This window comes from Arthrobacter sp. NQ7 (genome assembly GCF_029581595.2).
GTDB classification, from domain to species: Bacteria; Actinomycetota; Actinomycetes; order Actinomycetales; family Micrococcaceae; genus Arthrobacter; species Arthrobacter phenanthrenivorans_B.
In genome coordinates this window covers 343785-436633 of sequence record NZ_JARFXU020000002.1, presented here as the reverse complement: position 1 = coordinate 436633, position 92849 = coordinate 343785, and the positions used below count along the sequence as shown (strand labels likewise).

Below are 92849 nucleotides of genomic sequence, written 5' to 3'. Positions count from 1 at the left end.
GCGAGCTCGTGCCCTCCCGGTTCCGGGCCAAGGTCCGGTCCTGGCGCGAACGCCACCACCCCGAAACCCTCGAGAAACGCCACGCCAAAGGAACCGCGGACCGGCGGATGGACTACACCCCCGACCGCGACGGCATGGCATGGCTCTCCCTGTACCTCCCCGGGGACACCGCCTGCGCGATCTGGAACCGCACCACCGCCACCGCCCGCGGCCTCCAAAACCCCACCGAGCCCCGCACGCTCACCCAACTCCGCCCCGACATCGCCGCCAGCCTCCTCCTGGGTGAGGGAAGCACCGCTCAACTCGGGAAGGTCCCCACCCCGCGCGCTGACGTCCTGGTCACCGTGCCGGTGTTCGCCCTGCTCGGCCTCACCGACGAACCCGCCGAGCTGGACGGCTACGGCCCCATCCCCGCATCCCTGGCCCGGGAACTCGTCGCCGACGGGGCGGACTCGTTCCACCGGGTGCTGGTCGACCCCCGCGACGGGGCACCCCTGGAGATCGGCCGCACCCGCTACCGGCTCACCCCGGCCATCAAACAATGGCTCAGGATTAGGGACCGCAAATGCACCTTCCCCGGCTGCAGCAACCACACCCCGGACAACGACACCGACCACCTCACCGCCTGGCACCACGGCGGCGCAACGGATGTCAGCAACCTGGCACAGCTCTGCCCCAAACACCATCGGCTCAAACACCACAGCCACTGGACCCCGAAACCCGCAACCCCGGACGAGCCCCCGGGCTGGACCTCACCCACCGGCCGCCACTACAACCCCGAACACCCTGACCCCGAACCAACCCACTGGCCACCAGGCATCCTCCCGGTGATTAGTGCTGCGCTGCCCGCGTGCTTCCACGGCGAACAAGTCAGCCCCGAAGACCTCCCACCCTGGGAACCGGACGACGACACCCACATCGACCCCGACCACCTCCCACCAGACGACCCCGTGTGGGCGGAGTTCTACGGGAAGCCGTTCGTGCTGCCGGTCTAACCCGTGTTCCCGTCCGTCGCCGGATGGGTCGGCGCTGCCCTTTTGGCCCTGGGCCAGCACTAGGCTGATTCCATGTCCCAACCGCGCCATCCGGCGGAACTGACCCCCAAACGCGATCCCCAAAAACGGCTCGCCCTGCGTCCGTATGCCCGAGCCGTGGCCCAGGTCCTTCGAGTGAGTTTCCGGGCCTCCCCGGGCGCCGTGATCATGAAGGTGCTCGGATCCCTGATCTCGGCCGTGCTGCCGCTGGTCACCACCTATTTCGCGTCCCTCACCACCACAGCCCTGGCAGCGGCCTATGCAGGCGACGGCGCCGCCGGGCGCCTCGCCGTCATCTACGTAATTGTCACCGCCGCCCTCGGTCTCTTCTGGGGCGCCTTCAACAGTGTGGACCGCTACATCCAGCAACTGATGAGCTTCAAGGTAGGCGCCATCGTGGGGGACCAGATGTATGAGCGCTTCCTGGCCCTTGAATTCTGGCGCTACGACGACAAGGAGACGGTCGACCTCTACGACCGCGCCAAGCGGTTCTCCGACTCCTACGCCCGCGTCCTGGACCGGATCGCCGCAATCTTCACCCAGCTCGTGTCGGTCATCCTGGCGGTTGGGGCCCTGCTGCTGGTCAGCTGGTGGATTGCCGTCATCGTCCTGGTGGCCATCGTGCCCAGCGTGTATCTGCAGTTCAAGCTGTCCCGCGAACAGATCGCCCACTGGAACACGCAGGTTGACTCCCGCCGCCAGCGCCGCATGATCGAAACCAACCTCCTCCGGCCCCAGCACATTGCCGAGATGCGGCTCTACGGGATCGTTGGCTTCCTGATGGACCTGCGCTCCCGGCTCCGCGACGCGGACGAACGGCGCCGCCTGGATTACCAGCGCCGCTACATCCCCCGGCAATTGGCCGCGGACGCCCTGCAGTACGGCGCGGAGGTGGTGTCGCTGATCTGGGTGGTGGGCCAGATCATCGCCCGGGCAGCCCCGGTGGGCCAGTTCCTCTACGTCCAGCAAATCGTCAGCCGCGCGCTGTCCACCGCCAACAACCTGGTGTCGTCACTCAGCTCGATCGACGAGGACCTGGCCAACCTGAAGGACTACGAGCTCTTCATGGCGATGCCCGTGCACGCGGAACATGCCCCGCCCCTCCTTGGCGCGCCCGAAGAGGTCGAGCTGAAGGACATCCGCTTCACCTATACAGGCAGCGACATCGAGGTGATCAGGGGCGTCAGCCTCACCATCCGCCAGGGCCAGCACATCGCCATCGTGGGGGAGAACGGTGCTGGCAAGTCCACCTTGATCCGGATCCTCGCCGGCCTCTACCGTCCCGATTCGGGCAAGGTGCTGCTCGACGGCGTGGACCTCGCCGCCGTCGACGTCACCTCCTGGCACCGGCACCTTGCCGTGCTCAGCCAGGAGTTCCTGAAGTACGAGTTCGCCACCGCCGCGGACAACATCTACTTCGGCGACGTGCAGAATCCGCGCAACGATGACCGCGTGCGGAAAGCTGCCGCCGATGCAGAGGCCCTGGAGTTCATCAACAAGCTGCCCAACGGCCTGGACAACCACGTCAGCAACTGGATGGAGGATCCCCGCGGCCGGAAGGGCAGCGGCCTGAGCGGAGGCCAGTGGCAGCGGCTGGCCATGGCCCGGAACTTTTACCGGGATGCGTCCTTCATGGTGATGGACGAGCCCACCTCGGCCATTGATGCACTGGCCGAGCACAGGATCTTTACCCGCCTCTTCGCGGACCGCAGCAGCACCATCATTGCCATCAGCCACCGCCTGGCCACCATCGAGAAGGCCGACATTGTGTACATGCTGGAGGACGGGCAGATCGTGGAGCAGGGCACCCACAAGGAACTGGTGGCCTTGCGCGGACGCTACTTCCGGATGTTCGAATCCCAGCTCACCGTGGAGGAACCAACAGGAACCTAGGCCTCCACCACGGTTGTCCGGACCCTCGCCACGCTGGGCCGCGGCGGAACGCTGCTGAACCCGAACGTGACCGGAGGGCGGATGGGAGCGAGTGCGCCGGCGTCGGATCCTTCCCAGCGGACGACGGCGGAGGTCACGTGGTGCAGGTCGGTCACCCCATAGAACTCCGTCCTTCCACTGCCGGCAGTGCCGTAGGTGCGGGCGCCCGGGGCCGCCAGGGCGGCCAGCGGACTCACCGCGGAGAGCCAGCGCGGATGGACGGCAAGGCGCCGGGGCACTGCCCGCAGCGCCGAACCCAGGTACGTCCTCGCTCCGGTGACGGCCTGGATCTCCAGCGGGCCGGCGTCGACCGTCAGCCTTCGGTCCGCCAGCGACGCCCGGACGTCCACCACCCGGACCTCGTCAAAGCTGTAGGTCGCGGAAATGAACCCGGCCACGTCCGTCCGCGGCGCCAGCAGCAGCCGGTGCCCCGAGGGCTGCTGCACCATCACATCGGCGAATGTCCCGAAGGGGGAGTCCTGCCAGAGGCCCACCACGGCGCGCAGCCCCGAGGCGGTGCCGATGCCGGCAATGTGCCCGTCGAAGATCCAGTATCTGCCCATCCCGCCACTGTATCCAACCGCCCCGGCCCGGCTGGGCGGGTGGGATGCGGCGCTGGGATAACCTAGAGCAGTGACTTATGAGATCGAGATCGGCCGTGGCAAGCGTGGGCGTCGTGCCTACTCCCTGGATGACATAGCAATCGTCCCCAACCGTCGCACCCGCGACCCCAAGGATGTCTCCGTCTCCTGGCAGATCGACGCGTACCAGTTCAACATGCCGGTGATTGCCGCCCCGATGGACTCGGCCATGTCGCCGCAGACCGCCATTGCGCTGGGAAAGCTCGGCGGCCTGGGCGTCCTTGACCTGGAGGGCCTCTGGACCCGCTATGAGGATCCGCAGTCCGTCCTGGACGAGATCGCTTCCCTCGAGGATGAGACCAACAGTCCCGCCGTGACCGGCCGGATGCAGGAGCTGTACCAGGCCCCCATCCAGCCCGAACTCATCACGTCCCGCCTCGCCGAGATCCGTGAAGCCGGCGTCACCGTTGCCGGTTCGCTGACCCCGCAGCGCACCCAGGAGCACTACAAGACCGTGGTGGCTGCCGGCGTCGACATTTTCGTCATCCGGGGCACCACCGTGTCCGCCGAGCACGTGTCCAAGGACCACGAACCACTGAACCTCAAGCAGTTCATCTATGAGCTCGACGTTCCCGTGATCGTGGGCGGCGCCGCTGGCTACACCCCGGCGCTGCACCTGATGCGCACCGGCGCGGCCGGCGTGCTGGTGGGCTTCGGCGGCGGTGCGACCACCACTACCCGCCGCGCGCTGGGCATCCACTCGCCGATGGCCTCCGCCATCTCCGACGTCGCCGCCGCCCGCCGCGACTACATGGACGAGTCCGGCGGCCGGTACGTCCATGTGATTGCCGACGGCGGCATGGGCACCTCGGGCGACATCGTCAAGGCCATCGCCATGGGCGCCGACGCCGTCATGCTGGGGAGCGCCCTGGCGAGGGCAGAGGAAGCCCCGGGCAGGGGCTGGCACTGGGGCCAGGAAGCGCACCACACGGAACTTCCGCGCGGTGACCGCGCCAACGTGGGCACCGTAGGGCCGCTGGAGGAAGTCCTCTTCGGACCGGGCCACCACACCAACGGCACGTCCAACCTCATCGGTGCGCTGCGCCGCTCCATGGCGACCACGGGCTATTCGGACCTGAAGGAATTCCAGCGGGTCGACGTCGTGGTGTCGCCCTACGCCGGGAACTGACGCGGCCGGCAGGGCGGCGTGGACCGCGGCCGCCCTGCCCAAAGGACGCCACGAGCAAGTAGTGTGGGTTTACTACCGGCACGAGGCACTGGAGGCGTTCAATGAAGAGTGTTCCTGCAAACGGCGGGGTCCTTGGCCCGGAAGCCAGGGAAACGGCCATCCAGCGGTTGCGGGCCACAACTGAACCCGGCCAGGAACTGGACATCCTGATCGTCGGCGGCGGGATCGTCGGTACCGGAGCGGCGCTGGACGCTGTCACCCGGGGCCTGAGCGTTGGCATCGTGGAGGCCAGCGACTGGGCAGCCGGAACCTCGTCACGGTCTTCCAAACTTATCCACGGCGGCCTGCGCTACCTCGAAATGCTGGACTTCGCCCTGGTCAAAGAGGCACTGCAGGAACGCGGCCTCCTGCTGTCCGAGATCGCCCCGCACCTGGCCCGGCCGGTGCCGTTCCTGTACCCGCTGACCAAGCCCTTCATCGAGCGGCCCTACGTGGGGGCCGGCATCGCTTTGTATGACGCCATGTCCATTTCCAGCGGACACAGCCGGGGCGTGCCCTTCCACAAACACCTGAGCCGCCGGGGAACTCTCCGGGCCGCCCCCAGCCTCAAGAACGACGCCTTCGTCGGGTCCATTCGGTACTACGACGGCCAGGTCGATGACGCCAAATACTGCGCCAACCTGGTCCGCACGGCCGCGTACTACGGCGCCCATGCCGTGAACCAGATGAAGGTGGTGGACTTCCTCCGCGAAGGCGAGCGGGTGGTCGGCGCCAAAGTCGAAAACCGCGAGGACGGCACCCAGTTCAGCATCCGCGCCAAGCAGGTCATTAACGCGACCGGCGTCTGGACCGACGAAACCCAGGCCATGGTCACCGACCGGGGCCAGTTGAAGGTCCGCGCCTCCAAGGGCATCCACCTGGTGGTTCCCCGCGACCGTTTCCAGTCCACGGTGGGGCTGATCCTGCGCACTGAGAAGTCGGTGCTGTTCGTCATTCCGTGGGGCCGGCACTGGATCATCGGCACCACCGACACCGACTGGCACCTGGACAAGGCGCACCCCGCCGCCTCCAGCAAGGACATCGACTATGTGCTGGAGCACGTCAACCAGGTGCTGAAGCGGCCGCTGACCCGGGAAGACGTTGAAGGGGTATACGCGGGCCTGCGCCCGCTGCTGGCCGGCGAAAACGATTCCACCGCCAAGCTGTCCCGCGAGCATGTGGTGGCGCACCCGGTTCCGGGCCTCGTGGTGGTGGCCGGCGGCAAATGGACCACCTACCGTGTCATGGCCAAGGACGCGGTGGATGAGGCCACCCGCACCATGGACGAGCGGGTGCCGCCCAGCTGCACGGAGACCATTCCGCTGCTGGGTGCCAGTGGGTTCCGCGCAGCGTGGAACCGCCGCAACCGCACCGCCGAGGAATCCGGCGTCCACGTGGCGCGGATCGAGCACCTGCTCAACCGCTACGGGTCCATGACACCGGAGGTCCTGGCCATCATTGCGCAGAACCCCGAACTCGCGGAGCCCCTGCCGGGCGCGGACGACTACCTCCAGGCTGAGGCCGTCTACGCAGCCACCCACGAGGGGGCCCGGCACGTGCAGGACGTCCTCACCCGGCGCACGCGCATCTCCATCGAGGCGTGGGACCGCGGTGTGTCCGCTGCCCCCGTTGTCGCTAAACTGATGGGTGACGTCCTTGGCTGGAGTGACGCGCAGCGTGAAAACGAGGTCCGCCACTACATTGCCCGTGTGGAAGCAGAACGCCTTAGCCAGCAACAGCCGGACGACGAATCCGCGGACGCCGCCCGCTTGGGCGCTGAAGACATCGTGCCCTTGCGCTGAGGGGCCGCTTGCCCCGCATTGCTGACTGAAGGGATACGCCTTGGCGGAACCACTGGACCCGTACGACGCCCACCTCACCACTCCCGACATGGTGATCCTGGAGATGGAGGCGAAGGACAAGACGGACGCCACCAACCAGTTGGCAGAGCGGCTGTACGCTGCCGGGCGGATTTCGGATCTTGACGGGTTCCTCAAGAACGTCAATGCCCGGGAGCACCAGCTGGCAACGGGGCTTCCCGGCGGCGTCGGACTGCCGCACGCGCGCAGCGAATTCGTATCCCAAACCTCCATCGCCGTCGGCATCGCAAAATACGGCCATGCGCTGGACTTCGGTGCCGCCGACGGACCCGCCACCGTCATCCTGCTCATTGCCACACCGGCCAGCTCGTTTTCGGACCACCTGGAAGTGCTGGCCACGCTGGCCCGTTCGCTTTCAAAGGAGTCCTTCCGCGAATCCCTGCGGCGTGCCTATGACGCCGAAGTCATCGCCGAGCTGATTAACTCCAGCCTCGTGTTCTTCGACCATTAGCCCGGTCCGCGGTCCAGGCTGGTCCGTCCCTGGCGTTTAGTTGTTCTACAGAAGTACGAAGTACGGTTAAGACGTGTGGAAAACAGCCCTTAAGCCTCGATGGATCGCCGGTTTTGTCTTGGCGATCGTCCTCTCCGGGGTCTTCGTGCTGCTGAGCCAGTGGCAGTTCGGCCGTTCCACGCAGCCCGAGGTGCCGGTCAACCCCGCGTCCGAGCAGATCCAGCCGCTTACCGCCACGCTCCAGCCGGGGGAGTTCTTCCACGGCAGCGTGGCGGACCAGATGGTCACCGCCCAGGGAACGTACAGCCCCGACAAGCAGGTGCTGGTCCCTGGCCGCCTGCATGACGGAAAGAGCGGCTACTGGGTGGTCGCGGCGTTCGCCGTCAACGGCGCCCCCACGCTCTCGGGCGCGGCGGCATCACCCCAGACGTGGATTCCCGTGGCCCGCGGGTGGGTGGCGCAACCCCAGGATGCGGCCGCACCGCCGTCGGGCCTGGTGGAACTGACCGGCCGCCTGCTGCCCTCCGAAGCGCCGGTGGCCGGGAAAGCGGCCAAGCCGGGTGAGGCGACGGCCGTTTCCGTGGCGGAGCTCATCAACTACTGGGACGTGAGCAGCTACCCCGGGTTCGTATCAGCCACGGCCGAGGTGGTGGCGGGCCAGGACGTCAGTGCCGCGGCAGCGCCCGGAAAACTCCTGCCGCTGAACATCGGGCCGCAGCCGCCGGGGCAGCACATCAACTGGCTTAATCTCTTCTACTCGATCGAATGGGTGGTCTTCGCTGGATTCGCCTTCTTCATCTGGTGGCGGCTGGTCAAGGACGACTACCACCGCGACCTGGAGGAAGCACTCGAGGCTGACGGCACGGCCGGCCCCGAAGACCACCAGCACAACCCGCACCAGCTTCCACAGCAGCCTGGACAGCACCCGCAGCCTGGCCAGCACGAACAAAAGGTACAGCCATGATTGATCCGAAACCTGCCACCCCGTCCGCCCAGACCCCGGGTGGCAAGACGTCCAGGAAGCGCCGCTTCGGCGGAACGGAAGCGCAGATCCGGTCGGCCCTGAAGTTCTACAAGGTCATGGCCTACCTCACGGGCACCATGCTGCTCCTGCTGTGCGCTGAACTCGTGGTGCGCTACGGCTTCGGGCAGTACCTGTTCGCCGGCGGCACCAATGCCGTGACCGGCCAGCCGTTCGGATTCGGGTTCGCCGATGCCGAGCCCGCCGGTGTACTCAACGGCGTCAATATCTCCGTTACCGTGCTGATCGTGCACGGCTGGATGTATGTGGTCTACCTGATTTCCAACTTCCGACTCTGGTCGCTGATGCGCTGGCCGTTCCTGAAGCTGGTCCTGCTGGCCCTTGGCGGCGTGGTGCCGTTCCTGTCCTTCATCGTCGAGAAGAAGTTCCACGCGGAGGTGGAGGCCGAACTGGCCGCCAACCCGCAGGCGCCGCAGCGCTACTGAGCTCCTGCGCAGCCCCAACCCGCCGCGCAGCCAACCCGCTGCAGACCCAAGCGGCCGGGCAGCCGCCGCCGGCCTGCCCGGCCGGCCAGCCGCCGTCGGACGTTTGCTCCGTCACAGCGGGCCGTCCCAAGATGCGCCGGTGCAACGGCGCCAAGTAGGCTATTACGGTGACTACTCCCACTGCATCCCAAACTTCCCAGAAGCCGGTGCTGGTTGTTGATTACGGTGCCCAGTACGCGCAGCTGATTGCCCGCCGCGTCAGGGAAGCGAATGTGTATTCGGAAGTGGTTCCGCATACCTACTCCACCGAGCAGCTCCTGGCCAAGAACCCCGCCGCCATCATCCTTTCCGGCGGACCTTCCAGCGTTTATGCCGACGGCGCCCCCAGCGTGGGTGCCGACCTCTTCGAAGCGGGCGTCCCCGTCTTTGGCATCTGCTACGGCTTCCAGGCCATGGCCAACGCCCTGGGCGGCACGGTGGACAAGACCGGGCTGCGGGAGTACGGATCCACGGAAACCACCATCCTGGGCGAGGGGCGCTCCGTGCTGGAGGGCATGCCCCAGCACCAGAAGACCTGGATGAGCCACGGCGACTCCGTCCACCGGGCGCCGGAAGGCTTCGACGTCCTGGCCACGACGGCGGGCGCGGAAGTGGCCGCTTTCGCCAACGAGGAAAAGGGCCTGTTCGGTGTGCAGTGGCACCCTGAGGTCAAGCACTCCGCCTACGGCCAGCAGGTGCTCGAGAACTTCCTGTTCAACTGCGCCAAGATCGAGCCCAACTGGACCACCGGCAACATCCTCGAAGAGCAGGTGGAGCGCATCCGCCAGCAGATCGGGGATGCCCGGGTCATCTGCGGCCTTTCCGGCGGCGTCGATTCCGCCGTGGCGGCAGCCCTGGTCCAGCGCGCTGTGGGCGACCAGCTCACCTGCGTGTTCGTTGACCACGGCCTCCTGCGCGAAGGAGAAGCCGAACAGGTGGAACGCGACTTCGTGGCCGCCACCGGCGTGAAGCTGTATGTGGCCAACGAACAGGAACGCTTCCTGTCCGCGCTGGCCGGCGTCAGCGACCCCGAGACCAAGCGCAAGATCATCGGCCGCGAGTTCATCCGCGCCTTCGAGGAAGCCGAACTGGCCATCATCGCCGACGCCGCTGCGCACGGCGAAAAGATCAAATTCCTGGTCCAGGGCACCCTGTACCCGGACGTCGTCGAATCGGGCGGCGGTGAAGGTGCCGCGAACATCAAGAGCCACCACAATGTGGGCGGGCTGCCCGAGGACCTGCAGTTCGAGCTCGTCGAGCCGCTGCGCGCCCTGTTCAAGGACGAGGTCCGCGCAGTGGGCGCCCAGCTTGGCCTGCCGCAGGAAATCGTCGGCCGCCAGCCCTTCCCGGGCCCGGGCCTGGGCATCCGGATCGTCGGCGAGGTCACCAAGGACCGGCTGGACCTGCTGCGCAAGGCGGACGCCATTGCCCGCGCCGAGCTGACCGCAGCCGGCCTGGACAACGACGTATGGCAGATGCCGGTCGTCCTGCTCGCCGACGTCCGCAGCGTGGGCGTCATGGGCGATGGCCGCACCTATGGCCACCCCATCGTGCTCCGTCCCGTCTCCTCCGAGGACGCCATGACCGCCGACTGGTCGCGGCTTCCGTACGACCTCCTGGCCAGGATTTCCAACCGGATCACCAACGAGGTGGACGGCGTCAACCGGGTGGTGCTGGACGTGACCAGCAAGCCGCCGGGAACCATCGAATGGGAATAGCACTGTGAGTGGCCGGCCTCCGCCAGCGGGGGCCGGCCACTGCTTTTTCCCGGTGAAAACCTCCGCAAATTCCCTTGCCCCAGTGTTGCGGTCTCTCAAGTCCGGCGTCGAAGCGGCTACTCTCGAAGCTATGCCGGTATGGTCCAGGGCGTCACGTGCAAACGCAGAAAAGAAGGCAGAAGTGTCAGTTGGTCAAGGCCACCCGGAAGGCTCGGAAGAGCTTCGTAAATGGCTGTCCGGGCTCAAACCGGTCACCGGCGCGGACACGATGCTGCGCTTTACCAAGACCCCCGAAGGTTCCATCGACCTCACCTCGGCCCACCCCTCCGGGCTTGCCCAGCTCATGGCCGGGCGCCGTACCCGACTGTCCACGCTGATCCGGGACCGGCAGCAGTATGTCGTGGCGGCACGGGCATCGCGGAACATCCGGTCCAAGATCTTTGAACTTGCCAACGACCGCGGCATCGATGCCGGATACCTGTCCGCAGGCACCGTGGTGTGGACGTCCGCCGTCGGGGGCAAACCCCAGCGCGTATCCGCCCCGGTGATGCTGACCGCCATCTCCCTCACCGTCCGCCCGGGCGAGGACGACTTCGAACTCCAGCTCACCGAGCAGGCACACATCAACCCCGCGCTGGTGCGGCACCTGAAGAACATCCACGGCATTGTCTTCGACGTCAACGCCGTCACCCGCCTTGCCTACAGCACAGCGCGGTTCGACCCCCAGCCCGTCCTGGACCGGCTGGCCACCCTGATCCGGCCCATCCACGGTGCCGAAACCCAGCACAACCTGCTGGTTTCCACCTTCGCGGACCTCTCCGGCAACCTCGACGATCCCTGGATCAACGACTCGCATCCCATCGTCTCCGCCCTCGCCACCGCGGCCGGCGGCGAAATGGTGGACGTGCAGGACCCGGACCCGTCCCGCTTCCCGCACCTGGACAACAGGCACCCCAAGGATGAGCTCCTCCTCCTGGACGCCGACGCGGACCAGCAATATGTCATTGATGCTGCCCGCGCCGGCGACTCCCTGGTGGTCAGCACCCCGCCCGGTACCGGCCAGACCCAGACCGCCATCAACACCATCGGCGCCCTGGTGGACGCCGGGAAGACCGTGCTTGTGGTGGGGGACCGCCGTGCCAGCCTGAACGAAGTATCCGGACACCTGGAGACCCTGGGGCTGGAGTCCATCCTGTTCCAGCTCTCCGGCAACGTTTCCGCCCAGCAGCTGAAGGGCCAACTGGTCCGGGCCATCGTCCGCAACGAAAAGTCGCTGGAGCCGCAGCTCGGGAACCTGCATGCCACCCTGACCGAGCACCGGCATGCGCTCATGGACCACGTGGCGTCGCTCCACAACGTCCGGGAGCGGTGGGGCTGCTCGCCGTACCAGGCCATGCAGTCACTGGCCGAGCTCACGTCCATCCATCCCGCGCCGGCAACCACCGTCCGGCTCAAGCGGAGCGTCCTGGACAACATCCGTGACCGTGAGGAGCTGGCCGGCAGGCTTCGGCGCGCCGCGGAACTGGGCAGCTTCAGCAAAGCGGCCACCACCAGCCCCTGGCACGGTGCCCGGCTGCTGACCCGCAAGGAAACGGAGGAAGCCCAGGACCTGGTCCGGTCCGTGGCGAAAAGCCTCCCTGCCTTGCGCGACCGCATGCAGGCAGTGGCCGAGCATGCCGAGATCCGCCTGGGCGAGTCGTTCGCCGAGTGGGGCGAGCAGCTGGAACTGCTCGTGGCCGTTCGCGGCAGCCTGGACAAATTCACCCCGGACATCTTCGACCGGCCGGTGACCGACCTGATCTCCGCCACGGCCCCGTCCGCCTGGCGCCGCGAACGCGGCATCGAATTGACGGCCATGCAGCGCTCCCGGCTTCGCCGGGTGGCGAAGGAATACGTCCGCCCCGGCGTGCACATCGCGGACCTGCACTCGTCGCTGGTCCTGGTCCAGGAGCAGCGGGCCCTGTGGGCAGGGTACGCCACCACCCAGCGGCACCCCGCGGTTCCATCCGGCCTGGCCGAAATGAACGCCATGTACCGGTCCCTGGACCGCGAGCTGGCGCAGCTCGGCGAGGCACTGCGGCACACGGAAGACGGCGGATCCCTGGCAACCGTTCCCTATGCCCGGCTGATGGAGCGGCTGGAGCGGCTGGTGGCGGATACCGACACCCTCAAGACCCTGCCCGAGCGGACGCTCCTTATCGAGAACATGCGCGAACACGGACTCGGTGAACTGCTCGACGACCTCGCGGAGCGGGAGGTTCCGGCAGGATCCGTCGCCGCAGAACTTGAACTTGCCTGGTGGCAGTCCGCCCTCGAAGCCATGATCAGCGGCGACGACTACCTGGCCATGTCCGACGGCGAGGCCCTGCGCCAGCTCGAGGCCGAGTACCGGCTGGCCGACAACGCCCACATCGCCAGCGGTGCCGCCCGGCTTCGGTGGGACCTGGCTGAACGGTGGCGCAGTGCCATTGCCGCCCAGCCCCGCCAGGCGGACCTCCTGCGCAGCCTGCTGAAGGACGGACGGGTCTCCTTGCCGGCCCTCACCGCGCAGGCACCTGACCTGATCGGCAGCCTGGTTCCGGTCTGGTCCGTCAGCCCGTACCTGATGACGGGCCTGCTGCCCGCGGAGCAGCACTTCGATGCCGTCGTGATCCTCGACGCCGAGGCGACCTCCCTGCAGGCAGTCCTGCCCTCGATTGCCCGCGCCCGGCAGGTCATCGCCTTCGGCGATTCCCGCATCGCCACGCCACGGACATTTACGGTCGGGGTGGAACGGCTCGCGCCCGGCGAATCCGCGCACCAGCGCGTCGAGAGCGCCTTTACGGCACTGTCGGCCGTGCTGCCGGTGTGGCAGCTCAACGTGGTGTACCGCGCGGTGGACGAGGACCTTGTCCTCCAACTGAGCAAGAACTTCTACGACGGTGGCCTGCGCCGGCTGCCGGAAGGTCAGTCCGCGACCGGGCTGGACCGCTCCCTGTTGGTGGAGTACCTTCCTGACGGCACGGGGCTTCCCAGCGCGGACCACGAAGGCGTGGAATCCGTGGTGGCCGAGGTCAACCGCGTCGTGGAACTGGTTTTCGAGCACGCGCGCATGCGCCCGCGGACGTCCCTCGCCGTGGTTACCGCCAGCCTGCGGCACGCCGCGCGGATCGGCGAGTCCATCCGGCTCCAGCTGTCCAACCAGCCGGGCCTGGCCGGATTCTTCGGCGCCGGCCCGGAGTCCTTCCGGGTGGTCGACTTGGAAAGGGCCCAGGGACTGGTCCGCGACCACGTCATTTTCTCGCCGGGATTCGGGCGGACCCCGCACGGCCGGGCGCTGCACAACTTCGGGCCGCTCTCCGCGGAAGGAGGCAGGGAGAAATTTGCGCTGGCCATGACCCGCGCACGCCGTTCCATGCACGTGCTGACCTGCTTCCGTCCCGAGGACCTGGACCACACCCGGCTCACCCACGGCGCGGTGGACCTGTACACGCTGCTGGACCGGGAGATTTCCGGCAACACCGACCTGGGTACCCCCGCGTCCCGGGCGGCCGCCAGCGAACAGGCACTGGGGGCAGATCCGTTGGTCGCGGACTTGGGCGACCGGCTGCGGGCCCGCGGGGCGAGGGTCTGGCACCAGTACGACGGCGCCATCGACGTTGTTGCCGCCGCCGACCCCCTCAACACCATGGGCCAGGACGAGTCCGACCTTCCACGGCCCGTAGCCATTGAGTCCGACGGCACTGCGCAGTACCGCACCATGAGCGTGCGTGAACGGAGCCGGCTGCGGCCTCAACTGCTGGAGCGGCTGGGGTGGCGCTATATGCCGCTCTGGACCATCGAGGTCTTCACCGATCCTTCGTCCTGCGCAGACCGTATCGCCGGCTACCTTGGGCTGGAAAAGATGGTGTTGCCGGCCAGGACCACGCCCTCTGCAGGATTCCTTGACGATGACTTCGACCAGGCGTTCCATGGAATGGGCACTTCTGCGCCGGGTGGTGTTTCCTACCTGCCCAGCGACGACCGCGGCGATGACAGCGGAAGCCGGCAGGACGCCGGCGGGAACGGGCACCAGGCAGGATCGGACGCCGCCGGCACCGGCTTCGGCCGTAACGGGCAGGGACGCCGCGCCAGTGCCCCCGACAACAGGGAAACGGCCTCCACGGCCGGTGACTCCCCAACAGGAAACAGCGGGACGGAGGGAGACCTGGCCGTGAACGGGATCAGCGGAGGACACGTGCGCGAGGAAGATCCGCGCCGGAACGGCAACGGGATGAACGGCAACGCTGTGGACGGCAGCGGGATGAACGACAACGCTGTGGACGAAAACAGCGTAAACGGCAACACTGCGAACGGCAGCGGGACCGCGGAACCTGAAACCCAGGGTGACGCAGGTGGCGCCGCGAAGCCGGCTTCGGACGGGCCTGCCGCCCGGACGGCAAAGGCCGGCACCGGGGACCTCCTTCCGACCAAGGCCGCCGAGGACGACGCCCGCAGCTGGGGTGACCGGGACGATGACCACGACGCCTGGTTGAAGGAACAGCGGCCGCCGCACTGGGGCTAAGGGCCTGCGGCGCCCGGACGGGTGGCGCCTGGTCCCGCTGCGGTGTCCCGCTGGTGAGGGTTCCCGCTGGTGAGGGGTTCCACTGGTGAGGGTTCCCGAGGGTTTAGGGCGGGCTGACGAGGACGAAGAACAGCCTGCCCTGGGTGGAGGCACCGGCCAGGCGGGAGGATTGCTCCGCGGTGGCTGCCACGACGATCAGCCCGTCCGTCTCCGTGGTGCCCAGCCACTGGCCGCTCTGCCCACCCTTGTTGGATGTCCACAGCACCGGGACGGCAGAGGCGAGAACCTCGGATGGCCCCTGCTGGTCGAAGCCGTTGGCTGATGTCAGTACGACGTTGACCAACTGGCCGGGAGAGACCAGCTGGATGGATGACGCATCCGCCATGCGCAGGGGAACGGCGGCCGAGCCGTGAGGCGCACCAGCGAGGAGCCCGGGGCCCAGGAGCTGAGCATCGGTGAGGAGCTGTCCTTTGCGCATCGGGGCAGCAAGCTGCTTCCCGGTGGCGGCTGCGTCGTCGCGGAGGAATCCTGCAGCCATCATCCCCGGCGGCACCTGGACACGGGCCAGGTCGGTTGCCGTCATTGCGGTGCCGGCAGGGAGGTCCCTGGCAGCGGCAAGGGCCGTGACGGTCGATACCGGGGCAGGAGTGAGCTGCTGCACCGTGATGGCCGCCGCCGCGCAGAAGAGCAGGGCTGCAGCGAGGCGTCGGTTGCGGCTCAGCCAGCCGGCAAACCGGGAGCGGAACGAACGGTATCCGGGACGGCGTCCCGGGGAAGAGGTGCCCGCGGGCCACCCCGGGCCGTTGCGGTGAGGGCGGGAAAGTATCGGCATGCGCCCACGCTACGGGGCGGGGCGGCACGCCAGGGAGGCTGGACTGCGCCTATGTGGACAAAGGCGGCCTGGCGCAGGAAGGCGCCGGCCGCCGTCGTCATGGCGTGGAAGTCCTAGCTGGCGGCTGCTGCGGGCGCGGAAGCGGCAGGTGCGGGAGCCGGTGCAGCCGGAGCCGCGGAGGGTGCGGGGGAGACAGAGCTGCCCTTGGAGTCGCGGGAATCAGTGCGGTAAAAGCCCGAGCCCTTGAAGACGACGCCGACGCTGTTGAACTTCTTGCGCAGCGTTCCCCCGCATTCCGGGCATGACGTCAGGCTGCTGTCCGAGAACGACTGGACAATGTCGAAGGCGTGGCCGCAATCCTTGCAGGCGTAAGCATATGTAGGCACTGGTGCTCCTCCTCTTGGGCAAACGAGAGGTCCCGTGCTGCCAACTGGTAAACCATTAGCAGTCGCAGGGCCTGAGTGCTAATTCTATCATCTGGGTCCGGCAGCCCCGGGCTCAGGCGCCGCCCGCCAGGGGCCGGTACCCGGAGGGCATGAGCACCGCCGGGACCGGCCGGTCGAACTCCTCTGCGGGAATCCGGCCGGCGGGCAGCAATTCTTCGTCATAAATAACCGCGGCGAGCGGAATTTCCTTCCCCGCCGTAGCAAGGTGCCCCAGGAATTTGTCGTAGTACCCGCCGCCCTGGCCAATCCTGTTTCCCGCGAGGTCCACGGCTGTGGCCGGAATGAAGAGCATCGCCGCGCCTCCGGCCGTCTCCGGGCCGTGGCGGACTCCCGCGGGTTCCAGGATCGGCGCATATTTGCTGCGCTCGAATCCTGTCCCGGGCGTCCAGTACACCCAGCTCAGTTCCCGTCCCGGCTCACAGACGGGGAGCAGGACGCTGTGGCCGCTTCGGTGCAGCGCAGCAATCAACGGCAAGGTGGGCGGTTCCTGTCCCACGCCGAGGTACACGCAGGCAGTTCCCGGGCTGCCGCCGGTGACCCTGCCCGCCCAGGCTTCCCCGTGGATGGCCAGGGCGGAACCAGCGGCCTCCAGCTGCGCCGGTGACAGGCCTGCCCGCCGCCGCCGGTGGGCGGCGCGGATATCGTCCTTGACTGCGTTGGTCTCCTGAAGCATGGTGTCCTTCCTGGGTGGCCCGCGATGCCGTGGCTTCGCGGTCCGGGCGCGGGGCCGCCGCGCCGGTGGTTACTGAAACGCCTGACTGACGCTAGATTAGACCGGTGAACACCAGTAACCCCAGAGTCCGCAAAGCCGTCATTCCCGCAGCGGGCCTGGGCACCAGGTTCCTGCCTGCCACTAAGGCGATGCCCAAGGAAATGCTGCCCGTCGTGGACAAGCCTGCCATCCAGTATGTGGTGGAGGAAGCCGTGCACGTGGGCCTCAACGACATCCTGATGATTACAGGCCGCAACAAGCGGGCCCTTGAAGACCATTTCGACCGGGTTCCCTCCCTCGAATCGACCCTTGAGGACAAGGGGGACACGGAGAAGCTGGCGTCCATCCAGGCGGCAAGCCAGCTGGGTGACATCCACTACGTCCGGCAGGGCGACCCCCATGGCCTGGGCCACGCAGTGCTCCGGGCAAAGCAGCACGTGGGCAACGAGGCCTTCGCGGTCCTGCTGGGGGATGACCTCATTGACGCCCGCGACGAACTCCTCAGCACCATGATTGACGTGCAGGCGAAAACTGGCGGGTCTGTCGTCGCGCTCATCGAAGTTGAACCCTCGCAGATCAGCGCGTACGGCTGCGCGGACGTCCAGGCGATCGACGGCGGGGACTACGTCCGCGTCAACAGGCTCGTCGAAAAACCTTCGCCTGAGGAAGCGCCCTCCAACCTTGCCCTGATCGGGCGGTACGTCCTGCACCCGGCGGTCTTCGACGTCCTCGAACACACCAAGCCGGGACGCGGCGGCGAAATCCAGCTGACGGACGCCCTGCAGGAACTGGCATCCGGCGACGCCGAGGGCCACGGCGTGTACGGGGTTGTGTTCCGCGGCCGCCGCTACGACACGGGGGACAAACTCAGCTACCTCAAGGCCTGCGTCCAGCTCGCCATCGACAGCGAAGACCTGGGTCCCGGCCTGCGGGAATGGCTGCCGGGCTTCACCGCCGGCCTCTCCCGGTAGCGCCATGCAGAGCGGTCCCATTTGGCCGGTCACCCTCGAATGCGGCGACCTGGTCCTTCGGCCTATCCGTTACCGCGACAAGAAGGAGTGGACGGAAGTCCGGTCGCGGAACAGTGCGTGGCTGGCGCCCTGGGAGGCCTCCAACCCGGATCCGGCCGGCGGGCTGCCCGATTACCGGCACATGGTGCGCTCGCTGAAGATGCAGGCCGCCCAGGCCACGGCGCTTCCCTTTCTGATCACCGAGTGGACGCCGGGCCTCAGGAACCCCGCGATTGTGGGGCAGCTGACCGTGTCCTCGATTGTCTGGGGTTCGGCCATGATGGCCACCCTGGGGTATTGGGTGGACCAGGAGCGGGCGGGGCGGGGGATAGCCCCCACCTCCGTGGCCCTGGTGACGGACCATTGCTTCCGGACCCTGGGCCTGCACCGGATGGAAATCAACATCCGGCCGGAGAACGGACCGAGCCTCCGGGTGGTGGAGAAGCTGGGGTTCCGGGACGAGGGGTACCGGCCGCGGTTCCTGCACATCAACGGCGAATGGGCGGACCACCGGTCGTTCGCCCTCACATCGGAAGAGGTCCCGGAAGGCCTCCTGGGCCCATGGTTGGCGTCGCGCCGTTCACAAAACCCGCCGTTTGCCTCCGGGGGCACGACACACCCTTGGTAATGCGGCCTGAGCAGGCATGATGCTCATACGGTTTTGAGTGTGGACTTCCCCCTTAGCAGCTCAGTGATCCTCGTGGTTGCCGTCGCGCTCTGGATTGTATGGGTTGCCCCTTACGTCCTCCGGAACCGCCGGCACCAGTTCCAGCCCGCCGTCGACTTCCTGGCAGACACCCCCGCCGATGACAGGCCGGACCCGCCCGCCGGCCTGGTATTGAATGTCGCCGCCCAGCAGGAGAAAGCCATGGAACCCAGGAAGAGTGCAGGATCCGCTGCCGGAACTGCGAGCACGCCGGCTCCGGCGAAGCTCCGCATCCGTTATGGCCGGACCGCCCTTGCGCTTGTGGGGCTGTTGTCCCTTCTCACCGCATTCATCTCGGGTGTGCTGCTGCCCTTCGGCATCGGTTCGGCCGCCCTTCCGGTCACCTGCGCCCTGTTGACCGTGGGGTCGGTGGCCCTGTTGCGGTGGCTCGCCGTCCGGGACCGCAAAGCGAAGGTCAACGCGGCATTCCGATCTGCCATGAGCGCGCCTGCACCCCGCCGTGACGAGGCTGTTGCCGTTCCGCCCAAGCCTGAGGCAGCACCGGCCCGTCCGGAAAGCCCGCTCTTCGATGCCGAGGCCGGGCAGGCTAAGGTCAAGCCGCTTACTGCCGTGGAACTGCGTGAAGCGGCCCTCGCCGTCGCTGTGGCCGCGGGCGATACGAGTGCGGCTGCGGCTGCCTCCGGCACCCCCTGGGAGCCCGTGGAGGTGCCCAAGCCCGTCTACGTGGAGGCAGCCAAGGCTGAACGTCCCGAGCCGGAGCCGCTCGAACTTCCCGAGGCGCCTAAAGCCGTCGGCAAACCCTCACTGAAGAAGGGGGCCGCCGCGCCGGCGGCAGAGGCAGCGGCTGCGGCGGAAGCACAGCAGCTGTCCAAGGCCCAGAAGGCCCTGAGTAATCTGGACGACGTTCTGCAGCGCCGCCGGGCATAAGGCCCGACGGCGGCACCGGGCGAGGGCGCGAACGTCCAGGCGGCGCGGATTGGCGTTGGGCCGCGGAGTGGCGTGGGGCCGTGAATTGGCGTTGGGCAAGGATTATTTGTAGCCTAGGGACACCGGTTCCGCACCAGCGGTTTTTCCCCGCAGGAGCGGCCACGATCGGGGGCTATAGCTCAGTTGGTAGAGCGCTTCGTTCGCATCGAAGAGGTCAGGAGTTCGAATCTCCTTAGCTCCACAAGTCATCACAGCGCCAGAATGAGCGCAGCCCCGCAGGCATCGCAGCTCCAAATGAGCACCGCCGCACAAGCCTCCCCGGTTCTTCCCCTGCAGGTCCCCGCCCCGTTGGCGTCCCGCCCTGGCAACATCTGCACCCATACGTCCAGTTGTGCGCCGCCTGTCTTAGGCCTAGCTTGAAGGAAATATTGGTCGGGAAACGTCAGGAGCCCGGGTGGACGACAAGACTGTAGGCAACCTGGCGGAATTCGGGGTCCGGGACCGTGCGCTGGCCGGCGGCAAGGGCGCCAACCTCGGTGAACTCGTGCGGGCAGGTTTTCCGGTTCCGCCGGGGTTTGTCGTGACGACGGCGGGCTACCGCACAGTGCTCGCGGAGTCCGGATTGCGGGAATCGTTGGCGGCCCTGGTTGAGGCAGATGCGCCCGGCTCTGAGATGCGGCAGCTGTTCAGCGCAGCCAGGATCCCCGGGCAGCTTCGCGAAGATATCGCCGCTGCCTACGCTGCCCTCGGCAGCGGCCCCGTAGCAGTGCGGTCCAGCGCCACGGCGGAGGACCTGCCGGGTGCGGCGTTCGCGGGCCAGCAGGACACGTACCTCAATGTTGCCGGCGAGGACGCGGTGATGCAGGCTGTGGTCGATTGCTGGGCCTCCCTGTGGACGGAACGCGCCATCTCGTACCGGCGCCGCCAGGGCATCGACCCTGCGGTCGTGGCCATGGCCGTTGTGGTGCAGGAGATGGTCCAGGCAGATACCGCCGGCGTCATGTTCAGCGCCAATCCGGTGACCGGGGAACGCCGCGAGATTGTCATCGATGCCGGGCGGGGCCTGGGCGAGGCGATCGTTTCAGGCGAGGTCACTCCGGACCGTTATGTCCTTGACCCTGCGGGCAGATTACGCTCCTTCAGCCCCGGCGGCAGCGGATTGGCCGCCCGCAGTCCAGGGCTGGAGGGCCCGGAGGCCATGGCCGGCGGGACGCCGCAGCCCCGGCTGGAACTCAGCCAGGAGCAGTTGGCGGAACTGGTGCGGTTGGCCGTGCGGGCGCAGGACCATTTCGGCCGGCCGCAGGATGTGGAGTGGGCAATAGCCCGCGGACGCGCGTATCTCGTGCAGGCCAGGCCCATCACGGCCCTGCCGCCGCAGCCATTTCCGCTCAACCGGTTTCAACGGCTGGTTGGTCCGTTCTTCCTGGAGATGTTCCAGGTCCGACCCTATCCGCTCGATGTGTCCGGCTGGATGCAGCGCGGAATCCTGGCCATGCTCCACGGCATGGCCGGAAGCGTTGGCATTGCGTTCCCGCCGTTGCAAGAACTGTTGCCGGAGGAGGACGGGGTAGTGGTCCGGCTGGTGCCGCCGGTACCCAGGCCCACGCTTCGTACGCTGGGCGCGCCGTATTCCCTGGTCCGGCGGGCCAAACGATATAGCCCGGCCCGATGGACAGGTGATCCCCGGTTCAGCGCCTTCCTTGCTGACGTTGACCGGCTCAACATGCAGGAACCCGGTTCCTTACCCTGGAAGGCCGTGGTGACACTCGCCGAAGAAGCCTTCGCCACTATGCGCGGGATCACTGAACTCAGGATCTCCTACCTTCCCGGGGTGCTTCTCTCCCAGCTGAAGTTGAGGTCGATGCTCTTCTTGCTGGGCAGGCGCAGGCTTGCACCGGCACTGATCGCGGGAGCACAGACCCGCACCAGCCAGGCCAACAAAGCACTTGAACAGCTGGCTGCCCAGGTGCAGTCAAATCCGGACCTGGCCGGGCTCTTCACCCACCTGAACCCGGACGAACTGCTGGCCGCCCTCACGCAGCGGGATGAGTTCGCCGACTTCCATGCGGCCTTCAAGCGGTTCCTCGCGGAATATGGCCACCGCGAGACCATGAGTGTGGTCCTCAGCAGCCCGCCAACCTGGTCCGAAGCCCCCGAGGTCGTGCTGGGACTGGTTAGATCCATGACGGGCCAGCGGCCGCCGGCAACCGACCAGACCGGTGAAGCACTCGAAGACCTAATGCGGCATCCGGCGATGCGGATCCACCAGCTGCGCCGGCGGATGGCGGCCGCCGTCGAATCCGCAAAGGCGGGGATGGCATTCCGGGAAGACAGCCACTTCTACGCCACCATGGTCCTTCCGCCGCTGCGCCGGGCACTGCTGGACCTGGGCAGGCGACTCGCGCGGGCGGGGGTCCTGGCCAGGCCGGAAGACGTCTACCACCTGCGCTTCGAGGAGCTGGATGCGATGGTCGACGGCGACGCGCTTTCCGCGGCCGAGAAGGAAAGGTACCGCCGGATTGTGCAGGCCAGGGCAGCCAAGCGGAAAGAGCTGGAGGGAATTCCGCTGCTTGAGCCCAGTGCTTTGTTCACCACGGCGAAAGGTACTGAAGGCGCCCTGGTGAGCGGAACCCCGGCCAGCCGGGGGCAGGCCAAGGGCATGGTGCGCATCATCCACGGCCCGGATGAGTTTGGCTCGCTGCTCAGCGGCGAGATCCTCGTTTGCCCCTATACCAACCCGTCCTGGACCCCGTTGTTCCAGCGGGCTGCAGCCGTGGTCGTGGACCTCGGCGGCCTGGGTTCACACGCAGCCATTGTCGCCCGGGAGTACGGCATTCCCGCCGTCATGGGTACGGGCTCCGGCACGAGGACGCTGACGGACGGTCAGATGGTGGTCGTGGACGGCACTGCAGGACTGGTGTCCGCTGCGTGAGCCAGGGCCAGCAGCGCCGTGCGGACCGGCTTATGACGTCGAGCCGCAGTATCTTCGGGCGAAACGCTGGCCGATGCCCAGTTCATTCCGGCCGGCCGGGCCTAGAGTTGGCCCCATGGGAATCATCATCGGACTTCTTGTCATCTGGCTCATCCTGTCCATCGTCGGCTTTGTGGTGAAGGGTCTTCTCTGGCTCGCCATTATTGGCCTCGTCCTTTTTGTCGCCACCGGCGTCTGGGGCTGGCTGAAGCGCAGAACCAACGCCTGATCCACACCCCCCGCCGGACCGCCCGTCGTTAACCCGGCGGACGTCCGGCTTCATACCTCCAAAGGACCCTGTCCTTTACCGCCTCGCGCCGCCACGCTGGTTGCATGAGCCATAGAGATGATGATGGCGGTTGGAAGCCGGCGGTTCCGCCCGTGAGGCTGCACCTTGCTGCCAACGAAGCGCTGAACCCGGACCGTCCCTGGATCCGCACCGTCCGTATCGTCATCGGACTCTTCGTGCTCGCTGCACTCGTCCAAAAGACCATCGATGCGACCCTGCCCGGCAACGATGTGGACATCCCGCAGCTGTATTCGGAATTCACGGTGCAGGGGAACCTCGTCTTCGGGTTGGTCATGGTCGTGTCAGGGGCAAGGCCCAGGAACCGCCTTCCCGCCTGGTGGGACCACCTGTTCGGTGCCCTGGTCCTCTATCTCGTGATGACGGGGATCATTTATGTGGTGCTCGTGGCTCCTCCTGAAGAGCCATGGTGGAGCCTGGACCTGTACTGGCCGCAGCTGGTCCACCACCGGCTGGCCCCGCTGGCGGCGGTGCTCGACTGGCTGCTTGTCACGAGAACGGTCCGGGGTTCCTGGTGGCGGCCGCTTGCCTGGCTCGGCTACCCGGCCGCTTTCCTGGCCTTCTCGTGGATCCGGGGCGGATTCGACGGCTGGTACGTCTACGACTTCCTTGATCCAACGCTCGACGGCGGCTGGCCGGGAGTGCTCGGCGCAACCACCCAGGTGCTTGCCGCGTTCCTGGTGGTTGCCGTTCTTGTGCATGCTGCGGGCAACGCGCGGTCCCGGCTGGCGGCCGGAGGTCCGGCCAGTCGTGGAGGCCTCGCAGGCAGCCCCGGAATGGCCGCCTGACCATTCGTCGCAGGCCCGGGGCAGTGTCCGGCTAGAGCCAGCCCTTCTTTTTGAAGATCCCGTACATCAGCGCTCCTGCAGCCACCATGAGAAGCAGCGCGAACGGATACCCGAAAAGCCAGTGGAGCTCGGGCATATTGTCGAAGTTCATCCCGTAGATCCCGGCCACGAATGACGGTGCGAACAGGATCGCCGCCCACGAAGAGATTTTCTTGACCTGCTCGTTCTGCTCGGCGCTGGCTTCATTTTGCCGGTTTGCGGTCAGCGTTCCGTCCAGGGTGAGGGCGTTCTGCAGCAGGTCGCGGAATGAATCCGCCCGGGAGATCACCCGCTCCACATGGTCCTCCACGTCACGCAGGTTGTGCTGCAGTTCCGTTTCCACCTGGTACTTCTTGAAACCCCGCTTCAGCTGGTCCAGCATCTCCGGGAGGGGGTGGATGGCGCGCTGGAACTGGATGACTTCGCGTGCCAGTTCGTAGATGCGCCGGGACACGGAGGAATCGCCGCTGAACAGCTGGTCCTCGATCTCGTCAATGTCATTTTCCAGGCCGGCCACCACGGGCGCGTAGTCGTCAACCACCCGGTCCAGCAGCGCGTAGAGTACCGCTTCGGGCCCATGCTTGAGGAGGTCCGGCCGCGCCTCCAGCCGCTGCCGCACCCGGGCTACGCCTGCAGTCTCGGCATGCCTCACCGTCACCACGAAGTTCCTGCCGGTGAAGACGTGCAGTTCGCCGAATTCCACGGTCTCGTCCGCATCCATGTACCGGGCAGGCCTGAGGACGGTGAACAGGTTGTCATCGTAACGCTCCAGCTTTGGCCGCTGGTGGGCAGAGACCGCATCTTCCACGGCAAGGGCGTGGAGCCCGAACTCGCTGGCCACGGCTGCCATCTCCTCCGCGGTTGGCCGGTAGAGACCGATCCACGCCATGCCGCCATGCTGCGCCAGGGTCTCAAAGGTCTGTTCCAGGCTTTCCGGTTCGGCGTGCCGGACGCCGTTGACGTAGACGGCGTTATCGATGATGGTCATTCAGGAAATCCTAGCCGCCGGAGCGGCGGCGCTGCTGAGGCCGCTGATGAGGGGCTCGGTCCGGTAGGGGATATGGGTGTGCAGGGCCAGCACGGTCTCGGTCCGGATGACGCCCTTGATCCTCAGGACCTGCCGCAGGGACGACTGGAGGTTATGGGTGTCGGTGGCCACCACGCGGCACCAGACATCGCCGCGGCCGGAGATCTCATGGACTTCCAGGACCTGGGGGATGAGCCGCAGCGCCGCCACGACGCCGTCGAGTTCACGGTGCGAAACCTCGATGGTCACGAAGGCCACCACGTCGTAGCCCACCGCCTCCAAGTCAACCTCCCGGCCGCCGGGTCGCAGCACCCCGGCACGCAACAGGCGCCGGACACGAGATTGCGCCGTGTTTCTCGCAATGCCCAGGGCCTCGCTGAGTTCGCCAATCTGGATGCGGGGATCCCTGATCAAGGCCAGCAGGATCTTCAGGTCGGTGGGGTCCAACTTGTTCATGATCATCACTCTCGGTCATCCCAATCATCAATAGTTGATGATTCTGCTCAATTATCCCTCTAAAAATCGATGGATAGCGCAGGCGTGCCCCACTCTTGAACCATCACAGTTGTATCCGCGCCGGGCTCCCACAAGGACCACCCGACGCGGCGATCCTAAGGCGGCATCTTGACGGTCTTCAGTGAACTGCGCATGCGCCCGGCAACGGCTGCGCCGAGCGGGTGGAACGCGTCCACCACGGCGCGCCTTGTCATATCCGGGGCGGTCATCTTCATGCTCCTGGTGGGCGCCAACCTTGCCACGCCGCTGTACCCGCTGCTGCAGGCCAACCTTGGACTGTCCAGCCTGGACGTGACCGCCGCCTTCGCCAGCTATGTCCTGGCCTTGGTGGGGACACTCCTGCTGGCCGGCCACTGGTCGGACCACATCGGCCGCCGGGCAGCCCTCCTGGTCGCCGTTCTGACCGGGCTGGCCGGCGGCTGGATCTTCGCCGGGGCGGGAACGCTGGCCGCACTGTGCGCGGGCCGGGCGCTGCAGGGAATGGCGGTCGCGCTCGCCACGGGCGCCAGCGCCGCCGCGCTGCGGGAACTGCTGCCCTCCCGGCCGGAGTGGGCGTCACGCTTCACCCTGCTGGCTTCTTCCGGGGGAGTTGCGGCCGGGCCGGTCATCGGCGGGCTGCTGTCACTGCTTCCCGGCGCCACCACGGCTCCGTACCTGGTCCATTCGCTGCTGCTGGCCGGTCTCCTGGTGCCCCTGTACCTGATCCGCGCCCGCCCGGCGATCATGGTGCCCTCCACGCCGCGGCCGCTGCATGCCCTTGCCCCGCGCCGCCCCTCCGTGTCCCGGCAGGCGAGGGGCGCTTTCTGGCTCGCGTCCGGCGTCGGATTCCTGAGTTTTGCGGTCTTCGGCTTCTCGCTTTCGCTGGCCCCCGGCTACTTCGCACAGGTCCTGGGCACGGACTCCCGTCCACTGATCGGGGTACTGGCAGGCCTCCCGCTTGCGTCGTCGGCCCTGAGCCAGCTGGTGAGCCTACGCGGCCGCCTGGCCATACCTGCAGGGCTCGCCGTCCTGGGCGTTTCCGTGCTCCTGCTGGGCGCCGCAGGAGCCTGGCACAGCCCCCTCCTGCTGGTCAGCGCTGCCGTCGCCGCAGGCCTGGGGCAGGGGACCGCCTTCCGGACGGTCTTCAACGATGTAGCGGGAAAGGTGGAACCGGCACGCCACGCGCAGATCATCAGCACCGTGTACGTCATCACGTACCTTGGCAGCGCCGTTCCGGTCCTGGGCCTGGGCTGGGCCAGCGCGGTGTGGGGCATGGCGGAAGCCGTGCAGGCCTTCGTCCTGCTGTGCGGCTCTGCGGCGCTGCTCCTGGCGGCCGCCACCCTCGCACCGTCCATCAGGACGGCAAGCCACCTGTCCGCCTGAGGTGGATGGCCGGGCTACTCGGGAAGCGGTCCGTGGTTGCCCTGGATGTGTTCGAAGACGAGCGTTGTTTCGGTATGGCCCACCACGGGGTCCGTGGCCAGGTTGTCCAGGACCCAGTCACGCAGGTCCTCGGTGCTTCCGACGGCGATGTGCAGCAGGTAGTCCACGGAACCTGAGGTGTGGAACGTCGAAAGCACGGCCGGCAGATGCGGCACGCGGGCGGTGAAGCGGTCGATCTGGTCCCGGTCGTGGGCCCGGAGCCGCACTGCCACCAGCGCCTGCACGGACCTGCCGATGGCCGACAGGCTCAGCTTGGCCTCGTAGCCCTGCACAATGCCCCGTTCGGACAATGCGCGCGTCCGCATCAAGGCCGTGGACGGCGCGATCCCCACCATTTCGGCAAGCTGCTTGTTGGAAATCCTGGCGTCTGCCACCAGGGCCGCCAGCAGCCGCTCATCAATGGCATCCAGCGGTTCAAGATGTGCCCCGGCCCTGATGTTCCTGGGATTCGTACTCACTGCGGTTCCTTCCACGCGCTCCTCCGTTCATCCTAGACCGCAGAATGCCCGCCCTCAGTGCTTCCACCACAGGTCCCGCCGAATATCTGGACCGTTCTGCCGTCCCCGGCGGGCGCTTAATTCGCAGCCGGGGTCCGCTCACGCAGGGACCCCCGACGGGGATGGACGACGGCGACAGTAGCGGCCGTCAGGCACGCCAGGGCCATGACGGCCCCCGCGAGGGCGGTCCAGCCCCACGCCTGGAACACCAGGCCGCCCGCCCAGCCCAGGAGGCTGGATCCCAGGTAGTAGGCCAGGTTGTACAGCGAAGCGGCCTGGGCCCGGCCGGCGCTCGCTATGGCACCCGTCCAGCCGGAGCCGATGCTGTGGGCGGCGAAGAAGCCGCCGGTGAACACCACCAGACCAGCCAGGATCAGCACCAGCGATGGAGTGAGGGTGAGCGCCAGTCCGGCAAGGGCGAGGCCGAGCCCGGCGAGGAGGACATTCCGGCGCCCGTACCTGGCCGTCATGCCTGCCGCCCACCGGGACGAGAACGTTCCGGACAAGTAGGCCAGGAAGATCAGGCTGACGACAGTGGCCGGCAGCCCGAACGGGGCCGCAGACAGCCGGAAGCCCAAATAGTTGTAAACGGCCACGAAGCCGCCCATCATCAGGAAGGCCTGGGCGTACAAGGCCAGCAGCCGGACATTGCGCAGGTGCCCCGCAAGGGTCCGCAGGGCGTTGCGGAGGCCGGCGGCCGGGGCCGGGACAAACCCCTGCGCCCGGGGCACCAGGACAAGGAAGACGACGGCGGCAACGGTCGCCAGCAGGGATACGGCCAGGGCCGCCGGGCGCCAGCCCCACAGTTCCCCGGCCGGGCCTGCCACGAGCCGTCCGGACAGTCCTCCCAGCGTGGTGCCTGCAACGTAGCTTCCAGCTGCCAGGGCCGCATGTGCTTTGCTGACCTCCTCGTTGAGGTAGGCAATGGCAATGGCCGGGATGCCGCCCAGGGCCATGCCTTCCAGCAGCCGGAGGCACAGCAGCATGGCGAAGTTGGCGGACAACGGCACCAGCAGTCCCAGAATGGTGGCCGCGGTGATGCCCCACATCATGGCTTTGACCCGGCCGATCCTGTCCGCCAGGAAGGACCAGGGAATTACGGTGGCGGCCAGGCCGATGGTGGCCAGGGATATGGTGAGTGCCGCTTCCGCGGCGCCAATGTGCAGGTCCGCCGCAAGGAGGGGAAGGACTGCCTGGGTGGAATAGAGCTGGGCGAACGTGGCCACCCCGGCGCAGGACAGGCCGGCGAGAATCCGGCCATAAGCCCTTGATCCCTTCACATGGCCGTTCCAGTTTCGCGGCGCGTCGACGCTGGGACTCTGTGGCATCCAGCCAGCGTAGCCAATGGAAATAAATGCATCCAATGCATCTTTAATGTCAAAGTGATAGCAGGATTGGATTGTTTGCGGGGAGGAGCTGCGCATGGAACCGGACCGGAAACAGCTCGCGCAGTTGCTGCCGTTGCTGCCGGTGCTGGCGGAGCTGGGCCGCACCGAGCACGTCACGGAGACTGCGGAAATCCTGGGCGTCCCCCAATCATCGGTGAGCAGGGCGCTCGCCCGGGCGAGCGCCGCCGTCGGCACCGAACTTGTGGTCAAGGACGGCCGCGGCGTCCGCCTCACGCCTGCTGCACGCACCCTGCTGCCCTACGTCGAGCAGGCGCTCGCAGAATTCCAGGCCGGGCTGGATGTGGTCCGGAATGAATCCGAGGTGGTCCGGGGCACCGTCTCCGTGTCATTCCAGCACACCTTCGGCGAGGCCACCCTGCCGCTGCTCATCAGCGCCTTCCGCGGACGCCACCCCGGCGCCGGGTTCCGGCTCAGCCAGGGCGCCCGCAGCCAGTGCCTGGACGAACTGGCTGCGGGCGAAGCGGACCTGGCCCTGACGGCGCCGGTGGCTCCTGCCGGGAGGAACCTCGATTCGGCGCCCCTGTACCGCGAGCCGCTCCGGCTGGTGGTGCATCATGCCCACCCGCTTGCGCGGCAGCCCGCGGCCCGCCTGGCGGACATCCGGGGCGAGCCGTTCGTTGCGCTCGGTCCCGGGTACGGGCTGCGGTCCTTGACCGATGCCTTGTTTAGGGAGGCGGGATACCGGCCCAGGATTGCCTTCGAAAGCCAGGATTCGCACACGGTGCGCGGCCTGGTGTCCGCGGGCCTCGGCGTCAGCATCCTGCCACCCGGTGGTGACGCGCCGGGCCGGATACTGCGCCCCGAAACGGGGGATTTGGGATGGGTGGAAGTTCCGCTGGAATCAGCGCTGGCATTCCGGGAAGTGGGTGTCAGCTGGCGGCGGCGGAAGCCCGATAGCGAACCCCTTCCGGCCCGGCTTTTCCGGGAACTGGTGGTTGGCCAGGGGCCCGCCCTGGTCGCCGGACTGGCCAGGAAGGCAAGTGGCTGACCGCTGCCGCTGCGCACCGGGCGCGGGGTGCAGGCAGGCCTCCTGACCGGAGGCGGCAGCAACCGCCGGGCCCGTGCGACGTATGCGCCCGTCCCGCCGCGCCCCAGTACCCTTGTGACGTGACCAACACGCAGAACCCCTCCGCCAGCCCCGTCCACCAACCGGCAGGCCCGCCGTCCGATGCTCCGCAGCGTGAATCCCTGCACGGCAACCCGCAGCCAGGCGGTGCGCTGCAGGGCGTGATGATCGGGCTGGACATCGGCGGCACCAAGACCCATGGCGTCCGTTTTGAAGACGGCCGGCCGGTTGCCGATGACTCGTCGGGGAGTTCGAACGTCCAGAACGTCAGCAGGGAGCAGGCGGCCCACAACCTGGCCGATCTGTTCGCCAGGATCGGCGGGGGTCGCGTTGACAGGGTGTACGCGGGGTCCGGCGGGATCGATACCGACGAGGACGCCGCAGCACTGGCTGCCCTGATCCAGCCGTTGGTGCCGGAGGCCCGGGTCACCGTTGTCCATGATTCCCGACTCCTGCTCGCGGCCGGCCGCGCAACTGCCGGAGTGGCGGTCATTGCGGGGACCGGCTCAGCCGCCTGGGGACGGAATTCCGACGGCGGCGAGGCCAGGGCCGGCGGCTGGGGATACCTCCTGGGGGATGAAGGCAGCGGTTATTGGCTGGGCAGGGAAGCGGTCCGGCACAGCCTGCGCAGGATGAACCAGGGCCTCCCCATCGACCAGCTCACGGCAGCCCTCCTGGCATCGTGCGGCCTGGACCACCCCAACAAGCTGATTGCGCTGTTCCATTCACCCGACACAGGGCGGCGGTTCTGGGCCCAGCAGGCGCGGCACGTCATGGAGGCGGCCGCGTCGGGACACCGGGACAGCGGGGCCTTGCTGGACCAGGCCGGGAAGGACCTGGCCGACCTTGCCGCGCAGGTCCTGGGCCAGCTGCAGATCCAGGGCCCTGTGATCCTGGGCGGCGGGCTGGGCATGAACGTGGCGCCCGTCCAGGAGTCGTTCCGCCGGAACCTTGGCGCCAAGGGAATCACTGATGTCCGGGTGCTGGACCAGGAACCGGTGTTCGGCGTCCTGCAGCTCCTGGCTGAGCCCGCCTGACGAAAGACGGCTAGCCGACGGAACGCTTACGGGGCGCCAGGCGGACGCCGGGAAGCGGGGGAGCGGGGATCCGTCCGGCCTCCGGCCCGGCATCCGGGCCGTGGCCGGGCACCAGGCCATAGCGGGAGGCAACGCTTGCGGCGTCCGGCAGGCCGGCCTGGGCTTCCCAGTCCTCCCGGGCCTGTTCCACTTCGTCATGCGTACGGCCTACGAAGTTCCACCACATCAACAATTCCTCGCCGAACGGTTCACCGCCGATAAGCAGGAACCGCGTTCCGGGCTGCGCCTGGAGCCGCAGCTCGCTGCGGCCGGTGCCCAGGTAGCCCAGCGGTCCCGCCGGAAGCTCCTGCCCGTCCACCGCCAGGCCGCCGTCGAGCACCAAAATGCCATGCTCAAAGGCGGGGTCCAGCGGCAGCACCGCCTCCCCTTCGCAGGACACATCCGCACCGACGATCGGCGAATACATCGTTGCTGGGGACTGCACCCCGGCAAGTTCACCCACCATCACCGTGGCGGTAAAACCCGGCCCTGTGGCGTGGGGCAGTTCCCTATGCTGTTCGAACGCCGGTTCCCGGTGCCGGTCCCCGTCCGGGAGGGCAACCCAGAGCTGGAGGCCGCGCTGGATCGGCAGCTCCCCACCGGCGGGAAGGACCGCGAACTCGGAGTGCGACACCCCGTGCCCCGCGGTCATGATGTTCAGTTCCCCGGGACGCACCACCACGTCGCTGCCCACGCTGTCCCGGTGGCGGATGTTCCCCGCCAGCGGCCACGTCACGGTCTGCAGCCCGATATGCGGATGGGGAAGCACGGACATGGCGGTCCGGTCAGGGCCGAAGCTGTCCAGGAAGCACCACGCGCCGATCGTGGGCAGGCCGCGCTGGGGCAGGGTGCGCTTGACATTCATGGCACGGACCCCGCCCAGCGGAACCTCGCGTTCGGGCCACAGCTGCAGGCAGGGCCCCGGCGTTCCTTCGGCAGTGGCGGGCGGGCAGACTTCCTGCTGTGGTGAAACTTCCAAGTTGGTCACGCCTCCACTTTAAGCGCCAGCCGTTCCGCTGTCCGTGCGGCGGCGACCTATCCGCGCACGGGAGGGTACCGAATGGTCACAGTAGGGATTCCTTTGCGGAGATTAGGGCCTGATCTGCTGAAGCCGGCCCCCGTTTGGGCTACCGTAACTAACAGCTTGCTGATGGCAATGTCGCGGTGCTGGCAGCAGCCCGTCCGAGAGAAACAGGTAAGTCCGCACCATGGACCAGGCGATGATCGAGTTCCAGAGCGTTACCAAGCAGTACCCGGGCGGCCAGCCGGCGGTGGATGGGTTGTCCATGTCCATCACCAAAGGCACTGTCACCGTCTTCGTAGGCCCGTCAGGATGCGGAAAAACCACGTCCCTGCGGATGATCAACCGGATGGTGGAGCCAACCTCGGGCACCATCACGGTCGATGGCCGGGACGTCACCTCGGTTCCCGCAGCGGAGCTGCGCCGGTCCATGGGCTACGTCATGCAGTCAGCAGGCCTGCTGCCGCACAGGTCGGTCCTGGACAACATCGCCACTGTTCCCCGGCTGAACGGCGTCTCGAAAGCGGACGCCCGCCGTCGCGCGGAGGAACTCCTGGACGTCGTGGGACTGGCACACTCCCTGGGCAGGCGCTATCCCTCACAGCTCTCCGGGGGCCAGCAGCAGCGCGTGGGCGTGGCCCGCGCACTCGCCGCGGACCCGCCCGTACTCCTCATGGATGAGCCCTTCAGTGCCGTGGACCCGGTGGTCCGCGACGAACTGCAGCAGGAACTCCTGCGCCTGCAAAAAGACCTGGCCAAGACCATCGTGTTCGTCACCCACGACATTGACGAGGCCACCATCCTCGGCGACAAGGTGGCCGTTTTCGCCACCGGCGGCAAGCTGGCCCAGTACGCCACGCCGGAAGAAATCCTGCGGGCGCCGGCGAACAACTTCGTGGCATCGTTCGTGGGACGTGACCGCGGCTTCCGCCATTTGGGCTTCACCGCGGCCGACGGCGTGGCAATCCATCCGGTGCCCACGATTGTCCGCTCGGCCGGAGGCTACCAGTCCGATTCGAGCGCAGCCGGAGGCTGGCAGCTGGTGGTGGACGGAGACCTGCGTCCGCTGGGCTGGTCAGCGCCGGGCACCGAAACCGAGCTCGTTCCCGGCGGTTCCCTGTTCCGCCCGGGTGAAAGCCTCAGGCGCGCCCTGGACGCTGCCCTGTCCTCGCCGTCGGGCCTTGGCGTTGCCGTTGATCCGGACGGCAAAGTCCTCGGCGTGGTCCGTGGCGGGGAAGTCCTGGCACTGATCGAGGAAGCGCGCCAGGTGCGGCAGGCTGCCCTCTGATGGAATGGTTCCTGGCCAACACCGGCATGATCCTCGAACGCGGCGGACAGCACCTGGTCCTGGCGCTGGTCCCCATGGTCCTGGGCCTGGTGATTTCCATCCCGCTGGCGCAGCTGGCCCGGCAGAACGGAGCGCTTCGTTCAGCGGTGCTGACGGCCTCGTCCCTCCTGTACACCATCCCGTCGCTCGCGCTGTTCATCATTTTGCCCACCATCCTGGGCACCCGGATCCTGGACCCGCTCAACGTGGTGGTGGCGCTGACCATCTACGCTGTGGCGCTGCTGGTCCGCGCCGCCCTCGACGCCTTCGATTCGGTTGACGCGGACGTCAGCCAGGCCGCCCAGGCCATGGGCTTCAAGCCACTGGCCAGGTTCCTGCAGGTGGACCTGCCGCTCTCCCTCCCGGTCATGTTCGCCGGCCTGCGGGTGGTGTCCGTGAGCAATATTTCGCTGGTCAGCGTTGCCGCCCTGCTGGGGGTCGGCAACCTGGGCATGCTCTTCACCGACGGCCTGCAGCGCGACTTCGTCACCGAGGTGGTGGTGGGAATCGTTGCCATCCTGGTCCTGGCGCTGGTGATGGACGCCGTCCTGGTGCTGCTGGAACGCGTGCTCACCCCCTGGGAGCGTGCCGGCAAGCGGCGCGGCCACACGGCAGCGGACCACGGACCGCACCCCGCCAGTGCGCCGGCCACGTCCACGGCAGGGGAGGCGGCATGAGCAACGTCTTCGCCGACACGTTCGCCTGGCTCGCCGATCCGCTCCACTGGTCCGGAAGCATGGGCATTCCGGTCCGGCTTGCCGAGCACCTGCAGTACACCGGCCTGGTCATGCTCATTGCCACGGCCATCGCCGTTCCGGTCGGGTTGTTTGTCGGCCACACCGGACGGGGCCGGGTGGCGGTCGTCGCGTTGGCCGGGGCCCTGCGGGCTTTGCCCACCCTTGGCCTGCTCATACTCTTCGTGCTGCTCGCCGGCATCGGGCTGATGCCGCCCATCTGGGCCCTGGTGATCCTCACCGTCCCGCCGCTCCTGGCAGGCACCTACGCCGGCATTTCCAGCGTGGACAGGAACGTCGTGGACGCTGCCCGCGCCATGGGGATGACCGAACTGCAGGTCCTGTTCCGGGCAGAACTGCCCAACGCCCTCACCGTCATGTTCGGCGGCTTCCGGACCGGCGTGCTCCAGGTCATCGCCACCGTCTCCGTGGTGGCCTACATCAATCTGGGCGGGCTCGGCCGCTACCTCTTCGACGGACTCGTCCTCAGCGATTTCCCGCAGATGCTGGGAGGGTCCCTGCTCATCGCGGTGCTCGCGATCGCCGTCGACCTCGTCCTGTCCCTGGTCCAGAGGCTGTTCCTGTCACCAGGGGCCTCAAAGCAGTCCCGCCGCAGCCAGGAGGCTGCGGTTGATCTCACAGACCCCGTTGTTGCGGAGACTGTCGTACAAGGAGGTAAGTCATGAAAGATAGCCGTCCCCAGCGCCTCGGCAGGCGGGCATTCGGCGGCCTGGCCGCCGGGCTTGGCCTGGCAGTGGCATTGTCCGCCTGTGGCGGATCGTCCGATCCTTTGAAGAACGCGCCTGCGTCCAGCAGCGGTGCATCCGGCGGTGCGACCTCCCTGGTCGTGGGCTCCGCCGATTTCCCGGAAAGCCAGATCATCGCCGAGCTGTACGCCGGCGCCCTGAACGCCAACGGGATCACCGCCACCACCAAGCCGAACATCGGCTCCCGCGAGGTCTACTTCAAGGCCGTCCAGGACGGTTCCGTGGACGTGGTGCCGGACTACAGCGGCAACCTGCTGCTGTACGTGGACAAGGAGGCCAAAGAGGTCTCGGCCGGCGACATCGCCAAGGCCCTGCCGGGCAAGCTCCCTGACGGCCTGGCCGTACTGGACGTGTCCAAGGCCGAGGACAAGGACGCCATGGTGGTCACCAAGGCGACCGCGGAGAAGTACCAGCTGAAGTCCATCGAGGACCTCGCCAAGGTCTGCAGCGACATTGTCGTGGGGGCCCCGGCCACCTTCGCTGAGCGCGCGTACGGCCTTCCGGGGCTGAAGAAGAACTACAACTGCGTGCCCAAGAAGCTGGAACCGTTCAGCGACGGCGGCGGCCCGGTAACGCTCAAGGCCCTGCTCGAGGACCAGGTGCAGGTGGCCGATATCTACACCACCACCCCGTCCATCGCGGACAACGACCTCGTGGTGCTGGACGACCCCAAGAACAACTTCATCGCCCAGCAGGTGCTGCCGCTGTACAACAAGGCCAAGATGACCGACAAGGCCAAGGAGGCGCTGAACTCGGTGTCCAGCATCCTCACCACGGATGACCTCATCAACCTTAACCGTGCGGTCAGCGGCAGCCAGAAGCAGGATGCCAAGACGGCGGCGACTGCCTGGCTCAAGGAAAAGGGCATCGTCAAGTAGGCGTTGCCTGCCCGCCACGGCGGGCGCCTGAGGGGTGACCACGACGGCGGCTGCCGGACTTGCGAAGGTCCGGCAGCCGCCGTCGGCGTGTGGTGGACGTCTCAACGGCGATGCATCCTTCCTGTGGCATATTTGAGGGATGGCAGAATTCAGGCAGTCCACGAAGCTCAACAACGTCCTTTACGACATCCGTGGACCGATCCTGCAGGCAGCCCAGCAGATGGAGGCAGAGGGCCACCGGATCCTCAAGCTGAACATCGGCAACCCGGCGCCGTTTGGCTTCGAAGCGCCCGACGCCATCCTGGTGGACATGATCCGCCACCTGCCGCACGCCCAGGGGTACAGCGATTCCCGCGGCATTTTTTCCGCGCGCACCGCCGTGTCGCAGTACTACCAGACCCGCGACATCCAGAACATCCACGTTGATGACATCTACCTGGGCAACGGCGTCAGCGAGCTGATCACCATGTCCCTGATGGCGCTGCTGGATTCGGGGGACGAAGTCCTCATTCCCACCCCGGACTACCCGCTGTGGACCGCCTCCGTGGCGCTGGCCGGCGGGAAGCCCGTCCACTACCTCTGTGACGAGGACTCCGGCTGGCAGCCCGACCTTGAGGACATGGAAGCCAAGATCACGCCCCGCACCAAGGGGATCGTGGTCATCAACCCCAACAACCCCACCGGCGCCGTCTACCCCGAGGAAACGCTCAAGCGCATTGTTGCGCTTGCGGAAAAGCACGGCCTGGTGATCTTCGCCGACGAGATCTACGAGAAGATCCTGTACGAAGACGCCGTCCATGTGAACCTCGCCAAGCTCACCGGTGACCACGTCCTGTGCCTGACCTTCAGCGGATTGTCCAAGGCCTACCGCGTCTGCGGCTACCGGGCCGGGTGGATGGCGATCTCCGGGCCGAAGAAGGACGCCGCGGACTACCTTGAAGGCATCAACCTGCTCGCGAACATGCGGCTGTGTGCGAACGTTCCCGCCCAGCACGCCATCCAGACCGCCCTGGGCGGCTACCAGAGCATCAACGACCTGATCCTTCCTGGCGGCCGGCTCCTGGAGCAGCGCAACAAGGCGTACGACATGCTGAACGCCATTCCCGGGGTCAGCACGCAGCAGGCCCGAGGTGCCCTGTACCTGTTCCCGAAACTGGACCCTGAGGTGTACCACATCCGGGATGACGAGAAGTTCGTCCTGGACCTGCTGAAGGAAGAGAAGATCCTGGTGTCGCACGGCAGGGCTTTCAACTGGGTGCGCCCGGACCACTTCCGCATGGTGACGCTGCCCAACGTCAAGGACATCGAGGAAGCCATCGGCCGGATGGGGGACTTCCTAAGCAGGTACCAGGGGAACTAGCCTGTGCACACGGGCCTGCCGGTCCGTACAGCGCTTGCGGAAAGGAACCCCATGGCCCGCGTCGTCGACTTCGACCAGCATCCTGCCCAAACCCTGCGGGCAGGGGAGGGGTTCTCCCTTGCTGACGTGGATCCCGATGCGACCCCCGGCTACAGCGGCAACAAGGACGACGGCAAGCTCCTGCTCGCCGGGATGGACGATGAGCTCTCCCGGCTGCAGGAAAAGCTCTTCGCCGAATCCCGCTTCGGCGGGACCAAACGGATCCTGCTGGTCCTCCAGGCGATGGACACCGCCGGCAAGGGCGGCATCGTCAGCCACGTGATGGCCGCCATGAACCCGCAGGGCGTGCAGTTCAAGGCGTTCAAGGCCCCCACCGATGAGGAAAAGTCGTACGACTTCCTGTGGCGCATCGAGAAGGAAGTGCCGGCTGCCGGGATGGTGGGGGTCTTCGACCGCTCCCATTACGAGGACGTCCTGATCCACCGGGTCCACAACTGGGCCACCCCGGACGAGATCAAGCGGCGCTACGTGGCCATCAACGAGTTCGAGGCCAGGCTGACCGACTCCGGCACCAAGATCGTCAAAGTGATGCTCCACATCAGCGGGGACGAGCAGAAGGAACGGCTGCTGGCACGGCTGGACAACCCGGCCAAGCACTGGAAGTACAGCCATGGTGACCTGGACGAGCGTGCTTTCTGGGATGACTATATGGATGCCTACCAGGCAGCGATCGAGGAAACCAGCACGCCGGCCGCGCCCTGGCATGTGGTTCCCGCCAACAAGAAGTGGTTTGCCCGGATCGCCGTCCAACAGCTCCTGCTGGGCGCGCTCTCCGGGATGAACCTGAAATGGCCCAAGGCTGAGTTCGATGTGGCCGCCGAACGGGAGCTCGTGGCGCGTTCCTGACACCTGCGTCCCTTACACCTGCGTCCAGCGTGGTGGGCAGGTTGCAGGGGACAGCGGCATTCCGCAGCGTTGGGTCCCAACAGCGGTTGGTCCCTACAGCGGTTGGTCGCGGGCGGCCGCGAGCCGCTTCCGTGCGCCTTCCAGCCACTCTTCGCAGCGGGCCGCCAGTGCCTCGCCGCGTTCCCACAGGGCAAGGGACTCCTCCAGGCTCGCCCCGCCGGCCTCCAGCCTGCCCACGACCGCGATCAGCTGTTCCCGCGCTTCCTCGTAGCTGAGGGCTGCGACGTCGGATTCAGGTTTTGGTTCGCTCATGCCTTCTCTTCCAATTCGTGGTTCGGGTTTCCTGGGTGCACTGCACCGGTGGACTGCGCAGGGACGGGGGATTGGGCGGGACCGGGGGATTGGGCGGGACCGGTGGAGGTGGCGCCGAAGCGCCCCTCCGCCACCCGGATCGACAGGGCCGCGCCGGCCGGTGCCTCGGCGGGCCGGCGGACAACGGCATGGCCTGCCTGGGCGATCCGGGCAGCCTGGTCTCCCGCCAGTTCGACGACGGCGTACCCCCTGTCCAGGGTCTTCTGCGGTGACAGTGCGCGCACCTGGGCCTTGAGGTGCTCCAGTTGGTCCGCCGCCCGCACCACCGTGGAACTCACGGCCGCGGAGGACCGGCGCAGCAGGCGCTCGATCTCCTCGGCCCGGCCGGACACCATTCCCTCCGGCGCCGCCATGACGGGACGCGAGTGCAGTGCCGACAGCCGGTCCGCTTCCCGGTCCACCAACCGTTCCATGCAGCGCCTCAGCTGTTCCCGCGCCGTGCGCACGCCGGCGAGTTCCTCGGAGACTTCGGGGACGATCCGCTTGGCGGCGTCGGTAGGGGTCGAAGCACGGAGGTCCGCCACATAGTCCAGCAGCGGCCGGTCCGCCTCATGCCCGATGGCACTTACCACCGGCGTGGCAGCAGCGGCCACGGCACGGATGAGTTCCTCGCTGTTGAACGGCAGGAGATCCTCCAGCGCGCCGCCGCCCCGGGCGATGACGATGACATCCACCTCCGGCCGGGCGTCCAGCTCACGCAGCGCGCGGACCACCTGCGCTACGGCGGTGTTCCCCTGGACAGCAACCTCGCGGATCTCGAACTCAACCGCAGGCCACCGCAGGGCCGCATTCCGAAGGATGTCCTTCTTGGCGTCCGAGTCGCGCCCGGTGATCAGGCCAATGCGGTGCGGCAGCAGGGGCAGTGGTTTCTTTCGGGAGTCGGCGAACAGGCCCTCGGCAGCCAGGGCCTGGCGGAGCCGTTCAATCCTGGCCAGCAGGTCACCCAGTCCCACCGGACGGATGTCCCGCACCAGCATGTTGAGCCTGCCGGTCTTCAGCCAGAACTCCGGTTTCAGCAGGGCCACCACGCGCGAACCGCGCTCCAGCGGAAGATTCTGCCGTTCCAGTACCTTGGTCCACACTGAAGCCGGGAGGGAGACCTCCGCGTCGACGTCGCGGAGCGTGAGGTAGGCGTTGGTCCCACGCCGGTTCAGCTCGATGACCTGGCCTTCCACCCACGCCGAGGGGGTGCGGTCGATATGGGCTTTCAGCTTCTGCGACAACAGCTGCAGCGGCCACGGGTTGTCCGGACTGGTTTCCGCTGCGGTGGCGGGCAGCGTCGTGGCGCCGGTACCAGGAAGGGACGACTGGTCAGACATGCGGACGCCGTTGGGGAGTTGGAGCTGCGGGCATGCGGTCCTTCAGTTGTTAGGGGCGGTCAATCAACCTTATCCGCAAGCTGTATCACCGGGCACTGACAGCGGCTGTCCCCAGACCCTGCCTAGGATGGGTTAAGGCCCCCAACCCGAAGGACCTGTTGTGCGTACTTTTGTCTCTGCCGTTGCCACCGTGCTGGGCATCCTCCTGGCCGCCGTTGCCGTTCCCGCCATCTGGGTGGACCGGAATATTGTCCAGGAAGACGGGTTCGTCCACCTCGCAGCTCCGCTTGGCAAGGACCCGGACTTCCAGAAAAGGTTAGCTGCGGCGGCAGTGGGCACGATCGATACGGGAGCCGTTCCCGGGTTTCTCTCCGACCTGATCCAGCCAATGATTGAGCAGGCGGCTGAGTCGCTGACCGGGCTTCCCGGCTATCCGGCGGCCTGGGAGGAGACCCTGCGCAGAAGCCACCGGCTGAGTTTCGCCAGCCCCGCTGCCGGACCGCAGGGAAGTGCGTCCGCGTCCACCCTGACCCTCGACGTCGCACCCCTGGTTGCCCTCGGCTCCGAGGAAATCTCGCGAACCACCCGGCTCCCGCTCGACCCGCCCGCACAGACCCTCATCAACGTTGGCCAGCCAGTGCAGAAGGAATGGACGGAGCGGCTCGCGACGTACGCTCCCATGGGCTATGTGGCCGCCATCGGCTCGGCCGTCGCGTTCCTGCTGGCGCTCGTGGCAGCACGCCGCCGCTGGACTGTGCTGCTGGCCGCCGGGCTTGGCAGCCTGGTATTGGCCGCGGTGTGGGCAGCGGGCCTGCAGCTGGGTACCGCGCGGGCCCAGGCCGCAGACACAGGCAACGCGGTGGCCAACATGTTCCGGGACGAATTCCTCGCCGCGGCAGCCGCGGACTTCCAGACGTGGATTACCGCGGCCGCTGTGGCCGGCGGTGTCCTGGCGGCAGCCGGCGTTGTGACGTTGTTCGCATCCCGGAAACGGGCGCGGACCAGCCGGTAACATGGAGGGATGACCACCTCGGCCGTATCCCTTTCGATGCCCACCATTCCGCGCAGGCGCCGTTCGCCTGGGGAAGTAGCAGCTGCAGCCCCGGTGAACGGCACCAAGAAGGTGCTTCTGGCTGCGCCCCGCGGCTACTGTGCGGGCGTCGACCGGGCGGTGATCGCCGTCGAGAAGGCCCTGGAACACTATGGACCGCCTGTGTATGTCCGCAAGCAGATTGTCCACAACGTTCACGTGGTCACCTCCCTGGAGGAAAAGGGCGCCATCTTCGTTGACGAGACAGACGAAGTACCCGAAGGCGCGCTGGTGATCTTCTCCGCCCACGGCGTGTCCCCGGCTGTGGTTGAGTCCGCGGAAAACCGTGGCCTGCGCACCATTGATGCCACCTGTCCGCTGGTCACCAAGGTCCACAAGGAGGCCGTCCGCTTCGCCAAGGACGACTTCGACATACTCCTGATCGGCCACGACGGGCACGAAGAAGTGGAAGGCACCTCCGGTGAGGCGCCGGAGCACATCCAGATCATCAACGGACCCCACGAGGTGGACAAGGTCACCGTCCGCGACCCCGAGAAGGTCATCTGGCTCTCCCAGACCACGCTGAGCGTGGACGAGACCATGGAGACCGTCCGGCTGCTCAAGGAACGGTTCCCCACGCTTCAGGATCCGCCCAGCGATGACATCTGCTACGCCACCACCAACCGCCAGGTGGCCATCAAGAAGATCGCCCCCAAGGCCGACCTCGTGATTGTCGTGGGCTCAGCCAACTCCTCCAACTCCGTGCGGCTGGTGGAGGTGGCCCTGGAATACGGCGCCAAGGCCTCCTACCGGGTGGACTTCGCCAATGAAGTGGACGAAGCATGGTTTGAAGGCGTTGCCACCGTTGGAGTCACGTCCGGCGCTTCCGTGCCCGAAGTGCTGGTCCAGGACGTGCTGAGGCTCCTGGCCGACTACGGCTACGGCACGGTGGAAGAAGTCGTCACCGCCGAAGAAGATCTCCTGTTCTCGCTGCCCAAGGAACTGCGCGCAACGCTGAAGGAAGCCGGCGACGTCAGCCGGGCCCTCGGTGGACGCCGCTCCCGAAGCTGACACCACTCCGGCGGCCGATACCGCATCGCGGCCGACACCAAGTCCTGTGCCGACACCACATCCGCGGTCAGGGGCGGTGTTCGCCGCAAGCCACGAAGGGCCGGGCAGTTAGTCAACTGCCCGGCCCTTCGCGCATCCCTGACTCGTGTCAGGCTGCCTCGTCGTTACCCTGCAGTTCAGGCGCCGCCAGGGCGCGGGGCGTCACCTCCACAACGGGCGGTGTCACCAGGCCGGACTCCTCAAGGCTGTTCAGCTTCCGCGCCGTCGGCAGGACACGTGCTTCCAGGGTGCCCACCATGGCGTTGTAGCGGTCCACCGATGTCTTCAGCGAGGAACCCAGCTTGCTGACGTTCTCACCCAGGGTTCCCATCCGGTCGTACAGCTGCCGCGCCAGCTCGAACAGCTCGCGGGCACTGTCCGTCAGCACGTCCTGGCGCCAGGTAAACGCCACGGACTTCAGCACGGCCAGCAGGGTACCCGGCGACGCAAGGACCACGTTTCTGGACAGGGCATGGTCCAGGAGCCCGGCATCCGCCTCCAGCGCGGCAGCCAGGATCGATTCGGCCGGAATGAAGCAGACCACCAATTCCGGCGAGTTGCCGGGGATGTCCCAGTACTTCTTGTTGCCGAGCGCGTCCACGTGGGCCCGGAGCGCCTTGGCATGGGCAGCCAGCAGCGCCTGCCGGTTCCGGCCGTCGGCAGCCGTCTGCGATCCTGCCTGCAGGCCCCCCAAACGCGGATCAATGGCGCCGAGTTCCTGGGCCTCAAGGTAGGACGACAACGGGACTTTTGCGTCCACCACCAGTTGTTTCTGGCCCGGCAGCTGCACCACAAGGTCAGGGCGGACAGCGGTCTCGTGGCCGGCGCTGTGCACCTGCTCCACGAAATCCACGTGCCGCAGCATCCCCGCAGCTTCCACCACGCGCCGCAACTGCACCTCACCCCACTGGCCCCGGGCACTGTTGGAGCGCAGGGCGGATTCAAGGGCGTGCGTGGACCTGATCAGCTGTTCATCCGAAAGCCGGGCCTCCTGCAGCTGCTGGGCGAGCTGGCCGTACTGTTCCACCCGGTCCCGCTCCAGCAATGCCACCTGCTGTTGGACCGCGGAAAGCTTTTCCGCCACGGGGGCCAGGGCGCGCAGGACGTTGCCGTCCTGGTTCCTTGCCTCGCCCAGCTCCCGGTTCTGTGCCGCCAAAAGCCGACGTTCGGCGTCGGCCGCTGCCAACTGCGCCGTGACCTCCGAAAGCCGGGATGAGACGGCGTCGAAGTCCGCTTCCACCGCGTGTGTGCTCCGCCGCAGCGAAAAATAGGTGGCCGCCGCGCCGGCAAGCGCACCGAGCAGCAGCATGAGAAGGGCCAGAATCAAGGCAAAAGCATCCATGCCTTCACTGTTGCACGGGCCTCTGACAATCATGGGCAGTGACATCCGCCGGTACTGGCCGCCGGGGCCCTGCAGGTAGAATCAATGCTCGTGGCTCTTACTATTGGCATCGTCGGACTGCCCAACGTCGGCAAATCAACCCTCTTCAATGCGCTCACCCGCAACCAGGTCCTGGCCGCGAACTATCCGTTCGCCACCATCGAACCCAACGTGGGCGTCGTGAACCTTCCGGACGCCCGGCTGCAGCAGCTTGCCGGAATCTTCGGCTCCCAGCGCATCCTGCCCGCAGCCGTGTCCTTCGTCGACATCGCCGGCATCGTCAAGGGCGCATCCGAGGGGGAGGGGCTGGGGAACCAGTTCCTGGCCAACATCCGCGAGGCTGAGGCCATCGCAGAAGTGGTCCGTGTGTTCGACGACCCCGACGTCGTGCATGTTGACGGGAAGGTTGACCCGCGCTCGGACATGGAAACCATCAACACCGAGCTGATCCTCGCCGACCTGCAGACTATCGAAAAGGCGATCCCGCGGATCGAAAAAGAGGTCAAGATCAAGAAGCGGGAAGCCGCTGAACTGGCCGCGATCAAGGCTGCCCAGGCGGTGCTGGAGCGCGGGGACACCATCTACTCCTCCATCAAGAGCGACAAACTGGAGATGGAACACCTCAAGGAGCTCGGCCTGCTGACGGCCAAGCCGTTCATCTACGTGTTCAATGCCGACGAAGGCATCCTGGGCAGCCCCGAAAAGCAGGAAGAGCTGCGCGCCATGGTGGCGCCGGCCGACTGCATCTTCCTCGATGCCAAGCTCGAGGCGGACCTCGTTGAACTTGACGAGGAAGAAGCCCGGGAAATGCTGGAAATGAACGGCCAGGACGAGTCCGGCCTGGACCAGCTGGCACGCGTGGGCTTCCACACCCTGGGGCTGCAGACCTACCTGACGGCCGGCCCCAAGGAAGCCCGCGCCTGGACCATACGGCAGGGAGACACCGCACCCCAGGCCGCCGGCGTGATCCACTCCGACTTCCAGCGCGGCTTCATCAAGGCCGAAGTCGTCTCCTTCGAGGACCTCATCGAAGCAGGATCCATGGCCGAGGCAAAGTCCCGCGGCAAGGTCCGGATCGAAGGCAAGGAATACGTCATGGCCGACGGCGACGTCGTGGAGTTCCGCTTCAACGTCTAGTTCCCGGGGAGCAGACCCGAGGCGTTGGCCGCCAGGAGCAGTGTTCCTGGCGGCCAACGCTTTTTTGCCTCAAGCCTCGGGGAGCGTGCAGGTGTGCCCTTCGGGGTCCATCGGGTAGCCGCAGAGGGGGCACGCCGGACGGCCGGCGCCCACGATTTCCCGGGTGCGCTTGGCGAAGGCGCGGGCGGTGCCCACCGGCATCCGCACCAGCAGCATCTCGTGGCCGGCGCCCCCGTCGCCGTCAAGCGGTTCATCGTCGTCGTCTGCGTCGGCATCAGTGAGGGGGCGGGCCTCAATAATGACCTGGGCCGTGGTTGGGTCCCAGCCCAGGCTCATTGCGCCGGCGCGGAACTGCTCCTGGACGGCCTCAAGCTGGTCATTGTCGACAAGTTCAAGGGGAGTACCCGCAGGAACGCTGAAGGGGTTGCCCTCGACGGTCATGAGCTGGTCGAGAATTTCATCGATCTTCTCCGCGAGCAAAGCCGACTGCTGTTTCTCCAGGGCAATACTCACCACCTGCGTCCCCGCACGCACCTGCAGGTAGAACGTACGCGCCCCCGGCAGGCCGATGGTGCCGATGACGACCCGGTCAGGCCAGTCAAACTCGTGAACACGTGTGGACATCTCAGTATTCTAGGCACATGAGGTTCAGGCCAGGGTGGTGTGGGGGCTGACGGTGCGCCGTATCGTGGGGTCATGAGCGCCCGACCCCACCTGCGCCTGGTGCTGCCCCACCAGCTCTTTGAGCAGCAATGGAAAGGGGCGGGACCGGACACGGTATTTGTCCTGATCGAGCACGACCTCTACTTCCGCCAGTACTCCTTCCACGCCCACAAGCTGGTCCTGCACCGGGCGTCCATGGCCCGGTATGCGGACCGGCTGCGCGCGGACGGGCGCGAGGTGACCGTCCTGCACAGCGACCGCAACCGGGCGTCCCGCGTGCAGTTGGCAGAGGTGGTCCGGCGGCGCCGGCCCGGGCAGGTGACATGGTTCGACGTCGTCGATGACTGGCTGGAGCGGGACCTGGTGGCCGGCCTGGCAGACGGCGGCTACGGGATGCGCCCAGGGGATGTCTTGGAGACGCCGAATTTCCTGACGTCCCGCGCGCAGATCGAGGAGTGGTTGTCGCATAACCCGCCCCGGATGCAGGACTTCTACGCATGGCAACGCCGGCGGCTGGGCATCCTGGTCGGGAAGGACGGCGGACCCGTCGGGGGCAAATGGTCATTCGACGAGGACAACCGAAAGAAGCTTCCCCGCGGGTACGTCCCGCCGACCATCTCCCGTTTCAGCGACCACCCGGTCCATCAGGGGGAGGCGTTGTTCCCGGTCGAAGCGCTGACGGGGAAAGCAGGCCCGGCGGCAGGCACACCTGCCGAAGAACGGTCCCGCGATGTCCAGCTCGCCATTGACTGGGTGGCAGGCGAATTCCCCGACGCCCCCGGCGACCCTCGGCTCTTCGCCTGGCCCACCACGGCTGCGGAAGCCCGGAAACATTTGCGGGAATTCGTTGCGGACCGGCTGCCCGGGTTCGGGCCCTACGAAGACGCCATTTCCGCAGAACATCCGTTCATCCACCATGGACTGCTGACCCCCGTCCTGAACGTTGGCCTGCTGGATCCGCGCGAAGTCCTGCGCGCCGTCCTGGAGGCTGCGGGTGGAACCACCCCGCTTGCTTCCCTTGAAGGCTTCGTGCGGCAGGTCATTGGCTGGCGTGAGTATATGCGCGCCACCTACCTGCTGCGCGGCCGGCACATGCGCACCGCCAACCTGCTCAGCCACCGGAACGGGCTGGGGCCCGGATGGTGGGATGCGGGAACGGGGCTGGCACCCGTGGACCTGGTCATTTCCCGGGTCCTGGCCACCGGATACGCCCACCACATTGAGCGGCTCATGGTCCTCGGCAATGCCATGTCCCTGCTCCGTATCCGCCCCGACGACGTGTACGAGTGGTTCATGGAAATGTTTGTCGACGCCTACGACTGGGTCATGGTCCCCAATGTCTACGCCATGAGCCAGTTCGCCGCAGGCACCGACATCACCACCAAGCCCTACGTTTCAGGCAGCAACTACCTGCGAAAGATGTCGGACCTGCCGGCGGGGGACTGGGCGGCGGATTGGGACGCGCTGTACTGGGCGTTCATCGATGACCACCGCCCCGTCTTCGAGCGGAATCCGCGAACGCGAATGGCCGTTTCACAGCTGGACAGGATGGAGCCTGAAACCCGGGACGGCCACCGGCGGCGGGCCGGGGCACTGCTTGACGGGAAGGACGGGCGCCGGCTGCTGTGGACACCGCCGGCCGAACGGGCCTGAGCCCTCCGGGTCCGCAGCAGGGTGCCGGCACGGCTTATCCTGAAACTGTAGGGCGCCATTCCGGCGGCCCGGGTCCCTGAGGGAAATCACGAGGAGGCGGCATGCCGGTCCGGCGCCTGTTGCAATTGCTCACCGCCGCATTGTCGGCTGCCCTTGTCCTCGCCGGCTGTTCCGGCGGCAGCGCCCCCTCCGTGGTGGTCGGTGAGGCAAAACGCGGCGGAAGCGTCACGGTCGCGGAGGTCAACGCCTTTTCCTCCTTCAACCCTTACAGCGCCAACGGCAACACCGACATCAACTCGAAGATCGGTGCCATGACGCACTCCGGCTTCTACTACCTCGATGACAGTTCGAAAGTGGTCCGGAACGACAAGTTCGGCCACTTCGAGAAAGTCTCCGACCAGCCGCTGAAGGTGAAGTACACGGTCAATGAAGGTGTCAAGTGGTCGGACGGCGCACCCATCGGCGCCGCCGACCTCCTCCTGAGCTGGGCGGCCGGCTCCGGCTACTTCGACGACGTCGATCCGGCGGCCGGCAAAGGCACAAGGTACTTTGCAGCGGCCTCCGGCACTATGGGCCTGGCGGGCACGAAGTTTCCGGAGATCGGCGCGGACAACCGTTCCATCACCATTGAATACGCCGAACCTTACGCTGACTGGGAAGTGGCGTTCGACGTCGGACTCCCGGCCCACGTGGTCGCTGCCAAGAGCGGCCTCACGGACGAAGCGGACCTTGTGGACCTCCTCAAGGACACGCCGCGGGGCAACCCGGAGAAACCGGCCTCCCATCCCGCCTTGAAGAAGGTCAGCGATTTCTGGAACACCGGATTCGACACCAAAGCCGTTCCGGACGATCCAGCCCTCTACCTTTCCAGCGGCCCCTACATCGTGCGTGACATCGTCCCCGAAGTTTCCATGAAGCTTGTCCGCAACCGCGACTACGTCTGGGGCGCCGAACCGTGGCTGGACGAAATCAACGTCCGGTTCACGGGATCCGTGCCCGCTGCCGTCGATGCGCTCAGGAACGGCAAGGCGGACATCATCTCGCCCCAGCCCTCGGCGGCCACGGACAGCCTGCTCACGGGCCTGTCCGGCCAAGGCATCACCGTTGAGCGGTACAAGCAATCCGGCTACGACCACCTGGACCTGAACTTCTCCGGACCGTTCGCGGAGAAGGACGTCCGGGAGGCCTTCCTCAAAACGGTGCCGCGGCAGGCCATCGTTGATTCCGTGCTGGGAACGCAGGGACCGGACAACAAGCCACTGGACTCCCACGTGTTCCTGCCCGGACAGCCAAAGTACGCGGACACGGTCAAAAACAACGGGTCCTCGGACTACGCAGAAGTGGACGTCGATGCGGCCAGGAAACTGCTGAAAGGCGCCACTCCCACTGTCCGGATCCTCTACAACCGGGACAACCCCAACCGGGCCAAGGCATTCGCGCTCATTCGGGACTCCGCCGGCCAGGCCGGATTCAACGTGGTCGACGGCGGGCAGGCAAGTGCGGACTGGGCAGCAACGCTGAGCCGCGGCGGCTATGACGCGTCCCTGTCCGGATGGATCGGCACAGAGGCAGGCGTCAGCCGGGTGCCCCAGATCTTCCGCACCGGCGCGGGCAGCAACTTCACCGGATATTCCGACGGCGACGCGGACAAGGTCATGGAGCAACTGGTTGTCACCACGGACCTGGGCAAACAGGACGAACTCCTGGCCGACATCGACAAGCACGTCTGGGAGGACGCCTACGGCCTCCCGCTCTACCAGACACTGGGGACGACGGCCTTCAACTCCCGGGTGGCCGGCGTGAAAACCAGTCCCGGCCCGCTGGGCGTGTGGTGGAACGTCTGGGAGTGGCGGCTGTCCGCCGCAGCCGCGCCGGCTTAGGTCTTTCGGCCCTTGCGGGGCCTTCAGGTTGCCGATTCGCCGTCTGCCCTACCGGCGAGTAGCATGTGACGTGCATAACTACCAGTCAAGAACCGGCGTATATGAGCGCGCCGGTCACGGTTTGGCAACGGAGTACCAGTATCTGGACTTCGTGCGGTTAGGCTAACTCGTATTATGTAGGTTTCGTCACAGCGGTGAGCTGCGTCCGGCCTACGGGGAAGCACAAGATTCCCCTATATCTCTCCCACAACTCATAGGAGGCGGAATGCGTTTTACGCGCACTTCCAAAGCACTGGGCATCGTGGCAATCGCCGCGCTTGCCCTGACCGGGTGCGGCGCCGGCGGCGGCAGCACTGACGGGTCCAGCACTGCTGCCGGCGATCCGAACAAGGTCATTACCGCCTACAGCAACGAGCCACAAAACCCGTTGCTGCCGGCGAACACCAATGAGGTTTACGGCGGCCGCGTGGTCGAGCTCCTCTTCGAAGGCCTGCGCACCTACGATGCCAGCGGCAAGCCGGTCAACGCCCTGGCCGAGTCCATCGAGTCTTCCGACGCCCAGAACTGGACCATCAAGGTCAAGCAGGGCCAGAAGTTCACCAACGGTGAGGCCATCACGGCCAAGACCTTTGTGGACTCGTGGAACTTCGCCGCCAACTCCAAGAACCTGCAGAACAACGGCTTCTTCTTCGAATCCATCGCAGGGTACGAGGATGTCTCCGCTGTGAACCAGGAGAAGGGCGCGGACGGCAAGACCACCACCACGCCTGCACCCAAGGCCGACACCATGTCCGGTCTGGCAGCAACCGATGATTCCACCATCACGGTCAAGCTCGCCCAGCCTGAAGCCGACTGGTCCCTGCGCCTTGGATACTCCGCCTTCTTCCCGCTTCCTTCCGCCGCACTGGCTGACCCCAAGACCTTCGGTGAGAACCCGGTCGGCAACGGCCCGTACAAGTTCGAGAAGCAGGGTTCCTGGGTACACGACCAGTCCATTTCCCTGGTCAAGAACGCCGATTACAAGGGACCGCGCGAGGCCAAGAACGGTGGCGTGACCTTCAAGTTCTACACCGATCCGGGCCCCGCATACACCGACCTCCAGTCGGACAACCTGGACATCACGGACGTTCTTCCGTCGAACGCCCTGAAGACCTATGTCTCCGATTTCCCGGACCGCAACTCCACCAAGCCGGTTGCCACCAACTCCACGCTCAACATCCCGCCGTACAACCCGAACTTCCAGGGTGAAGCCGGCAAGCTGCGCCGCCAGGCGCTGTCCTACGCCATCAACCGCGAGGAAATCGCCAAGGTTGTCTTCAACGGCACCCGTACCCCGGCCAAGGCATTCGTTCCGCCGGTCATCGACGGCTTCAAGGAAGGCCTGAAGGGCAGCGAAGTCCTCAAGTTCGACGCCGCCAAGGCCAAGGACCTGTGGACACAGGCTGAGAAGATCAAGCCGTACGACGCCTCCAAGCCGCTCCAGATCGCCTCCAACACCGATGGCGGCAACAAGGAATGGATTGACGCCGTAGCCAACGGCTTCAAGAACAACCTCGGCATCCAGGCTGAAATCCAGCCCTTCGCCAAGTTCGCTGAAGTCCTGAACCTCCGCAAGTCCCAGCAGCTGCCTGGCCTGACCCGCGCAGGCTGGCAGGGTGACTACCCGTCGCTCTACAACTTCCTGGGACCGGTGTGGGCAACCAACGCCTCCTCCAACTACGAGAAGTACTCGAACCCTGAGTTCGACAACCTCCTCAAGGAGGGCCTGGCCGCGAAGAGCACCGACGAGGCCAACGACAAGTTCAACCAGGCCCAGGAAGTCCTGTTCCAGGACCTGCCCGGCCTGCCGCTCTGGGATCAGGCACGCCCGATCGTGTGGAGCAACAACATCGTGAAGGCCGAGACCGGCTGGAACGGCGGCATCCTGTACTACGGCATCACCGCCAAGTAGTCCCAGATCTAACTTGCCGTCAGGCTGATGGGGGTTCCGGTTGCGTCCGGGCCCCCATTGGCTTGCAAGCGGCAGGAAGGCATTCATGAACGCGTTTTCTTCCTTACCGGAAGGCAGGTGATCCTGTGATCCGGTTTATTCTGCGCCGACTCCTTCAGGTGATCCCTGTCTTCCTCGGCACTACCCTCCTGGTGTACTACATGGTGTTCGCCCTCCCCGGCGATCCCATCGCGGCACTCTTCGGCGACCGCCAGCCCCCGCAGGCGGTCATCGACACCCTCCGCAGCCAGTACAACCTGGACCAGCCCTTCTGGGTCCAGTACGGGCTGTTCCTCAAGAACCTCTTCACTTTCAACCTGGGCAATGACTTCACCGGGCAGCCCATCGCGGCAAGCCTTGCCCGCGTCTTCCCGGTGACGGCGATGCTCGCCATCGAGGCGCTGGCCATCCAGGCCGTCTTTGGTGTTGCTTTCGGTGTTTTCGCGGGCCTGCGCCGCGGCGGCTGGTTCGACTCCACCGTCCTGGTGGCCTCCTTGGTGGTCATCGCAGTCCCCACCTTCGTCCTGGGCTTCGTTTTCCAGCTGGTCTTCGGCGTGCAGCTCGGCTGGGCCAAACCCACGGTGGGTGCCAACGCCAACTGGGGCACCCTGCTGCTGCCCGCCGTCGTCCTTGGCCTCGTGTCCTTTGCCTATGTCCTGCGCCTGACCAGGGCATCAGTCAGCGAAAACATGAACGCTGACTACGTGCGGACCGCCACGGCAAAGGGCCTGTCCCGGCCGCGGGTGGTCGTGGCGCACATCCTGCGCAACTCGCTGATCCCGGTGGTGACCTACCTGGGCGCCAACCTTGGCGGCCTGATGGGCGGTGCCATCGTCACAGAAGGCATCTTCAACGTTCCCGGCGTCGGCAACAAGCTCTACCAGGCTGTCCTTCGCAGTGAAGGCCCCACCATCGTTTCCATCGTCAGCGTGCTGGTGCTGGTGTTCGTGGTGGCCAACCTGCTTGTCGATCTCCTGTACGCCTGGCTTGACCCGAGGATCCGCTATGACCAGTAATAACAGCCACTTTGTGGCCCCCATCGACGAGACACCGCTGCAGGCAACGGACGCCGTCAAGACAGACCAGGCCCCGCTCAGCCTGTGGGCCGACGCCTGGCGGAAGCTCCGCCGTCGTCCGCTGTTCATCATCTCGGCACTGCTGATCCTTGCCCTGATCGTCATTGCACTGTTCCCGGGCCTCTTCACGTCCACGCCGCCCAACGAAGGCTGCGAGCTTGCCAACTCCGAAGGCGGCCCCACCGCCGGGCACCCGTTCGGCTTCACCTTCCAGGGCTGCGACGTTTACTCCAGGGTCATCCACGGCACCCAGGCCTCCCTTTCCGTGGGCCTGCTCTCGGTGCTGTGCGTGCTGGTCATCGGCGTGACGCTCGGTGCCCTCGCCGGCTACTACGGCGGCTGGATCGATGCCGTGCTGGCCCGCCTGGGTGACATCTTCTTCGCCCTGCCCCTGGTGCTGGGCGCCCTGGTGATCACGCAGCTGCCGCTGTTCCGCGAGAACAAGAGTGTCTGGACCGTGGTGTTCGTCATCTCGCTCCTGGCATGGCCGCAAATGGCACGAATTACCCGCGGCGCCGTCATTGAGGTCCGCAACGCGGACTTCGTCACGGCCGCCCGCGCACTGGGCGTCTCGAAGTTCGGTGCCCTGATCCGCCACGTCCTTCCCAATGCGCTGGCTCCGATCATCGTGCTGGCCACCCTGGAACTTGGCGTATTCATCGTGGCCGAGGCCACCCTGTCCTTCCTGGGCATCGGCCTGCCCCAAAGCATCATGTCCTGGGGCAACGACATTGCAGGTGCGCAGGCGTCGATCAGGACGCGTCCGGAAATCATGCTTTACCCGGCCGCCGCGCTCTCCATCACCGTGTTGAGCTTCATCATGCTGGGCGACGCCGTGCGCGATGCCCTCGACCCGAAGAGCCGTCAGCGATGAGAGATAAAGAGATGACAACTCCAGACGTCCGCATTGATGAAGCCGGCACCACCGGCATCAGGCCGCTGCTCGAAATCCGTGACCTGGCCATCACCTTCAAAACCGGCGGCGGTGACGTCCAGGCGGTGCGGAACGCCCACCTGACCATCATGCCCGGTGAAACAGTGGCTATTGTTGGCGAATCAGGTTCGGGCAAGTCCACCACCGCGCTGGCCGCCATCGGCCTCCTGCCCAACAACGGCAGGGTGTCCGGCGGGCAGATCCTGCTCGACGGCGAGGACATCGCCCACGCGAGCGAGCAGCGGATGATCGAACTGCGCGGCAACACCATCGGCATGGTCCCGCAGGACCCGATGTCCAACCTGAACCCCGTGTGGAAGATCGGCTACCAGGTCAAGGAGACCTTGCGCGCCAACGGGCGGCCCAGCGGACCGGATGACATCGCCAAGGTGCTGTCCGAAGCTGGACTGCCGGACGCCAAGCGCCGGGCAGGCCAGTACCCGCACGAGTTCTCCGGCGGCATGCGCCAGCGCGCGCTGATCGCCATCGGCCTGTCCTGCCAGCCGCGCCTGCTGATCGCTGACGAACCGACGTCGGCCCTTGACGTCACGGTGCAGCGGCAGATCCTGGACCACCTGGAAAAGATGACCGACGAACTGGGCACCTCGGTCCTGCTGATCACCCACGACCTGGGCCTGGCCGCAGAGCGGGCGGACAAGGTCGTGGTGATGTACCAGGGCCGGGTGGTCGAAGCGGGACCGTCACTGGAACTGCTCCGCAACCCCCAGCACCCCTACACCAAGCGGTTGGTCGAGTCTGCCCCGTCCCTGGCCAGCCGCCGCATCCAGGTTGCCAAGGAACAGGGCGTGGAGACGGCGGATCTGCTGGCACCTGCCGCGGAGGCAGTGAAGTCCGAAACCTTCCTGCAGATCCAGGACCTGCGGAAGGTTTACAAGCTCCGCCAGGGGCTGGGCAAAGCCGCGGACTTCGCGGCCGTCGACGGTGTGAGCTTCGATGTCCGGCGCGGAACCACGACGGCGATCGTGGGGGAGTCGGGGTCCGGCAAGTCCACCGTGGCCAAGATGGTGCTGCAGCTGGAAAAGCCGACGGAGGGCAGGATCCTGTTCGACGGCGTCGACACCTCTGCGCTCAAGCCTGCCGAGCTGTTCAAGTTCCGCCGGCGCGTCCAGCCGATCTTCCAGGACCCGTACGGTTCCCTCGACCCGATGTACAACATCTACCGCACCATCGAGGAGCCGCTCCGGGTCCACAAGATCGGAGACCAGGCCAGCCGGGAGAAGAAGGTCCGCACGCTGCTGGACCAGGTGGCTCTGCCCCAGTCCGCCATGCAGCGGTACCCGAACGAGCTCTCCGGCGGCCAGCGGCAGCGCGTGGCCATCGCCCGGGCGCTGGCACTGGACCCCGAGGTCATCATCTGTGATGAGGCCGTGTCCGCGCTGGACGTGCTGGTGCAGGCCCAGGTGCTGAACCTGCTCGCCGACCTGCAGGCCAACCTTGGGCTCACCTACCTCTTCATCACCCACGACCTTGCGGTGGTGCGGCAGATTGCCGACCACGTGTGCGTGATGGAGAAGGGCCGGCTGGTGGAGACCGGGTCCACGGACGAAGTCTTCGAGTCGCCCCGGCAGGATTACACCAAGGCACTGCTCAACGCCATCCCCGGCGCCAAGCTGATGCTTCCGCCCGAAGTGGCGTAGCGGTCATCGCCTGACAAGCGGCTGGAGCCGGGACCTGCGGGTTCCGGCTCCAGCGTTTTAAGTGCTGACTGCGTACTGCACCGCTGCACCCAGGTTGGGTCAGTCCTGGTAGCCGCCGTTGCCCCCGGCCACCGCGGCAAGGGGGCCCTGCTCAGCCGAGGTCTTCCGGTCCAGTCCGAGTTCACGCAGCCTGCCGGCGAGTATGCCGCCGAGGGCCGCCCGGCCGGCGGTGTTCATATGCACCGAATCGGCCAGGTCTTTCGTTAGTCCGTATCGGGTGAGCCAGTCGCCGACCGAAACAAAGGGCAGCCCGTGGGCTCCGGCCACCGACCCCAGCAAGGCATCCACCTCACTCCGGCGGCCGCCGCCGTTGTCCGCTCCGCGCGCCAGGGTGCCGATCATCGCCATCCGCGTTCCGGGATAGCGGGCCTTCAGTTCGGCGATGAGCCGTTCCGCGTTTTCCGTAATGCGGGCATTGCTTGCGCCGCTGGCGGCGTCGTTTCCGCCGCCCTCGATGACGATCAGTGCCGGGGCGCCGGAGGGAAGCAGCCAGTCGCCGCGCTGCAGGGCATCGATGTAGTTGCCCGTGGCGCCGTTCGCTGCGACGTAGCCGGTCCCGCCGCGGCCGCAGAAGTACACGTTGTAGCCAGCCGAAGCCAGGCCGAGGCGGGGCCACCCGTCCGCGGGTTCCGACTGCGAATCGCCAATCAGCAGCACGGTCCGGTTGATATCCGGCACCACTGCTTCCATCCTGCCGTTGCCGGGGTTCCGGATCCGGGACGTGGCCGCTGCGGCAGTCACCGCCCCTCCGCCGCCGGGTTGCCCGCCTGCTGCCTGGGCATTGCCGGCCTGTCCGCCCGTCCACGGGCTCCCGTGCGGGGACGCGCCGGTCCCCGCACCCCCCGATACTCCCAGCACTGCCGACGCGGCGAGCAGGCCCGACAGCGCGGCGGCGGCAATCCGGGCGGAAGCCCGCGCATTCGCCTTGGCTGGGGGCATCGTTGTCTCCGGCTTGCTCAGGGGTGGACGCTGTGTTCCGCCATCATGCCACGCGCGCAGGGAAAAGAGTGAAATTCATCACATGATCGACCGGCCGCCCCTGATCGCCGCGTTCCGCCGCCGGGCCACCCCGCTGGATTTTAGGCCTATAAATGGCACAGCGGCTAGAATGGTGGAAGGCGCCCTGTGCAAAGGGCCGAATCCGTCGTGCGTTCCAGTTGGAAATGTCGCGATACAACAGCTGACTCCACTGAATCGAGCCATTACGCATGTCTGAAACCACCACCAACACCGCGGTAGCCACTGCATCGCGCAGTGACCTGCGCAACGTCGCGATTGTGGCCCACGTTGACCACGGCAAGACCACCCTGGTCGACGCCATGCTCAAGCAGACCAACTCCTTTGCCGAGCACAACCACCTCGAGGACCGCGTGATGGACTCCGGTGACCTGGAGCGCGAAAAGGGCATCACCATCCTGGCCAAGAACACCACCGTGGCCTACAACGGTCCGTCCTCCAACGGCGAGACCATCACCATCAACGTCATTGACACCCCCGGCCACGCCGACTTCGGCGGCGAGGTTGAGCGCGGCCTGTCCATGGTGGACGGCGTTGTGCTCCTCGTCGACTCCTCCGAGGGCCCGCTGCCCCAGACCCGCTTCGTGCTCCGCAAGGCCCTCGCCGCGCACCTGCCTGTCATCCTGCTGGTCAACAAGACCGACCGCCCCGACGCCCGCATCGACGAAGTGGTGCACGAGTCCATGGACCTGCTCCTGGGCCTGGCGTCCGACCTTGCCGACGAAGTGCCGGACCTGGACCTGGACAAGGTCCTGGAAGTACCCGTTGTCTACGCCGCCGCCAAGGTAGGCCGCGCCTCCCTGGAGCAGCCGGCCAACGGCTCCGCCCCGGACAACGAAGACCTTGAGCCGCTGTTCAAGACCATCATCGAGCACATCCCGGCTCCCACCTACAACCCCGAGGGTGTCCTGCAGGCGCACGTCACCAACCTTGACGCCTCCCCGTTCCTGGGCCGCCTTGCCCTGCTCCGCATCTACAACGGCACGCTCCGCAAGGGCCAGCAGGTCGCCTGGGCCCGCCACAATGGTGAGCTGAAGACCGTCAAGATCACGGAACTGCTTGCCACCAAGGCACTGGAGCGCGTTCCGGCCGAATCCGCCGGTCCCGGCGAGATTGTCGCCGTCGCCGGTATCGAGGACATCACCATTGGTGAAACCCTCACCGACGTCGAGAACCCGCAGCCGCTGCCGCTGATCACCGTGGACGACCCCGCGATCTCCATGACCATCGGTATCAACACCTCCCCGCTGGCCGGCAAGGTCAAGGGCGCCAAGGTCACCGCCCGCCAGGTGAAGGACCGCCTGGACAAGGAACTGATCGGTAACGTCTCCATCAAGGTTCTCCCCACCGAGCGTCCCGACGCCTGGGAAGTCCAGGGCCGTGGCGAGCTGGCGCTGGCCATCCTCGTGGAGCAGATGCGCCGTGAAGGCTTCGAACTGACCGTCGGCAAGCCCCAGGTGGTCACCAAGACCATCGACGGCAAGATCCATGAGCCCATGGAGCACATGACCATCGACGTGCCCGAGGAATACCTGGGTGCCGTCACCCAGCTCATGGCCGCCCGCAAGGGCCGGATGACCAACATGGCCAACCACGGCACCGGCTGGTGCCGCATGGAGTTCATCGTTCCGGCCCGTGGCCTGATCGGCTTCCGCACCCGGTTCCTCACCGACACCCGCGGTGCAGGCATCGCAGCCTCCATCTCCGAAGGCTACGAGCCGTGGGCCGGCCCCATTGAGTACCGCACCAACGGTTCCATGATCGCCGACCGCGCCGGTGTTGTTACCCCGTTCGCCATGATCAACCTGCAGGAACGCGGCTCCTTCTTCGTGAAGCCGACGTCCGAGGTCTACGAGGGCATGATCGTGGGCGAGAACTCCCGCGCGGACGACATGGACGTCAACATCACCAAGGAAAAGAAGCTCACCAACATGCGTGCAGCTTCCTCCGACAGCTTCGAGAACCTGACCCCGCCGCGCGAGCTCACCCTCGAAGAATCCCTGGAATTCGCCCGTGAGGACGAGTGCGTCGAGGTGACCCCGGAGGCGATCCGCATCCGCAAGGTCATCCTGGACACCAACGAGCGCGCGAAGGCCAACCGCGCCCGCGCCAAGGCATAACAACGCCCTGAACGCACGGAATGCCACCGGCTTCGGCCGGTGGCATTCCGCGTTTAAGTTCGCGGCTGCGCGGTGAAACGCAGTCAGGCCGGCAGCGGCAGTCCCGGCGCGGTGGGCCCTACGCCGGGCGCGCCGCGCGGCGCGGGGGAGCGGGCGGGACTTCCTTGGCAGCCACAACACGCCCGAGCGGAATGACGACGTCGGCCTGCCGGGTCCGGACGGTGCAGGAACCGGCGTCACACGCCAGCAGATGGCCCAGGGCGTCCGTGAAGCCCTCGTCAAGGCGGTAGCGCACCACCACCCGGGTTCCGGGCGCGGCCGACGACAGGAACAGGACGGGCGCGGGGACGGGCTGACTCACCAGTTCATACTAGGGACCCCGGCTAGGTTCGCGGTAACGGGCTGGGAGATAATAGGCTCAGATGTCAACAGTCCGGCCATGCCGCCGGATGCAAGAGCCGGCGGGACGCCGGAACCCAACGTGGAGAGGCCAGGGACGTGACGTACGTAATCGCGCAGCCGTGTGTGGATGTTAAGGACAAGGCATGCATTGAGGAATGCCCGGTCGATTGCATCTATGAAGGCGAGCGTTCGCTGTACATCCATCCGGACGAGTGCGTCGACTGCGGCGCCTGCGAACCGGTCTGCCCTGTGGAGGCCATCTACTACGAGGATGACACCCCGGAGGAATGGGCCGACTACTACAAGGCCAACGTCGAGTTCTTCGACGACCTTGGTTCCCCCGGCGGCGCGGCCAAGATCGGCAACACGGGCAAGGACCACCCGATGATCGCCGCCCTGCCGCCGCAGAACCAAGACCACTGACCGGACGGAAAGTGACCGCAGCAGTGAATTCCTTTGGCCTGGACCTGCCCGACTACCCCTGGGAGGCCATGGCACCGTACCTGGCCAAGGCGTCGGAGCACCCCGGCGGAGCCGTAAACCTCTCCATCGGGACGCCCGTTGATCCCACGCCGCAACTGGTGCAGGACGCCCTGAAAGCCGCTGCGGATGCTCCCGGTTATCCCACCGTGCACGGCACCCCGGCGCTGCGCGAGGCCATTGCCGGCTGGTTCGAGCGCCGGCGCGGCGTGTCCGGCCTGGATCCCCGGAACATCATGCCCACCGTGGGGTCCAAGGAACTCGTTGCGTGGCTCCCGCTGCTGCTGGGCCTCAAGCCCGGAGACGTCGTCGTCCGTCCAAAGGTGGCCTACCCGACGTACGACATCGGCGCCACCCTGGCCGGCGTCAGGTCCGTTGCCACGGACAACCTGGACGAACTCGATGACGCCACGCGTTCACGCGTCCGCCTTATCTGGGTCAATTCGCCCGGCAACCCCACTGGCAGCGTCCGCGATGCCGCATCACTCAAGTCACTGGTGGACCAGGCGCGTGACCTCGGCGCCGTGGTGGCCTCGGACGAATGCTACGCAGAGCTCGGCTGGGGCGGCTGGGACGTCCAGCGCGGCGGCCAGCGGGTCCCCAGCATCCTTGATCCCCGCGTGGCCGGCGGGTCGCACCAGGGCCTGCTGGCCGTGTACTCGCTGAGCAAGCAGTCCAACCTCGCCGGCTACCGCGCCGCCTTCGTGGCCGGCGACCCTGACCTGATGCCCAACCTGGTCAACAGCCGCAAGCACGCCGGCATGATCGTCCCCTACCCGGTCCAGGAAGCCATGCGGGTGGCCTTGGGCGACGACACCCACGTCGAAGCCCAGAAGGACCTCTACCGGGGCCGGCGGGAACGGCTGGTTCCAGCGCTGCTGGACTTCGGCCTGGAGATCAAGGATTCCGACGCCGGCCTCTACCTGTGGTCGACGGCGGGCGAGGACACCTGGGAAACTGTGGCGCGCCTGGCGGGCCTCGGGATCGTGGTGGGCCCCGGTGTCTTCTACGGCGACGCCGGCAACGGCTATGTCCGGGTGGCACTGACCGGATCCGATGAACGCATCGACGCTGCGGTTGAACGGCTTGCGGGATCCGCTTCCTGAGGACACGTAACAATAGTGTGACTCGCCCCACATCCGGCGTGTTTTAGGCGGGATTGGAAGCCCCCGGATTAGTGACACCCGGCAAGGAGCGGTACTTTTTAAGTGACGATCAATGGTGGCTTTCTACAAGAAGGCAGCCCGGGTGTTGGAACCTGTCTCCTCAGGCTTCGGGCGCGGCTCACCTGATATTGGATCAAGCTTTCGACAGAGGCCGAAGACGCCTCATGAAGGGGACTCCATGACTGAGACCAACAATGCTGCGACCCTGCTCCATGCAGGTGGGGAGCTGAAGCTCCCGCGCATCCAGGTTGTTGAAGGGAACGAAGGTTACGACGTCTCCAAGCTGCTGAAGCAGACTGGTGCTGTCACGTTCGACCCCGGCTTCATGAACACCGCAGCAACCACCTCGGCGATCACCTACATCGACGGCGATGCGGGCATCCTGCGCTACCGCGGATACCCCATCGAGCAGCTGGCGCAGCACTCCAGCTTCCTCGAGGTGTCCTACCTGCTGATCTACGGCAACCTGCCCACGCCCACCGAGCTGGACGAGTTCGACCAGAAGATCCGCCGCCACACCCTGCTCCACGAGGAGCTCAAGGGCTTCTTCGGCGGCTTCCCGCGCGACGCGCACCCCATGCCGGTGCTGTCCTCGGCCGTGTCTGCGCTGTCCACGTTCTACCAGGACTCGCTGGATCCGTTCAACGCCGAGCAGGTGGAGGTGTCCACCATCCGCCTGATGGCCAAGCTGCCGGTCATCGCCGCCTACGCGCACAAGAAGTCCATCGGCCAGCCCATGCTGTACCCGGACAACTCCATGAACCTGGTGGAGAACTTCCTGCGCCTGAGCTTCGGCCTGCCCGCCGAGCAGTACGAGCTGGATCCGGTCATCGTCAAGGCCCTGGACCTGCTGCTCATCCTGCACGCGGACCACGAGCAGAACTGCTCCACCTCCACGGTCCGCCTGGTGGGTTCCTCCAACGCCAACCTCTTCGCCTCCGTTTCGGCCGGCATCAACGCCCTCTTCGGCCCCGCCCACGGCGGCGCCAACGAGGCCGTGCTGAAGATGCTCCGCCAGATCCAGGCCGAGGGCCTCAAGCCCGAGGACTACATGGAGAAGGTCAAGAACAAGGAGGACGGCGTCCGCCTCATGGGCTTCGGGCACCGGGTCTACAAGAACTACGACCCGCGCGCCAAGATCGTCAAGGCCACGGCCCACGAGATCCTCAGCAAGCTCGGCGGCAACGACGAACTCCTCGACATCGCCATGCGCCTGGAAGAGAAGGCGCTGAGCGATGACTACTTCATCCAGCGCAAGCTCTACCCGAACGTGGACTTCTACACCGGCCTGATCTACAAGGCCATGGGCTTCCCGGAGAAGATGTTCACCGTGCTGTTCGCCATCGGCCGCCTCCCGGGCTGGATTGCCCAGTGGCGCGAGATGATCAGCGATCCGAACACCAAGATCGGCCGCCCCCGCCAGCTGTACATCGGCGAACCGGAGCGGGACTACCCCGTCCGCTGACACGACGCTTCAGGGCCATGACGACGACGGCCGCCCACCTTCCACAGGTGGGCGGCCGTTTCGCGTTGAGACACCATCGACTGCCGCGTACTTGTCGTTTTGAGGCTCCATAACGACAAGTGGTGAGCAATCGATGGGGAGGGCAGGGTCAGGAAGCGTAGCCCTGGGGGTTGTTCTTCTGCCAGCGCCAGTGGTCCTCGCACATCTGGTCCACGGTCTTGGTGGTGGACCAGCTCAGGTCCGCCAGGGCCGAGGTGGCGTCCGCCCAGAATGCGGGAAGGTCTCCGGCGCGGCGGCCGGTGATCTCGTAGGGGATCGGTTTGCCCACGGCCTTCTCGAAGGAACGGAGGACCTCAAGGACGGAGGAGCCCTTGCCCGAGCCCAGGTTCCAGCGGAACACGCCGGTCCGGTCCGCGATGTGGTTCAGCGCCGCGACATGCCCTTCCGCCAGGTCCACCACGTGGATGTAGTCGCGCAGGCAGGTGCCGTCCGGGGTGTCGTAGTCGCCGCCGAACACCATGAGCTTCTCGCGCCGGCCCACGGCGACCTGGGCGATGAACGGCACCAGGTTGTTGGGGATGCCCTGCGGGTCTTCGCCGATCCGTCCTGAGGGGTGGGCGCCCACCGGGTTGAAGTAGCGCAGCAGTGCTATGTGCCAGCGGGGATCGGCTGCGCCGAGGTCGGAGAGGATGTCCTCGATCTGTTCCTTGGTGCGGCCGTAGGGGTTGTTGGCGCCGATCTCCATCTTTTCCACGTACGGGATGGGGTTGTGCTCGCCATAGACCGTGGCCGAGGAGCTGAAGACGATGGAGCGTACCTCATGCCGGTCCATGACCCGGATCAGGTTCAGCGTGCCTACAAGGTTGTTGTAGTAGTACTTCAGCGGCTCCTGCACCGATTCCCCCACAGCTTTGAGCCCGGCGAAGTGGATGACGGCGTCGATGGCCGCGCCGTCAAACACTTTTTCGACGGCGGCCTCGTCCACCAGGTCCACGTGGTGGAACTCCGCGGTCTTGCCGCTGAGTTCCGCCACGCGGCGCAGCGACTCCTCGCTGGAGTTGACCAGGTTGTCGATGACGACCACGTCGTGGCCGGCTTCCTGCAGGGAAAGAACAGTGTGGGAACCGATGTACCCGGTGCCCCCCGTTACCAAGATTTTCATGCCTCAACGCTATCCCACGGGAAGCGGTCCCCGCCCCTGTGTCCCGGATGGCGGGCGGTCCCGTGCGGCAGTGGAGCACAAGTGTGCTAATAAGAATGGTGCCCAAAATAGTAGACGCCGGTGCCAGGCGGCAGGATGTGGTCCAGGCGGTCCTCCGCATTATCGCTGTTGACGGCTTGGAGCGGGCCTCCCTGCGGGAAGTGGCCGATGAGGCAGGGCTGGCCGTGGGTTCGGTCCGGCATTACTTCGCGGGCAGCGAGGAACTCCTGGCGTTCACGTTCGGCACGGTGGTGGACCGGGTGGTTGGCCGGCTGGAGGCCCTGTTGCTGCCGGTGCAGGAGGCCGCCCGGGACAGCCCTGGGCAGCGCGAGGCGGTGTTAACCCTCCTGGGCGGCATGCTCCCCCTTGACGAGGAATCAGCGGTGGAGGCCTGCGCCTGGCTGGCCTTCAAGAACGCGGCCCGCATCAGGCCGTTCCTTGCCGCGGAAGCCGACCGCAGCCACCGGGAGGTCGCCGCCATCGTGGGCGCAGTGGTTGCCTCCGTGCTGCCCGGTGATGAGCCGCAGGAGAACCTGGTGGTGGAAGCCGAACGGCTCCTGGCCACGCTGGACGGGCTGTGCATGCATGCCCTGCTGCAACCTGGCTGGATGACGGCCCGCATGTGCCGGGACGTCCTGGAACGGCACCTGGACGGCCTGCCGCGGTAAGGAACTGATCCGTCCTTCCCCCGGTCCTGGCACTACCGCGGATAGGCTGCGGGAATAGACTGATAGCCGGTATGCCGGACGGGCGCGTGGCGCCCGGCAGAAGTGGGCCAGGGAAGGACTTTGGATGCAGTACGCAGGCGGTTCAGGATGGCAGATCACCACCGATACGTCCGGACCGATGATGATTGCGCTCTACGTCCGGGACGCCGCCGGCCTCAATGGTGTGGGCCGCCCGGTACTATCGCATACGGCGCCCAAGATCCGGCCGGCCGACCACACCCACCTGACCTCCGACGTCGGTGGCCTCAGCGCGCTGAAGACTGAATGGGAGGCGTGGTGGGAGCAGCTGGTCAAGGCCCACCCGCATATGGCGCCGGAGCTTTCACCGCCCAGTTTCGAGGCCTTCGGCAACTCGCCGGCACTCCAGCGGGTGCTCCAGGCCCACTTCGGTGCAGCCCTGACCTGGGCCAGGGAACGCCGGAGCGAGTACGCCGAACTTGAAGCCGAACGCGTGGCCACTGGAACTGACCAGTTGCTGGGCGAGATGGTGGACGACAGGCTGATGGAAGTGGGCCGGGACTCGCGCGACTTCACGCTGACCATCATCGAGCTGCCGCTGGATGAGCAGCGCGCCTGGTACCTGGAGCCGGACAAGATCATCATGAGCCAGGAGCTCATGGGCCAGCCCGAACTGTTCCGCAGCTATGTCCAGCCGGTGCTGGAGATCCTGGTCTAGCGCCCCGCACGGCAGGACGACGGCGGCACTCAGCTCCCGCCGTCGTCCTTGCGCACGGTGATGCGCACTTGGCCGCTGGCCGCGCCGGACTCCTGCCAGCCGTCCTCGCCCGTCCTGCGCCAGGTGTGGCCGGCGGCCTCCACCTGGGTCACTGACAAGTCCTTGGCGTTGGCTACCGCCCACTGGGCAACCGACCATGCAAACGCCCCGTCTGCGTCCACCACCAGGGCGGTGCCGTCCACCCGCGCGTCCACGCCGCCGTACGCCTGCTCAAGCTCGGTGGCAACGGTAGTGGTGTTCCCGCCGGCCGTGGCGGAGCGAAGAGTGCACTGGACTCCGGCCGGGGTCTGCCCGGTAAGCCCGGACGCGAACGCGCGTCCCATGTCCTCGTGCTGGGCGTACGCCTTGGGGTAGGCGGACCGCTGTACCCGCTGGGCGGCGTCGGTGATGTCCAGCGTCTCATAGCCCGGGATCTTCAATAGCGCGTCATAGAAGGCGTTGACGGCATAGTAGGGATCCATGATCTGCTCTTCGGTGCCCCAGCCCTGGGACGGGCGCTGCTGGAACAGGCCGCGCGAGTCAGGGCCCGCCTGGTCACCGTGCTCGATGTTGCGCAGCTTGGATTCCTGCATGGCGGTGGCCAGGGCGATGGTGGCCGCACGCGGGGGGAGGCCCCGCCGCACGGCCGTGGCCGTGATCAGGGCTGCGTTGGCTGCCTGGTCCGGTGCCAGTTCCCCGCTCCGGCCGGCCGCCGAAGCAGTGCAGCGTTCCGAAACCAGCGTTTCGGAACGCTGCACGAAGTACACGGCTGTGTAGATTCCGCCTGCCAGCAGGGCAAGGGTGAGCAGCAGCACCGCCAGGCGGCGCAGGCCGCGCCTTCGCGCCACAGACAGAGATGCCACGCAGGGATCAGTTGGCGTGCAGGGCGTCGTTCAGTTCCACGGTCTGTCCCTTGCGGGGGAGTGCCTCCACGGCGCCCGTGGTGGAGTTGCGGCGGAACAGCAGGTTGGGCACGCCGGAAAGCTCGGCGGCCTTGACGATCCTGGTGGTGTCCTCGCCCACTTCGTCCTTCGGGCCGGGGACCCGGACGCGGGTGCCGGCAGTGACATACAGTCCCGCTTCCACCACGGAGTCATCGCCGATGCTGATGCCGACGCCGGAGTTCGCGCCGAGCAGCACGCGCTCGCCGATGGTGATCTTCTCCTTGCCGCCGCCCGAGAGGGTGCCCATGATGGAGGCGCCGCCGCCGACGTCGCTGCCGTCGCCGGTGACGACGCCCGCGGAAATGCGGCCTTCCACCATGGAGGTTCCCAGGGTTCCGGCGTTGAAGTTGACGAAGCCCTCATGCATGACGGTGGTGCCGGCCGCGAGGTGCGCACCCAGGCGGACGCGGTCGGCGTCGGCGATGCGCACACCGCTGGGAACCACGTAGTCCACCATGCGCGGGAACTTGTCGATGCCGTAGACGGTGACCGCGCCGCGGCGGCGCAGCCGTGCACGCGTCAGTTCGAAGCCTTCGACGGCGGCCGGGCCGAAGTTGGTCCATACGACGTTGGGAAGCTTGCCGAAGATGCCGTCCAGGTTGATGGTGTTGGGCTGGACCAGGCGGTGCGAGAGCAGATGCAGCCGGAGGTAGGCGTCGGCGGTGTCCGCGGGGGCTTCATCGAGGTTGATCTGGACAAAGACCACCTTCTGCTCGGTGCCGCGGTCTTCGTCCCTGCCGTTTTCGGCGATGCTGGTCAGGGTCTCGTCGGCGTTCTCCACGGAGCGGAGGTTCCCGGCCGCGACGCCGAGTGCCGGTGCGGGGAACCAGACATCCAGGACGGTGGCCTCGCTGCCGGAGGTGGCGATGGTGGCCACGCCAAAGCCGTAGGCGGAGCGGTCATCAGCGGAGGAGGTCAGGGTTTCGGGCACAGCGGAAGAAGCGGTCTCAGTCATGTGCCCCAGTCTATCGAGGGCCGGGCAGCCGGTTCGAACTAGACTGGCTTCGTGACTGCCGAAACCGCGCCCGAATCTGCCGTGACCACCCTCGACCTCCGCCAGGACGTGGCGTTGTTGACCGCAGCGCTGATGGATATCAACAGCGTCTCGGGCAATGAGCAGCAGCTCGCCGACGCCGTTGAAACCGCATTGCTGCAGATTCCGCAGCTGTCCGTGGTCCGTGACGGCGACGCCATCATTGCCCGTACCGAGCTTGGCCTGGGTGAGCGCGTCATCCTTGCCGGCCACCTGGACACCGTCCCGCTGCCCCTGACGGAGGGCTCCCGCGGCACAGTCCCCTCAACGTGGGACTCCGGAGTTCCGGGCGACGGCGTCCTCTACGGCCGCGGTGCCACGGACATGAAGGGCGGCGTGGCGGTCCAGCTGGCCCTGGCCGCAGGCCTGTTCGACGGCGGCACGCAGCCCAAGCGGGACGTCACCTTTGTCTTCTACGACCATGAAGAAGTGGAGGCGGTCAAGAGCGGACTGGGCCGCCTTGTGCGCAACCATGGGGACCTGTTGGACGGTGACTTCGCCATCCTTTTGGAGCCCACGGACGGCACCGTGGAGGGTGGCTGCAACGGCACCAGCCGGTTCGAGGCGAGCACGGTGGGGGAAGCCGCGCACTCGGCCCGCGCATGGATGGGCAGCAATGCCATCCATGCCGCAGCACCGATTCTGGCGCGCCTGGCCGCCTACGAACCACGGACCATCAACGTTGACGGACTGGACTACCGGGAAAGCCTCAACGCCGTGAAGATCAACGGCGGCACCGCGGGCAACGTCATCCCGGACCGCTGCGTGGTGGAGATCAACTACCGGTTCGCGCCGGACAAGACGCCGGACCAGGCCGAAGCCCACGTCCGGGAACTGCTGGCCGGCTTCGATGTCGTCCGCACCGACGCCGCCGCGGGAGCCCGTCCCGGACTGCAGCACCCGGCCGCCGCCTCCTTCGTGGCCGCCGTCGGAGCCGAGCCCAAGCCTAAATACGGCTGGACCGACGTCGCCCGTTTCAGTGAGCTGGGTATCCCGGCGGTGAACTTCGGACCCGGAGATGCGCTGCTGGCGCACAAGGACAACGAGCATGTCCACGCCGACGCCATCCGCAAGTGCCTCGCCGCGCTGCAAAGCTGGCTGTCCTCCTGACGCATGACGCATGACGCGAAAAGGTCCGGAACCCGTGGGGGAGTTCCGGACCTTAATCGTTGCCTGAGGCGTTGCTGCTAGGGAGCAGCAGCCTCCAGGACATCGGGTTCCGCTTTCGCCGTACCGCCGGCAGCCTTCTTGGAGCCGCGGCGCTCGATCCACACCGCCAGGCGGGATACCGAGATGTTGATGGCGATGTAGATGGCCGCCGCCACAAAGAAGATGGGGAACAGGTACTGGGTACCCAGGAAGTCCGCCATGACCTGTACGGCGCGCAGCAGTTCGCCGTACGCCACGATGTAGCCGAGGGATGTGTCCTTCAACAGCACCACCATCTGCGCCACGAGCGAGGGCATCATGCGCCGGATCGCCTGCGGCAGTTCGATCAGCATGCGTGACTTGTAGCTGGTCAGGCCGATGGCAAGGCCAGCTTCACGCTGTCCCTTGGGAAGGGACTGGATGCCGGCGCGGATGATTTCGGCGAATACGGCCGCGTTGTACAGCACCAGGCCGGCCACGACGGCGATGAAGGCGGAGGTGCCGAAGCCCAGCAGGATGAAGAGCATCATCAGGACCACCGGCATGCCCCGCAGGAACTCCAGGATGACCCGCATCGGGACGCGGATCCAGGCGGCATCGGAGATGCGCAGCAGGCAGAGCAGCAAGCCCAGCGGGAAGGCGATGACTGCCGCCAGTGCCGCGGCGGACAGGGTGGACCCGAGCCCGTTCCCGAGCAGGCGCCACACGTCCGCGCGGGTGAAGATCTGCCAGCGGCGCGCCTCGAAGATGCCCTGCTGCCCAAGGGTCAGGACGATCCAGGCCAGCAGGCCGAGAATCAGCAGGCCGCCGATGATGGAGGCAATGAGGGAGAACCGGCGCGCTTTGGGGCCGGGAACGTCGTAGAGAACCGAGCTCATCGGGCAATCGCCACCTTTCGTTCCACCGTGTTGGCGAGGATTCCCAACGGAACGGTGAGGAGCAGATAGAAGAACGCCGTGCCGAGCAGGACGGTGATGACGGCGTCGCCGTTGGCGTTGGCCAGCTGGCGGCCATAACCGAACAGTTCGAGGACGAAGAACGCGCCGGCCACGGAGGAGTTCTTGACCAGGGCGATCAGGATGTTGATGAGCGGCGGAATCACCGTCCGCAACGCTTGGGGGAGGATGATGAGCGAGAGTACCTGGCCGAACTTCATGCCGATGCTGCGGGCTGCCTCGGCCTGGCCGACGGGAACGCTGTTGACACCCGAGCGGACAGCTTCGGCGATGAACGCTGCGGTGTAGGTGCTGAGGGCGATGATCGCTGCAACCTCGAACTGCTCGAACTTGACCCCGATGCGGGGGAGCACGATTGCTGCGAAGAAGAACGCGATGGTCAGCGGGGTGTTGCGGAGTACCTCCACGTAGACGGTGCTGAAACCGCGGAGCGCCGCGACCGGGGAAACGCGTGCCGCGGCCAGCAGGGTGCCAAGGATCAACGCGAAGATACCGGAGACGACGGACAGGAAAAGTGTGCGGAGAAAACCCTCCCAGTACAGGGGCAGGTTTTCAATGATGACGTCCATAAGATCCTTCGGCTGTATGCGTGGACGGATGAAGGCGGCGCTGCCGGGGCCGTGGTCAGGCCCCGGCAGCGTTGCGGACGCTACTTAGTAACGGTCGATGGCGGGAAGGCTGGGAGCGGTCTTGATGACCGAACCGGCGGTGGCTTCCCAGGCCTTCTTGTAGGAGCCGTCCTTCTCGAAGGACTCCAGCTGGTCGTTGATCCAGCTGCGGAACTCGGTGTCGCCCTTCTTCAGGCCGATGCCGTAGGGCTCCTTGGTGAAGGTTTCATCCGACGCCAGCTTGAAGGCATCCGGTTCCTTGTCGACGAAGCCGGCGAGGATCACGTTGTCCGTGGTGACAGCCTCAACCTGCTTGTTGCGCAGCGGCTCCAGGCAGGCGGAGTATGTGGCGGCCGGGACCAGTTCCGCGCCGTACTTGTCCACGATGGTGGCAGCGGGGGTGGAGCCGGTCACGGAGCAGACCTTCTTGCCCTTGACGTCCTCGGGCTTCTTGATGGTGTCGTTGTCCTTGTTCACCATGAGGGCCTGGCCGGCTTCGTAGTACGGGCCTGCGAAGTCCACAACCTGCTTGCGCTTGTCGCTGATGGTGTAGGTGGCGATGACGATGTCCACCTTGCCCTGCTCGATGAAGGGCTCGCGGTTGGCCGACACAGTCTCGGACCACTCGATCTTGTCCGCGGCGATGCCCAGCTTGGCGGCGATCAGCTTGCCGATTTCAACGTCGAAACCGACGGGCTTGCCGTCCAGGCCCACCTGGCCGAACAGCGGCTGGTCGAACTTGGTGCCGATCTTGATGGTGCCCGCAGAGGACAGCTTCGCCATGGTGGTTCCGGCAGCGAAGGACGGCTTCTCCACCGGGCTCGGGTTGCTGGAGCCGCCGGAGTCGCCTCCGCCGCAGGCGCTGAGGGACAGGGCAAGGGCAGCGGTAGCTGCCACGACGAAGGACTTCCGCCGGGACATAAATGCCTTCATGACATTCCTTTCATTGATGGCCGTGGGTATCCGGCCTGGATGCGAACTGACGTGTGGTTGTTCGGATAAGTCAGTGGGTGAGGAGCTTGGACAGGAAGTCCTTGGCGCGGTCGCTCTTCGGGTTGGTGAAGAACTCCTCCGGGGTGTCATCCTCCACGATCTGGCCGTCGGCCATGAAGACGACGCGGTCGGCCGCCTTGCGGGCGAAGCCCATCTCGTGGGTTACCACGATCATGGTCATGCCTTCCTTGGCCAGCTGGACCATGACATCGAGGACCTCGTTGATCATTTCGGGGTCCAGCGCGGACGTCGGCTCGTCGAACAGCATGACCTTCGGCTTCATTGCCAGGGCCCGCGCAATCGCAACACGCTGCTGCTGGCCACCGGAGAGCTGGGCCGGCAGCTTGGGGGCCTGGTGGCCCACGCCCACGCGTTCCAGGAGCGCCATTGCGTCCTTTTCCGCCTCGGCCTTGGAAACGCCTTTGACCTTGATGGGCCCGAGGGTCACGTTTTCAAGGATGGTCTTGTGGGCGAACAGGTTGAACGACTGGAAGACCATTCCGACGTCGGCGCGGAGCTGGGCGAGTTCCTTGCCTTCCTCGGGGAGGACTTTCCCGTCGATGCTGATGGTTCCGCCCTCAATCGTTTCCAGGCGGTTGATGGCCCGGCAGAGGGTGGACTTACCGGAGCCTGAGGGCCCGATGACCACAACAACCTCGCCCTTGCGGACCTGCAGGTTGATGTCCTTCAAAACGTGCAGCTGGCCGTAATGCTTGTTAACGGCGTTCAGGGAGACGAGAGCATCGCCGGGCACATGAGTATCCATAGGAACGAATCTAGCGAACAACGCTGCGTTATGACGCCAATCACCCCAAGTTCATGCCGATCGTGATTCAAGAGATACCTGGCGCTGGAGGTTAGCCTAGGGGAATGAGTATCAACGCAGATCCGGCCAAGAATTCCCAGCCGCGCCGTAAGGGGCCCCTTGAGCTGCGCCGCAAGCAGGCGGCCGTGGAAATGTCGGACCAGCATCTGCTCGATACCAAGGGCCCGGGCCAGTTTGTCCACACGGACCCCTGGCGGGTCCTGCGGATCCAGAGCGAATTCGTGGAAGGCTTCGGCGCCCTCGCGGACATCGGCAAAGCGGTCAGCGTCTTCGGATCGGCACGCACCAAACCAGGCAGCACTTACTACGAGATGGGCGTGGAAGTGGGCCGCAAGCTCGCCGAAGCCGGCGTGGCGGTGATCACCGGCGGCGGCCCGGGCTCCATGGAGGCGGCCAACCGGGGGACGGTCGAAGGCAACGGCGTGTCGGTGGGCCTGGGCATTGAACTGCCGTTCGAGCAGGGCCTCAACCAGTGGGTGGACCTCGGGATCAACTTCCGCTACTTCTTCGCCCGGAAGACCATGTTCGTCAAATACGCGCAGGGCTTCATCGTGCTGCCCGGCGGCCTGGGCACGCTGGATGAACTGTTTGAGGCCATGGTCCTGGTGCAGACCCGGAAGGTGACCTCCTTCCCCATCGTGCTTCTCGGCATCGACTTCTGGGGGCCCATGATCGACTGGATCCGCGGCACGCTGGTGGCCGAAGGCATGGTTTCGGAGAAGGACCTCGACCTTATCCAGCTGGTGGACGACCCCGCGGAAGCAGTGGACCGGGTCCTGCACGGCGGAGTGACCCCTTCCCTGAACGGGGAGCAGCGGCCCGAGTAGCGGCGCGCCGGAGTCCGCGCCGCCGGTCTGGCACGATGGAACAGTGAGTTTCTTTCTGGTCTTCCTCGCCGTAGCGCTGGTAGCGGCGGTCCTTTGGGCCGTCCTGGGCGGCCGTACCCGCAAAACGCGCGGCGCTGCGCTGCCCACCCTGCTGGATGGCGGCTTCAACGAGCCGCAGGCCAACCTTCCGCCGGTACTGCTGCCGGAGAACGCAGGACCGGAGGACGTGGCCCGGCTGCGTTTCTCGCTGGGCCTGCGCGGCTACCGGATGGACCAGGTGGACCAGGTGCTGGACGAACTGGCGGACCAGCTGGCCGCCCGGAACACGGAACTTGCGGAGCTCCGTGCCCGGCTGGCAGCAAAGGAACACCATCCCGGGCAGCCGTCCGGCGGCGGACCCGCGCCTGCAGCGGACACACGGGAAGACGCGGACCCGGAAGCCGCGGACGGTGGCGCCGGCAGCGTGCGCCCTGAGGGGGCCGTGCAGGGGAAGGGCGGCCTGTGAGCACCGTGGCCCGCCGTGGCCCGCTTGCCTCCGCCGGCGGTGTGGCCCGCCGGGCCGCCGGAGCGGTCCGGGGCTGGCCCTGGTGGGTCCAGGTCACCGCCCTCTACGCCGGTGCACGGCTGGTCTCCGCCTGCATCTTCATGGCCGCGGCACTCCATCAGGGACCCAATCCGTGGTTTCCGGCCAAGCCGGACTACTGGAACTTCATCAATATCTGGGATGCCCGCTGGTACGCCCAGGTCATCGCCTCCGGCTACCCCTCGGCGCTTCCCTTGGACGCCGCCGGCAACGTGCAGGAGAACACGTGGGCGTTCTATCCGCTCTTTCCGGTGCTGGCCGGCGGACTGAGCCGCCTCACGGGCCTGGCTCCTGCTGCCTCCCTGACCCTCGTGGCCATGCTGGCAGGCTGGGGTGCGGCGCTGGCGGTGTACGCCCTTTTCCGGCAGAAGGCCCAGCGCGCCGCTGCCATGTGGGGTGTTGCCTTCTTTTCCGCGTTTCCCGTTTCCGCTGTCCTGCAGGTGCCGTACGCTGAGCCGCTGTCCCTGCTGCTGCTCGCGGCGGCCCTGCTCCTGGTGGTGCGGCGCCAGTACCTCTGGGCCATCCCCGTGGTGGTGCTGCTGTGCCTCTCCCGGCCGGTCGGCGTCCCCTTCGCCGCGATGACGGGGCTGCTGCTGGTCTTCCGCGCAGCCACCTACGCACGCGGCGGGAACCGTCCGGCCAGCGACGACACACACTCCGTCCGGGACCTGGCGGCGCTGACGGGGCTTACCGCCGTCGCCGGCTTGTCGGCGCTGGCCTGGCCGGCGGCCGCCTGGGCCGCGACGGGTGATCCACAGGCGTACACCAAGACCGAAACCGTGTGGCGCGGCCAGGACCTCGTGCCGTTCAAGCCGTGGTTCGATACCGGCGTCGAACTCTTCGGCCCCGTGCTGGGCATCCTGGCCCCGCTGGTTTTCGTCGTCCTGTTCGCCGTGATGTTGTTCCTGCCCCCCGTGGTGCGCCTCGGCGTCGAACTTCGGCTGTGGTGCGCCTGCTACATGGGCTATTTGGTGGTGTTCCTGCATCCCCAGACCAGCACGTTCAGGATGCTGCTTCCACTGTTTCCGCTGGCCCTCGGTGCGGCCTTCCTCTCCCGGTCCAGGGCCTACCGGGGGACGGTGGTGGTCATGTTCCTGCTGCTCCAGATCGTCTGGATCGTGTGGCTGTGGGCCTGGGCGCAGCTGCCCGGCGGAGGGGATTATCCGCCCTGACAAATCCAGCTTCCGCGCAGGTCAGGCCGGGAAAAACACCGGCAGGGAAATGTCCATCGATTAGCTACGTGCGGGTAATTCCGGGATAATGATAGGTAAGCAAGGACATAAGCATTCAGAAAACGAGCAGCCTTGGCGGTGGAAGCACCACCCCGCCATAGCGGCCTGATCGACATGCGGACACAGCCCGCCCGGGCTGATCAGTCCTGGGACAAAATGGAGGGGAATTCCTCATGGCGGCTATGAAACCACGCACCGGCGACGGCCCAATGGAAGTCACCAAGGAGGGCCGCAGCCTGATCATGCGCGTCCCGCTCGAAGGCGGCGGACGCCTGGTGGTCGAACTGAACGCTGCCGAAGCAGCCAACCTCAAGGAATGCCTGGTAGGCGTTACCGAATAGTCGTACCGGTCAGGGTGCGCAGCCCACGGGCTGCGCACCCTGACCTTTTGGGGCAGCTATTTCTTGACGGCCACCAGCAGGCCGTCCCCGGTGGGAAGCATCGCCGAAGCCAGCCTGTCGTCGTCGCGGATTGCCCGGCCCACCTGGCGCAGCACCACGGTGGTGGCCTCCCGCCCCGCGGGATTGGCAACCTTGTCCTTGTCCAGTGCGTCGTTGATGATCAGCAGGCCCGCCCGCTTGAGCAGCCGAATGGCCTGTTCCACGTAACCTGGCAGGCCGGGCTTGTCCGCGTCGATGAACACAAGGTCGTAGGCGCCGTCCGTCAGCCGCGGCAGGACGTCGCCGGCACGGCCGGAAATGGTGCGGGTGCGGTTGGCGGGACTGCCGGCCTCAGCAAACGCTTCGCGCGCGGCACGGAGGTGCTCGACGTCCACATCGATGGTGGTCAGGACTGCCTGCGGGCCGAGGCCGCGGAGCAGGCAGACGCCGGAAACACCGGCGCCGGTGCCGATCTCGACGGCGGTCTGGGCTTTGGACGCGGCAGCCAGAACGGTAAGGACGGCACCCACGCCGGGGCTGATGGCGCTGACGCCCAGTTCAAAAGAGCGCTCCCGTGCCCGAAGCATGACCTCATCCTCAGCGGGCAGATCTTCTGCATAGGACCAGCTGCTGGACTTGTCGGCGCTCATGAATTATCGCTTTCTGGGCGTAAGGGGGGAATGTCTCCTCAAGCCTACTGGGTCCGGCCCGGCTGGTCCGGGAAGCCGCCGTTGCGCCCAAGGCTGAAGTTGGCTCCCGGTCAGGAAATTCCCAGCCAAGTTTGACATGATTAATATCCGCTCATCCAAAAGGTGACCGGCGCCGAATCAGAGATGTCAACAGTATCCGGGCGTTAGCATTCCACGAGGGGAGTGGACGATGTCATCTTCAGTTGTGGCACCTGTCCCTGCAGTAAGCCATCCCGACGATGAGTGGGTCCGTCCCACCTGGGAAGAAGTGGTGACCAACCACTCGGCGAAGGTCTACCGGCTGGCATACCGCCTGACCGGCAACAAGTTCGACGCCGAGGACCTCACCCAGGAGGTGTTCGTGCGCGTCTTCCGCTCACTGGACAACTTCAAACCGGGAACCCTGGACGGCTGGCTGCACCGCATCACCACCAACCTGTTCCTCGACCAGGCACGCCGGAAGACCCGCATCCGCTTCGACGCCCTGGCGGAGGACGCCGAGTCCCGCCTTCCCGGCCGCGAGCCGGGTCCCGAGCAGAGCTTCGAGCTGAACAACCTCGACCTGGACGTGCAGGCCGCGCTGGAGGAGCTTCCGCCGGACTTCCGCGCCGCCGTGGTCCTGTGCGACCTGGAGGGGCTGTCCTACGACGAAGTGGCAGAAGCCCTGGGGGTGAAGCTGGGCACCGTCCGCTCCCGCATCCACCGGGGCCGGACCATGCTTCGGGAAAAGCTGGCCCACCGTGACCCGCGCCCGCAGCAGTCCCGCCGCAAGCTTTCGATGCCCCGCATCGCCGGCATTCTCTGAACGGCGCATGAAGTCACAGTTTCCTTTCGGCGGCAGGCATCAACGCACCGGCAGGCACTTGGAAGCATGCCACGAGTGTGCTTCCGCCATGCGCCGGGAACGCCAGTATCTTGAGCGGCTCCGGGAAGCCCCCATCCCGCCGGCCAGCGACGACCTGACCGCCCGGCTGCTCACACGCACCCACGAACTGGCCGCGCAACCCCCGGCGCCTGCCCACCAGGGCACATCCCGCATGGCCGCCCGGGCCCTCGCCTTCACAGCCGGCGGAACCATGGCTGCCGCCGGAGTCCTGGCGGTCGGCGCGTTCACGGCGGCCGGTGATCCTGAAACGGGCGGGCCGGCCGGAACCGAAACCGCCTTTTCCCACGCCTCGGCCCAAACCCCCGCCGACGGCCGCACGCTTACTGCCGCGCAGCTGTCCACCCTGCGCTCCGAGGGATGGGCCTGTCCTGAGCTGCAGGCGATGGGGTTCCGCCTGCAGGCGGCCCGCGCGGTGGTGGTTGACGGTCAGCCCGCGGTGGAGCTGCGGTTCACTGACGGAGCCCACCACGCCACTGTCACTGAACAGCATGCGCCGGCCGCGGAAGCGGCGGATCCATCCCCAGCCGCCACCGGCCAAACGGGAGGGGAGGGCGCGCCGCTGCACATGTGGGGAACGTCGCCCGGTGCCGCCACGTACCGGACGGCCGGCCTCACCATCACCTACCGGTCAGACCTGCCGGCGGAGCAGGCTGATGATGCGCTGCCCATCTTGCAGCAGCTTGCCGAAACCGCCTCGGAGGGCGTTGCCGCGGCGGTGCCGGACGCCGGCGGGAATCAGTCCGCGGAGCCGCTGGACGCGCGGCTGGAGCGCGGCATCAGCAAGATCGCAGCCCTGTTCAGCCGGTGACACGGACTGTTTCCCCGTCCGCCGGACGGGAATCGTCACTCTCAGCCCGGAGAGGGTAATCTTCCTAAAGTGTTTGGAATCAACGGCCCGGAGTTCATACTTCTGCTGATCATTGGCGTCCTGGTGATCGGCCCCCAGAGGCTGCCGGAATATACCCAGAAACTGGCAAACCTGGTCAAGGAACTCCGGCGCATGGCTTCCGGCGCGCGTGAACAGATCAAGGAAGAAGTGGGCATCGATATCGACGATGTCGACTGGAAAAAGTACGACCCCCGCCAATACGATCCGCGCCGCATCATCAAGGAAGCCCTGCTCGACGACGACACCAAGCCCGTCAGTTCCGGCGCGCCGGCCGCCGTGGCGGCCGTTTCAGGTGCCGCAGCGGTGGCCGACACGGCGCCCAAGCGGCCCGAAAGAATCGTGGAACGGCTTGCCCCGGGCGAAACCGCCCCCTTCGACACCGAAGCCACCTAATCCTGGACCACCTCAGCGCGGCTGCAGGTCCAGCTTCATTCCCGGCAGGCCCCGCGGCCTGGCCGCCAACTGCCCGGCAATCCCAACCAGGGCGGCGGCCGCCGGGGAATCCGGCTGCCCCAGGACTATCGGGAGACCGGCGTCCCCGCCCTCCCGCAGCCGGATGTCCAGCGGAATCTGGCCCAGCAGCGGTATCTCCGTGCCGACCGTGCTGCCCAGCCGTTCGGTGAGCACCGCACCGCCGCCACTGCCAAACAATTCCATCCTGCCGCCGTCGGGCATCTCCAGGTAGGACATGTTTTCGATGACGCCGGCGATGCTCTGGCCCGTCTGGGTGGCAATCGCACCCGCCCGTTCTGCGACGTCGGCTGCTGCGGCCTGGGGGGTGGTGACCACCAGGATTTCGGCTTTGGGCAGCAGTTGCGCGACGGAAATGGCGATGTCGCCGGTACCCGGCGGCAGGTCAAGGAACAGTGCGTCCAGGTCGCCGAAGTAGACGTCGGTGAGAAACTGCTCAAGGGCCCGGTGGAGCATGGGCCCACGCCACGCGACCGGCTTGTTGCCGGTCACGAACATGCCGATGGAGATGACCTTGACCCCGAAGGCGACGGGCGGCAGGATCATGTCGTCAACCTGGGTGGGCGACTGCGTGATGCCCATCAGGGCAGGAACCGAGAAGCCGTACACGTCGGCGTCGACAATGCCCACCCGCAGGCCCTGGGCGGCGAGGGCCGTGGCCAGGTTGACCGTGACCGAGGACTTACCCACGCCCCCCTTGCCGCTCGCCACGGCATAGACCTTGGTCAGGGACCCGGGCTCGTTGAACGGGATCTTCCGCTGGCCGCCGGAGCCGCGCAGCTTTTCCTTCAGGGCATCGCGCTGGGCCTGGTTCATTACCTTGAGTTCCACGTCGACGGCGGTGACGCCGGGTACAGCGGAGAGGGCCTTCTGCGCATCGGCGGTAATGGTGTCCCGCAGCGGACAGCCTGCAATGGTCAGCAGGACTGCCACTGTGACTTTGCCGTTCGCGGCGATGTGCACGGAGTCCACCATGCCCAGTTCCGTGATGGGGCGGCGGAGTTCGGGGTCGATGACGGTGGCCAGTGCGTCGTTGACGGCCTCGGGCCGTGGGGCGGCGCTGGCGGTGGCGGGATCCATGGGGGCGCTCATGGGAGGAGCCTCGGCTTTCGTGCAGTTGCGGCGGCAGGCCGGCCGGTGGGGGCGGCCTGGCGGTTATTGGGCAGAGTGACCGGGCTTGACCCGGGGAATCTGCTGCGTGCGCGGGCCGCGTTGCCGGTCCCGCTGCTCACGCAGTTTGTCCTTCACTTTGTCCCGGGGTGATTCGTGCGAGCCCGGGCCCGTGTCGTCATGGGTCCGCAGCTCCTCCTGGGCCTCGAGCAGGTCCTCGAGGAGCGAGCGCAGCTCCGCGCGCACATAGTCGCGCGTGGCTACCTCGCGCAGCGCGATCCGCAGCGAGGCCAGCTCACGTGTCAGGTATTCGGTGTCGGACAGGTTGCGCTCGGCGCGCTGGCGGTCCTGCTGGAGCGAGACGCGGTCACGGTCGTCCTGCCGGTTCTGCGCGAGCAGCAGCAGGGGTGCCGCGTAGGAGGCCTGCAGCGACAGCATCAGGGTCAGCAGCGTGAAGCCGAGGTCCCGTGAGTCGAACTGCCACTCCACCGGGGCCCAGGTGTTCCAGCCCAGCCAGAAGATGCAGAAGATGGTCATGTAGACCAGGAACTGCGGCGTGCCCATGAACCGGGCAAAGGCCTCGGTGGCGTGGCCGAAGGCGTCCGGGTCCGGTGAGAATTTGGGCAGGATCCGTTGGCGGGCGCTCAGTGGGGTGTCGAGGCTGCCTTTCGACTCCGCATGTGCCAGGTTCCGCTGGTTCGTGGTCTTCGGAGCGCTGTTATCAGCCAATGCGGCCACCGAGCTTTCTTATCGGGGCTTCGCCATCATGGGCGCGCCAGTCGTCCGGCAACAAGTGATCCAATACGTCATCAACAGTCACCGCCCCCACAAGCCGGCCGGCGTCATTGACGACGGGGAGGGAATTCAGGTTGTAGGTGGCAAGGGTCCGTGCCACTTCGCTGATGTGGGCCTGGTCGGACAACGGCTCAAGATTCTTGTCCACCAGGTTTCCCAGTGCCTCGAAGGGAGGGAACCGCAGCAGCTGCTGGATGTGCACCACGCCCAGGAAGCGGCCGGTGGGCGTTTCCAGCGGGGGCCGGGCGATGAAGATCGACGATGCCAAGGCGGGGGAAAGCTCTTCCCTGCGGACGTGGGCCAGGGCCTCGGCGACGGTGGCCTCCGGGGGAAGGATGACCGGCACCGGGGTCATCAGGCCACCGGCGGTGTCCTCGTCGTACTCAAGCAGCCGGCGGACGTCTTCGGCGCCTTCGGGCTCCATCAGCTGGAGGAGTTCCTCGGCCTGGGCGGAGGGGAGCTCACCGAGGAGGTCGGCGGCGTCGTCGGGATCCATCTCCTCCAGGACGTCGGCGGCGCGCTGGACGTCCAGTGCTGAGAGGATCTCCACCTGGTCGTCCTCGGGCAGTTCCTGGAGCACGTCGGCGAGCCGTTCGTCCTGCAGTTCACTGGCTACCTCGAACCGGCGCTTGTCGCTCATCTCCTGCAGCGCTTCGGCAAAGTCGGCAGGCTTGAGGTCCTCGTGGTTGGCCACGAACTGGGTGGCGGCCTGGGGCTCGGTTCGGGGTCCCTGCTGGGCATCGGCCCAGTCGATGATCAGCGTTTCATTGCGCCGGAGCCTGCTCAAGGGGGACAGGGAATGGCCGCGCCGGACAAAGAGCTTGCTCACGAACCAGTCCCGCGACCGGTGCTGGTCGATGGCGATGTCCTCGATGGTGGCGTCCCCGCTGCCGTCGCGGAGGGTGACCCGGCGGTCGAACATCTCGGCCACCACCAGGGTTTCCGCCCCGCGCTGCTCGAAGCGGCGCAGGTTGACCAGGCCCGTGCAGATGATCTGGGTCTGGTCGATCGAGGTAATGCGCGTCATGGGCACGAAGACCCGTTTCTTCCCCGGAACTTCCACCACGATGCCCACCACGTGCGGGGCTCCCTGGGTTCCCCTGGACAGCACCACAACGTCACGCAGCCGGCCCAGACGGTCGCCCAGCGGGTCGAAGACGTCCAGGCCCAGCAGGCGTGCCACGAAGACGCGGGTAGGTGTTGTGCTCACCACTACAGGCTACCGAGTCTGCTCTCTTTTAGCTGAATTTACAGGCAGCACCCACCTTGATGGGCAAGAATGGGTTTATGTCTAACATTTTTGGTGCTCCCAAGGCCGGTGGCCCCAGCGGGACGGATGACGCCCGTGCAGTGCCCACCGGTGACACCGTTGGCTCCTACACTTCCTACCTCGATGCCCAGAAGGCGGTCGACTACCTGGCGGACCAGCAGTTCCCGGTCCAGATGGTGTCCATCGTGGGCAACGAACTGAAGATGGTGGAGCGGGTTACGGGGCGCCTGAGCTACCCCAGGGTGGCACTCTCCGGCGCGTTGAGCGGCATGTGGTTCGGCCTGTTCGTGGGCGTCATGCTCTCCTTCTTCGCGCCGTCGCCGGGGTACTTCTCCATCATGACCTCCGTACTGATGGGTGCGGCGTTCTTCATGCTGTTCGGCATCGTCACCTACGCCATGCAGCGCGGAAAGCGGGACTTTACCTCCACCAGCCAGGTGGTGGCCACCAGCTACGACGTGATCGTGGCGCCGGAGGCCGCCCACGAGGCGCGGCGGCTGCTGCAGCAGCTTCCCATGTCCCGGTCCGATGCGGCAGCCGCCCACGGCCCGTACGCGCAGCAGGACTACTACAACCAGCCCTACCAGCACCAGCCGGGGCAGGAGCAGGGCCCGGCCCGCCCCGCCGGCTGGAACGACCCCTACGGCCAGCGGTCTTCCGGCAACCCCGGCCACAACGGGCCTGGCCAGGACGGGCCGGTCCAGGAGGGCCCGGGCTACTCCGGCGAAGCCGGCCAGCAGCAGGGCGGCCATTACGACGGCGGCGAGCACCAGCACCCGGCGCAGCCGGTCCGTTCCGTCCGCTACCCGGACCTGCCGGATGGCCGGCCGCAGTACGGCGTCCGGCTGCCCCAGGGTCCTGCCGGGCAGGCCGGGCAGGCCGGGCAGGCAGGCGCGGGGCAGGCTGCGGGGCACACTGGTGAGCAGCACGCGGTGGACAGCGCGGAACACCAGCCGGAGGATCACCGTGGTCCCGACGCCGACCAGCACCAGGGGGAACACCGGCAGTAGCCCGGCCTGGGCCGGCCGGGTCCAGGACGCCTGGCGCCGGCACCAAAGACAAAAGAGCGGGACCGCCGGAATGTATTCCGGCGGTCCCGCTCTTTCCTGCCTGGCTGGACTTAGGCTTCTTCGGTCCGGTAGATGCCGGCCATCCAGTCCTCCACGTCGTCAGCCTCGCGCGGCAGTGCCGCGCTGAGGTTGACGGGGCCGTCCGCTGTCATCAGGACGTCGTCCTCGATCCGGACGCCGATGCCCCGGTATTCCTCCGGAATCGCCAGGTCCTCCTTCTTGAAGTACAGGCCGGGCTCGATGGTGAACACCATGCCCTCGGTGAGGACGCCGTCCAGGTAGAGCTCGCGCTTGGCCTGCGCGCAGTCATGGACGTCCAGGCCCAGGTGGTGGCTGGTCCCGTGCGGCATCCAGCGGCGGTGCTGCTGCCCCTCCGGGCTGATCGCTTCCTCCACGCTGACCGGCAGGATGCCCCATTCCGACAACCGCTCGGCCAGGACCGTGGTGGCCGCCGTGTGGATGTCCCGGAACTTGGTTCCCGGCCGGGCGGCCGCAAAGCCGGCGTCGGCGGCGTCGAGGACGGCCTGGTAGACCTTGCGCTGGATATCGCTGAAGGTCCCGCTGGCCGGAAGCGTCCGCGTGATGTCAGCCGTGTAGAGCGAGTCCGCCTCCACACCGGCGTCAAGCAGCAGCAGTTCGCCGGCGTGGATGCGGCCGGTATTGCGGGTCCAGTGCAGCACGGTGGCGTTGTTGCCGGAGGCAGCGATGGTGTCATACCCCAGCTCGTTGCCCACCTCGCGGGCACGGGCGAAGAAAGCGCCCTCCACCACCCGCTCGCCACGGGCATGCGTAAGGGCCCGCGGCAAGGCCTTGACCACTTCCTCGAACCCTTCGACGGTGGCAGCCACGGCGATCTTCATCTGCTCGATCTCCCACTCATCCTTGAGCAGGCGCAGTTCGGAAAGAGCCTCGCTGAGCTTCTCGTCCAGGGCATCCAGGACGGCAAGGTCCAGGTTCTCCGGATCCCGTGCCGTGTTGTAGCGGGCGGTGTCCACCAGGGCGTCGATGTTCTCGTCCACCTTCCGGACCAGGCGGATGGAGATGCCGCCGATTTCCGGGGCACCCACGTCCTTGGTGATGGCCGTTTCCAGCTCGTCAATGTGCGCAGTGGCGAGTCCCAGCCGGGCCTGGAACTCCGCCAGGGTGGGCCGGGCGCCAATCCAGAATTCGCCCGAGCGGGAGTCCGCGTAGAACTGTTCCGTGTCCCTGCCGGCCAGCGGGCGGAAGTAGAGCGTCGCCCGGTGGTGCGCGCCGTCGTCGCCCGTTCCTTCCTGGACCGGTTCCAGGATCAGCACGGCGTCCGGCTCGTGGTCCAGGCCCAGCCCGGTCAGGTGCGCAAAGCCTGAGTGCGGGCGGAAGCGGTAGTCGCAGTCGTTCGAGCGGACCTTCAACGGCCCCGCCGGGATGACCAGGCGTTCGCCCTTGAACAGGGCGGAGATCGCCTTGCGCCGGTTCGCGGCGTAACCGGCGACCGCATCCCGCTGCGGAAGTTCAGTGCCGGCCGGCGCCCAGTTGCCGGCCATGAAGGCCTTGAAGGCGTTGGAACTGGGCCGCTGCGAGCGGTTGTTGACGCGCTCCTCCAGCGGCTGGGAAGCAGAGTTGTGGGTGTTTTCGGCATCGTTCACGGCACCATCGTCTCACCAGCGTCCCGGCTAAGCGAACGGGACAGTCCCGTCCACTACGCTGGATAAGTGAGGATTGACCTGCATGCCCACTCCAACGTCTCCGACGGCACCGAGACCCCGGCCGATGTCATGGCGTCCGCCGCCCGGGCCGGGCTGGACGTGGTTGCCCTGACCGACCACGATTCCACTGCAGGGTGGGACGAGGCCGCGGCCGCCGCCGTGCAGTACGGCGTGGCCCTGGTGCCGGGCATGGAGGTCTCCTGCCGGACAGAGGAAGGCATCAGCGTCCATTTGCTGAGCTACCTGCATGATCCCACCCATCCGGGCCTCCTGGAGGAAATCACCAAGGCCAAGGATTCCCGCCTGACCCGGGCGGAACGGATGGTCACCATCCTGGCCGAGGACTATCCCCTTACCTGGGACGACGTGATCCACCACGTGGCACCCGGTGCCACCCTCGGGCGGCCGCACATCGCCGACGCCCTGGTCGCCGCAGGCGTCGTGGAGGACCGCTCCGAGGCCTTCGCCTCCATCCTGACCTCGCGGTCCCGGTACTTCATCCCGCACTACGCACCGGACCCCGCCACCGCCGTCGAACTGGTCCGAGCCGCCGGCGGCGTCCCCGTCTTCGCCCACCCCGTGGCGTCCGCGCGGGGACGCATTGTGGGGGAGCGGACCTACCGTGACATGATCGACGCCGGGCTGGCGGGCCTGGAGATCGACCACCGGGACAATCCTGAAGAAGGCCGCGGATTCCTCCGCAAGCTCGCAGCCACGCACCACCTGCTGGTCACCGGATCCTCGGACTACCACGGCACGGGCAAACCCAACCTGCTCGGGGAAAACCTCACCGCTCCCGAGATGCTGGCACGGATCGAGGCACTCGGCACGGGAGCCGCCGTCGTCCGTCCTTAACCGGGCACCCCGGTGCGGCTCAGTTGGGCTGGAACGACGTCAAGGTGGCGTGCGCACCGAGCCGTTTTGCCATGATGTCGATGGCCGGCTGGTTCTGGTCCACGCACACGAATTTCCGGCCCAGCTTGGCGGCCACCGCGCCGAGTGTGCCGGAGCCGGCAAAGAAGTCCAGGCACCAGTCCCCGGGCCGGCTCGAGGCGGCCACCACCCGCCGGACCAGTCCCTCGGGCTTCTGGGTGGGGTACCCCGTCTTTTCCTTGCCGGTGGGCGAAACGATGGTGTGCCACCAGACGTCGGTGGGCAGCTTTCCCAGTTCCCGCTTGGCAGGCGTCACCAGCCCGGGCGCCATATACGGCTCCCGGTCCACTTCGGCACTGTCGAAGTGGTACTTCGCGGGGTTCTTCACGTACACCAAAATGTTGTCGTGCTTGGTGGGCCAGCGGTTTTTCGCCCGGGCGCCGTAGTCATAGGCCCAGATGATCTCGTTCAGGAAGCATTCCCGGCCAAAGATGGCATCCAGCATGACCTTGGCGTAGTGCACCTCACGGTAGTCCAGGTGCAGGTAGAGCGTCCCGTCATCGGCCAGCAGCCGCCACGCCTCCACCAGCCGGGGTTCCAGGAATGACCAATAGTCGCTGAACGCATCATCGTAGCGGTGCAGGGCGCCCTTGATGGTGTCGTAGGAGCGGCCCTTGAAGCCCACGCGGTCCCCGCTGCCATCGGCGTTGACCACCATCCGGGTTTCCTGGCGCTGCTGCGGCCTGCCCGTGTTGAAGGGCGGGTCCACGTAGATCAGTGTGAAGGCGCCGTCCGGCAGCGTGGGGAGGTACTCGGCGTTGTCCGCGTGCACCACCAGGCTGCCGCCGTCCGGCGCCCAAACAGTGTCAGTCATCTCCGGCAGTTAGCCCTCGGAGGTGCCAGGCTGCGTGCCCGTGTCGGCACCTGCCACCACTTCGCCGTTGCGGCGGCGGGTGCGGGTCCGGGTCCGGCGGGCGCGTGAGGGCTGCTCGCCCTCGGTTGCGGGAGCGGCGGCCTCGCCGGCAGGCGCGGCGGAGTCAGGCGTACGACGGCGGCGCTCACCGGTGCGCTTCGTGTCGCCGGCGCTGCGGCCGCTTTCGCGGTTTCCGCTGCGTCCTTCGCGTCCACGGCCGTCCCTGTCCCGGGACCGGCCGCCGTCGCGGCTGCCGCCACGGCTGTTCTTCTTGCCGGTCTCGCCAAGGTCCTCAAGCACTTCGGCGTCGACACCGGCCAGGGTCCGCTTGTCGCGGGGCAGGCGGCCCTTGGTGCCCTCTGGGATGTCGAGGTCCGTGAAGAGGTGCGGCGAGGAGGAGTAGGTTTCAACGGGCTCCGGCACGTTGAGGCCCAGGGCCTTGTTGATCAGGGCCCAGCGGGGAACATCGTCCCAGTCCACGAACGTGACGGCGGTGCCCTTGTTGCCCGCACGGCCCGTACGGCCCACGCGGTGCAGGTAGATCTTCTCGTCTTCCACGCACTGGTAGTTGATCACGTGGGTGACGTCCTCAACGTCGATGCCGCGGGCGGCGACGTCCGTGGCCACCAGGACGTCCACCTTGTTGTTTCGGAAGGCCCGCAGCGCCTGCTCACGGGCGCCCTGGCCCAGGTCGCCGTGGATGGCGGCGGCCGCGAAGCCGCGGTCAACGAGTTCTTCGGCCACCTTGGCGGCGGTGCGCTTGGTCTTGGTGAAGATGATGGTCCGGCCGCGGCCGCGGGCCTGCAGGATGCGGGCCACCACTTCGGTCTTGTCCATGCTGTGCGCGCGGTAGATCAGCTGGCGGATATCGCGCTTGGTCAGGCCCTCGTCCTCGGGATCCGCGGCGCGGATGTGGGTGGGCTGGGTCATGTAGCGGCGGGCCATGGCGATGACCGGCCCGGGCATGGTGGCGGAGAAGAGGAGCGTCTGGCGCACGGCGGGAGTCGCCGCAATGAGGGTCTCCACGTCCGGCAGGAAGCCCAGGTCCAGCATCTCGTCGGCCTCGTCCAGCACCACGATCTTGACGTTCTTCAGGCTCAGGTGCTTCTGCTTGTACAGGTCGATCAGGCGCCCGGGGGTGCCCACCACTACTTCGACGCCCTGCTTGAGGGCTTCGACCTGCGGCTCGTAGGCGCGGCCGCCGTAGATGGTGGCGATCCTGGCGTTGCGCTTCCGTGATGCCGTCACCAGGTCGCCGGCCACCTGCACCGCCAGTTCGCGGGTGGGAACGATGACCAGGGCCTGCGGGGCTCCCGGGACGGCGAGTTTGGCGTAGCCGGGATCGTCCTGTCCGATGACGCGCTGCAGGGCGGGAATGCCGAAGCCCAGGGTCTTGCCGGTGCCGGTCTTGGCCTGGCCGATGATGTCGTGGCCGCTCAGCGCCACCGGCAGGGTCATGGCCTGGATGGGGAAGGGGTGGGTGATCCCGGCGTCAGCCAGGGACTCGACGATGTCCTGGCGGACGTTGAAGTCCGCGAAGGACTTTTCCGCGATCTCATGCGGCTTTTCGTCGGAGATGATGGTTTCTTCCGGCTCAATGGTCTCCGTGCCGGACGCGTCGCTCAGAAGCTGGTGGGTATGCAATTCACTCACAGGGGAGTTTCCTTATTCATTTAGGCAATGGCGCCGCCTGCTCAACGGGGCGGCCAGGCTGGCCGTTCCGGAGCACGCTCAGGCGCACAAGCAATTCCAGTGGAAGCCGATCGCGGGCTATCTAATGCTGGCACTGGTGACCAGCGGGCAAATCTCAAGATCGCGTAGGGGCGGGCTTGTTGGTTTCAAATTGAGGAAATCAACGACCGGGCATCCAGTTTCTACCCTCCCAGTCTAGCCGCACGGGCGCGGAAACTGTTTTCGCCCCGCCCGCTGCACCCGCTGGAGCCTCAGGAAACCAGCTCGAAATGGATCTGGCGGGTGGTGATGTCCGACGAAACCAGCCGCACGCGGACCTTGGTGCCGGATTCCAGTTCGCCGGCGCAGCGCGCGGTCACTGCGGGTTCGGCAATCTGGATGATGCCGGAGCTTCCGTTGCCGTTCCCGTTCCTGCCGTTGCTGCCCTTCCCGTTGCCAGTCCCGTTCCCGTTCCCGGAACCATTTCCGTTGCCGTTGCCGTTCTGGGGTTTGGAGCCGGAAATGACGATTGCATCGAACTCCTGCCCAATGTGGTTCAGCAGCAGTGCCGCCTCCACGGTGTCCAGGGCGAGGCGCTCCATGCGGGAGGCCAGCTGGTCCGAACCGGCCATGATGCCCGGCAGCAGCGGAAGGGCTTCGCGCGCCCAGCCGGGAACATCCCCGCCGTTGCTCAGGGCCTCGCAGATGACCAGCACGAAGCGGTCCACCAGCCGGCGGAGCGGGGCAGTGGTGTGGGCGTAGGCAGCACCGATGGCGGATTGGATGCCGTCCTCGGGTACGTTGCCGTCGAAGGCGGTGTAGGATGCGCCGCGGAACAGCATGCCGGCCGAATGCATGATAGCCAGCTGACGGGGATCGGTGGGATCCAGGGACCGCAGGTACTCGCCGTAGCTGACCTGGCCGTCCCAGGGCTTGCCCAGCGCCTCGGTCTGGAGCCGGAAGTGCTTCAGGCTCCGCTCGTCCGGAGCCGGCATGGTGCGCAGGATGCCCACCTTGCCCTCCAGCATCAGCTGCGCGGCAGCCATTCCCGTCATCAGCGAAATCTGCGCGTTCCAGTCCTCCACCGGAAGCTGCGGTACGGCATCAATGCGGTAGCCGCCGTCGGGCAGCTGGACGATCTCCTGCTCAGGCATGTTGAGGCTGGCCCCTTCACGCGCCCGTTCCAGCGCCACCCGTTTGAGGCCCACTTCGCGCAGCAGTGTCAGCACAGGGGAGGCGGTCCCGGCGTCGAGGTCCGCCTGGGCGCCCTTGTAGCTGAGCTTGTCGCGGCTGCGGATCCTGGCGCGCCGGACACCTACGGACAGCACGGCTGCGTCGCCGTCGAGCGTGAAGTCCCAGACGAAGGCCGAACAGTCCTGCCCTGGCAACAGGCTTCCGGCCCCCTCGCTGATGACTTCCGGGTGCAGCGGAATCCGGCCGTCCGGCGCGTAGAACGTCTGACCCCGACGCCGCGTTTCCGCGTCCAGGGGGCCGCCCGGCACCACGAATGCCGGGACGTCGGCAATCGCGTACAACACGCGGTAGCCCGTCCCGTCCGGCTCGATGAACACCGCCTGATCCAGGTCAGTGGATGAGGCGGGATCGATGGTGATGAATTCGACGGCGGTCAGGTCGTAGGACGGCAGCTCCAGCGCCGCCACGGCAGCGCGGGCGTCCGCAACGGCATCGGCCGGATACGGACCCGGAAGTTCCAGCTCCGTGCGCAGCTGGCCCAACGCCTCTTCCAGGGCGTTCCTGTGGTCATGAACGTTGGGGGCCAGCCGATGGTGTGACACAAAAATCAGCCTAGCTCCAAGTCCACGGATATGGCATCAGGAGGCGGCGGCGTCCAGCGCGTCGAGGAGGGATGCCGCAGCGGCTGCGGGATCGGCGGCAGCGGTGATGGCCCGGACCACAACGATCCTGCGTGCACCTGCCTCTGCCACCTGCCGGACGTTGCCGTGGTCGATCCCGCCGATGGCGAACCACGGCACCGGCTCCCCGGCCTGCCGGGAGGCTTCGGCGGCATACTCCACCAGTCCGGTCCCGACGGCGGACCTGCCGGGTTTGGTGGGCGTGGCCCAGACCGGCCCCACGCAGAAGTAGTCCAGGCCTGCCGGGCCGGCGGTGGCGGCAAGGGCAGCGTCCACCTGCTGCGTGGTGTGGCTGGAAAGCCCAATGGCTGCGTTGCCGTTGACCAGCGTGCGCGCCGCCGCCAGGGGCAGGTCCTTCTGGCCGATGTGGAATACCGGCGCCCCGGACAGCACCGCGATGTCCGCCCGGTCGTTGACTGCCCACAGCTTGCCGTGCCTGACTGCCGTCTCCTTCAGGACAGCCAGCAGGTCCAGCTCCTCGGCAGCCTCGATGGCCTTGTCCCGCAGCTGGATGATGTCCACGCCGCCCGCGAACGCTGCGTCCACGAACCCGGCGAAGTCGCCGCGGTCCCGGCGGGCATCGGTGCAGAGGTACAGGCGGGCCGCCTTGAGCGCGTCGTTGTCCCGTGCGTTGACAACTTCGGTGGCCGGGGCATGCGGGCCGGCAGGGAAGGATGAGGTGGACACATTCATGCCTGCAAGCCTAGTTCCTCTAAACTGGGCTGGTACTGCGGGAGCCCGCGGCAGCTGTCATAAAGCGCCGGGCTGAGAGGGCGTCAGAGCCGACCGCTTGACCTGATCCGGTTAATGCCGGCGTAGGGAAGGAACCACATGCGCAACCCCGTTGACAGTCTCCCCGGGCCCGAAGGCGCCAGCGCAAACTCCACCGTCCGGGCCGACGTCGCCGTCATCGGCGGGGGAGTGGTGGGGCACGGGATCGCGTGGGAAGTGCAGCGCTCCGGGCGCTCGGTCGTCGTCATAGACGACGCCCCGGGTACCGGAGCCAGTTGGGCCGCAGCGGGCATGCTGGCGCCGGTCAGCGAACTGCACTACCAGGAGGAGGATCTCCTGGAACTCATGCTCGATTCGGCGTCCCGCTGGCCTGCCTTCGCCGCCCACGTTGCCGCTGCAACGGGCGAGGACTGCGGATACCTGACGACGCCGACGCTGGCCGTGGGTGCCGACGCCGCCGACCGGCGTGCCCTGATGGACCTGCGGACGGTCCAGCAGGCCAACGGCCTGGCGGTGGAGCCGCTGGCGGTGCGGGAGGCCCGGACGCGCGAGCCGCTCCTCAGCCCGGCCATTGCCTGCGCCATGGATACCCCGTCGGACCACCAGGTGGATCCGCGGCGGCTGGTCCTGGCACTGCGGCTGGCCCTCGGCGGCGCCCCCGAAGGGAACCCGGAGCTGTCCGCCGCCGGGGCGGAGCGGGGCTTTGCCGTGCCGGACCGGGCCGCCGGGCTGTTGTGGGAGGGCCCGAGTGTTGCCGGCGTCAGCCTGGCCGGCGGCGGCACGGTCCTGGCCAAGGAAACCGTGGTGGCCAACGGGCTGCACGCGGCGGAGCTTGGCGGCCTGCCGGACGGGCTTGAGCTGCCGTTGCGCCCCGTCCACGGGGACATCCTCCGGCTGGCCGTTCCCGGACACCTTCGGCCCCTGGTGACGTCCACGGTGCGCGGCCTGGTCCACGGCGTGCCGGTGTACATCGTTCCCCGGCAAGACAGCACCGTGGTCATCGGGGCCACCCAGCGGGAAGATGCCCTTTCCGACGCCGTCAGCGCCGGCGGCGTCTATCAGCTGCTGCGCGACGCCCAGGCGCTGGTGCCCGCCGTCGCCGAACTTGAACTGCTCGAATCGACGGCCCGCGCCCGTCCCGGCACCCCCGACAACGCCCCCCTGCTGGGCCGGGTACCGGTGGCGGTGGGCTCCGGCCAGGACGCCACCACCGCCGGCCACGTCCACGGGCTCATCATCGCCACCGGGTTCTTCCGGCACGGCGTCCTGCTCACCCCTGCCGCCGCAGCCATCTGCACCGGACTGCTGGATGGAAGGACCGATCCACGCTGGGCACCCTTCAGCCCGGACCGGTTTTCCAAGCCGGTGGCGGCCGGCACAAGCCCGCACATCAAGGAGACAGCGTGAACATCACCCTCAACGGAGAACCGCACCAGGTGGCCGATGGCGCGTCCATCACCACCCTCGTCAGCCAGGTCACCGGTCGCCCGCTTGCCCAGAGCGGCCAGGCGACGGACGGCGGCAAGCTGGGCGTCGCCGTCGCACACAACGCGCAGGTGGTCCCGCGCAGCCAATGGTTCGCCACGGCGCTCGCCGAGGGCGACGACATCGAACTCGTCACAGCAGTACAGGGAGGCTGACGCCATGACCGAAACCAACACCATCCACTCCACCGGCACCGGCACCGGCGCCGGCGCCGGCGACGCCCTGGTGATCGACGGCGTCGCCCTCGAATCCAGGCTCATCATGGGCACCGGCGGGGCGCCCAGCCTGGACGGCCTGGGCGCCGCGCTCCTGGCCTCCGGCACCGCGCTGACCACCGTGGCCATGCGCCGCTACTCCACGGCCGAGACCGGCTCACTGTTCCAGCTGCTGGTGGACCACGGAATCCGGGTGCTGCCCAACACCGCAGGTTGCTTCACCGCCAGGGACGCCGTCCTCACGGCGGAACTGGCGCGGGAGGCCCTGGAAACGGACTGGGTGAAGCTGGAAGTCATCGCCGACGAACAAACCCTCCTGCCGGACGCCGTGGAGCTCGTGGACGCTACCGAACAGCTGGTAAACCGCGGCTTCAAGGTTTTCGCCTACACGAACGACGATCCCGTGCTCGCGCTGCGGCTGGAGAACCTGGGCGCCACCGCCGTCATGCCGCTGGGAGCCCCCATCGGCACCGGGCTGGGCATCCTGAACCCGCACAACATCGAACTCATCGTCTCCCGCGCCTCCGTGCCCGTGGTCCTGGACGCCGGTATTGGCACGGCCTCGGACGCCGCCCTGGCCATGGAACTCGGCTGCGACGCCGTGCTGCTGGCCACCGCCGTGACGCGCGCCCAGAACCCAGTGCTCATGGGCGAGGCGTTCAAGCACGCCGTGATGGCCGGCAGGATGGCCAGGGCAGCGGGCCGCATACCCCGCAGGGAGCACGCCCTGGCATCGTCTGCCATGGAGGGGCGGGCCGAGTTCCTCTAGCCCCGGGCAGTCGGTAAAAGGCTGTGGCCGCCACCCTCGGGGGTGGTGGCCACAGCCTTTTTAATCTGTCGTCCGGCGACGCCGGGAGCGGGCCGGCTCAGCGCCGCAGGATCGCCGTGAGCCGCTCGGTGTCGTGGCGGGCGCGCGTGCGGCCCAGGAAGACCACGGCGAGGACCGCCGCGGCGACGCCGAGGACAACGGGCAGGACCCACGGAAGCCAGGTCAGGCCCGGCAAGTAGCCGAAGCCCGCTGCCATCAGGATGATCCATGCCAGCGCCGCAACACCCACGGCGACCCCGGCCGGCAGCGCCGCACCGTACTTGGCGTGCCGCTTGTCATTGGCCCAGACGATAAAGCCCGCGGCGACGGTGGCGAGCACCACGATGGTCAGCGAAAGCATGGATCTCCTTGGAAATGCGGACTAGAACTGGCCGAACCCTACGCGCCGGACCTCTTCGGCGCCGATCTCGACGTAGGCCAGCGCGTTGCCGGGAACAATGATCAGGCGTCCCTTGTCATCCTTCAGGCGGAGCTCGTTGCCTCCATTGATGGCTTCGCCAACGACCTTGGCCACCGTCTCTGCGTCCTGGTTCGATTCCAGCACGATCTCGCGGCCAACGTTTTGAACGCCGATCTTAATTTCCAAGGGGGCCTCCCAGCCTGTGAAAGTACTCGTGTATCTCTACGAGGTGTTGTCTTATTTGTAGTCTAGGACTCTTTAGGGAAGCGACTGATTCCGCGCCAAGCTAAACGGTAGATGAGGTCGCTGGCCACATCGAGGTCGAGGTTGCCGTCTGTTTCCAGCCAGTACCTGGCACTGACCTGCGCCATGCCTGCCAGGCCGCGGCCCAAGAGCTCCGCCTCGAGGTGGGGAAGCTTGGTGTCCTCGGCGATCACCCGGGCAATGGCATCAGCGAAGGTCCGGTTGAAGGTCTCCAGCCGGGAGCTGACATCGGGATCGTTGATCAGGTCGGACTCGAACACCAGCCGGTGGGCCTGGTCATCGTTGGCGATGAAATGGAAGTACGCGCGCATGACGGCCTGGACGCGTTCATCGTTGTCGGTGGTGGAGTTCAGGGCGCCGAGCATCAGCTCAGTTAGCGACGCGAGATGGCTCTCCAGCAGGGCGAGGTAAAGATCCCGCTTGGAAGGGAAGTGCTGGTACAGCACCGGCTTGCTCACATGCGCCGTTTCCGCAATTTCATCCATCGCCGCACCGTGGTAGCCGTTGGCTACGAACACCTCCTGGGCCGCGGCAAGCAGCTGTGCGCGGCGCTCATCCCGTGGCATCCGGGCGGACCGCTGGCCTGCCGGGCGGGAGGCAGCGTGCGGTTCAGCGGCGGCCGGGCGGTCGGCCCGTGCTTCAGGGACCACAGTTGTCCTTCTTTCCATTGCAGTTACCTTCACTTTACTGCGGGGTAATATGACCCGGCGGTATCCCGGGGCATACATTGAAGTATGGCTTCGTCTTTCACCGCAAATGTTTCGACTATTTCGCTGGATCCGCTGGTGGAACCGGCGGCCGGACTCACCTCCGACGAGGTGGAACGGTACTCCCGGCACCTGATCATTCCGGAGATCGGAGCCCTGGGACAGCGGCGGCTGAAGAACGCCAAGGTGCTGGTGATCGGTGCCGGCGGGCTGGGCGCCCCCGCATTGCTGTATCTGGCCGCAGCCGGAGTGGGCACCATCGGCATCGTCGATGACGACGTGGTGGACCTGAGCAACCTGCAGCGGCAGGTGATCCATGGCGTCAGCGACGTAGGCCGGCTCAAGATCGAATCGGCACGCGACGCCATCACGGAGCTGAATCCGCTGGTGGACGTCCGGCTGCACAACGTCCGCCTGGACTCGTCCAACGCCCTGGAGCTGTTCGGCGGGTACGACCTCATCCTGGACGGCGCGGACAACTTCGCCACCAGGTACCTCGTGAATGACGCCGCAGCCATCCTGGGCAAGCCCTACGTCTGGGGTTCGATCTTCCGGTTCGACGGCCAGGTCAGCGTCTTCTGGGAAAAGCACGGGCCCACCTACCGTGACCTGTATCCGGAGGCGCCGCCTGCCGGCTCCGTCCCGTCCTGCGGCGAGGGCGGCGTATTCGGTATGCTGTGCGCTGCCGTGGGATCGCTGATGGTGACCGAAGCAGTGAAGCTGATTACCGGCGTCGGACGTTCCCTGCTGGGCCGTGTGGCCCTCTTCGACGCGCTGGGCGGCAGCTGGCGGGAAATCCGGGTGGCGAAGGACCCGGCAGCGGAACCCATTACCCAGCTCACGGACTACGAGGCCTTCTGCGGAATCCTCCCGGAAACACAGGCGGACACGGAACATACGGTCACCGCCACCCAGCTGGCCACCATGCTGGCGTCGCGGAAGGCCGGGCTCAAGGACTTCGAGCTGGTGGACGTGCGTGAGGCGGGGGAATACGACATCGTCCGGATCGAGGGTGCCAAACTGATCCCGCAGGGACGGATCCTCGCCGGCGAGGCCTGGGACGAACTTCCGCAGGACCGGGAGATTGTGTTCCACTGCAAGGCCGGGACGCGCTCGGCCAATGTACTGGCGGCAGCGCGGCAGGCAGGCTACCAGCGGGTCAGCCATCTCGACGGCGGAATCCTGGCCTGGGTGCGGGACGTGGAGCCCGGCAAGCCCGTCTACTGACCGGAACGCCCCATCACCTTTAGCGGCTTTTCGACAAACGCCCCATCACTTCGCTGAAGAAAGTGATGGGGCGTTTCCGGTTTAGGGGCAAATGCTGATGGGGCGTTGGGGAGGGGGAACCTCAGGCG

General features: G+C 66.7%; 88 protein-coding genes, 1 tRNA gene and 1 riboswitch (1 of these 90 only partly in view). Of the genes, 54 read left to right on the top strand and 35 right to left on the bottom strand.

The features are described 5' to 3' along the window. Together PUN71_RS04795 and PUN71_RS04790 are read left to right on the top strand one after the other, a co-directional pair. Positions 1–995, top strand: a 995-nt coding sequence (locus PUN71_RS04795; protein WP_277797515.1) for an HNH endonuclease signature motif containing protein, incomplete at its 5' end; no start/stop codon positions are given. Positions 996–1067: 72 nt separating this feature from the next. Next, on the top strand, positions 1068–2927 hold the full coding sequence (locus tag PUN71_RS04790) for an ABC transporter ATP-binding protein (RefSeq protein ID WP_277797514.1): 1860 nt from the start codon (positions 1068–1070) through the stop codon (positions 2925–2927). Here PUN71_RS04790 and PUN71_RS04785 read toward each other — a convergent pair. Beyond that, a complete protein-coding gene (locus PUN71_RS04785) occupies positions 2924–3529 on the bottom strand; it encodes a hypothetical protein (protein ID WP_277797513.1) in 606 nt (201 codons plus the stop codon). The two genes, PUN71_RS04790 and PUN71_RS04785, sit on opposite strands and share 4 nt — an antisense overlap. A gap of 70 nt (positions 3530–3599) precedes the next feature. Here PUN71_RS04785 and PUN71_RS04780 point away from each other — a divergent pair, with 70 nt between their 5' ends. From PUN71_RS04780 to PUN71_RS04750, 7 genes are all read left to right on the top strand, one after another. Beyond that, a complete protein-coding gene (locus tag PUN71_RS04780; protein WP_277797512.1) occupies positions 3600–4736 on the top strand; it encodes a GuaB3 family IMP dehydrogenase-related protein in 1137 nt (378 codons plus the stop codon). 101 nt (positions 4737–4837) lie between these two features. Continuing rightward, positions 4838–6577, top strand: a complete 1740-nt coding sequence (locus PUN71_RS04775) for a glycerol-3-phosphate dehydrogenase/oxidase (protein ID WP_043452672.1) — start codon at positions 4838–4840, stop codon at positions 6575–6577. A gap of 40 nt (positions 6578–6617) precedes the next feature. Beyond that, positions 6618–7106, top strand: coding sequence for a PTS sugar transporter subunit IIA (locus PUN71_RS04770; protein ID WP_043452673.1), 489 nt, complete (start codon positions 6618–6620; stop codon positions 7104–7106). 73 nt (positions 7107–7179) lie between these two features. Next, positions 7180–8070, top strand: a complete 891-nt coding sequence (locus PUN71_RS04765; protein WP_277797511.1) for an SURF1 family protein — start codon at positions 7180–7182, stop codon at positions 8068–8070. After that, entirely contained in the window at positions 8067–8573 is a 507-nt protein-coding gene (locus PUN71_RS04760; protein ID WP_043452676.1) for a DUF3817 domain-containing protein, read from the top strand. Before PUN71_RS04765 ends, PUN71_RS04760 begins: the two co-directional genes overlap by 4 nt. A 167-nt stretch (positions 8574–8740) precedes the next feature. Continuing rightward, complete coding sequence (guaA, locus tag PUN71_RS04755) at positions 8741–10330, top strand: glutamine-hydrolyzing GMP synthase (protein WP_277797510.1); 1590 nt, start codon at positions 8741–8743, stop codon at positions 10328–10330. Between the two features lie 130 nt (positions 10331–10460). After that, complete coding sequence (locus tag PUN71_RS04750) at positions 10461–14873, top strand: AAA family ATPase (RefSeq protein ID WP_277797509.1); 4413 nt, start codon at positions 10461–10463, stop codon at positions 14871–14873. A 103-nt stretch (positions 14874–14976) separates the two neighbouring features. Here PUN71_RS04750 and cpaB read toward each other — a convergent pair whose 3' ends face one another. From cpaB to PUN71_RS04735, 3 genes are all read right to left on the bottom strand, one after another. Beyond that, on the bottom strand, positions 14977–15705 hold the full coding sequence (cpaB, locus tag PUN71_RS04745; RefSeq protein ID WP_277797508.1) for a Flp pilus assembly protein CpaB: 729 nt from the start codon (positions 15703–15705) through the stop codon (positions 14977–14979). Between the two features lie 113 nt (positions 15706–15818). Next, entirely contained in the window at positions 15819–16091 is a 273-nt protein-coding gene (locus PUN71_RS04740; RefSeq protein WP_043452683.1) for an FmdB family zinc ribbon protein, read from the bottom strand. Between the two features lie 112 nt (positions 16092–16203). Next, positions 16204–16824, bottom strand: a complete 621-nt coding sequence (locus PUN71_RS04735) for a 5-formyltetrahydrofolate cyclo-ligase (RefSeq protein WP_277797507.1) — start codon at positions 16822–16824, stop codon at positions 16204–16206. A gap of 104 nt (positions 16825–16928) precedes the next feature. Here PUN71_RS04735 and galU point away from each other — a divergent pair, with 104 nt between their 5' ends. From galU to PUN71_RS04700, 7 genes are all read left to right on the top strand, one after another. Next, on the top strand, positions 16929–17834 hold the full coding sequence (gene galU, locus PUN71_RS04730; protein ID WP_043452687.1) for a UTP--glucose-1-phosphate uridylyltransferase GalU: 906 nt from the start codon (positions 16929–16931) through the stop codon (positions 17832–17834). Positions 17835–17838: 4 nt separating this feature from the next. Further along, on the top strand, positions 17839–18501 hold the full coding sequence (locus PUN71_RS04725; RefSeq protein WP_277797506.1) for a GNAT family N-acetyltransferase: 663 nt from the start codon (positions 17839–17841) through the stop codon (positions 18499–18501). A gap of 63 nt (positions 18502–18564) precedes the next feature. Further along, positions 18565–19467: a hypothetical protein gene (locus tag PUN71_RS04720; RefSeq protein ID WP_277797530.1), complete on the top strand. Its 903-nt coding sequence runs from the start codon at positions 18565–18567 to the stop codon at positions 19465–19467. A gap of 168 nt (positions 19468–19635) precedes the next feature. Next, positions 19636–19708: transfer RNA gene (locus PUN71_RS04715), tRNA-Ala, on the top strand. A gap of 213 nt (positions 19709–19921) precedes the next feature. Further along, the gene (locus tag PUN71_RS04710) at positions 19922–22399 is read left to right on the top strand and encodes a PEP/pyruvate-binding domain-containing protein (protein ID WP_277797505.1); all 2478 of its coding nucleotides are present in this window, start codon (positions 19922–19924) and stop codon (positions 22397–22399) included. Between the two features lie 115 nt (positions 22400–22514). Continuing rightward, positions 22515–22667, top strand: coding sequence for a hypothetical protein (locus tag PUN71_RS04705; RefSeq protein ID WP_018760353.1), 153 nt, complete (start codon positions 22515–22517; stop codon positions 22665–22667). Between the two features lie 104 nt (positions 22668–22771). Next, complete coding sequence (locus PUN71_RS04700) at positions 22772–23533, top strand: Pr6Pr family membrane protein (RefSeq protein ID WP_277797504.1); 762 nt, start codon at positions 22772–22774, stop codon at positions 23531–23533. A gap of 31 nt (positions 23534–23564) precedes the next feature. On the opposite strand, the gene corA is transcribed toward PUN71_RS04700, so the two are convergent. Then, positions 23565–24560: a magnesium/cobalt transporter CorA gene (corA, locus tag PUN71_RS04695; protein ID WP_043452690.1), complete on the bottom strand. Its 996-nt coding sequence runs from the start codon at positions 24558–24560 to the stop codon at positions 23565–23567. Next, entirely contained in the window at positions 24561–25055 is a 495-nt protein-coding gene (locus PUN71_RS04690) for an Lrp/AsnC family transcriptional regulator (protein WP_205622256.1), read from the bottom strand. 168 nt (positions 25056–25223) lie between these two features. Here PUN71_RS04690 and PUN71_RS04685 point away from each other — a divergent pair, with 168 nt between their 5' ends. Continuing rightward, positions 25224–26477, top strand: a complete 1254-nt coding sequence (locus tag PUN71_RS04685; RefSeq protein ID WP_277797503.1) for an MFS transporter — start codon at positions 25224–25226, stop codon at positions 26475–26477. A gap of 14 nt (positions 26478–26491) precedes the next feature. Here PUN71_RS04685 and PUN71_RS04680 read toward each other — a convergent pair whose 3' ends face one another. Both PUN71_RS04680 and PUN71_RS04675 read right to left on the bottom strand, forming a co-directional pair. Continuing rightward, complete coding sequence (locus PUN71_RS04680) at positions 26492–26995, bottom strand: Lrp/AsnC family transcriptional regulator (protein ID WP_043452765.1); 504 nt, start codon at positions 26993–26995, stop codon at positions 26492–26494. Positions 26996–27111: 116 nt separating this feature from the next. Continuing rightward, positions 27112–28362, bottom strand: a complete 1251-nt coding sequence (locus tag PUN71_RS04675) for an MFS transporter (protein WP_277797502.1) — start codon at positions 28360–28362, stop codon at positions 27112–27114. 94 nt (positions 28363–28456) lie between these two features. On the opposite strand from PUN71_RS04675, the gene PUN71_RS04670 reads away from it, so the two are divergent. Beyond that, on the top strand, positions 28457–29431 hold the full coding sequence (locus PUN71_RS04670; RefSeq protein WP_043452693.1) for a LysR family transcriptional regulator: 975 nt from the start codon (positions 28457–28459) through the stop codon (positions 29429–29431). 119 nt (positions 29432–29550) lie between these two features. Continuing rightward, positions 29551–30546 carry an N-acetylglucosamine kinase gene (locus tag PUN71_RS04665; protein ID WP_502860006.1) on the top strand — a complete coding sequence of 332 codons (996 nt, stop codon included), beginning with the start codon at positions 29551–29553 and terminating at the stop codon, positions 30544–30546. Between the two features lie 10 nt (positions 30547–30556). Here the strand turns inward: PUN71_RS04665 and PUN71_RS04660 are convergent, their stop codons facing one another. Next, a complete protein-coding gene (locus tag PUN71_RS04660) occupies positions 30557–31573 on the bottom strand; it encodes a pirin family protein (protein ID WP_277797501.1) in 1017 nt (338 codons plus the stop codon). 220 nt (positions 31574–31793) lie between these two features. Between PUN71_RS04660 and PUN71_RS04655 the strand changes: the two genes are divergently transcribed. From PUN71_RS04655 to PUN71_RS04630, 6 genes are all read left to right on the top strand, one after another. Beyond that, positions 31794–32894 (top strand): ABC transporter ATP-binding protein, encoded by a 1101-nt coding sequence (locus tag PUN71_RS04655; RefSeq protein WP_043452697.1) that lies wholly within the window; start codon positions 31794–31796, stop codon positions 32892–32894. Continuing rightward, positions 32894–33610: an ABC transporter permease gene (locus PUN71_RS04650; RefSeq protein ID WP_043452698.1), complete on the top strand. Its 717-nt coding sequence runs from the start codon at positions 32894–32896 to the stop codon at positions 33608–33610. The genes PUN71_RS04655 and PUN71_RS04650 overlap by 1 nt, the downstream gene beginning before the upstream one ends. Next, the gene (locus tag PUN71_RS04645; protein ID WP_277797500.1) at positions 33607–34353 is read left to right on the top strand and encodes an ABC transporter permease; all 747 of its coding nucleotides are present in this window, start codon (positions 33607–33609) and stop codon (positions 34351–34353) included. The genes PUN71_RS04650 and PUN71_RS04645 overlap by 4 nt, the downstream gene beginning before the upstream one ends. Then, positions 34350–35312: an ABC transporter substrate-binding protein gene (locus PUN71_RS04640; protein ID WP_277797499.1), complete on the top strand. Its 963-nt coding sequence runs from the start codon at positions 34350–34352 to the stop codon at positions 35310–35312. Before PUN71_RS04645 ends, PUN71_RS04640 begins: the two co-directional genes overlap by 4 nt. 139 nt (positions 35313–35451) lie before the next feature. After that, positions 35452–36672, top strand: a complete 1221-nt coding sequence (locus PUN71_RS04635; RefSeq protein WP_043452704.1) for a pyridoxal phosphate-dependent aminotransferase — start codon at positions 35452–35454, stop codon at positions 36670–36672. Positions 36673–36723: 51 nt separating this feature from the next. Continuing rightward, positions 36724–37578 carry a polyphosphate kinase 2 family protein gene (locus tag PUN71_RS04630; RefSeq protein ID WP_043452706.1) on the top strand — a complete coding sequence of 285 codons (855 nt, stop codon included), beginning with the start codon at positions 36724–36726 and terminating at the stop codon, positions 37576–37578. 93 nt (positions 37579–37671) lie between these two features. On the opposite strand, the gene PUN71_RS04625 is transcribed toward PUN71_RS04630, so the two are convergent. Beyond that, positions 37672–37890, bottom strand: coding sequence for an exodeoxyribonuclease VII small subunit (locus PUN71_RS04625; protein WP_043452707.1), 219 nt, complete (start codon positions 37888–37890; stop codon positions 37672–37674). Continuing rightward, positions 37887–39269: an exodeoxyribonuclease VII large subunit gene (gene xseA / locus PUN71_RS04620; RefSeq protein WP_277797498.1), complete on the bottom strand. Its 1383-nt coding sequence runs from the start codon at positions 39267–39269 to the stop codon at positions 37887–37889. The genes PUN71_RS04625 and xseA overlap by 4 nt, the downstream gene beginning before the upstream one ends. Before the next feature lie 160 nt (positions 39270–39429). Between xseA and PUN71_RS04615 the strand changes: the two genes are divergently transcribed. After that, a complete protein-coding gene (locus PUN71_RS04615; protein WP_277797497.1) occupies positions 39430–40281 on the top strand; it encodes a hypothetical protein in 852 nt (283 codons plus the stop codon). Between the two features lie 9 nt (positions 40282–40290). Continuing rightward, on the top strand, positions 40291–41370 hold the full coding sequence (locus PUN71_RS04610; RefSeq protein ID WP_277797496.1) for a 4-hydroxy-3-methylbut-2-enyl diphosphate reductase: 1080 nt from the start codon (positions 40291–40293) through the stop codon (positions 41368–41370). Between the two features lie 148 nt (positions 41371–41518). Here the strand turns inward: PUN71_RS04610 and PUN71_RS04605 are convergent, their stop codons facing one another. Then, positions 41519–42751, bottom strand: coding sequence for a DNA recombination protein RmuC (locus PUN71_RS04605; RefSeq protein ID WP_277797495.1), 1233 nt, complete (start codon positions 42749–42751; stop codon positions 41519–41521). A gap of 90 nt (positions 42752–42841) precedes the next feature. On the opposite strand from PUN71_RS04605, the gene ychF reads away from it, so the two are divergent. Next, positions 42842–43927 carry a redox-regulated ATPase YchF gene (ychF, locus tag PUN71_RS04600; protein WP_043452772.1) on the top strand — a complete coding sequence of 362 codons (1086 nt, stop codon included), beginning with the start codon at positions 42842–42844 and terminating at the stop codon, positions 43925–43927. Positions 43928–43996: 69 nt separating this feature from the next. Here ychF and PUN71_RS04595 read toward each other — a convergent pair whose 3' ends face one another. Further along, on the bottom strand, positions 43997–44551 hold the full coding sequence (locus PUN71_RS04595; RefSeq protein WP_277797494.1) for a DUF3090 domain-containing protein: 555 nt from the start codon (positions 44549–44551) through the stop codon (positions 43997–43999). A gap of 72 nt (positions 44552–44623) precedes the next feature. Between PUN71_RS04595 and PUN71_RS04590 the strand changes: the two genes are divergently transcribed. The 6 genes from PUN71_RS04590 to PUN71_RS04565 all read left to right on the top strand — a co-directional run bounded on the left by PUN71_RS04590 (position 44624) and on the right by PUN71_RS04565 (position 53781). Further along, positions 44624–46243 (top strand): cryptochrome/photolyase family protein, encoded by a 1620-nt coding sequence (locus tag PUN71_RS04590; protein ID WP_277797493.1) that lies wholly within the window; start codon positions 44624–44626, stop codon positions 46241–46243. Positions 46244–46344: 101 nt separating this feature from the next. Beyond that, positions 46345–48123 carry an ABC transporter family substrate-binding protein gene (locus PUN71_RS04585; protein ID WP_277797492.1) on the top strand — a complete coding sequence of 593 codons (1779 nt, stop codon included), beginning with the start codon at positions 46345–46347 and terminating at the stop codon, positions 48121–48123. A 265-nt stretch (positions 48124–48388) separates the two neighbouring features. Beyond that, positions 48389–50074, top strand: coding sequence for a peptide ABC transporter substrate-binding protein (locus PUN71_RS04580; RefSeq protein WP_277797491.1), 1686 nt, complete (start codon positions 48389–48391; stop codon positions 50072–50074). A 125-nt stretch (positions 50075–50199) separates the two neighbouring features. Next, the gene (locus PUN71_RS04575) at positions 50200–51129 is read left to right on the top strand and encodes an ABC transporter permease (RefSeq protein WP_043452724.1); all 930 of its coding nucleotides are present in this window, start codon (positions 50200–50202) and stop codon (positions 51127–51129) included. Then, positions 51119–52063, top strand: coding sequence for an ABC transporter permease (locus tag PUN71_RS04570; protein ID WP_043452726.1), 945 nt, complete (start codon positions 51119–51121; stop codon positions 52061–52063). Before PUN71_RS04575 ends, PUN71_RS04570 begins: the two co-directional genes overlap by 11 nt. Positions 52064–52074: 11 nt before the next feature. Further along, the gene (locus PUN71_RS04565; protein ID WP_043452729.1) at positions 52075–53781 is read left to right on the top strand and encodes a dipeptide ABC transporter ATP-binding protein; all 1707 of its coding nucleotides are present in this window, start codon (positions 52075–52077) and stop codon (positions 53779–53781) included. A 99-nt stretch (positions 53782–53880) separates the two neighbouring features. Here the strand turns inward: PUN71_RS04565 and PUN71_RS04560 are convergent, their stop codons facing one another. Then, on the bottom strand, positions 53881–54780 hold the full coding sequence (locus PUN71_RS04560) for an SGNH/GDSL hydrolase family protein (protein WP_277797490.1): 900 nt from the start codon (positions 54778–54780) through the stop codon (positions 53881–53883). Positions 54781–55049: 269 nt separating this feature from the next. Here PUN71_RS04560 and typA point away from each other — a divergent pair, with 269 nt between their 5' ends. Further along, positions 55050–56978, top strand: coding sequence for a translational GTPase TypA (typA, locus tag PUN71_RS04555; protein ID WP_043452732.1), 1929 nt, complete (start codon positions 55050–55052; stop codon positions 56976–56978). A 118-nt stretch (positions 56979–57096) separates the two neighbouring features. Here the strand turns inward: typA and PUN71_RS04550 are convergent, their stop codons facing one another. After that, on the bottom strand, positions 57097–57339 hold the full coding sequence (locus PUN71_RS04550) for a putative acetyltransferase (RefSeq protein WP_277797489.1): 243 nt from the start codon (positions 57337–57339) through the stop codon (positions 57097–57099). Positions 57340–57476: 137 nt separating this feature from the next. On the opposite strand from PUN71_RS04550, the gene fdxA reads away from it, so the two are divergent. The 3 genes from fdxA (at position 57477) to PUN71_RS04535 (ending at position 60491) form a co-directional block, all read left to right on the top strand. Next, positions 57477–57803: a ferredoxin gene (gene fdxA, locus PUN71_RS04545; RefSeq protein WP_013601705.1), complete on the top strand. Its 327-nt coding sequence runs from the start codon at positions 57477–57479 to the stop codon at positions 57801–57803. Between the two features lie 11 nt (positions 57804–57814). Further along, on the top strand, positions 57815–58966 hold the full coding sequence (dapC, locus tag PUN71_RS04540; protein ID WP_277797488.1) for a succinyldiaminopimelate transaminase: 1152 nt from the start codon (positions 57815–57817) through the stop codon (positions 58964–58966). Positions 58967–59204: 238 nt separating this feature from the next. Continuing rightward, positions 59205–60491, top strand: coding sequence for a citrate synthase (locus tag PUN71_RS04535; RefSeq protein ID WP_018768605.1), 1287 nt, complete (start codon positions 59205–59207; stop codon positions 60489–60491). A gap of 148 nt (positions 60492–60639) precedes the next feature. Here the strand turns inward: PUN71_RS04535 and galE are convergent, their stop codons facing one another. Continuing rightward, positions 60640–61653 (bottom strand): UDP-glucose 4-epimerase GalE, encoded by a 1014-nt coding sequence (gene galE, locus PUN71_RS04530; protein ID WP_277797487.1) that lies wholly within the window; start codon positions 61651–61653, stop codon positions 60640–60642. Between the two features lie 98 nt (positions 61654–61751). Here galE and PUN71_RS04525 point away from each other — a divergent pair, with 98 nt between their 5' ends. After that, a complete protein-coding gene (locus tag PUN71_RS04525) occupies positions 61752–62360 on the top strand; it encodes a TetR/AcrR family transcriptional regulator (RefSeq protein ID WP_277797486.1) in 609 nt (202 codons plus the stop codon). Between the two features lie 124 nt (positions 62361–62484). Then, the gene (locus tag PUN71_RS04520; RefSeq protein WP_043452739.1) at positions 62485–63096 is read left to right on the top strand and encodes a hypothetical protein; all 612 of its coding nucleotides are present in this window, start codon (positions 62485–62487) and stop codon (positions 63094–63096) included. A gap of 29 nt (positions 63097–63125) precedes the next feature. Here the strand turns inward: PUN71_RS04520 and PUN71_RS04515 are convergent, their stop codons facing one another. Continuing rightward, on the bottom strand, positions 63126–63983 hold the full coding sequence (locus PUN71_RS04515; RefSeq protein WP_277797528.1) for a transglycosylase SLT domain-containing protein: 858 nt from the start codon (positions 63981–63983) through the stop codon (positions 63126–63128). Positions 63984–64005: 22 nt separating this feature from the next. Then, the gene (gene dapD, locus PUN71_RS04510; RefSeq protein ID WP_277797485.1) at positions 64006–65034 is read right to left on the bottom strand and encodes a 2,3,4,5-tetrahydropyridine-2,6-dicarboxylate N-succinyltransferase; all 1029 of its coding nucleotides are present in this window, start codon (positions 65032–65034) and stop codon (positions 64006–64008) included. 51 nt (positions 65035–65085) lie between these two features. Here dapD and dapE point away from each other — a divergent pair, with 51 nt between their 5' ends. Next, complete coding sequence (gene dapE, locus PUN71_RS04505) at positions 65086–66222, top strand: succinyl-diaminopimelate desuccinylase (protein ID WP_277797484.1); 1137 nt, start codon at positions 65086–65088, stop codon at positions 66220–66222. Positions 66223–66299: 77 nt separating this feature from the next. Here dapE and PUN71_RS04500 read toward each other — a convergent pair whose 3' ends face one another. From PUN71_RS04500 to PUN71_RS04485, 4 genes are all read right to left on the bottom strand, one after another. Further along, entirely contained in the window at positions 66300–67139 is an 840-nt protein-coding gene (locus PUN71_RS04500) for an amino acid ABC transporter permease (protein WP_043452746.1), read from the bottom strand. After that, a complete protein-coding gene (locus tag PUN71_RS04495; RefSeq protein WP_277797483.1) occupies positions 67136–67786 on the bottom strand; it encodes an amino acid ABC transporter permease in 651 nt (216 codons plus the stop codon). The genes PUN71_RS04500 and PUN71_RS04495 overlap by 4 nt, the downstream gene beginning before the upstream one ends. An 84-nt stretch (positions 67787–67870) precedes the next feature. Next, entirely contained in the window at positions 67871–68758 is an 888-nt protein-coding gene (locus tag PUN71_RS04490; protein WP_043452749.1) for a glutamate ABC transporter substrate-binding protein, read from the bottom strand. A gap of 70 nt (positions 68759–68828) precedes the next feature. Further along, a complete protein-coding gene (locus tag PUN71_RS04485; RefSeq protein WP_043452751.1) occupies positions 68829–69584 on the bottom strand; it encodes an amino acid ABC transporter ATP-binding protein in 756 nt (251 codons plus the stop codon). A gap of 104 nt (positions 69585–69688) precedes the next feature. On the opposite strand from PUN71_RS04485, the gene PUN71_RS04480 reads away from it, so the two are divergent. The 4 genes from PUN71_RS04480 (at position 69689) to PUN71_RS04465 (ending at position 72627) form a co-directional block, all read left to right on the top strand. Then, positions 69689–70471, top strand: coding sequence for an LOG family protein (locus tag PUN71_RS04480; protein ID WP_043452752.1), 783 nt, complete (start codon positions 69689–69691; stop codon positions 70469–70471). Between the two features lie 43 nt (positions 70472–70514). After that, complete coding sequence (locus PUN71_RS04475; RefSeq protein WP_277797482.1) at positions 70515–70976, top strand: DivIVA domain-containing protein; 462 nt, start codon at positions 70515–70517, stop codon at positions 70974–70976. Next, positions 70973–72226: a putative hexosyltransferase gene (locus PUN71_RS04470; RefSeq protein WP_277797481.1), complete on the top strand. Its 1254-nt coding sequence runs from the start codon at positions 70973–70975 to the stop codon at positions 72224–72226. The genes PUN71_RS04475 and PUN71_RS04470 overlap by 4 nt, the downstream gene beginning before the upstream one ends. Positions 72227–72459: 233 nt before the next feature. Beyond that, positions 72460–72627: a DUF3117 domain-containing protein gene (locus PUN71_RS04465; protein WP_009357720.1), complete on the top strand. Its 168-nt coding sequence runs from the start codon at positions 72460–72462 to the stop codon at positions 72625–72627. A 56-nt stretch (positions 72628–72683) separates the two neighbouring features. On the opposite strand, the gene PUN71_RS04460 is transcribed toward PUN71_RS04465, so the two are convergent. Beyond that, positions 72684–73316: an O-methyltransferase gene (locus tag PUN71_RS04460; RefSeq protein WP_043450579.1), complete on the bottom strand. Its 633-nt coding sequence runs from the start codon at positions 73314–73316 to the stop codon at positions 72684–72686. 229 nt (positions 73317–73545) lie between these two features. Between PUN71_RS04460 and sigE the strand changes: the two genes are divergently transcribed. The 3 genes from sigE (at position 73546) to PUN71_RS04445 (ending at position 75523) form a co-directional block, all read left to right on the top strand. After that, positions 73546–74160: an RNA polymerase sigma factor SigE gene (sigE, locus tag PUN71_RS04455; RefSeq protein WP_043450580.1), complete on the top strand. Its 615-nt coding sequence runs from the start codon at positions 73546–73548 to the stop codon at positions 74158–74160. 88 nt (positions 74161–74248) lie between these two features. Continuing rightward, complete coding sequence (locus PUN71_RS04450; RefSeq protein WP_277797480.1) at positions 74249–75049, top strand: anti-sigma factor; 801 nt, start codon at positions 74249–74251, stop codon at positions 75047–75049. A gap of 69 nt (positions 75050–75118) precedes the next feature. Continuing rightward, entirely contained in the window at positions 75119–75523 is a 405-nt protein-coding gene (locus tag PUN71_RS04445) for a twin-arginine translocase TatA/TatE family subunit (RefSeq protein ID WP_043450582.1), read from the top strand. Between the two features lie 12 nt (positions 75524–75535). On the opposite strand, the gene PUN71_RS04440 is transcribed toward PUN71_RS04445, so the two are convergent. The 3 genes from PUN71_RS04440 to PUN71_RS04430 form a co-directional block, all read right to left on the bottom strand. Next, positions 75536–76693, bottom strand: coding sequence for an Mrp/NBP35 family ATP-binding protein (locus PUN71_RS04440; protein ID WP_277797479.1), 1158 nt, complete (start codon positions 76691–76693; stop codon positions 75536–75538). Between the two features lie 63 nt (positions 76694–76756). Beyond that, positions 76757–77449, bottom strand: coding sequence for a DUF1003 domain-containing protein (locus tag PUN71_RS04435; protein ID WP_043450584.1), 693 nt, complete (start codon positions 77447–77449; stop codon positions 76757–76759). After that, positions 77433–78716, bottom strand: coding sequence for a magnesium transporter MgtE N-terminal domain-containing protein (locus PUN71_RS04430; protein ID WP_026265667.1), 1284 nt, complete (start codon positions 78714–78716; stop codon positions 77433–77435). Before PUN71_RS04430 ends, PUN71_RS04435 begins: the two co-directional genes overlap by 17 nt. Positions 78717–78793: 77 nt before the next feature. Between PUN71_RS04430 and PUN71_RS04425 the strand changes: the two genes are divergently transcribed. Then, positions 78794–79786 (top strand): YflT domain-containing protein, encoded by a 993-nt coding sequence (locus tag PUN71_RS04425; protein WP_277797478.1) that lies wholly within the window; start codon positions 78794–78796, stop codon positions 79784–79786. Between the two features lie 110 nt (positions 79787–79896). Here the strand turns inward: PUN71_RS04425 and PUN71_RS04420 are convergent, their stop codons facing one another. Continuing rightward, complete coding sequence (locus PUN71_RS04420; protein WP_277797477.1) at positions 79897–81471, bottom strand: aminopeptidase P family protein; 1575 nt, start codon at positions 81469–81471, stop codon at positions 79897–79899. A gap of 66 nt (positions 81472–81537) precedes the next feature. Here PUN71_RS04420 and PUN71_RS04415 point away from each other — a divergent pair, with 66 nt between their 5' ends. Continuing rightward, the gene (locus tag PUN71_RS04415) at positions 81538–82386 is read left to right on the top strand and encodes a PHP domain-containing protein (RefSeq protein WP_277797476.1); all 849 of its coding nucleotides are present in this window, start codon (positions 81538–81540) and stop codon (positions 82384–82386) included. Between the two features lie 19 nt (positions 82387–82405). On the opposite strand, the gene PUN71_RS04410 is transcribed toward PUN71_RS04415, so the two are convergent. The 4 genes from PUN71_RS04410 to thiE form a co-directional block, all read right to left on the bottom strand. Beyond that, a complete protein-coding gene (locus tag PUN71_RS04410) occupies positions 82406–83278 on the bottom strand; it encodes a DNA-methyltransferase (protein ID WP_043450590.1) in 873 nt (290 codons plus the stop codon). A 9-nt stretch (positions 83279–83287) separates the two neighbouring features. Beyond that, positions 83288–84970: a DEAD/DEAH box helicase gene (locus tag PUN71_RS04405; RefSeq protein WP_277797475.1), complete on the bottom strand. Its 1683-nt coding sequence runs from the start codon at positions 84968–84970 to the stop codon at positions 83288–83290. 290 nt (positions 84971–85260) lie between these two features. Continuing rightward, positions 85261–86784 (bottom strand): RNB domain-containing ribonuclease, encoded by a 1524-nt coding sequence (locus tag PUN71_RS04400; RefSeq protein ID WP_277797474.1) that lies wholly within the window; start codon positions 86782–86784, stop codon positions 85261–85263. 36 nt (positions 86785–86820) lie between these two features. Next, a complete protein-coding gene (gene thiE / locus PUN71_RS04395; protein ID WP_277797473.1) occupies positions 86821–87555 on the bottom strand; it encodes a thiamine phosphate synthase in 735 nt (244 codons plus the stop codon). A gap of 27 nt (positions 87556–87582) precedes the next feature. After that, positions 87583–87701, top strand: a riboswitch (TPP riboswitch). Here thiE and thiO point away from each other — a divergent pair. The 3 genes from thiO (at position 87694) to PUN71_RS04380 (ending at position 90063) form a co-directional block, all read left to right on the top strand. Then, the gene (gene thiO / locus PUN71_RS04390) at positions 87694–89001 is read left to right on the top strand and encodes a glycine oxidase ThiO (protein ID WP_277797472.1); all 1308 of its coding nucleotides are present in this window, start codon (positions 87694–87696) and stop codon (positions 88999–89001) included. Its footprint overlaps the riboswitch before it by 8 nt. Further along, positions 88998–89234: a sulfur carrier protein ThiS gene (gene thiS / locus PUN71_RS04385; RefSeq protein WP_277797471.1), complete on the top strand. Its 237-nt coding sequence runs from the start codon at positions 88998–89000 to the stop codon at positions 89232–89234. The genes thiO and thiS overlap by 4 nt, the downstream gene beginning before the upstream one ends. A gap of 4 nt (positions 89235–89238) precedes the next feature. Next, on the top strand, positions 89239–90063 hold the full coding sequence (locus PUN71_RS04380; RefSeq protein WP_277797470.1) for a thiazole synthase: 825 nt from the start codon (positions 89239–89241) through the stop codon (positions 90061–90063). Positions 90064–90160: 97 nt separating this feature from the next. Here the strand turns inward: PUN71_RS04380 and PUN71_RS04375 are convergent, their stop codons facing one another. From PUN71_RS04375 to PUN71_RS04365, 3 genes are all read right to left on the bottom strand, one after another. Then, a complete protein-coding gene (locus PUN71_RS04375; protein WP_043450601.1) occupies positions 90161–90463 on the bottom strand; it encodes a hypothetical protein in 303 nt (100 codons plus the stop codon). 21 nt (positions 90464–90484) lie between these two features. After that, positions 90485–90709: a DUF3107 domain-containing protein gene (locus tag PUN71_RS04370; RefSeq protein ID WP_277797469.1), complete on the bottom strand. Its 225-nt coding sequence runs from the start codon at positions 90707–90709 to the stop codon at positions 90485–90487. A 62-nt stretch (positions 90710–90771) separates the two neighbouring features. After that, entirely contained in the window at positions 90772–91437 is a 666-nt protein-coding gene (locus tag PUN71_RS04365; RefSeq protein ID WP_043450605.1) for a TetR/AcrR family transcriptional regulator, read from the bottom strand. Between the two features lie 84 nt (positions 91438–91521). Here PUN71_RS04365 and moeB point away from each other — a divergent pair, with 84 nt between their 5' ends. Further along, positions 91522–92721, top strand: a complete 1200-nt coding sequence (gene moeB / locus PUN71_RS04360; protein WP_277797468.1) for a molybdopterin-synthase adenylyltransferase MoeB — start codon at positions 91522–91524, stop codon at positions 92719–92721. 121 nt (positions 92722–92842) lie between these two features. On the opposite strand, the gene PUN71_RS04355 is transcribed toward moeB, so the two are convergent. Then, positions 92843–92849: the 3' end of a glutamyl-tRNA reductase gene (locus PUN71_RS04355; RefSeq protein ID WP_277797467.1), read on the bottom strand. 1310 nt of this gene lie beyond the right edge of the window; 7 of the gene's 1317 nt are visible here — the last part of the coding sequence; its start codon lies off the right edge, out of view; the stop codon is at positions 92843–92845.

Excerpts from the sequence above, each read along its gene's own strand:
- PUN71_RS04520 (WP_043452739.1), top strand. The coding sequence starts at position 62,485 with ATGCAGTACGCAGGCGGTTCAGGATGGCAGATCACCACCGATACGTCC.
- PUN71_RS04485 (WP_043452751.1), bottom strand. The coding sequence starts at position 69,584 with ATGGATACTCATGTGCCCGGCGATGCTCTCGTCTCCCTGAACGCCGTT.
- PUN71_RS04375 (WP_043450601.1), bottom strand. The coding sequence starts at position 90,463 with ATGCTTTCGCTGACCATCGTGGTGCTCGCCACCGTCGCCGCGGGCTTT.
- PUN71_RS04670 (WP_043452693.1), top strand. The coding sequence starts at position 28,457 with ATGGAACCGGACCGGAAACAGCTCGCGCAGTTGCTGCCGTTGCTGCCG.
- PUN71_RS04635 (WP_043452704.1), top strand. The coding sequence starts at position 35,452 with ATGGCAGAATTCAGGCAGTCCACGAAGCTCAACAACGTCCTTTACGAC.
- PUN71_RS04650 (WP_043452698.1), top strand. The coding sequence starts at position 32,894 with ATGGAATGGTTCCTGGCCAACACCGGCATGATCCTCGAACGCGGCGGA.
- moeB (WP_277797468.1), top strand. The coding sequence starts at position 91,522 with ATGGCTTCGTCTTTCACCGCAAATGTTTCGACTATTTCGCTGGATCCG.
- PUN71_RS04500 (WP_043452746.1), bottom strand. The coding sequence starts at position 67,139 with ATGAGCTCGGTTCTCTACGACGTTCCCGGCCCCAAAGCGCGCCGGTTC.
- corA (WP_043452690.1), bottom strand. The coding sequence starts at position 24,560 with ATGACCATCATCGATAACGCCGTCTACGTCAACGGCGTCCGGCACGCC.
- PUN71_RS04610 (WP_277797496.1), top strand. The coding sequence starts at position 40,291 with ATGACCACCTCGGCCGTATCCCTTTCGATGCCCACCATTCCGCGCAGG.
- PUN71_RS04535 (WP_018768605.1), top strand. The coding sequence starts at position 59,205 with ATGACTGAGACCAACAATGCTGCGACCCTGCTCCATGCAGGTGGGGAG.
- PUN71_RS04410 (WP_043450590.1), bottom strand. The coding sequence starts at position 83,278 with ATGACTGACACTGTTTGGGCGCCGGACGGCGGCAGCCTGGTGGTGCAC.
- PUN71_RS04705 (WP_018760353.1), top strand. The coding sequence starts at position 22,515 with ATGGGAATCATCATCGGACTTCTTGTCATCTGGCTCATCCTGTCCATC.
- sigE (WP_043450580.1), top strand. The coding sequence starts at position 73,546 with ATGTCATCTTCAGTTGTGGCACCTGTCCCTGCAGTAAGCCATCCCGAC.
- xseA (WP_277797498.1), bottom strand. The coding sequence starts at position 39,269 with ATGTCTGACCAGTCGTCCCTTCCTGGTACCGGCGCCACGACGCTGCCC.
- PUN71_RS04750 (WP_277797509.1), top strand. The coding sequence starts at position 10,461 with ATGCCGGTATGGTCCAGGGCGTCACGTGCAAACGCAGAAAAGAAGGCA.
- cpaB (WP_277797508.1), bottom strand. The coding sequence starts at position 15,705 with ATGCCGATACTTTCCCGCCCTCACCGCAACGGCCCGGGGTGGCCCGCG.
- PUN71_RS04585 (WP_277797492.1), top strand. The coding sequence starts at position 46,345 with ATGCCGGTCCGGCGCCTGTTGCAATTGCTCACCGCCGCATTGTCGGCT.
- PUN71_RS04595 (WP_277797494.1), bottom strand. The coding sequence starts at position 44,551 with ATGTCCACACGTGTTCACGAGTTTGACTGGCCTGACCGGGTCGTCATC.
- PUN71_RS04760 (WP_043452676.1), top strand. The coding sequence starts at position 8,067 with ATGATTGATCCGAAACCTGCCACCCCGTCCGCCCAGACCCCGGGTGGC.
- PUN71_RS04440 (WP_277797479.1), bottom strand. The coding sequence starts at position 76,693 with ATGAGCGCCCCCATGGATCCCGCCACCGCCAGCGCCGCCCCACGGCCC.
- PUN71_RS04570 (WP_043452726.1), top strand. The coding sequence starts at position 51,119 with ATGACCAGTAATAACAGCCACTTTGTGGCCCCCATCGACGAGACACCG.
- PUN71_RS04775 (WP_043452672.1), top strand. The coding sequence starts at position 4,838 with ATGAAGAGTGTTCCTGCAAACGGCGGGGTCCTTGGCCCGGAAGCCAGG.
- PUN71_RS04580 (WP_277797491.1), top strand. The coding sequence starts at position 48,389 with ATGCGTTTTACGCGCACTTCCAAAGCACTGGGCATCGTGGCAATCGCC.
- PUN71_RS04640 (WP_277797499.1), top strand. The coding sequence starts at position 34,350 with ATGAAAGATAGCCGTCCCCAGCGCCTCGGCAGGCGGGCATTCGGCGGC.
- galE (WP_277797487.1), bottom strand. The coding sequence starts at position 61,653 with ATGAAAATCTTGGTAACGGGGGGCACCGGGTACATCGGTTCCCACACT.
- PUN71_RS04700 (WP_277797504.1), top strand. The coding sequence starts at position 22,772 with ATGAGCCATAGAGATGATGATGGCGGTTGGAAGCCGGCGGTTCCGCCC.
- PUN71_RS04380 (WP_277797470.1), top strand. The coding sequence starts at position 89,239 with ATGACCGAAACCAACACCATCCACTCCACCGGCACCGGCACCGGCGCC.
- PUN71_RS04790 (WP_277797514.1), top strand. The coding sequence starts at position 1,068 with ATGTCCCAACCGCGCCATCCGGCGGAACTGACCCCCAAACGCGATCCC.
- PUN71_RS04460 (WP_043450579.1), bottom strand. The coding sequence starts at position 73,316 with ATGAGCGCCGACAAGTCCAGCAGCTGGTCCTATGCAGAAGATCTGCCC.
- PUN71_RS04630 (WP_043452706.1), top strand. The coding sequence starts at position 36,724 with ATGGCCCGCGTCGTCGACTTCGACCAGCATCCTGCCCAAACCCTGCGG.
- PUN71_RS04645 (WP_277797500.1), top strand. The coding sequence starts at position 33,607 with ATGAGCAACGTCTTCGCCGACACGTTCGCCTGGCTCGCCGATCCGCTC.
- PUN71_RS04735 (WP_277797507.1), bottom strand. The coding sequence starts at position 16,824 with ATGCTTCAGGAGACCAACGCAGTCAAGGACGATATCCGCGCCGCCCAC.
- PUN71_RS04425 (WP_277797478.1), top strand. The coding sequence starts at position 78,794 with ATGTCTAACATTTTTGGTGCTCCCAAGGCCGGTGGCCCCAGCGGGACG.
- PUN71_RS04675 (WP_277797502.1), bottom strand. The coding sequence starts at position 28,362 with ATGCCACAGAGTCCCAGCGTCGACGCGCCGCGAAACTGGAACGGCCAT.
- PUN71_RS04565 (WP_043452729.1), top strand. The coding sequence starts at position 52,075 with ATGACAACTCCAGACGTCCGCATTGATGAAGCCGGCACCACCGGCATC.
- PUN71_RS04465 (WP_009357720.1), top strand. The coding sequence starts at position 72,460 with ATGGCGGCTATGAAACCACGCACCGGCGACGGCCCAATGGAAGTCACC.
- PUN71_RS04560 (WP_277797490.1), bottom strand. The coding sequence starts at position 54,780 with ATGCCCCCAGCCAAGGCGAATGCGCGGGCTTCCGCCCGGATTGCCGCC.
- PUN71_RS04625 (WP_043452707.1), bottom strand. The coding sequence starts at position 37,890 with ATGAGCGAACCAAAACCTGAATCCGACGTCGCAGCCCTCAGCTACGAG.
- PUN71_RS04450 (WP_277797480.1), top strand. The coding sequence starts at position 74,249 with ATGCGCCGGGAACGCCAGTATCTTGAGCGGCTCCGGGAAGCCCCCATC.
- PUN71_RS04725 (WP_277797506.1), top strand. The coding sequence starts at position 17,839 with ATGCAGAGCGGTCCCATTTGGCCGGTCACCCTCGAATGCGGCGACCTG.
- PUN71_RS04480 (WP_043452752.1), top strand. The coding sequence starts at position 69,689 with ATGAGTATCAACGCAGATCCGGCCAAGAATTCCCAGCCGCGCCGTAAG.
- PUN71_RS04690 (WP_205622256.1), bottom strand. The coding sequence starts at position 25,055 with ATGAACAAGTTGGACCCCACCGACCTGAAGATCCTGCTGGCCTTGATC.
- thiO (WP_277797472.1), top strand. The coding sequence starts at position 87,694 with ATGCGCAACCCCGTTGACAGTCTCCCCGGGCCCGAAGGCGCCAGCGCA.
- PUN71_RS04785 (WP_277797513.1), bottom strand. The coding sequence starts at position 3,529 with ATGGGCAGATACTGGATCTTCGACGGGCACATTGCCGGCATCGGCACC.
- thiE (WP_277797473.1), bottom strand. The coding sequence starts at position 87,555 with ATGAATGTGTCCACCTCATCCTTCCCTGCCGGCCCGCATGCCCCGGCC.
- dapD (WP_277797485.1), bottom strand. The coding sequence starts at position 65,034 with ATGACTGAGACCGCTTCTTCCGCTGTGCCCGAAACCCTGACCTCCTCC.
- PUN71_RS04590 (WP_277797493.1), top strand. The coding sequence starts at position 44,624 with ATGAGCGCCCGACCCCACCTGCGCCTGGTGCTGCCCCACCAGCTCTTT.
- PUN71_RS04495 (WP_277797483.1), bottom strand. The coding sequence starts at position 67,786 with ATGGACGTCATCATTGAAAACCTGCCCCTGTACTGGGAGGGTTTTCTC.
- typA (WP_043452732.1), top strand. The coding sequence starts at position 55,050 with ATGTCTGAAACCACCACCAACACCGCGGTAGCCACTGCATCGCGCAGT.
- PUN71_RS04655 (WP_043452697.1), top strand. The coding sequence starts at position 31,794 with ATGGACCAGGCGATGATCGAGTTCCAGAGCGTTACCAAGCAGTACCCG.
- PUN71_RS04490 (WP_043452749.1), bottom strand. The coding sequence starts at position 68,758 with ATGAAGGCATTTATGTCCCGGCGGAAGTCCTTCGTCGTGGCAGCTACC.
- PUN71_RS04605 (WP_277797495.1), bottom strand. The coding sequence starts at position 42,751 with ATGGATGCTTTTGCCTTGATTCTGGCCCTTCTCATGCTGCTGCTCGGT.